The 115,343-nt window shown below is 45.4% G+C and carries 109 protein-coding genes and 1 pseudogene (1 of these 110 running past the window's edge); 25 read left to right on the forward strand and 85 right to left on the reverse strand.

The annotated features are described in order from the left end of the window. Nucleotides 1–51 precede the first annotated feature (51 nt). Nucleotides 52–1,134 (reverse strand): Gfo/Idh/MocA family protein, encoded by a 1,083-nt coding sequence (locus GC098_RS09260; RefSeq protein WP_171642895.1) that lies wholly within the window; start codon nt 1,132–1,134, stop codon nt 52–54. A 190-nt stretch (nt 1,135–1,324) separates the two neighbouring features. Here GC098_RS09260 and GC098_RS09265 point away from each other — a divergent pair, with 190 nt between their 5' ends. Further along, the gene (locus GC098_RS09265) at nt 1,325–2,425 is read left to right on the forward strand and encodes a MerR family transcriptional regulator (protein WP_171642896.1); all 1,101 of its coding nucleotides are present in this window, start codon (nt 1,325–1,327) and stop codon (nt 2,423–2,425) included. A 34-nt stretch (nt 2,426–2,459) separates the two neighbouring features. Here GC098_RS09265 and GC098_RS09270 read toward each other — a convergent pair whose 3' ends face one another. The 3 genes from GC098_RS09270 to GC098_RS09280 all read right to left on the reverse strand — a co-directional run bounded on the left by GC098_RS09270 (nt 2,460) and on the right by GC098_RS09280 (nt 6,766). After that, nucleotides 2,460–3,176, reverse strand: a complete 717-nt coding sequence (locus GC098_RS09270) for a response regulator transcription factor (protein WP_171642897.1) — start codon at nt 3,174–3,176, stop codon at nt 2,460–2,462. A 96-nt stretch (nt 3,177–3,272) separates the two neighbouring features. After that, nucleotides 3,273–5,069 (reverse strand): two-component system histidine kinase PnpS, encoded by a 1,797-nt coding sequence (gene pnpS / locus GC098_RS09275; protein ID WP_171642898.1) that lies wholly within the window; start codon nt 5,067–5,069, stop codon nt 3,273–3,275. 146 nt (nt 5,070–5,215) lie between these two features. After that, complete coding sequence (locus GC098_RS09280) at nt 5,216–6,766, reverse strand: fumarate hydratase (RefSeq protein WP_171642899.1); 1,551 nt, start codon at nt 6,764–6,766, stop codon at nt 5,216–5,218. A 116-nt stretch (nt 6,767–6,882) separates the two neighbouring features. On the opposite strand from GC098_RS09280, the gene GC098_RS09285 reads away from it, so the two are divergent. Beyond that, a complete protein-coding gene (locus GC098_RS09285; protein ID WP_171642900.1) occupies nt 6,883–8,019 on the forward strand; it encodes a polysaccharide deacetylase family protein in 1,137 nt (378 codons plus the stop codon). A gap of 47 nt (nt 8,020–8,066) precedes the next feature. Next, nucleotides 8,067–8,657 carry a 5'-deoxynucleotidase gene (gene yfbR / locus GC098_RS09290; protein WP_171642901.1) on the forward strand — a complete coding sequence of 197 codons (591 nt, stop codon included), beginning with the start codon at nt 8,067–8,069 and terminating at the stop codon, nt 8,655–8,657. Between the two features lie 52 nt (nt 8,658–8,709). Here the strand turns inward: yfbR and GC098_RS09295 are convergent, their stop codons facing one another. From GC098_RS09295 to citZ, 5 genes are all read right to left on the reverse strand, one after another. Continuing rightward, a complete protein-coding gene (locus tag GC098_RS09295) occupies nt 8,710–9,144 on the reverse strand; it encodes a hypothetical protein (RefSeq protein WP_171642902.1) in 435 nt (144 codons plus the stop codon). Nucleotides 9,145–9,386: 242 nt separating this feature from the next. After that, nucleotides 9,387–10,961 carry a DNA-binding protein gene (locus GC098_RS09300; protein WP_171643033.1) on the reverse strand — a complete coding sequence of 525 codons (1,575 nt, stop codon included), beginning with the start codon at nt 10,959–10,961 and terminating at the stop codon, nt 9,387–9,389. A 199-nt stretch (nt 10,962–11,160) separates the two neighbouring features. Continuing rightward, on the reverse strand, nt 11,161–12,102 hold the full coding sequence (gene mdh / locus GC098_RS09305) for a malate dehydrogenase (RefSeq protein WP_171642903.1): 942 nt from the start codon (nt 12,100–12,102) through the stop codon (nt 11,161–11,163). Between the two features lie 51 nt (nt 12,103–12,153). After that, on the reverse strand, nt 12,154–13,452 hold the full coding sequence (gene icd, locus GC098_RS09310) for an NADP-dependent isocitrate dehydrogenase (RefSeq protein WP_171642904.1): 1,299 nt from the start codon (nt 13,450–13,452) through the stop codon (nt 12,154–12,156). Nucleotides 13,453–13,801: 349 nt separating this feature from the next. Further along, nucleotides 13,802–14,914, reverse strand: coding sequence for a citrate synthase (citZ, locus tag GC098_RS09315; protein WP_171642905.1), 1,113 nt, complete (start codon nt 14,912–14,914; stop codon nt 13,802–13,804). Nucleotides 14,915–15,216: 302 nt separating this feature from the next. Here citZ and GC098_RS09320 point away from each other — a divergent pair, with 302 nt between their 5' ends. Next, nucleotides 15,217–16,752 (forward strand): Ppx/GppA phosphatase family protein, encoded by a 1,536-nt coding sequence (locus GC098_RS09320; RefSeq protein ID WP_171642906.1) that lies wholly within the window; start codon nt 15,217–15,219, stop codon nt 16,750–16,752. Here GC098_RS09320 and GC098_RS09325 read toward each other — a convergent pair. Then, nucleotides 16,718–18,850, reverse strand: a complete 2,133-nt coding sequence (locus GC098_RS09325; RefSeq protein WP_171642907.1) for an RNA degradosome polyphosphate kinase — start codon at nt 18,848–18,850, stop codon at nt 16,718–16,720. The two genes, GC098_RS09320 and GC098_RS09325, sit on opposite strands and share 35 nt — an antisense overlap. A 192-nt stretch (nt 18,851–19,042) precedes the next feature. On the opposite strand from GC098_RS09325, the gene ytvI (GC098_RS09330) reads away from it, so the two are divergent. Beyond that, nucleotides 19,043–20,179 carry a sporulation integral membrane protein YtvI gene (gene ytvI / locus GC098_RS09330; protein WP_171642908.1) on the forward strand — a complete coding sequence of 379 codons (1,137 nt, stop codon included), beginning with the start codon at nt 19,043–19,045 and terminating at the stop codon, nt 20,177–20,179. A gap of 23 nt (nt 20,180–20,202) precedes the next feature. On the opposite strand, the gene GC098_RS09335 is transcribed toward ytvI (GC098_RS09330), so the two are convergent. From GC098_RS09335 to GC098_RS09440, 22 genes are all read right to left on the reverse strand, one after another. Then, nucleotides 20,203–20,598: an FxsA family protein gene (locus GC098_RS09335; RefSeq protein ID WP_171642909.1), complete on the reverse strand. Its 396-nt coding sequence runs from the start codon at nt 20,596–20,598 to the stop codon at nt 20,203–20,205. 14 nt (nt 20,599–20,612) lie between these two features. Next, nucleotides 20,613–21,077 (reverse strand): acyl-CoA thioesterase, encoded by a 465-nt coding sequence (locus GC098_RS09340; protein ID WP_171642910.1) that lies wholly within the window; start codon nt 21,075–21,077, stop codon nt 20,613–20,615. Between the two features lie 201 nt (nt 21,078–21,278). Continuing rightward, a complete protein-coding gene (locus tag GC098_RS09345) occupies nt 21,279–22,829 on the reverse strand; it encodes an FAD-dependent oxidoreductase (protein WP_216625216.1) in 1,551 nt (516 codons plus the stop codon). A 42-nt stretch (nt 22,830–22,871) separates the two neighbouring features. Beyond that, nucleotides 22,872–24,821: a right-handed parallel beta-helix repeat-containing protein gene (locus GC098_RS09350; RefSeq protein ID WP_171642911.1), complete on the reverse strand. Its 1,950-nt coding sequence runs from the start codon at nt 24,819–24,821 to the stop codon at nt 22,872–22,874. Nucleotides 24,822–24,837: 16 nt separating this feature from the next. Continuing rightward, nucleotides 24,838–26,595 carry a glycosyl hydrolase family 28-related protein gene (locus GC098_RS09355; RefSeq protein WP_171642912.1) on the reverse strand — a complete coding sequence of 586 codons (1,758 nt, stop codon included), beginning with the start codon at nt 26,593–26,595 and terminating at the stop codon, nt 24,838–24,840. 104 nt (nt 26,596–26,699) lie between these two features. Beyond that, complete coding sequence (locus GC098_RS09360; protein ID WP_171642913.1) at nt 26,700–27,971, reverse strand: Gfo/Idh/MocA family protein; 1,272 nt, start codon at nt 27,969–27,971, stop codon at nt 26,700–26,702. 6 nt (nt 27,972–27,977) lie between these two features. After that, nucleotides 27,978–28,808, reverse strand: a complete 831-nt coding sequence (locus GC098_RS09365) for a carbohydrate ABC transporter permease (protein ID WP_171642914.1) — start codon at nt 28,806–28,808, stop codon at nt 27,978–27,980. Further along, the gene (locus GC098_RS09370; RefSeq protein WP_171642915.1) at nt 28,801–29,679 is read right to left on the reverse strand and encodes a carbohydrate ABC transporter permease; all 879 of its coding nucleotides are present in this window, start codon (nt 29,677–29,679) and stop codon (nt 28,801–28,803) included. Before GC098_RS09370 ends, GC098_RS09365 begins: the two co-directional genes overlap by 8 nt. 36 nt (nt 29,680–29,715) lie before the next feature. Continuing rightward, entirely contained in the window at nt 29,716–31,029 is a 1,314-nt protein-coding gene (locus GC098_RS09375; RefSeq protein ID WP_171642916.1) for an ABC transporter substrate-binding protein, read from the reverse strand. A gap of 37 nt (nt 31,030–31,066) precedes the next feature. After that, nucleotides 31,067–32,161 carry a hypothetical protein gene (locus tag GC098_RS09380; protein ID WP_171642917.1) on the reverse strand — a complete coding sequence of 365 codons (1,095 nt, stop codon included), beginning with the start codon at nt 32,159–32,161 and terminating at the stop codon, nt 31,067–31,069. A 14-nt stretch (nt 32,162–32,175) separates the two neighbouring features. Then, on the reverse strand, nt 32,176–32,961 hold the full coding sequence (locus GC098_RS09385) for a creatininase family protein (RefSeq protein WP_171642918.1): 786 nt from the start codon (nt 32,959–32,961) through the stop codon (nt 32,176–32,178). Continuing rightward, entirely contained in the window at nt 32,958–33,710 is a 753-nt protein-coding gene (locus tag GC098_RS09390) for an SDR family NAD(P)-dependent oxidoreductase (protein WP_171642919.1), read from the reverse strand. Before GC098_RS09390 ends, GC098_RS09385 begins: the two co-directional genes overlap by 4 nt. Nucleotides 33,711–33,730: 20 nt before the next feature. Beyond that, the gene (locus tag GC098_RS09395; protein WP_171642920.1) at nt 33,731–34,507 is read right to left on the reverse strand and encodes an IclR family transcriptional regulator; all 777 of its coding nucleotides are present in this window, start codon (nt 34,505–34,507) and stop codon (nt 33,731–33,733) included. 68 nt (nt 34,508–34,575) lie between these two features. Then, nucleotides 34,576–34,962, reverse strand: coding sequence for a RidA family protein (locus GC098_RS09400; protein ID WP_171642921.1), 387 nt, complete (start codon nt 34,960–34,962; stop codon nt 34,576–34,578). A 144-nt stretch (nt 34,963–35,106) separates the two neighbouring features. After that, nucleotides 35,107–36,435, reverse strand: coding sequence for an aspartate aminotransferase family protein (locus GC098_RS09405; RefSeq protein ID WP_171642922.1), 1,329 nt, complete (start codon nt 36,433–36,435; stop codon nt 35,107–35,109). After that, complete coding sequence (locus tag GC098_RS09410; RefSeq protein WP_171642923.1) at nt 36,432–37,916, reverse strand: M81 family metallopeptidase; 1,485 nt, start codon at nt 37,914–37,916, stop codon at nt 36,432–36,434. Before GC098_RS09410 ends, GC098_RS09405 begins: the two co-directional genes overlap by 4 nt. 210 nt (nt 37,917–38,126) lie before the next feature. Then, complete coding sequence (pyk, locus tag GC098_RS09415; protein WP_171642924.1) at nt 38,127–39,881, reverse strand: pyruvate kinase; 1,755 nt, start codon at nt 39,879–39,881, stop codon at nt 38,127–38,129. After that, nucleotides 39,874–40,848, reverse strand: coding sequence for an acetyl-CoA carboxylase carboxyltransferase subunit alpha (locus tag GC098_RS09420; RefSeq protein WP_171642925.1), 975 nt, complete (start codon nt 40,846–40,848; stop codon nt 39,874–39,876). Before GC098_RS09420 ends, pyk begins: the two co-directional genes overlap by 8 nt. Next, a complete protein-coding gene (accD, locus tag GC098_RS09425; RefSeq protein WP_171642926.1) occupies nt 40,838–41,704 on the reverse strand; it encodes an acetyl-CoA carboxylase, carboxyltransferase subunit beta in 867 nt (288 codons plus the stop codon). Before accD ends, GC098_RS09420 begins: the two co-directional genes overlap by 11 nt. Nucleotides 41,705–41,771: 67 nt before the next feature. Continuing rightward, complete coding sequence (locus GC098_RS09430) at nt 41,772–41,960, reverse strand: hypothetical protein (protein WP_028554922.1); 189 nt, start codon at nt 41,958–41,960, stop codon at nt 41,772–41,774. Nucleotides 41,961–42,134: 174 nt separating this feature from the next. After that, the gene (locus GC098_RS09435) at nt 42,135–42,635 is read right to left on the reverse strand and encodes a phosphatidylglycerophosphatase A family protein (RefSeq protein ID WP_171642927.1); all 501 of its coding nucleotides are present in this window, start codon (nt 42,633–42,635) and stop codon (nt 42,135–42,137) included. A 71-nt stretch (nt 42,636–42,706) separates the two neighbouring features. Further along, nucleotides 42,707–46,336, reverse strand: a complete 3,630-nt coding sequence (locus GC098_RS09440) for a DNA polymerase III subunit alpha (protein ID WP_171642928.1) — start codon at nt 46,334–46,336, stop codon at nt 42,707–42,709. 124 nt (nt 46,337–46,460) lie between these two features. Between GC098_RS09440 and GC098_RS09445 the strand changes: the two genes are divergently transcribed. The 3 genes from GC098_RS09445 to GC098_RS09455 all read left to right on the forward strand — a co-directional run bounded on the left by GC098_RS09445 (nt 46,461) and on the right by GC098_RS09455 (nt 47,668). Further along, nucleotides 46,461–46,793, forward strand: a complete 333-nt coding sequence (locus GC098_RS09445) for a YtrH family sporulation protein (RefSeq protein ID WP_171642929.1) — start codon at nt 46,461–46,463, stop codon at nt 46,791–46,793. Beyond that, on the forward strand, nt 46,790–47,281 hold the full coding sequence (locus GC098_RS09450; protein WP_171642930.1) for a sporulation membrane protein YtrI: 492 nt from the start codon (nt 46,790–46,792) through the stop codon (nt 47,279–47,281). Before GC098_RS09445 ends, GC098_RS09450 begins: the two co-directional genes overlap by 4 nt. Nucleotides 47,282–47,374: 93 nt before the next feature. Continuing rightward, the gene (locus GC098_RS09455) at nt 47,375–47,668 is read left to right on the forward strand and encodes a YtpI family protein (RefSeq protein WP_171642931.1); all 294 of its coding nucleotides are present in this window, start codon (nt 47,375–47,377) and stop codon (nt 47,666–47,668) included. On the opposite strand, the gene GC098_RS09460 is transcribed toward GC098_RS09455, so the two are convergent. From GC098_RS09460 to GC098_RS09480, 5 genes are all read right to left on the reverse strand, one after another. Beyond that, nucleotides 47,665–48,993 (reverse strand): DRTGG domain-containing protein, encoded by a 1,329-nt coding sequence (locus GC098_RS09460; RefSeq protein ID WP_057307274.1) that lies wholly within the window; start codon nt 48,991–48,993, stop codon nt 47,665–47,667. The genes GC098_RS09455 and GC098_RS09460 overlap by 4 nt on opposite strands. 179 nt (nt 48,994–49,172) lie before the next feature. Further along, the gene (locus GC098_RS09465) at nt 49,173–49,451 is read right to left on the reverse strand and encodes a hypothetical protein (protein ID WP_216625217.1); all 279 of its coding nucleotides are present in this window, start codon (nt 49,449–49,451) and stop codon (nt 49,173–49,175) included. A 103-nt stretch (nt 49,452–49,554) separates the two neighbouring features. After that, entirely contained in the window at nt 49,555–50,283 is a 729-nt protein-coding gene (gene nfsA / locus GC098_RS09470) for an oxygen-insensitive NADPH nitroreductase (RefSeq protein WP_171642932.1), read from the reverse strand. A 267-nt stretch (nt 50,284–50,550) separates the two neighbouring features. Continuing rightward, on the reverse strand, nt 50,551–51,606 hold the full coding sequence (locus GC098_RS09475; protein ID WP_171642933.1) for an acyltransferase: 1,056 nt from the start codon (nt 51,604–51,606) through the stop codon (nt 50,551–50,553). Between the two features lie 193 nt (nt 51,607–51,799). After that, nucleotides 51,800–52,132 (reverse strand): YlbF family regulator, encoded by a 333-nt coding sequence (locus GC098_RS09480; protein WP_171642934.1) that lies wholly within the window; start codon nt 52,130–52,132, stop codon nt 51,800–51,802. Between the two features lie 171 nt (nt 52,133–52,303). Between GC098_RS09480 and GC098_RS09485 the strand changes: the two genes are divergently transcribed. The 5 genes from GC098_RS09485 to GC098_RS09505 all read left to right on the forward strand — a co-directional run bounded on the left by GC098_RS09485 (nt 52,304) and on the right by GC098_RS09505 (nt 58,552). Further along, complete coding sequence (locus GC098_RS09485) at nt 52,304–53,680, forward strand: YheC/YheD family endospore coat-associated protein (protein WP_171642935.1); 1,377 nt, start codon at nt 52,304–52,306, stop codon at nt 53,678–53,680. A gap of 9 nt (nt 53,681–53,689) precedes the next feature. Beyond that, nucleotides 53,690–54,817 (forward strand): YheC/YheD family endospore coat-associated protein, encoded by a 1,128-nt coding sequence (locus tag GC098_RS09490; protein WP_171642936.1) that lies wholly within the window; start codon nt 53,690–53,692, stop codon nt 54,815–54,817. Nucleotides 54,818–54,917: 100 nt separating this feature from the next. After that, a complete protein-coding gene (locus GC098_RS09495; RefSeq protein ID WP_171642937.1) occupies nt 54,918–56,282 on the forward strand; it encodes a YheC/YheD family endospore coat-associated protein in 1,365 nt (454 codons plus the stop codon). Continuing rightward, nucleotides 56,282–57,409: a YheC/YheD family endospore coat-associated protein gene (locus GC098_RS09500; protein ID WP_171642938.1), complete on the forward strand. Its 1,128-nt coding sequence runs from the start codon at nt 56,282–56,284 to the stop codon at nt 57,407–57,409. Before GC098_RS09495 ends, GC098_RS09500 begins: the two co-directional genes overlap by 1 nt. A gap of 6 nt (nt 57,410–57,415) precedes the next feature. Beyond that, the gene (locus GC098_RS09505; protein WP_171642939.1) at nt 57,416–58,552 is read left to right on the forward strand and encodes a YheC/YheD family endospore coat-associated protein; all 1,137 of its coding nucleotides are present in this window, start codon (nt 57,416–57,418) and stop codon (nt 58,550–58,552) included. Nucleotides 58,553–58,598: 46 nt separating this feature from the next. Here GC098_RS09505 and GC098_RS09510 read toward each other — a convergent pair whose 3' ends face one another. The 4 genes from GC098_RS09510 to GC098_RS09525 all read right to left on the reverse strand — a co-directional run bounded on the left by GC098_RS09510 (nt 58,599) and on the right by GC098_RS09525 (nt 61,195). After that, the gene (locus GC098_RS09510; RefSeq protein WP_171642940.1) at nt 58,599–58,973 is read right to left on the reverse strand and encodes an ArsR/SmtB family transcription factor; all 375 of its coding nucleotides are present in this window, start codon (nt 58,971–58,973) and stop codon (nt 58,599–58,601) included. Between the two features lie 29 nt (nt 58,974–59,002). Next, nucleotides 59,003–60,013 (reverse strand): cation diffusion facilitator family transporter, encoded by a 1,011-nt coding sequence (locus GC098_RS09515; protein WP_171642941.1) that lies wholly within the window; start codon nt 60,011–60,013, stop codon nt 59,003–59,005. Between the two features lie 211 nt (nt 60,014–60,224). Next, entirely contained in the window at nt 60,225–60,449 is a 225-nt protein-coding gene (locus GC098_RS09520) for a spore germination protein (RefSeq protein ID WP_029194366.1), read from the reverse strand. Nucleotides 60,450–60,523: 74 nt separating this feature from the next. After that, nucleotides 60,524–61,195: an HAD family hydrolase gene (locus GC098_RS09525; protein ID WP_171642942.1), complete on the reverse strand. Its 672-nt coding sequence runs from the start codon at nt 61,193–61,195 to the stop codon at nt 60,524–60,526. A gap of 258 nt (nt 61,196–61,453) precedes the next feature. Here GC098_RS09525 and nagB point away from each other — a divergent pair, with 258 nt between their 5' ends. The 3 genes from nagB (at nt 61,454) to GC098_RS09540 (ending at nt 64,288) form a co-directional block, all read left to right on the forward strand. Then, a complete protein-coding gene (gene nagB / locus GC098_RS09530; protein ID WP_171642943.1) occupies nt 61,454–62,182 on the forward strand; it encodes a glucosamine-6-phosphate deaminase in 729 nt (242 codons plus the stop codon). Beyond that, nucleotides 62,179–63,351, forward strand: coding sequence for an N-acetylglucosamine-6-phosphate deacetylase (nagA, locus tag GC098_RS09535; RefSeq protein ID WP_171642944.1), 1,173 nt, complete (start codon nt 62,179–62,181; stop codon nt 63,349–63,351). Before nagB ends, nagA begins: the two co-directional genes overlap by 4 nt. A gap of 178 nt (nt 63,352–63,529) precedes the next feature. Further along, nucleotides 63,530–64,288 carry a YdcF family protein gene (locus tag GC098_RS09540; RefSeq protein WP_171642945.1) on the forward strand — a complete coding sequence of 253 codons (759 nt, stop codon included), beginning with the start codon at nt 63,530–63,532 and terminating at the stop codon, nt 64,286–64,288. A 466-nt stretch (nt 64,289–64,754) separates the two neighbouring features. Here the strand turns inward: GC098_RS09540 and GC098_RS09545 are convergent, their stop codons facing one another. From GC098_RS09545 to GC098_RS09555, 3 genes are read right to left on the reverse strand one after another with little or no spacing between them, the layout of a single operon-like run. Next, nucleotides 64,755–65,324: a manganese catalase family protein gene (locus GC098_RS09545; protein WP_171642946.1), complete on the reverse strand. Its 570-nt coding sequence runs from the start codon at nt 65,322–65,324 to the stop codon at nt 64,755–64,757. Nucleotides 65,325–65,339: 15 nt separating this feature from the next. Next, a complete protein-coding gene (locus GC098_RS09550; RefSeq protein WP_171642947.1) occupies nt 65,340–65,606 on the reverse strand; it encodes a spore coat protein CotJB in 267 nt (88 codons plus the stop codon). Next, nucleotides 65,603–65,839: a spore coat associated protein CotJA gene (locus tag GC098_RS09555; RefSeq protein ID WP_376773852.1), complete on the reverse strand. Its 237-nt coding sequence runs from the start codon at nt 65,837–65,839 to the stop codon at nt 65,603–65,605. The genes GC098_RS09550 and GC098_RS09555 overlap by 4 nt, the downstream gene beginning before the upstream one ends. Nucleotides 65,840–65,869: 30 nt before the next feature. Here GC098_RS09555 and GC098_RS09560 point away from each other — a divergent pair, with 30 nt between their 5' ends. Beyond that, nucleotides 65,870–66,256 carry a C40 family peptidase gene (locus GC098_RS09560; RefSeq protein ID WP_246358519.1) on the forward strand — a complete coding sequence of 129 codons (387 nt, stop codon included), beginning with the start codon at nt 65,870–65,872 and terminating at the stop codon, nt 66,254–66,256. A 76-nt stretch (nt 66,257–66,332) separates the two neighbouring features. Here GC098_RS09560 and GC098_RS09565 read toward each other — a convergent pair whose 3' ends face one another. The 9 genes from GC098_RS09565 to GC098_RS09605 all read right to left on the reverse strand — a co-directional run bounded on the left by GC098_RS09565 (nt 66,333) and on the right by GC098_RS09605 (nt 77,221). Continuing rightward, nucleotides 66,333–67,040, reverse strand: a complete 708-nt coding sequence (locus GC098_RS09565) for an HAD family hydrolase (RefSeq protein ID WP_171642949.1) — start codon at nt 67,038–67,040, stop codon at nt 66,333–66,335. 29 nt (nt 67,041–67,069) lie between these two features. Then, the gene (gene ytvI / locus GC098_RS09570) at nt 67,070–68,116 is read right to left on the reverse strand and encodes a sporulation integral membrane protein YtvI (RefSeq protein ID WP_171642950.1); all 1,047 of its coding nucleotides are present in this window, start codon (nt 68,114–68,116) and stop codon (nt 67,070–67,072) included. Between the two features lie 15 nt (nt 68,117–68,131). Beyond that, complete coding sequence (locus GC098_RS09575; protein ID WP_171642951.1) at nt 68,132–69,469, reverse strand: hemolysin family protein; 1,338 nt, start codon at nt 69,467–69,469, stop codon at nt 68,132–68,134. Between the two features lie 25 nt (nt 69,470–69,494). Further along, entirely contained in the window at nt 69,495–70,622 is a 1,128-nt protein-coding gene (yfkAB, locus tag GC098_RS09580) for a radical SAM/CxCxxxxC motif protein YfkAB (RefSeq protein WP_171642952.1), read from the reverse strand. Between the two features lie 129 nt (nt 70,623–70,751). Continuing rightward, on the reverse strand, nt 70,752–72,980 hold the full coding sequence (locus GC098_RS09585) for an MMPL family transporter (RefSeq protein WP_171642953.1): 2,229 nt from the start codon (nt 72,978–72,980) through the stop codon (nt 70,752–70,754). Nucleotides 72,981–73,044: 64 nt separating this feature from the next. After that, a complete protein-coding gene (locus GC098_RS09590; RefSeq protein WP_171642954.1) occupies nt 73,045–74,178 on the reverse strand; it encodes an HD-GYP domain-containing protein in 1,134 nt (377 codons plus the stop codon). 118 nt (nt 74,179–74,296) lie between these two features. Continuing rightward, on the reverse strand, nt 74,297–75,109 hold the full coding sequence (locus tag GC098_RS09595) for an undecaprenyl-diphosphate phosphatase (RefSeq protein ID WP_171642955.1): 813 nt from the start codon (nt 75,107–75,109) through the stop codon (nt 74,297–74,299). Between the two features lie 112 nt (nt 75,110–75,221). Beyond that, nucleotides 75,222–76,682, reverse strand: a complete 1,461-nt coding sequence (locus GC098_RS09600) for a bifunctional metallophosphatase/5'-nucleotidase (protein WP_312880021.1) — start codon at nt 76,680–76,682, stop codon at nt 75,222–75,224. Nucleotides 76,683–76,750: 68 nt separating this feature from the next. Continuing rightward, nucleotides 76,751–77,221, reverse strand: coding sequence for a hypothetical protein (locus GC098_RS09605; protein WP_171642956.1), 471 nt, complete (start codon nt 77,219–77,221; stop codon nt 76,751–76,753). Between the two features lie 127 nt (nt 77,222–77,348). On the opposite strand from GC098_RS09605, the gene GC098_RS09610 reads away from it, so the two are divergent. From GC098_RS09610 to GC098_RS09620, 3 genes are read left to right on the forward strand one after another with little or no spacing between them, the layout of a single operon-like run. Continuing rightward, nucleotides 77,349–78,050, forward strand: coding sequence for a molybdenum cofactor biosynthesis protein (locus GC098_RS09610; RefSeq protein ID WP_171642957.1), 702 nt, complete (start codon nt 77,349–77,351; stop codon nt 78,048–78,050). Nucleotides 78,051–78,072: 22 nt separating this feature from the next. Further along, complete coding sequence (locus GC098_RS09615; RefSeq protein ID WP_216625218.1) at nt 78,073–79,137, forward strand: ThiF family adenylyltransferase; 1,065 nt, start codon at nt 78,073–78,075, stop codon at nt 79,135–79,137. A 45-nt stretch (nt 79,138–79,182) separates the two neighbouring features. Continuing rightward, nucleotides 79,183–80,232 carry an HD-GYP domain-containing protein gene (locus GC098_RS09620; protein WP_171642958.1) on the forward strand — a complete coding sequence of 350 codons (1,050 nt, stop codon included), beginning with the start codon at nt 79,183–79,185 and terminating at the stop codon, nt 80,230–80,232. Here GC098_RS09620 and GC098_RS09625 read toward each other — a convergent pair whose 3' ends face one another. The 6 genes from GC098_RS09625 to GC098_RS09650 form a co-directional block, all read right to left on the reverse strand. Continuing rightward, complete coding sequence (locus GC098_RS09625; RefSeq protein ID WP_171642959.1) at nt 80,233–80,622, reverse strand: DUF350 domain-containing protein; 390 nt, start codon at nt 80,620–80,622, stop codon at nt 80,233–80,235. Next, on the reverse strand, nt 80,619–81,266 hold the full coding sequence (locus GC098_RS09630; RefSeq protein WP_171642960.1) for a hypothetical protein: 648 nt from the start codon (nt 81,264–81,266) through the stop codon (nt 80,619–80,621). Before GC098_RS09630 ends, GC098_RS09625 begins: the two co-directional genes overlap by 4 nt. Then, nucleotides 81,263–82,459, reverse strand: coding sequence for a glutathionylspermidine synthase family protein (locus GC098_RS09635; protein ID WP_171642961.1), 1,197 nt, complete (start codon nt 82,457–82,459; stop codon nt 81,263–81,265). The genes GC098_RS09630 and GC098_RS09635 overlap by 4 nt, the downstream gene beginning before the upstream one ends. Nucleotides 82,460–82,464: 5 nt before the next feature. After that, nucleotides 82,465–83,127, reverse strand: a complete 663-nt coding sequence (locus GC098_RS09640) for a hypothetical protein (protein ID WP_171642962.1) — start codon at nt 83,125–83,127, stop codon at nt 82,465–82,467. Further along, nucleotides 83,124–83,363 (reverse strand): hypothetical protein, encoded by a 240-nt coding sequence (locus tag GC098_RS09645; protein ID WP_246358520.1) that lies wholly within the window; start codon nt 83,361–83,363, stop codon nt 83,124–83,126. Before GC098_RS09645 ends, GC098_RS09640 begins: the two co-directional genes overlap by 4 nt. Nucleotides 83,364–83,459: 96 nt before the next feature. Beyond that, nucleotides 83,460–84,563 carry a C40 family peptidase gene (locus tag GC098_RS09650; protein ID WP_171642963.1) on the reverse strand — a complete coding sequence of 368 codons (1,104 nt, stop codon included), beginning with the start codon at nt 84,561–84,563 and terminating at the stop codon, nt 83,460–83,462. A 164-nt stretch (nt 84,564–84,727) separates the two neighbouring features. On the opposite strand from GC098_RS09650, the gene GC098_RS09655 reads away from it, so the two are divergent. After that, nucleotides 84,728–85,156 carry a PH domain-containing protein gene (locus GC098_RS09655; RefSeq protein WP_171642964.1) on the forward strand — a complete coding sequence of 143 codons (429 nt, stop codon included), beginning with the start codon at nt 84,728–84,730 and terminating at the stop codon, nt 85,154–85,156. Between the two features lie 86 nt (nt 85,157–85,242). Here the strand turns inward: GC098_RS09655 and sufB are convergent, their stop codons facing one another. The 8 genes from sufB to GC098_RS09695 form a co-directional block, all read right to left on the reverse strand. Further along, nucleotides 85,243–86,640, reverse strand: coding sequence for a Fe-S cluster assembly protein SufB (sufB, locus tag GC098_RS09660; protein ID WP_171642965.1), 1,398 nt, complete (start codon nt 86,638–86,640; stop codon nt 85,243–85,245). A 66-nt stretch (nt 86,641–86,706) separates the two neighbouring features. Beyond that, nucleotides 86,707–87,141: a Fe-S cluster assembly sulfur transfer protein SufU gene (gene sufU, locus GC098_RS09665; protein ID WP_171642966.1), complete on the reverse strand. Its 435-nt coding sequence runs from the start codon at nt 87,139–87,141 to the stop codon at nt 86,707–86,709. After that, nucleotides 87,128–88,354 carry a cysteine desulfurase gene (locus GC098_RS09670; protein ID WP_171642967.1) on the reverse strand — a complete coding sequence of 409 codons (1,227 nt, stop codon included), beginning with the start codon at nt 88,352–88,354 and terminating at the stop codon, nt 87,128–87,130. The genes sufU and GC098_RS09670 overlap by 14 nt, the downstream gene beginning before the upstream one ends. Beyond that, complete coding sequence (sufD, locus tag GC098_RS09675) at nt 88,351–89,646, reverse strand: Fe-S cluster assembly protein SufD (protein WP_171642968.1); 1,296 nt, start codon at nt 89,644–89,646, stop codon at nt 88,351–88,353. The genes GC098_RS09670 and sufD overlap by 4 nt, the downstream gene beginning before the upstream one ends. Before the next feature lie 53 nt (nt 89,647–89,699). Then, on the reverse strand, nt 89,700–90,530 hold the full coding sequence (sufC, locus tag GC098_RS09680) for a Fe-S cluster assembly ATPase SufC (protein ID WP_029194394.1): 831 nt from the start codon (nt 90,528–90,530) through the stop codon (nt 89,700–89,702). Between the two features lie 168 nt (nt 90,531–90,698). Next, entirely contained in the window at nt 90,699–91,268 is a 570-nt protein-coding gene (locus GC098_RS09685) for a DUF1802 family protein (RefSeq protein WP_171642969.1), read from the reverse strand. Between the two features lie 159 nt (nt 91,269–91,427). After that, complete coding sequence (locus GC098_RS09690) at nt 91,428–91,655, reverse strand: hypothetical protein (protein ID WP_171642970.1); 228 nt, start codon at nt 91,653–91,655, stop codon at nt 91,428–91,430. Between the two features lie 33 nt (nt 91,656–91,688). Then, nucleotides 91,689–92,141: a Dps family protein gene (locus GC098_RS09695; RefSeq protein ID WP_171642971.1), complete on the reverse strand. Its 453-nt coding sequence runs from the start codon at nt 92,139–92,141 to the stop codon at nt 91,689–91,691. Between the two features lie 208 nt (nt 92,142–92,349). On the opposite strand from GC098_RS09695, the gene mtnK reads away from it, so the two are divergent. Both mtnK and mtnA read left to right on the forward strand, forming a co-directional pair. Then, the gene (mtnK, locus tag GC098_RS09700; RefSeq protein WP_171642972.1) at nt 92,350–93,576 is read left to right on the forward strand and encodes an S-methyl-5-thioribose kinase; all 1,227 of its coding nucleotides are present in this window, start codon (nt 92,350–92,352) and stop codon (nt 93,574–93,576) included. Further along, a complete protein-coding gene (gene mtnA, locus GC098_RS09705) occupies nt 93,573–94,664 on the forward strand; it encodes an S-methyl-5-thioribose-1-phosphate isomerase (RefSeq protein ID WP_171642973.1) in 1,092 nt (363 codons plus the stop codon). Before mtnK ends, mtnA begins: the two co-directional genes overlap by 4 nt. A 56-nt stretch (nt 94,665–94,720) precedes the next feature. On the opposite strand, the gene GC098_RS09710 is transcribed toward mtnA, so the two are convergent. The 12 genes and pseudogenes from GC098_RS09710 to GC098_RS09765 all read right to left on the reverse strand — a co-directional run bounded on the left by GC098_RS09710 (nt 94,721) and on the right by GC098_RS09765 (nt 107,864). Beyond that, entirely contained in the window at nt 94,721–95,677 is a 957-nt protein-coding gene (locus tag GC098_RS09710) for an AraC family transcriptional regulator (RefSeq protein ID WP_171642974.1), read from the reverse strand. A gap of 30 nt (nt 95,678–95,707) precedes the next feature. Next, on the reverse strand, nt 95,708–96,727 hold the full coding sequence (locus tag GC098_RS09715) for a Gfo/Idh/MocA family protein (RefSeq protein WP_171642975.1): 1,020 nt from the start codon (nt 96,725–96,727) through the stop codon (nt 95,708–95,710). Nucleotides 96,728–96,905: 178 nt separating this feature from the next. Then, nucleotides 96,906–97,668: pseudogene (locus tag GC098_RS09720) on the reverse strand (M15 family metallopeptidase); the annotation flags it as partial. Nucleotides 97,669–97,859: 191 nt separating this feature from the next. Continuing rightward, nucleotides 97,860–99,155: a homocysteine synthase gene (locus GC098_RS09725; protein WP_171642977.1), complete on the reverse strand. Its 1,296-nt coding sequence runs from the start codon at nt 99,153–99,155 to the stop codon at nt 97,860–97,862. A 175-nt stretch (nt 99,156–99,330) separates the two neighbouring features. Next, nucleotides 99,331–100,215 carry an ABC transporter ATP-binding protein gene (locus GC098_RS09730; RefSeq protein WP_171642978.1) on the reverse strand — a complete coding sequence of 295 codons (885 nt, stop codon included), beginning with the start codon at nt 100,213–100,215 and terminating at the stop codon, nt 99,331–99,333. A 2-nt stretch (nt 100,216–100,217) separates the two neighbouring features. Continuing rightward, complete coding sequence (locus GC098_RS09735; protein WP_171642979.1) at nt 100,218–103,109, reverse strand: ABC transporter permease; 2,892 nt, start codon at nt 103,107–103,109, stop codon at nt 100,218–100,220. A 19-nt stretch (nt 103,110–103,128) separates the two neighbouring features. Further along, entirely contained in the window at nt 103,129–104,163 is a 1,035-nt protein-coding gene (locus GC098_RS09740; RefSeq protein ID WP_171643040.1) for an efflux RND transporter periplasmic adaptor subunit, read from the reverse strand. Further along, the gene (locus GC098_RS09745) at nt 104,153–104,821 is read right to left on the reverse strand and encodes an ABC transporter ATP-binding protein (protein ID WP_171643041.1); all 669 of its coding nucleotides are present in this window, start codon (nt 104,819–104,821) and stop codon (nt 104,153–104,155) included. Before GC098_RS09745 ends, GC098_RS09740 begins: the two co-directional genes overlap by 11 nt. Nucleotides 104,822–105,073: 252 nt before the next feature. Then, nucleotides 105,074–105,796, reverse strand: coding sequence for an amino acid ABC transporter ATP-binding protein (locus GC098_RS09750; protein WP_171643042.1), 723 nt, complete (start codon nt 105,794–105,796; stop codon nt 105,074–105,076). 13 nt (nt 105,797–105,809) lie between these two features. Then, nucleotides 105,810–106,457: an amino acid ABC transporter permease gene (locus tag GC098_RS09755; protein WP_171642980.1), complete on the reverse strand. Its 648-nt coding sequence runs from the start codon at nt 106,455–106,457 to the stop codon at nt 105,810–105,812. Between the two features lie 82 nt (nt 106,458–106,539). After that, nucleotides 106,540–107,328, reverse strand: a complete 789-nt coding sequence (locus GC098_RS09760; protein WP_171642981.1) for a basic amino acid ABC transporter substrate-binding protein — start codon at nt 107,326–107,328, stop codon at nt 106,540–106,542. A 233-nt stretch (nt 107,329–107,561) separates the two neighbouring features. Further along, nucleotides 107,562–107,864, reverse strand: coding sequence for a YunC family protein (locus GC098_RS09765; RefSeq protein ID WP_029194411.1), 303 nt, complete (start codon nt 107,862–107,864; stop codon nt 107,562–107,564). A gap of 182 nt (nt 107,865–108,046) precedes the next feature. On the opposite strand from GC098_RS09765, the gene GC098_RS09770 reads away from it, so the two are divergent. Continuing rightward, the gene (locus GC098_RS09770; protein WP_171642982.1) at nt 108,047–108,544 is read left to right on the forward strand and encodes a hypothetical protein; all 498 of its coding nucleotides are present in this window, start codon (nt 108,047–108,049) and stop codon (nt 108,542–108,544) included. Between the two features lie 44 nt (nt 108,545–108,588). Here the strand turns inward: GC098_RS09770 and GC098_RS09775 are convergent, their stop codons facing one another. The 6 genes from GC098_RS09775 to GC098_RS09800 form a co-directional block, all read right to left on the reverse strand. Further along, nucleotides 108,589–110,454 (reverse strand): putative bifunctional diguanylate cyclase/phosphodiesterase, encoded by a 1,866-nt coding sequence (locus GC098_RS09775; protein WP_171642983.1) that lies wholly within the window; start codon nt 110,452–110,454, stop codon nt 108,589–108,591. A 26-nt stretch (nt 110,455–110,480) separates the two neighbouring features. Continuing rightward, nucleotides 110,481–111,992: a PAS domain S-box protein gene (locus tag GC098_RS09780; protein WP_216625219.1), complete on the reverse strand. Its 1,512-nt coding sequence runs from the start codon at nt 111,990–111,992 to the stop codon at nt 110,481–110,483. Between the two features lie 147 nt (nt 111,993–112,139). After that, nucleotides 112,140–112,502 carry a DUF423 domain-containing protein gene (locus tag GC098_RS09785; protein ID WP_171643043.1) on the reverse strand — a complete coding sequence of 121 codons (363 nt, stop codon included), beginning with the start codon at nt 112,500–112,502 and terminating at the stop codon, nt 112,140–112,142. Between the two features lie 40 nt (nt 112,503–112,542). Next, complete coding sequence (locus tag GC098_RS09790) at nt 112,543–112,845, reverse strand: hypothetical protein (RefSeq protein ID WP_171642985.1); 303 nt, start codon at nt 112,843–112,845, stop codon at nt 112,543–112,545. A gap of 89 nt (nt 112,846–112,934) precedes the next feature. Further along, complete coding sequence (locus tag GC098_RS09795) at nt 112,935–113,855, reverse strand: AEC family transporter (protein ID WP_171642986.1); 921 nt, start codon at nt 113,853–113,855, stop codon at nt 112,935–112,937. A gap of 35 nt (nt 113,856–113,890) precedes the next feature. Further along, the gene (locus GC098_RS09800; protein WP_047676650.1) at nt 113,891–114,331 is read right to left on the reverse strand and encodes a MarR family winged helix-turn-helix transcriptional regulator; all 441 of its coding nucleotides are present in this window, start codon (nt 114,329–114,331) and stop codon (nt 113,891–113,893) included. Between the two features lie 203 nt (nt 114,332–114,534). On the opposite strand from GC098_RS09800, the gene GC098_RS09805 reads away from it, so the two are divergent. Continuing rightward, nucleotides 114,535–115,343: the beginning of a helix-turn-helix domain-containing protein gene (locus GC098_RS09805; protein ID WP_171642987.1), read on the forward strand. The gene runs 1,450 nt beyond the window's last position; only the first 809 of its 2,259 coding nucleotides appear in the window; its start codon is at nt 114,535–114,537; its stop codon lies beyond the right edge, outside the window.

Below are 115,343 nucleotides of genomic sequence, written 5' to 3' on the forward strand. Positions count from 1 at the left end.
ATAACCATATCGAAGAAGGGTTTTTTTTCATTTCCCAGGAAATAGTCGAAACTAGTCGAAATAAACGGCTTTCCCTGTTTTTGCTGATTCATAAATAGCTTCTAAGATTTCGGATACGACACATGCTTGCTCAGGGGTTACAACCGGATCTGTATCATTCTCGATCGCTTGAATCCATAGGCGCATTTCTAAATCCGGTGCACTTTCTGTTTCACCATCGTAGAAGGCTACTCCGCCAGCATTCAATTCAACTTCAGTCGTGTATAAACGGCTGTGCTTCTCACCATTAATGCGAAGACCGCCTTTCATATCAGCGCCGCCCTCTGTTCCGCTAAGTGTACATTTTGCTTCATCCACTTCAAGTGTATTCAGCGCCCAGCTCGATTCAAGAATAATCGTAGCACCATTTTTCATTGTAATCATACCAAATGCGGAATCCTCAACGGTGAACTTGGAAGGATCCCAAGGTCCCCAAGCATTAGCTGCATTTTCTCGTTGGGATAATTTATGATAAGAAGTACCCAGTACAACCTTCGGCTCATAGTTGTTCATCATCCACATCGTTAAATCAAGGGCATGCGTACCGATATCGATCAGCGGGCCTCCGCCTTGCTTCTCTTCATCAAGGAAAACGCCCCAAGTAGGTACCGCGCGGCGACGAATCGCATGAGCCTTAGCGAAATAAATCTCACCTAGCTCACCTTCCGAGCACAACTGGTGCAAATGTTGGCTATCGCCGCGGAAGCGATTGTTGTAACCAACTGTCAGCTTCTTACCTGTACGCTTAGCTGCTTCCACCATACGGCGTGCATCTGCAGCAGTTTTGGCCATCGGCTTCTCTGACATGACGTGCTTGCCTGCTTCTAATGCAGCAATCGTGATTTCCGCATGTGAATCATTTGGCGTACAGACATGAACGATGTCAATGGAACTGTCTTTTAGGACCTCGCGATAATCTTCATAAACACGAGCGTCTTCTTTGCCGTACTTAGCAGCAGCTTCCTGCGCTTTTTCAGAAATAATGTCACAAAAAGCAACCATTTCTACATTCTTTAATTTGTTCAAACTTGGCATGTGCTTACCATTGGCAATACCACCACAACCAATAATTGCTATACGATACGTTTTTGACATGATAATCCTCCTTAGAGTTTTACTTTAGTAAAACTTCTTTCGTCATATAAGCCTTAGATATGTATAACCGTTAGGCTTCTCACAATTGCTCATAGCTAGTACTATATAAGAGTATAACAAAAACCTACAAAAATAAAATTTCTGATCTGGCGAAAATTGTATGCAATTGTGCCATGATGGAGGACCATACATGCTTATTAACGAAATTTCCCGCAAACTTGGCATCACAGCTAGAGCCATTCGCTTCTATGAGCAGAAAGGACTGTTAAAGCCAGCGAAGCAGAAAGAGAATGGCTATCGAACCTACACGGAACAAGATGCGTGGAGATTACAAACTATTATCTCTTTACGGGAAGTCGGAATGACACTTGAAGATATTCGCCAAACCTTAACCCAAACCGATGTAAATCAACAAGAGGAAGTGCTGAGCGCCCTACAGATGCAGCGTTCGATGTTGTTTCAACAGTGGACAGAAATGAAACAAATCATCAGTACAATGGATCAGATGATCCAAGCCGCTCAAGGAAGCAGCATACTGCCGACTGAATTGCTTTACGAGTTAGCCCAGCAAAGCAAGGAGCTGCGTGACCTAAGGGGAAGCTGGCGCGACCATTGGGATTTCGATCGAAAGGCCCAACAGTTTGATGAGCTGCTGCAGCCTGCTTCTTCATTTGTAGATATCACAGAAAACGGCCCGCTGAAAGACATCGATAGAAGCAGCCCTCCCGTATATACAAGCTACGAAGCAGCTTTAGACAAAATCGCCCAGCTTATCTCTCCTGCTCATGGCCTTAAGGGGCTTGATGTAGGAACAGGCACCGGCAACTTAGCCGGCAAGCTGCAGCAAATCGGCCTAACCATGTCCGCCATCGACCAATCCAAGCAAATGCTCAAGTTTTGCGCAGCTAAATATGCTAACATCGAACTCAAGCTCGGCAATGTACTGGCGATACCTTTCATGGATGGAACGTTTGATTATGTTGTCAGTTCGTTTGCCCTTCATCATCTGACAGAAGCGCAAAGGGAGCTCGCCTGGGGTGAAATGCTGCGGGTATTGAAGCCGGGCGGAGTCGTATGCTTAGCCGATTATATGATGCAAGACCGAAGTGAGGCAGATGCATTTCTAGCCAACCTCATCTCGTCAAAGGCAACCAAGCTGCCTATGATGCATGAGCAGGTCGACCTCTACATGACGCACACCCATATAACAGAATGGTTACTCTCTCATACAAGCCAAGTTAAATCGGAGCCATTGGGGAACAACATTTACGTTGTTTACGCACAAAAATGAGCCTGGGCCGCTGTTATCCAGCACCCAAGGCTCATTATTTTTTGACCATATTTGCTACTAACTTGTAGCCAACGCCACGGATTGAATCGATTTGAACAGACTGTTGATTCATTTCCAGCTTCTTACGAAGCGAGCTCACATGAACATCTACGGTTCTTTGGCCGCCAATATAGTCGAATCCCCAAACGATATTCATAAGATCGTCCCTTGTTACGACGACGCCCGGGCGCTGCACGAGATACAGCAGGACCTCAAACTCCTTCGGTCTTAACGGAATGGAATCCCCATTCAGAACGACTTCATATTTCTCCGGATAAATGAACAATTCACCCGCCTGAATCACTTTCTCGTTGCTCTTAAGTTTGTCCGCTGCCGCGTCCTCCGATTGTGTTCTTCGCAGAACGGCAGAGACGCGGGCAAGCAATTCCGCCACCCCAAAGGGCTTCGTTATATAATCATCAGCACCGTGCTTAAGACCTTGCACCACTTCATCCTCGGCATTGCGTGCCGTTAAAATAATAACAGGTGTGCTGTTACCTTTCTGCCTTAGCTTCGCCAATACCTCGAATCCATTCAGTCCAGGCAGCATAATATCCAGAATAATTAAGTCGTAAGTCTGCTGCAACGCCTCTTGAAGCCCATCGCCACCATGATCGACAACCTTCGTATCATACCCGTCCTGAGATAGGTTATACGATAGCAATCGAGCTAGAGTTGGCTCATCTTCAATAACTAGTATTTTTTGTGCCATGGGATCCCCCGCGTTTACAGTTTATTTACATTGCACAACCTCATTTTACCACAAGTTTGTAAAAACAATGTAAATGTTTCATCATCGCTGTGTAAATTAGTGTATGACAGGCAATTCAATCGTGAACCTCGTTCCGACGCCAACCTCACTATCGACCCGAATCGTTCCTTTATGCAGCTCAACTAAATGCTTCACGATTGATAGTCCTAATCCTGTTCCGCCTGAGCTTCTGGAGCGCGCTTTGTCTACGCGATAGAATCTCTCGAAAATTCGAGGTAAATCCTTCTTAGGTATGCCCATGCCCGTATCCGAAACAATTAACCGCAGCCGTTCATAATCTCCATCAGCATTCATATCCAGCGGTTCTACACGCACTTTTACTTTACCGCCATCTTGTGTGTATGCAATACCATTGGAAAGCAGATTAATCATAATTTGACGTAACCGATCTTCATCCGCCTCGATATAAATATCGTCATCTACCTGTATATTCAGCTCAATATGCTTTTTCTCCGCTTCTTTTCTAAGCACACTTAATGATTTCTCAAGAAATTCAGGTAAATAGATCGGTGAGAAATTCATCGGAATTCGCTTCGATTCAATTTTGGATAACTCCAGAATGTCCCCAATCAATCGATTCAACCGCTCACTCTCATCAAAAATGATTTGTAAGAACGACACCGCTGTTTCCTTATCGTTAAGGGCACCGGCCAGCAGCGTTTCGGCAAAGCCTTTCACCGCGGCAATTGGCGTCTTTAATTCATGCGAGACATTCGCGACGAATTCACTGCGCATCCGCTCAAGTCTGCGTACTGCCGTAATATCGTGAATAACGATAAGAACACCTGACCATTCCTCATCTTCATGGGCAATTGGACTCAAATGAATATCGAGGATTCGCTCTGCCGGATAATAGAAAACCATCTCGTCGCGAATTGGATCTTGTGTCTCAATGCATTCTTGTATCAACTTTGTAAACTCATATTGCTGTTTGGCTTCATTATATTTCTTCCCTAGAAGCTCCTGTGAGGAGAAACCTAAAATGTATTCCGCAGCAGGATTTAACAGCATAATCCGCTCTTCACGGTCAATCATCATAATTCCGCTCATCATATTTTCCATAACGCCCTGAAGCCTGCGTTCATTTTCCTGAATCCTTGCCATTTGCTGCTGCAAACTTTCGGACATGCGATTAATCGCCTGACCCAGCTGTCCAACCTCATCATTACTGTAAGCCGGAACGCGTGATTGGTAGTTCAAATTCGTAATTTGTTGGGCTACTTTCGTCATCTTCTCAATGGGGTGAGTAATCCCTTTGGCAATCCGATAACTAACGATTCCTGCGATCAGGAACAAAATGATCAACCCAGAAATCAGGAAATACCATAAGCTGCGGATCGAATTCCCTACCTGTTCCAAGCTCATGGAAATACGTAAAAACCCTGTTGTCTCCTGCGCTTCATTCTTCACTGGAATAGCGGCATACAGCATATTTTCCTTCAACGTATCGCTGTAACGCGTAATGTAGCCGATTCCATTCGCAGCAGCCGATGCAATCTCCGGTCGATTCAAGTGATTGTCCATTTGTTCGGGTCTTTGATCGGAGTCACCTAGTACTTTTCCGTCCGCTCGAACATATGTCAATCTTTCATTCGTTGCTTCTTTAAGTCGTTTGGCTTGTTCAGAATAGTAAGAAATCAACTCTGCATCAGTACCTTTTCGGTTCCAATCTCCAGTTGCCGTAATGACATGGAGCTCGCGTTCCATATTGTCCTTTAAAGACACTATGTGAGAATTCTCAAGCACCTTTGCCATGAAAATGCCCGCAATCAGCATTGAACAACCAATCAATAAAATCATAATAAAAGTTAGTTTGGCACGGAATTTGGTCATCTGATACTAGCCTCCGATGGTTCAGTCTGTCCATTTCATGGGTGAAAAACAAAAAGAAAAGAGCTACTCTACATAGTAACCCTTTCTTCCGTGCCTAATCCAGTATTTTTTTTGTAAAGATGAAAGTGAAGTGCATGCTTAGAAAATTATTTGAAAACAGGTTCTTTCAGAGCTGCCAGCTTCTCAAGTGAATTCTTCTCTACGTCAGCATGCAGGCTATTACCGTGTGAATCCATCGTTACGATAGCAGCGAATCCTTCTGTTTCTAAGTGCCACATTGCTTCTGGAATTCCGAATTCCATGTAGTCAACGCCTTCAACCTTTTTAAAGCACTGCGCGTAGTATTGAGCAGCACCACCGATAGCGTTCAAATAGACACCGCCGTGTTCTTTCAAAGCTGCTAACGTTTTCGGTCCCATTCCGCCTTTACCGATGACTGCGCGAATACCGAATTTCTTGATAATATCACCTTGGTAAGGCTCCTCGCGAATGCTTGTCGTCGGTCCAGCCGCTTTAACGTGCCATTCGCCAGCCTCATCCTTACTCATCACCGGTCCGCAATGATAAATCGCAGCCCCATTCAGATCTACCGGAGCATCATGATCCATCAAATATTTATGCAGCGCATCGCGTCCTGTGTGCATAGTACCATTGATGACTACGACATCACCGACTTTGAGGCCGCGGATTTGCTCTTCCGATATTGGCGTTGTCAATACGATCTCACGACGCTCTTCTTTTGGCGTATTTTTAGCTTCTTCTGCACTCGCTTCGAAAGCCTCTTGGAAAGAAACCTCTGTCCCTCTTGGATAGGACCAGCCATTGATTTCGCCGGTTTCTGCATTCAAGACGACGCCTTGACGACGGAACGCCCAACAGTTGTACGCAACAGAAACGAAGAAGCTTGCTGGCAAACGGTTCATTACGCCAACTTTACAGCCAAGTAATGTCACTTGACCGCCGAAGCCCATTGTTCCAATACCAAGCGTATTGGCATGCTCCATGACGTACTCTTCAACCTTGCGTAGCTCCGGATGTGGATTCACATCGTCAACATGACGGAATAATTGGTGCTTAGCCAACTCGTACCCGCTTGTACGGTCGCCTCCAATACCTACGCCGATGAAACCCGCGCTGCATCCTTGACCTTGCGCTTGGTAAACCGCATGCATCACACATTTGCGAATGCCGTCAAGATCTCGTCCTGCTTTGCCTACACCTTCAAGATCAGCAGGCAAGCTGTATTGAATATTTTTGTTCTCACAGCCGCCGCCTTTTAGAATCAACTTCACTTCGATATCGTCACGTTCCCATTGCTCGAAATGAACAACCGGTGTACCAGGACCAAGATTATCTCCGCTGTTTGCACCTGTAAGGGAGTCTACGGAGTTCGTGCGCAGCTTACTGGCTTTGGTTGCATTAGCAACCGCTTCTAATATTTGCTTCTTCATGATAATTTGGTTTGCCCCAACAGGACAGTGTATAATAAACGTTGGCATACCCGTATCCTGACAAATTGGGGATACATTGCATTCCGCCATATGGATGTTATCCGCAATGCGAGATAGAGATAACGCAGAACGCGTGCCTTTGTCCTCATTTTCCCCGGCGGCTTGTACCGCACGGCGCACATCACCGGGAAGGTTTGTGGAAGTTTCGACAATCAAATCGTAGACGCTTTGATAAAAATGCTGCATGACTAGGTCTGGCTCCTCTCTCAAATACACACATAATAATAATTACAAACTATTATAACATACCTCCCATGAAGAGTTCGACGGTTCTTGTGAGGAAAACAAGGAGATTCACTGACATGTACAAAAGAATCGCTATTTCGATTCTAGTTTGCCTGATTGGGCTCACCCTTTTGCTTACGCCGCTGCAGGCCAAGCGCTCAGGGGATATTTACTACCAGGACCAAGTTGCCGTTCTTATGTATCATCATGTGCATGAAAAGGACACCAGCTCCAGCACAATTACAAGCTCGCTTTTTCAAAATCAGCTTCAATCGCTACTTAGCAAAGGCTATCATTTTATTTCCTTAGAAGAATTCAAACAGTACATGGAAGGCGCTACCGTTCCATCCAATGCCGTGCTGGTTACGTTCGATGATGGCTATCAAAGCTTTTACACAGCGGCCTATCCGATTTTGAAAAGCTTGCGAATTCCCGCTGTGAACTTCGTTATTACCAATGACTTAACGAATCCGCTGGGGTCCTACATCCCTTCCATGTCGAAGGAACAAATCAGTGAGATGACGCATGACACGAACTTCATCGATATTGGCTGCCATACCAACAATCTTCACCATAAGCTTCCAGGTGGTGAAGCAGCGCTGGTAGGAAGATTGGATGCGGAGAGCGATGATGCTTATAAACAGCGCATTTACAAAGATACGCAAGCTTGCATCGGCAAGCTCGCAGGCTTAACGGATGCGCCGCTCGACACGTTGGCGTACCCATTCGGCATTACGTCGCCGGCGGCGACAGAGCAAGTTGCGAAGACGGGCATCCGCTACGCCTTCACGATTTCGCCGGAGATGGCGACGCGAAGCGCCGATCACCTGTTGATCCCGCGGATCAACGCGGGCAGCCCCGGCATCACGCCGGAGCTGCTGCACCGCTCGATCCAGCGCCGGGTCTTGGCGCAGCCGGGCAGCGCTCCGCTGCGCGTGGACGCGGCAGCTGCCGCAGCGCAGCTCGGCGGCAGCGCAAGTGTGGAAGGCGGAGTGCTTAGCCTCCGCCTCGGGCAAGAGGCATTCACCCTGCAGGTGAATGCGAAGGCAGCGACGCGCGGAAACGCGCGCGTCACGCTGCGGCAGCCCGTGCTGCGCGAGCACGGGCTGGTCACGATCGCGCTTGATGATCTTGGCGCGCTGATCGGGCAACCGTTCGTCTACACCCCGGCCACCGGGAAGGTGGCAGTGAGGGTGCCGCCGAGCGTCAAATAAGCCGTTTTATTTGCTTTCAATGATTAGAACAAAGAGGAGTTAACCCGATGAATCATCACTTTTTCGCTTACTTATACCGACTTAAATATATTGATCGCTGGAGTCTCATGTGGAACATGCGCAGAGAAAACGTAGCGGAACATTCTTTCTATGTCTCGACGATTGCGCACATGTTATGCACCATTGCCAACGAAGTATATGGACGCAATGTGCCAACGGATCGCGTGGTATCCATCGCATTGTTCCACGACGCTTCCGAAGTACTAACGGGGGATATCCCCCAACCTGTGAAGCATAACAATGAGCAAATATTGCGGAACTTCCGTGAGATCGAGGATGTCGCAGTTGAACGACTTATTCAAACTATTCCACCTGAAATCAGTGGCATCTACCGTAACTTAATTCAAGATCCTGACCCTGAGCTCTACCGTTGGGTGAAAGCCGCCGACTTGCTCGAAGCTTATATCAAATGCTTAACTGAACTCTCTACCGGCAATCGTGAATTCGTCGTCGCGAAGCAGCAAGTTTTGGAAAGCTTACAGAAAATGAACATGCCTGAGGTTGATTATTTCCTCGAGCATATGAGTGCATCATTTGAGAAAACATTAGATGAAATCACATTGGATGAATCGACGTAAAAAAAGAGCATGCCATCATCAATGATGAGCATGCTCTTTCAATTTCCAATAATTACGACAGCAGCTGTGGATTCGTCATAATCAGTACAGCCACGATAACAGCGATAGCTGCGATCCAGCTGAATGTTTTAATTTTGGCGGCATCAGTAGCTGTGCTTTTACCTGCTTTGCTATTCGCAATCAGCTTTTTGATTCTACCACCAATCATCCCCGTGATTGCTCCTACAATTAGAAGAAGAACAATGGAAGAAATCATCCATAGGACGGACGGCTTCGGATCAACTTGACTGATCATTGCGCCACCTGTAAGGAAGGTTACAATCAGTGAAAATTGGCCGATACGATTGATCTTAGCTATCACGCCGACAAAGCTCTCTTGGGCAGCTCCAGACAAAGTTGCAGCTCGCCCTAATAAGAATGGGAACGTGACATACGCACCAAGCAATAAAGCACTAACGACATGTAAAAAAATCATAACTGGATACATTTGGACAACCTCCGCAATTTTATGTAATGGTTTTCTTAAGTATAACCGAACTGGAACAGTCTCGACAAGAAAGCGATCCCATGAATACAGCTATTTCACTATATCTACACATAACTGTGACTAATTTTATGTATTCGATGTCATGAAAGAAAAACAACCCAACGAACTCATCCTGATAATGAGCCCGCAGGGTTATTTTCACTTCCTATTGATTCAAGCAGATTGCCTATCATCTTAACAATTTAAGGCAGTGGCTCAGCTGGAACGTTTGCGATCGTAACGGCCTCTGTAAATTTGGCTGTCGTGTTCTGTCTCAATCGCATATTAGCAGAACCGGAGATACTTGGATTAATTTGAATGCTCACAATCTTCTCCGCATGACCGCTTGCGTCAGCTGTTAGTGAGAAGCTTGTGCTGTAACCATAGGTGGAAGGCCATGTGCCATTGCTATTTTGAACCTTAGCGACCTGGGTACCTGAACCATTATAAATACCAAGATTATAGCCGGTTGTAGTTGAATTTGCTGTTAGGCCATTCAGAATAATCTTCACTTGAAAAACGGCCTGATTTGGCAATTGCGCTTGATGGACAAAAGCAAACGGATCTGTCGTATTCGTGGCGGTACTATATCCGTAAGATCCTACTTTAAATGTTGAAGGATCCCACCACTTATAACCAGCTGCAGGTGCTGCCCAAGGCTCGGCCTGCGGCTCTGTTGTATTAGCCGGCTGCTCCCATGAATAGAGTGTAGTTGCTGAATCCAATGTAAGGCCTGGCACTTGCGTTAAACTTGTATAACTTTCTTTGGTTGCCAACCAGTTCACCATATTTACTAAAAGAGAAGCGTCATTCTGCTCTTGGAATCCCGCATACGTAGTTTTCGTACCGCCTGTCTCTTCCCTCTTATATTTTGGCGTCGCATCTTCAACTGGCGAGGAATCGCCAATGAATCCGGCTTTGCCTGCACTCACTTTGGAAACAGCAACATAAGGACCTTCTGCTACACCTCCGTCGTTGTATACCCCTTGATCCACAGCACTAGCCCATTTGGTCGTCGTCGCTGGCAGGTAAACAATACCTTTGGCTTTGTTCGGATCTGTAACCGCTAAAGTCGAGCCTGCATGCATAGCAACCGTGGAGACACCACTCGTTATGTTAAAAGCCTGAGATGGGCTCACGATATTATTCGCTGTAATATCACCTAATGCATTATAACGGAACTTCACACCAAAATTGGCCGACAACCAATCAGAGCTTGCAACACCCTGCATCGCTGCCGAAGCTGCCTCTGCTGTACTCATACCTGCAGCTGGATTGGTCCACGCGCCGCGGCGAAAGCCATTGAATACTTCCGAAGCGTCCCAACGATTTTTATTACGATCTGCATTGTAATGATCGCCAATGAAGAAGATGCTGCCGCCGCCTTGCACATACTGCAGCATGGCGCTTTGCTCAGATGTCTTGTATGGAATGTTAGCCTCACCAATTACGAACACATCATACGCTGATAAATCGGAGAGTGTAATAGCAGTACTCTTACGCAGTTCTTTTACAAAATAGCCTGCATTTCCTAATGCGTTAGCAAAATCAGAGAAACCGCCGTCAATCACCCAATCAGCCGCACCTGCCGTTTGACCGTGCGTATTATCAAACAGCACCTTCTTGCCATTCGCCGTTGTTGGCGTTATCGATGGCGCGGGGTCATTAGGACCTTCTGCATAAGCTTGTGGAACAATACCTAACAATGATACGGATAATGCTGCGGTTAAACAGAGTCTTCTCCAGTTTCTTGTTCCTAGCAAGCTTTTCTTCAACATCAAATCCCACCATCCCATGGATTTTTTAGCCACTTATGCTGGCCTAAGCCTATCGTAGCATAGACCATTAACTGGGAATAGTAGTTGGAAATCAATTTACAAAACTAACAAAAAATTGTGCATCGCCACAATAAAATGAACAAAAAAAAGAACCAACCACCTATTCACATAGGTAGTTGATCCTTCATCTAAAAACGTATTAACCTGTTACAACTTTGATTACGTTGCGCACAGAGTTTGCTGTTTTGTCTAAAGCTGTTTTCTCTTCGTCAGTAAGCTCGATATCAAGAATTTTCTCGATACCGTTAGCACCAAGTACAGTTAGAACGCCCATGAACAGGTTGTCGTAGCCATATTCGCCTTCAAGTAGAGCGATCGTTGGGATGATACGTTTTTTATCTTTAAGGATTGCTTCTGTCATTTGCACAAGGGAAGCCGCTGGTGCGTAGTATGCACTACCGTTACCAAGTAGGTTAACGATTTCGCCGCCGCCAGTACGTGTACGTTGAACGATCGCTTCAATACGGTCAGCTGGGATCAGCTTCTCAATTGGCACGCCGCCAGCGTATGTGTAACGAACGAGTGGAACCATGTCATCGCCGTGTCCACCGATAACAACACCTTTAACATCCTCAACGGATACATTCAACTCTTGGGAGATGAACGTCAGGTAACGAGCTGTATCGAGTACGCCGGATTGACCGATTACGCGGTTTTTCGGGAAACCAAGTGCTTGGAATGCTACGTAAGTCATCGCATCAACAGGGTTACTTAAGATGATAACGATGGAATCAGGAGCTACTTCTCTCACGTTCTCACAAACGGATTTCACGATTCCTGCATTCGTGTTAACCAAATCATCGCGGCTCATACCCGGTTTACGAGCGATACCGGCTGTGATGATGACGATATCGGAACCAGCAGCATCCGCATAGTTAGAAGTACCTGTGATTTGGCTATCGTATCCTTGAACTGGACCAGCTTCGAGCATGTCGAGCGCTTTCCCTTTTGTAGGGTTTTCCAATTGTGGGATGTCGAGAAGAACAACGTCACCAAGTTCTTTTTGAGCTAACATAAGAGCAGTTGTTGCACCCGTGAAGCCAGCACCGACGACAGTAATCTTATTACGACGAATTGCCATTTGAGATGTACCTCCTAATAGTTTTTAGTAGATCAACTTTTCTCAAAAGAACTAAGCCATGTTTTTGATGATTTCGTTCGCGAACTCGGAACATTTGATTTCTTTCGCGCCTTCCATCAAACGAGCAAAGTCATAAGTTACGGTTTTGTTATTGATGGATGTTTCCAAACCTTTGTAGATCAAGTCAGCCGCTTCCAACCAGCCAAGGTGCTCAAGCAGCATAACGCCAGATAGGATTACGGAACCTGGGTTAACTACGTCAAGACCAGCATATTTAGGAGCTGTACCATGCGTAGCTTCGAAGATTGCATGACCAGTCAAGTAGTTGATGTTTGCTCCAGGAGCGATACCGATACCGCCAACTTGTGCAGCAAGTGCATCAGACAGGTAGTCACCGTTCAAATTCAATGTTGCGATAACGTCGAAGTCAGTAGGACGAGTCAATACTTGTTGCAAAGCGATGTCAGCAATAGCATCTTTTACGATGATTTTGCCAGCTGCTTCAGCGTCTTTTTGAGCTTTATTAGCTGCTTCAGCGCCTTCTGCTTCTTTGATACGATCGTATTGTGCCCATGTAAATGTTTTGTCCGCATATTCACGCTCAGCAAGCTCATAACCCCAGTTTTTGAACGCGCCTTCTGTGAACTTCATGATGTTACCTTTGTGTACCAAAGTTAGCGTTTTACGGCCATGTTTGATCGCGTACTCGATTGCAGCGCGTACCAAACGCTCAGTACCTTCGGAGGATACTGGCTTAACGCCGATTCCTGAAGTTTCTGGGAAGCGAATTTTGTTAACGCCCATTTCGTCTTGAAGGAATTTAATAACTTTCTTAACTGCGTCGGAACCAGCTTCCCACTCAATACCAGCGTAGATATCTTCTGTATTTTCACGGAAAATAACCATGTCAACTAGCTCAGGACGTTTAACTGGGGATGGAACACCATTGAAGTAACGAACTGGACGGGAACATACGTAAAGATCTAATTCTTGACGAAGTGCAACGTTCAGGGAACGAATACCGCCGCCGATTGGCGTTGTAAGAGGTCCTTTGATGGACACGATGTATTCGCGCATAGCTGTTAATGTATCGTTAGGTAACCAGTTGTTGTATTTGTTAAAAGCTTTCTCGCCGGCAAAAACTTCGTACCAAGCGATTTTTTTCTCGCCTTTGTATGCTTTCTCAACTGCAGCATCTAGAACGCGCACGGAAGCAGCCCAGATATCAGGACCTGTACCGTCACCTTCGATGTAAGGGATGATTGGGTTGTTAGGTACTTGCAGAACACCATTCTCGATGGTGATTTTTTGACCTTCTTTTGGTAGTTCGTAGGATTCGAATTGTGGCATGATAGTTCCTCCTTAGATTTGTGTAAAGTGTATATCGAATGAGTTACATGGTGCGTTATGTTGCGTGCTTTTGGCAATGCCTTCCGACCGCTGTTATCATCCTGTCCAATTGAATTGATTTTATGGTATGGGCAGGATTCTAAAGGCGGGCACTTACGTTTCTCCAGGCACTGCCAAGCACTCCACTTAGCTACTTTAGTATCAAGGCGAGAAGCATTAACAAAAATGATAACTCGTCACCGTAGAAGTAAGTAGGTAAACACACAAAAAGTGACGGGAGTTGCGGTACTCCCCCGAGGTGAGCCGAGGACGGGTACCGAACTGCCCGCACATGGAGTTAAAATGACAATTAGCGAGCGCTAATTGGAATGTATTTTTGGTTAACCGGACCCGTGTACTCAGCGCGAGGGCGGATCAAACGGTTGTTTTCGTACTGCTCCAAGATGTGGGCAGCCCAACCGGATGTGCGGCTGATCGCGAAGATCGGCGTGAACAGGTCACGTGGGATTTCCAACGTTGTGTAAACGGAAGCTGAGTAGAAATCAACGTTTGGTTTCAAGCCTTTGAGGCTGGTGACCAACTCGTCTGCTTTAATGGACATTTCGTACCATTTAAGGTTGCCAGTTAGTTTACCAAGCTCATAGGACATTTTTTGCAAGTGCTTCGCACGCGGATCTCCGTTTTTGTAAACACGGTGTCCAAAGCCCATGATTTTGTCTTTGCGCTCTAATTTATCGTTGATGTAAGGAACAACGTTCTCTACAGTACCGATCTCTTCCAGCATCGCCATAACAGCTTCGTTCGCACCGCCGTGAAGAGGTCCTTTGAGCGTGCCGATCGCTGAAGTAATACCGGAGTAGATGTCTGTTAATGTAGCAACAGTAACACGCGCAGCGAATGTGGAAGCATTCAGCTCATGGTCAGCGTGTAAAACTAATGCTTTGTCCAAAGCTTCGATAGCGATTTTATCTGGCTCGTTACCTGTTAGTTGGTACAAGAAGTTAGCAGCAACAGAAGCATATCCTGGGGAAGCTAAAGGGTCTTTACCTTCACGGATACGAGCGAAAGCTGCGATAATGCCAGGAATTTGTGCTTGCAGCTTGATCGCTTTACGCACATTGGATTCAGGGCTCAAATCGTTCGCTTCTTCATCATAAAGTGCAAGAGCCGATACTGCTGTACGAAGAGCAGCCATGGAATTAACATCTTTAGGGAATGCTTTGATCTGGTTGATAACCGCATCAGGCACCTTGCTGTAAGCGTTCAGGTCGCTTTGCAGTTTCTCAAGCTCAGTTTGGTTAGGCAATTTACCGAACCAAAGCAAATAAATAACTTCTTCAAATGTCGCATTTTCTGCGAGGTCATCAATATCAATCCCGCGATACGTTAGCACACCATCTACAATGGAGCTGATCGACGAGGTCGTGGCTACAATTCCTTCTAAACCTTTGGTTGCAGACATGGGAATCTCTCCTTAGCTACTCTATTAGCAAAAAATTGCTTTTTTCCTAACTTAATAATAAAGTATTTTGTTTAATAAGTGAACAAAAGCAGACATAAAACTTCATTATCACTATCATAAAGAATCTTTTTGGCGGAAATCGTCACTGTTTTTTTGAACAATCTCTTCAAAACACACGATACAAGTTTTTGTTAATTTCCCCGATTTATGCAACCCAGGAGGAAAAGTTTGTCGAGTCGTGTTGAGATTGATACAATGTAGGCAAAGTAATAGTGATTTTTCTCTGAAGAAGGAGCAAATACATGAGCAGCAGCGCAAGTATCGGCATCATTGATATCGGATCTAACTCGATTCGACTTGTTATCTACGAAATTAATGCCCATGGGGCATACCGTGTAGTCAGTGAGCATAAGGATTCCGCTAGACTCAGTGAACGAATCGCTTCCGATGGCATTTTACATAGCAAAGACATTATTTCTATAGTCCCAATTCTATCTCACTACGCTCTGCTATGCAAAGTTCATGAAGTTCAGACAATAAGGGCCGTAGCAACAGCAGCCATACGTAACGCGGCCAATTCAGCTGAAATTGTGCGAATTCTCCAGGAACAGACCGGACTTCATATTGAAGTACTGAGCGGGACAGAGGAAGCTCGATATGGCTATTTAGGCGTAATCAATACTATCGATATTCGGGACGGCTTGATCATTGATATTGGCGGAGGGAGCACGGAAGTCACATTGCTTCGTAACCGGAAATTGCTGCACAGCGTTTCCTTTCCATTCGGTGCGGTGAACACCACACGCCAATTTATGAAAAATGGGAATCTGACCGAGCAGGAAATGGGTGATATTCGTCGGATGGTTGAAGATGCGATTTTGGCTCATCCTTGGATTGCCAGTTCTCCCAATCTACCTATGATTGGTCTAGGCGGAACGATTCGAACCCTAGGGAAAATAAGCCAAAAACGCAGTAAATACTCGCTTCAGCTTGCCCACAATTACACGCTGAAGCCTGGGGAGCTTCGTGATTTCCTCCTATTGTTATCCTCCATGCCATTAGAAAAAAGAAAAAAAGTAGATGGTCTCTCCAAAGATCGCGCAGATATTATGGTTCCAGGACTGATCATTATGGACACCATATTCGAAGCAGCGGGTTCATCAGCGTGCATTATCAGCGGATCAGGACTTCGTGATGGCCTTTTCTATGAAACGTCCGATCCTAAGCACCCAATCAAAGAGGATGTTCTTGAAGCAAGTATCCATAATTTGCTTTTGCTCCATCCGAACGCCGCTGTGAAACATGTCTCTCATGTAGATAAATTCGCCATGCAGCTTTATCATACGCTCAATGTTCCGCCCGAATTGGACGATCGAAGCCAAAAATACTTGCATACCGCTGCCCTCTTACATCGAATTGGAGCCAGCGTCCATTATTACCATTACCTCAAACATACACAATACATGATGACTGGGGCACATATCGACGGTCTCAGTCATCGAGAAATTGTTATTTGCTCTTTCATTGCTACTTACAAAACAAAAAACCGGAGCCAGCAACAAGTCCTAGCTTACAAGGACCTATTGATGGAATCCGACGCGGCATTAATTGTAAAGTTAGGTACGCTGCTTAAATTAGCAATGGCCTTGGATCATAGTGAGACACAGCCTGTGCAAGAGCTGCAAATAACGCAAACCGAATCGACCCTAACTCTCAAGCTGTTATGTATCCACAACCCAATTATGGAGCTTAAGGAACTCGCGGCAATCAGCAAAGATTTCGAAAAAATCTGGGGGCTGAAGCTTAAGACTCAAGCCGGAGTTTTTTCCAAGAAGTAATTTTCATTGCCTCGAACTGGCTCCGATAAGGGGTCAGTTCATTTTTTATGCGACTGTACATCCCGTTGGGCATCAGTTCTCTTGCTTTGACGTTATCATGTAGGGTGACATTCAGAATTTGAATCATCACTTTCTTCATCTCCCGATCAAGAACCGGACACATCAGCTCAATACGACGAGTCAAATTACGTGTCATCCAGTCGGCCGAAGATAAATAGACATCAACAAGTCCGCCATTTTCGAAATAATAAATGCGGGAATGCTCCAAGAAACGATCTACAATACTCCGAACCGTAATATTCTCGCTAATCCCAGGTACCCCTGGACGCAAGCAGCATACGCCGCGAATAATTAATTCAATCTTCACACCTGCTTGCGAAGCCGCATACAAGGCATCTACCATCTCTTGATTGGATAATGAGTTCATTTTTGCAATAATTCGGGCAGGTCTGCCCGCTCTAGCGTGCTCAGCTTCACGCTCGATAAGCTCGAATAGCTTATCCTTCAAATCCGTAGGAGCCACAGCGAAAGACTGCCAATCATGAGGCGCGGAGTAGCCAGTAATCTCATTGAAAAGCGCGGAGGCATCCTCTCCAATCACACTATTTGCAGTGAATAGCCCTACATCTGTGTAAAGACGGGCTGTGCTGTCGTTATAATTACCCGTTCCCACATGAACATATCGGCGGAGATTCTGCTCTTCTTGTCTCACGACGAGTGTGATCTTGGCATGCGTTTTGAGCCCCACAAGTCCATAAACCACATGACAGCCTGACTTTTCAAGCATTCTTGCCCATGCAATATTTCGCTCTTCGTCGAATCTGGCTTTCAGCTCCACAACTACCGTGACCTGCTTCCCGGACTCCGCGGCTCTCGCTAACGCTTGAATAATCGGCGAGTTTCCGCTCGCTCTATACAGTGTCATTTTGATCGCGAGTACTTTCGGATCATAGGCAGCATGGATGATGAAGTCTGTTACTGCGTCGAACGTTTCATAGGGATGATGTACCAATACATCCTTTTGCTTTAGAACCTCGAAGAAGTCAGTTGTATCCTCAAATTCTATGGGATATTTGGCAGCAATACGCGGATAGCGAAGATTTTCAAAGCCATTGAGCGTACCGGCCAGCTTCATGAAATATGTGATGTCCAGCGGTCCGTCAATTTCAAAAATTTGTTCTTCAATCTCGAACTCTTCCTGAAGTTGTGCAAGCGCATAAGGATGAATGCCCTCTTGTACTTCGAGTCGAACAGGAGAGCCCCAGCGTCTGCGTCTAAGCTCCTTCTCGATCTCCTCAAGCAGATCTTCCGCCCCTTCTTCATTGAGCGTTAAATCGGCGTTTCGAGTCACCCTGAACCCGTGAACGGAAATCGGAATGTATCCACTGAAAAGCGATTCTATATGATGCTCGATCAATTCCTCAATAAGAATAAATTCTGTTTTTTTACTATTTGGCCGTGTTGGCACGGGAATATAACGGGATAAATTGCTCGGTACTTGAACGATGGCAAAATAAGGCTCATCATCCGGATCATCCCCTTCTCGCACAAGTAAGACGGCTAAATAGACGGATTGATTATGTACAAGTGGAAATGGACGACTTTGATCCACAGCCATCGGCGTTAATACAGGAAAAATAATATCATGATAATAAGCATCCATGGCTTTTTTTTGTGTCGTATTCAAATCTTCAAATTCCGTAAACACAATGCCTTCTTTGGTTAGCAGTCTCGTTACTTCACGATACGTTTTGTACTGTTCTGTTACCATTTTGGCAGTACGCTTCATAATTCGTTTAATCAGGCCGGCAGGGGTGTAGCCTGTGAAGTCTTTCTTCGTATACCCAGCCTTGATTTGATCCTTCAGTCCTGCGACACGAACACTCATGAACTCATCGAGATTGCTGGATACGATGGACAGAAATTTCACACGCTCAAGCAGCGGTGTGCTCGCATCTTGAGCTTCCTCCAGAACACGCCAATTGAACTCGATCCAGCTTAAATCCCGGTTTAAGTACTTGGTCGAAATCTCTTTGACTTCCTTGACTTCTTTGAGCTCTTTAACTTCTTTCAAATCAGGTTCGCGCGCAATGCTCATAAAGCCTCCACTTATATTTTCTTCTGTTTTCTATCTGTGCCATTTATCTTCATTGTACTATGCGTGCTCTACACCGACAATGCAGAATCCCCTTTTTTAGTATATGAAGATTTTGTAAAGGTGATGTTATTTCCGTATTTATCCAAGATCATGTTACAATGAAAAGACTTGAAACAAGGAGAGAAAAAGACCATGGGTATCCTGAATCCACGTTTAGTTCATCAGATTTTCAGGGGCATTTGGGTGGCACTAATCATTGTTCTAATCGGACTCGCTTTCTACTATGTTATCCCACTGATTTACCCATTTATTTTCGGCTGGATTCTAGCTCTTATGCTTAATCCCCTTGTGAACTTCTTCCAATTCAAGGTAAAGTTGCCGCGCTGGCTTGCTGTGACCTTATCCATGTTGTTATTCATAAGTGCCATGGTTACGGCCATAACCTTACTAGTTGCGAATATAGTCGTAGAATTAGGATCACTTGCGGATACCTTGCAGATTCAGATTAACCTATGGGTGGAGCAATTCAATGTTTTCATTAACTCAACGGCTTTCCAAAATTGGATTGAACGTATTAATCAGTTTTTTGAAAATAACCCGAAATACCAAGAAACCGTCAACAACAATTTATCTTCGACAGCAGGCTCCATTGCAGACGTGAGTAAGTTCATTATTGGCTATGTATTTGATACTTTGAAAAGATTTCTAACTTCTTTGCCGAATATCGCAACCATCACTATTATTGTTATGCTGGCCACCTTTTTCATTAGTAAAGATTGGTATCAGCTTATCAAACGATATAAAGGGATCTTCTCCGACATGATTGTGAAGACAACCCAATTGATTCGGACCGATTTGCAAAAAGCACTTTTCGGCTACATGCGCGCCCAACTGATTCTTGTTTCGCTAACCGCTCTTGTGGTCATCATTGGCTTGCTGGTCTTGCGCGTTGACTATGCCATAACCATCGGTTTATTAACAGGCTTAGCAGACCTGATGCCTTACTTGGGGACAGGTGCGGTTATGGTACCTTGGATCTTATATGTTTTCTTTGCGCAAGGAGACTATTTCCTCGGAATCGGCCTCAGTGTTCTGTATGGTGTCATCGTGATTGCCAGACAGATTATGGAGCCTAAGGTGCTCGCCTTTTCAGTCGGATTAGACCCTCTGGCTACGTTAATCGCCATGTTCGTTGGATTGAAACTATTCGGACTCCTCGGGCTTCTTGTTGGTCCTGTGACTCTCATTCTGATTGCTGCGTTCTATCGCGCAAGAATCTTTCATGATATGGCGGCTTACATACAAAAAGGCTCGGTTCCTCCCAAATAGACGGGGTGACCGAGCCTTTGTTTTTATCTGCGTTTAATGATATTGATGCGGCCTCTGCCGATTTGCTTTTGAATCAGTGCAAGCAGCATTACCTTGAAGATCGGTCTCGTGTAAGGAAAAACAAGTAGAAATCCGAAAATATCGGTGATGAACCCCGGTGTAATTAATAGAATGCCTCCGATGAAAATACAGATTCCATCTAACAAATGCTGTGCAGGCAGTTGGCCCTGAGACCACTCAAACTTGGCATACTCCAGCACTTTGCGTCCTTCCCGCTTGGCGAAATAGGCACCTAAGAAGCCGCTTATTATAATAAGCGCGAATGTTGTCCAGCCGCCAATAAAATGCCCAAGTGTAATAAGAAGCGTAATTTCTATGGCAGGCACTAGAATTAAAATGGCAAGAATGATACGAAACATAAGCTCAGCCCCTTTTATGAATACTTAGCTAACAGCTGCCATAATTCTGGCGCTTCCTTCTCTATACGTATTGGCTTCCAAGAAGGATTCACCCAAACGTGACGAGTTGCTCCAGTAACAAGTAATTCCCCAGTAGGTTGTGCAGCAGAATCTTCGTTTAGAGTCATCATTTCTTCCGAAACTTTACGGATTTCATAAGCAAAATGGAGCCGAACACTGCTCATGTCAATCACTCGTGTGTTCACGCATACCAAGTCATCATAACGTGCAGGCTTCTTGAACTTAATCTCTGCTTCAACAAGCGGCAGCAATAGCCCCTTCTCCTCAATTCGCCGGTATGGGTATCCAAGCTCCCTGATAAGTTCGGTCCTCCCAATCTCGAACCACGTCAAATAGTTGGCATGGTACACAACCCCCATTTGATCCGTTTCTTCATATCTCACACGAAACTGATGCTGATGCCAATGTTCCTGAGTCATGTTGTTTGATCCTCCGGTGAAAAGTCTTTGATCTATTATATCACAAAGGGAACGATTAAAAGTTAGGGAGACGAGAGGGAAACGTGGAGAAGTGAAGCGGTCATTCCCCATACCAAAAGGTCTCCCACTGATGTGGGAGACCTTTTGGTAGTGTATAGTAGTTATGATTTGGAATTCCGGGGGAACAGCTGACTTGGGCCGTTATACTTGAATAATTTGTCCATCTAATTCTAACCGTTCCCTAAGGACCTCGTAATCAACATCCTGAACCGCACATCCTTGTTCTATGGCCAAAGCAGCCGCAGTTGCCGCAGATTGCCCCAAGATCATAAAAATCGGCTCCATTCTGATCGAACCATAGGCGATATGGGAAGACGATAAGCAGACCGGAACCAGGAGATTGGAACACTCCTCTCCCCTTGGTACAATTGCGCGATAAGAGATCGGATAAGCGCCGGTTGGACTGATTTCAACGTTACCTTCATTCACACAACGTCCATCCAGTACGATTCTCCTGCAATTATGTGAATCCATGGTATAAGCGGCAAGTCCAATGGAATCCGTTACCTTTTCAATTTTGCGGCAGTGACGCTCCGTCATGACGACTTCGGATACCATTCGTCGAGCTTCACGTACGTACAATTGGTGAGGCCACCCATTCGTATCCAAGAATTCATCGGCAGGAAGTCCCCACTGCCTCATTTCACCTCTAATGCGGGCAGGAATACTATCATCATTTGAGAGAAAATAAAGCAGGCCCAAATTGTAATTGACGTGGTCTTGATAAATTCGCTCTCTAGTTGCATAATCGCCGTCCGGCCAATCATAATTGCCGCCAATATGATCGGTACTGAAACCTCCTCGATTATTCAAATCCGTTTTCCCACGGGGCATCATGACATTCAGCTTTAACGCATCCCATACCCCTGAGCGGATATATCGGGCCATTAGAGCAAACCGTCCGGGATCATAATGGGAAGGTTGCGGGAACGGGATCTGATTATCCGGCACGTTCGTAAGGCAAATGCGGAAATTATACGCTTGAACGCATTTGTCTCCCTGACCTTGAAATCCCGGCTCTGCATCGCTGACACCGGGAAGCAGGCCGCTGTCCGGCTTCCCTTCGATTCTATACGGGTCAACCCATGTATAGAAATTATGCTTTGGGTGTCCGAAATGAATGCCATTCAGCGTTTCCTTGTATAAGGAATTTGACTCTCGACCGACATGGTAGGAAATGCCGGCACGGGCTAACAGATCACCTTCATAAGTCGCATCGATGAAGATAGATGCAGAGAAGGTATTACCATTCTCCATGGTGATTCTGGTTATCCGACCGTTCTGCATGTCAACTTTATCTAAATGCTGTTTGTAGTAAACGGGTACCGCTGCATCCTGCACCCATTCCGTAAAGATCCGTTCTGCGATATGGGGCTCAAACGCCCACGCTGCCCCATCCGATTCGCGGCTGCCATAATGTTTGCCCAACGTTCTATAGAATGCTCTGGACAGTCCCCCGATGGCCTCCTCGCTGCCGATATCCGTTCGACCCAGGCCACTGGCCGACATTCCACCAAGATGCATGCCAAATTCTGCAATCACTGCTCGAAGTCCCATCCTGCTCGCTTGAACCGCAGCGACAATCCCTGCTGGAGTTCCCCCAAATATACATAGATCCGCTTGAACATGCTTCGGATTTGATTCAGCGTTCCCCTCAGCCGAGTAATATGTTAACAGGTTGAAGTCAGTCAATGCTTTGCCACCTGCTTTCCTTATATGTTACCGGTATCCCCTTCAACTTGTACCAAACCAAAAACCGATCACATTCACAATCTCCCAGAATCCGTCCGCTCTGCCGATCACGGTAATCGAGTCTCCCGGATTTGCCGACTGAATCAACGGTAATCCCCCTTGTGGTGTCCAAATCGCTGATCCTGCCGAAGTTGTAATCTTTAACATAGATGACTTCTCAATGAAAAAGGTAAATAAGAATCCTTTTTTTGCTGCTGGCAAAGAAAGCAAGATGTCGCCCGAAGCATCAGCATTCGTAATTTTAGTGCCCATCCAGCTTAAGCTGACGGGACCGGATGAACCGACTTTTTGCAGGGGCAGCGAAACATTCGAGATAACCACTTCAGAAGTGGCCGCGTCAATCGAATAAAGGCTTTGTGCTCCTCCTCTCACACTGCAATTCACGTATTTCATGCCCCGAATTTGCTCATTATTATTCTTTTTGGCAGTGAATCCTCTGACGATTATCGGAACAGCCCGTTCATCAATCGATTCGCAGTCATAATACTCCACGTTGCCGATCGCTACTCTCGGAAACTGCGGTACTGTGGTAACGATGAACGAAGAACCGAAGCCATAGGGGTCCTCTGGCGCGTTCACCGTGTTACAGTTGACCGCTCTGCAGCGGACATATGTCGTCTTGATGCTATCGGGAGAACAGGACAACACGGAATATCCGGCGTACTGTTCGTTTTCCGCTGTGCAGTCGATCAGCCGCACTTCGCCTTTAACCCCTTTTGTTCCATCCCCGCCATAATTGATGGAGTATCCGAATGAATTCCCCTTGGTTCGGCATCCTTCAAATGTAATGTCGATCCGATCGTTAGCTGATGTTAGTTTCTGCAAGCTAACCAGGAAGCCGCGTCCGATATTCCCCTCCGCTACGCAGTTAACGAAACGTACCCGCTTCAGGACCTCCCGACCCGTCGTATTGTTGGGTTCAATATCAACGCCACTCTTCGGCGATGTCCCTGTCGTATTATTAAAGCGGCAGTTTTCCACAAGCAGCCCCTCTACCGTAATGACGGAAAGCCCCTGACGCCGATTATTATTGGCTGTACAGTTGGTTAACACAATATTTTTACAGTAAGACTGGACCGCCAGATAGGCTCCAACATAAAAACCATCTCCACCACTGTCGTTGGCGTTAATCCGCTCAATGACCACGTTCTCTGAACCGCTGATGTCAAAAATGTGGGCCTGCTCCCCGGTGGAATAGACCGCTTTGTTCATTTGCAATGTCGCACCGTTCCCGATTACATGGACATTCCTAACGTCCAGAATTCGGATTAGTCGTTCATACGGCGCTTTGAGGTTCAATGTGTCGATCGCCTGGACGACTGTTCCGGGTTCGAATTCGATGACCGTGTCGCTTGGAAAATACAACTGGCCCGTAAGATAGAACCCGCTGCGCTGCTTGGGAATAAACAACTTCCTGCCAGCTGCCGCCCGGAGCGCGTTCTGCAGCTGCTGTGTTTCGACCGTTACACCATCGCCTTTTGCACCAAACCAAGAAGCGCTAATCGTATCGCCGCTGTATACTCTTAGGAAACGCCGCCCGTTGAGACCTACGATAAGGGTTCCATCATTGTCGGCAGAGGAAGTGTCATTCGCATCATAAAGGAAGAAGCCTTCTCTTCCTTTATCCGTCACATAATAAGCAAAGGCTGGATTGATTAGAGTACCCGTTCTTAATTGAGACAAGGTTGTGGCCACACAAACTTTGTATTGGTCCAAATCCATCAACGGAAAGCTGGTATTATTGTTTCCGTATACCGCTCCTGTAACAGACTGTTCCGAACTGCCACGTGCAATTCCGAATCGGCCGAAGAACAGCCCTTCAGCTGTTAATGCCGCCCCTGCTGCTCCTAAGGTAGCAAGCAGCTTTCGTCTACTAATTGGCCCTTGCATCTTATTGGCTTCGTTGAATGCTTCCTTTTGCTTATCCTCCATCGACAATACCTCCCATTCAATTTCCAATCGTATTCAGAGTTACCCACGTCCCGGGAGTCCCATCAGAAACGCACACCCATCCCGCTGGTGCGGAAATGGAGGGCAGAGAGTTCCAGAGCATTGTTCCTTGCTTCCAAGTACCTGAAGTCGGCGAAGCCTGAGCCCATCCCACCGAAGCCCCTTTTGTCTGAATCTCAGGCGATGACCATTGAATCAAATACTGCGGATTGAATACCGGGGTACCGCTGCCGCCAAACACATTATTTTCGGTAATCCGAATATTGGAGCCATTAGCTGCCGCGTCAATCTGTATACACTTGCTTTGAGCTTCCGTCACATTCCCGTCGAATAGTGTGTTCATAACTATAGCTCCAAACCAATAGCCTACATTACCAATACTCGTCAATTGATTTCCTGTCAGATGATGCAACCCCGTAGACTGGGTACCGTCGAACCGAACTGCTCCATAGGAGGAGTTGATATTCTTGATTTGGTTCCCAGAGAATTTGACAGCTTGACAGTCCGTGAACGATACAGCAATTGCGCGTGCGGAGTCAATATAGTTATCCTTAACCAGAGGCGCCGCCGAATTGCTAATCGACCAGCCAGAAGCGCCCGTGGCATAATCCCGGTTGCCGCTGATTTCCAGTCCCTTCACTACTTTGGAAGAAATAATCATGCGGGCGTCAGAGACAGAGCCATAGAACTCATTGTCACGGATCGACACATTTTCCGTATCGGAGGGAGAGGTATTAGCTCGGAAGAAATAACGGGCTTTCCCCTTATTTCCGGCGATCGTGATCCGTTGATTTTTATAGGACGCATTGGGATTATACGAATTAATGAAATAAATTTCACTGTAAAATTCGTTCTCCTCGATCCATATATCTTCCACAAGGTCTGTTCCCGTAGAAGATTTATTCGGCTCCAAATCGATTGTAGCCACGTAAGGGAACGGATCACTAATGACATTCCGGCTGATCCATATTTTGCGGCCGGATACGATGGCGACAGCACATCGGCGGGGATTGCTTATCACATTCTCGCGAACGTGGATGTTCTCGCTTGGCGCAATGTAATTGGAGCCTATATAGACACAATCCCCGTACGGCGCATCCAGGACGTTATTATGAACAAACACATTTTTGGAATTGATGATATATATCAGATGAGATTGCTCATTCAACGTGCCACCCGAGTAATTACCATTTAGATGTAGTCCTGTCACATGAAGTCCGCCATTGACGTAACTCTGGATCAGAAACATCCGTTTCGCTATCGACCCATCCGGACTTTCCATTCGGATTTCCGGCATCCCCATGCCAATGATAGAATTGGACAATGCGACCGATCCCGACAGTTTGTAGTATGAAGAGCTTCTTGGCACAATGATCGATTTGCCATTTGCTGCAGCCGCTTGAAACGCCGCCGTATCGTCTGTTGTACCGTCCCCAACTGCTCCGTAATCGAGTACGTTCACATAGCCCGGATCGCTGCTGCTCAGACTGCTTGGCATCACAACAGAATTGCCATAAACACTGGTTGTAACCGTGGCCCCCGTAGCAGCGGCTTCCAAAGATAACAACCGCATAAGCGTACCCCCAGCGGCTATCGTCACTCCCGCGGTTCCCAGTATGTTCAGCAGCTTACGCCGCACGGGTGAACGGATGCCTCCATCCTCCTCCCTTACCTCCTCTTTCCTTACAATTTCCTCTTGCTGTCCGTCCTTACCTTGCGACTGAAGCCTTTGCTCATTAGTTTGGAAATCCGTCATCCTGATCCCTCCAATTGACTAAGGTTTTAGATGCATACGGTCTACTCAGAGCTGTTATCTATTTACTGAAGAAAGCATGTCAGCCATGCTCCCGCCAGCGCATCTCATATCAAATGAATCTGTCTAGCCCGTTCCCGAATATCAAGCAAATAATCTTCAAAGACGACTGTCTTTCCCGTGATACGGGACTGTTCTGCGGCAAAAACTACCATGTGACTATACGCAGACACAATACCATGAGAGATTCCTGAAGTTGACGGGTTGCTGATCAGCCTGACCACATCCCGAATCATCCCGTAATCACCTCCGCTGTGTCCACCATCTAGTTTTGGCGGCACGATCTGTTCGTTTTGCCCGGAATACATCCGAATTTCTATTTCATTTTTTTCCAAATGCCCGCGAATTTCTCCCAAGGTTCCCATGATTTTAAATGTTCTGGAACTTTCGTTCGTAAAAGCACTCATGGTAAACGAGACAGTCGCTCCGCCCTGAAACTGCAAATTCACAACCTGATGGTCGACGACGTCATTATCGCAGCGATACACGCATTTGCCGTAAGGTCCCTCTGTAATCGCTTTCCATCTTTGATCCAGCTTCGGCTCTGGACTAACGGCATTATGGGGCCATGTGTCCTTCTCGTTGTAGTACCACTTGAGCGCAGAATATGGACAGTCGGCCTCAACGGCGCATCCGTCCGTACAGCGTTCTGTCGATCCTTCAGGTGCATGTTCCTGATTGAAATACGACAGGTTTCCAAAAGAAGAAATCAGTTGGCAATTATCTCCAACCAGCCATTGAATTAAATCCAAATCATGACAGCATTTCGCCAGCAACATAGGGCTGGATTGAGCTTCATTTCGCCAATTCCCTCGGACATAGCTGTGAGCTTGATGCCAGTATCCAACATTCTCATTCCACTGAATGGACATCACTGTACCGATCCGTCCCTCTGATAGCAGCTTTTTGACTGTTTGAAAATAAGGTGTATACCTCAGCACATGGCATACGAACAACGATTTCCCAAGACGCTCGGCTTCTTCCGCAAGCGCTAAGGTTTCTTCGGGTTTAGGCGACATAGGCTTCTCCAACATGACGTGATATCCTTGTCTAAGTGCTTGCAACGCCGGCTCCACATGGTCATTGTCCTGCGTACAGATAAGCGCAAGATCTGCGCGCTTTGGTCCGGCGAGAAGCGACTTCCAAGTGGTGTACTGTTCGTTAACGGCAATCCCGTGCTGCTTTGCAAACCGTTCTCTCCTATAGGTGTCTATCTCAGCTACAGCAAGGAATTGAAGCTCATGCGGATGCTTCAAAGCATAGGGGGCGTAAGCTCTCGTACCTCTTACACCCGCCCCGATCAATATGGCACTTATCAAATATATTCACCCTTTCAACCCTGTTGAGGCGATACCTTGAATAAAATATTTTTGCGCAAAAGAAAATACCAGCATTACCGGAATGACAGTGATAACTGCCCCAGCCATAACTAACGTCATCTTGTTATCAACTTCATTTTTTAAAAATAGAAGGCCCAGAGGAAGGGTATACAGTTTTTTATTCTGCAAATAAATGAGCGGCTCCAGCGTATTGTTCCAGGCACTTATGAAAGTGAACACCGCAAGCGCCGACAAAGCTGGCTTAGATAAGGGCAAATAAATCTTGTAAAAGATTTTCCATGGATTAGCTCCATCCACATAGGCCGCATCATATAATTCTCTGGGCAGCGTTTTGAAAAACTGATGCAGAAGGAAAATACCGAAGGCACTTCCCAGAAAACTTCGCAAGACAAGCGGATAAAAGGTATCCAGCCCGCCAAGCGTTTTCCAGATGAAATACGTAGGAATCATCGTAATTTGCGAAGGCAGCATCATCGTTCCGAGCATCGAAATGAAGATAAGATTCCGTCCACGGAACTGAAAAAAGGCAAGACCATAAGCAACCAGCGCACAGGATGCAACGGTACCGATTAAATCTACAACCGTCACGCCTATACTGTTCAGGGTATAGCGGACAAAATGAACCTCTGTCCATACTTTCGCGTAATTGTTCCATACAATCGGGTTCGGCAGCAGCTTCGGAGGCAAGGAGAGTTCAGTTCCCGCTTGCATCAGCGATGTGGAAATCATCCAGAAGAATGGCACCAGCATAATCAGCGCTCCCCCTCCCAAAACAAGGTAAGCGATCCCATGCAGCATGGCATTCGGTTTATTCATAGTGAACCCACCTTTTTTCCGTGACCTTCTGTACGAAAGTAATGCCCAAGATGATTATGAAAAGCCCCCATGCCATCGCAGAGGCACTGCCCATCTTAAAGTTCATGAACGCATCCCGGTAAATCAGGATGTTCGGCACCATGTTGCGGTCAGCCACCGCTGTAATATCTCCTAGCATGACTAGAAAGACATCGAAAGCGTGAAAAGCCGAGATCGTCGATAAAATCATGACCATGTAAACCATCGGAGAAACAATCGGAACCGTAATTTTCGCAAACAACGTCCACCCAGAAGCGCCATCCATCTGAGCCGCTTCTATCATTTCTTTGGATATGTTTTGCATGCCGGCTAAAATCAGCACCATCGAATAGCCGGCCCCCTTCCAAATATTGACCAAGGCAATTGAACCAATAACAAGCCACCATTTATTGCTTCTGATCCAATCGATAGGAGAGATATGTATCTGCTCCAGCAGCCAATTCAGAATTCCGTAATCATTTTGATAAATCCAAAGCCAGATCATACCCCCCGCAACCCAAGGCGTAATAACCGGCAGAAAATAGATCATGCGGAACAACGTTTTGCCTCGTATCTGTTGATTCAGCAAGTAAGCCAGGATTAGGGCCGATCCCGTTTGAAGGGGAACAAACAGCAAGGAAAAGTAGCTTACATTGCGAAGTGACAGCCAGAACGTCTTCAGCGTAAGAAATTGCGTCCAATTCCTTATTCCAATCCACTGTGGGTCATTGAACAAATCCCATTTAGTAAAAGTCAAGTAGAAAGAAAACACAAACGGGAAGGCGAAGAAAACAACAAGCTGCAGCACGAATGGCAGAGTGAAACAGAACCCCCAATAACCTTGTTTTTGCATGTATGCACCTCTTTTGCTCTAACGATCATTAGGCAACTATTTATTGTCATCGAGTATGGCCTGAACCTTCGTCTGAATCTCCTTGGCGCCTTCTTCTGGCGCTTTTTTACCGTCCATAATATCATCCAGAATTGGATTTGCCGCAGCCCGCCACTCGTTCCAAGATGGATTCTCATCCAATGTTGAACCAGCTTCTTCAATGCCCTTGGTATAGGCTTTTTTGTTAGTCGGTTTAAACGACAGCTTCTCTACTGCCTCAAGTGCGCTCTTTTTGACCGGAAGGCTTGCCCCGCTTTCAGATAGATAGCCCTGCGCTTCGTCGCTTAAGTAATACTTAAGAAAGGTCCAGGCGGCTTCTTTCGCTTCCTTACTGGCCTTGGAGTATATCAACCATTCGTTCACAACCATTGGCACGAAACGCTTGCCATCGGAACCGAAAGGAAGCTTAACCGTATCCCAATCCAGGTTTGGGCTGCTTTTGTTAATGGAAACCTGACTTGAATATTGAAGGAAGACCATCGCCGATTTTCCATTCTCGAATAGCTTTCCGGTTGCTGCAACTTCTCGGGTAGGACTGATCTTCAGCTTGTTAATCGTGTCAGCCCACTGAGTCAGGCCTTGAATTGACTTCTGATCAGTGAACATGGCTTTTGTAAGGGTTGGATCCAGTGCTGAGCCTCCAACCGATTTCATCCAAGGCAGCCAGCCCGACGTAATGTTGTTCCCCGTTTGAAAGCCATATACATCTGGTTTTCCATCCCCGTTGGTGTCCTTCGTCAGTTTTTTTGCCGTTTCAATCAAATCTTGATATGTCCAATCGTCCGTTGGGAAGGGAATGTTACTTTCCTTAAACAGCGTCTTGTTATAAGCAAGCGCCACTGGGTTTATGCCGTGAGGTATACCATATATTTTGCCTTCAGGCGTTTTTGCCGATAAAAGCGCATTTGCATAATCGTCAGTCTTTAAATCACGCTTCAAGTAGGGCTCGAGATTTTCCGCTACACCCCGTTTACCATAACCAAGTATGACCGCATTCTCTTGAAACCAAATGTCTGGCGGATTGTTGCCTGCAATGCGGGTAACGATTTTTTTGGTAAAATCAGCCCAAGGGGCTTCATCAATATCCAGCTTAATGTTTGGATATTTCGCTTGGAAGCCGTCGATGATTTTTTTGCTTGTAATATCGTAGCTACCAGGGAGCCCGATCTTCAAGGTAACCTCTTTTTGTGGAATTGGGGAAGAGGTTGGGCTTCCAGAATCGGATGGGGTTCCGGAATCGGATGGTTTAGCACAAGCTGTCATTAGTAATGTTAATACGAGCGGTATATAAATTACTTTGAATGTTCTCATAGATAATCCTCCTAATATAGGGATCTTTAAGCGAAGCTTAAAGTTCCTTCGGCGAGTAACAGACCGCGAGCTGCGGTGTCATCATTTTCCGACCGAAATGTAGCGCTTCCATACCGAAATTGATCAAGCCCGTTGTTACAAAGGTTCGTTCCATCGGAACGGGGGAACTGCCAGATAGTATCATTTGCTCAATGCAATGTGTAAGTTTCTCAAAATGCTTGTATGGCCGATCAAGACCACTTTCACACCTTGCTGACGTTACTCTGCCTTCTGCGTCTCTGAAAGCGAACGCCCATTCCCTAACAAACCGTTGCAGTTGAAGCACATAACCCTTGAGTCCATCTGAATATTCGATAATGAATAAGACCGGCACATCGACATGGTCTCTTGGGTGACCGGGCAACTCCCCGCGAACCGTGCGCAATGCGCTTAGCATTAAATGCTCGGGTACGACTCCTTGGTCCATTGCAGCCCAGACAGAACGCCCTTCCAGTGCCTGGACAGATTTGATTCCCGTCTCTCCACCTCTTCTTTGCTCTGCGAGCGACTGCAGCACCTCCATCCCGTGATATCCGTACGATTCAATCCCGAGCCAACTAATGACGAAGATCTCTCGTACCTCCAGCAGTTTCTCTATAGAAAATTCAGGAACATGAGGGGTATGAGGAATGGACGACCCGCCAAGGAAAGGAAGCCTTCTCGACGCCAATCCTTGGTAAATCCACTCTGCCTCTTCCATACGAAAAGACAAATGCTTATCGTTAAAAATAGGGACCTTCAAACCTAATCGGTCCAGCGCTTGAAAGGTCTCTTCGAAGAAACGCAGTCTTGGATAAAGTTTCTGCCGCTTTTCATTCCATGGATAGTCCCCATGCTCTCCGATCAACAAAATACCATCAATTCCCCCTACGGAATTGCTTTCGGAGATGGCTTCTCCGATGGTCGAATAAATCGCTACCCCACAAACCTCTGCTTCAACCTTGCCCATATCATTTAGTGGAACCTGATCCAAGTAGAGAGCAGCGACTTTGATCTGGGGAACGAAATCCAATCTACCCAAGAGGCGACCCACGATGACCTCTGCATGAGAATCGTGGCGATATTCCGTCACTATGGCAACGACCCTTTTCATATCTGGCGATACCTTCATCTTTCAAATTCCTCTTCGGTGTTCATCCATTGACACACCTGCACTAACCATCGGGCCGCTGCATCAATCATAGCCTGCAAATAGAGCTCTCCCTTCGCTGCATCTGCCGTCAAGGCAGTGTCGGTATATCCATCATCTCCCGTTAAAAGACCATGCCGTCCAACGAAGGTTCCGGGAGGACCCGCATTAATCCATTCCCTCTTGGGATGAGAATCTCGAATCTGGTCCCATCTGACTAGCTGCGGTGCCAGTGCGGCAATAAGCGATGTCTCAAATCCTCCTGCGTGTCCAGGCACCATACCCATTTCACTTGCTTGCAAATCCGTAAGTTCGGCTCGACACAAGCTCCAATAGGAAGCGGAAGCAGTCCAAATCTTGTGATTCACGGCCAGATCCTGCGCCGCTTGATGCATCAAGGGTTCATTGCCACCGTGGCCGTTCAGGAAGAGGATGCGGCGGAAACCTCCGGCAATTAGACTTTCACCAATCTCTTGAAGCATATGCAAATACGTAGAAGACGAAAAAGAAAGCGTACCTCCGTAGGAAAGATGATGCTGGGAACAACCGATCGTAAGTGTGGGAGCTACTAGAAGATTCACAGAAGTTGAGGCTTTGACACAAGCGTTTGCTGCAATATGATCGCAGATGAGGGTATCCGTATAGACAGGCAAATGTGGGCCATGCTGCTCTGTTGCGGCTAATGGAATCACCGCAACAAAGCCTTGGGAAGCCTTTTGCTTTAGCGTTTCCCGTGTTTCATGATGGAAGTAAGGAATGGTCATAGCGAGAATCCTCCGTCTACATTAATCAGGGCCCCTGTCACATAGGAGGCGGCATCGGAAAGTAGAAATGCGGCAAGCTCGGATACTTCATCCGGTAGACCGGATCTGCCAATCGGTGTTTCTTTTGCAACCATTTCCTTAAAGGAAGGAGGCAGCATATGTAGGGACTCTTCGGTCTTAATGTCACCTGGCAGAAGAGCGTTCGCACGAATCCCAAGGCTGGCATAGTCGGCAGCGATGACCTTGGTTAATTGGTTGACTCCCGCTTTAGCCGCTCCATACGCTAGGCATTTGCGTTTTACCTTTTGACTCAATATAGACGATGTGTTTACAATAGCACCACCACCTGATCGAACCATGAGCTCCAGCCCAAATTTGTTAACCAGAAACGTGCTCGTTAACGTGCCTGCTAGAACTTGATTCCATTCCTCCACGGAGAGTTCCAAGGCTGGTTTCATCACTTGGGCATAAGCATTGTGATAAATGCCGTCCAACCGGCCAAACCTTATCACAATGCGCTCCATCAGCATTCGCACTTGACCTTCGTCGGCGGTATTCGCTTGGACGTAAAGCAACTGAGCTTCTTGCTCGACAGCTGCTTCCTTCAGCTTGCGTAAAGCAGTCGCATCATCAACGAGATCATTGACAACCACGCTAGCTCCTCGGCGAAGAAATAAGCATACACCAGACAATCCGATCTTGCCGAGCGCCCCCGTAATCAGGATCACTTTTCCATCTAGTTGCTCCACACGCAACTCCTCCTGTTCTTTTACGATTGCTGGTAATAGTTAATTAAACTAAGCTTGTAAGCGCCTTCGATTACCAGTTCCTTCATTCGACTCCAAATCTGTTCATTCCATCTTGTCGACGGAATGGATATACTCATGGCTGCAACGATCTTTTTTTCGGAATTATAGATCGGAGCGGCTGCACATTGGATCCCTTGGATCGCTTCACCACGGCTGTACGCTATGTTCTCTTGTCGAATTTCCTTAATATGCGCCATCAGATTCTCCAAGCTGTCAATGGTTTGTTCTGTCAGTACACCCAACTGCGATTCCGGATACAAGTCCGCAATTTCTTTGTCATTCAGACCGCTTAAGATCATCTTGCCCATCGCTGTTGAATGCAGAGGAAGCTGCATCCCCAAGTGCGACACCAACCTGACAAGCTGAGTGCTTTGCTTCTCGGCAATATACAGGATTTTATTATCGTTTCGGATGGACAAGTACACCGCCTCGTTGATCTCATTGACAATGTGCTGGGCGATTTGACCAAATTCAGTTGTCAAATTCGTATTTTGTACGTATTTGGCTCCGATTTCAAACACTTTATAACCGAGACGGAACGTTTTCCTGGACTCGTCTTTTTCCAGATAGCCTCGACTGATCAGATTTTGCAAAATTTTAAATACACTGCTGGTCGGTAAATCCAACCGCCGTGAAATTTCATTGAGATTTAACTCCATAACCTCGGCAAACAATTCAAATATATCAAGCACACGATCCGCTGATTTAACCGTCGGATTCTTCTTTTCTAAGTTCATGCAAACCCCTTCTTCTCTATCGAAATTAAAATAGTAACATACTCATTTTTTTCTGCATTTTCAGTTACCTATTCGTTCTCAGCGGCTGCCCCAAACGCGATGGCATCGATTTCTACCAAAATATCGAAGTTTAGATCGCAATACACCGTAGTTCGCGCCGGATATGGAGAAGAAAAATAACTTCCGTAAATTTCATTGAACGATGCATAGAGGTCTCTTTCCTTTAAATATACGTTCACTTTCACGACATCATCCAAGGTGAGACCCGCTTCGGCAAGAATGAGACGAATATTGTCCAATGTGCGAATGGTCTGGGCTCGCAGATCAGGCCCTACAATTTCTCCCGTCTCTGGGTCCAGACCTCCTTGGCCAGAAATGAAGACGAATCCTCCTGCTTGGATCGCGGAGGAAAACGGTTTGCCGCTCTGACCGAATGCAACTATCTTTTTACTCAATCAGATCACCTGCCTGCTCAAATTCGTTTCTTGGTTCCTACATAAGGACCAGCATCTTCCGGGAATATCCGTTTGGAATGTCTCGATGCGCCCCGTATCCGCTACCGTAATGTAGCATGTACGTCCGTCGATCCCTCCCGAGTCTTAAGCTCTTGATGTCGATAGTTTCATTTTGTCCAACACCCGATCTATCGCTTGAAGCGTTTCCTTCACTTCTGCCTCACCATGAGCAGTCGATACATACCATAAACCGGTCTGTCGGATAAGCACACCTTCCTCAAGAAGCTTTTCGGTGAAAAAGGTGTAAGCTTGTGTATCCCGTAAATTAAAGGTATCAAAATCGCTTACTTCCTCACGATCTATAAACATGACGTGAAAAACTGGTCCTAACTGGTTCACCACGCCTGATATGCGCTTATTCTTCAGTAAGGTTCGAATTCCTTCAGCAAGCATGACGGCCATGGCTTCCAATTTGGAAAAAGCAAAGCTTCCGTCCTTGGATAACGTGTCGATGACCGTAAGACCAGCAGCTGTGGAAAGACTATTTCCATTCAACGTGCCCAAATGGAGCACTTTACCTTCCTCAATCAGCTGTAGGATTTCCTTTTTGCCAGCAACAGCGCTTAACGGAATACCACCTGCCATTGCCTTTCCGATTGTAACCAAATCTGGCTGGATACCGAATCTTTCGTGTGCACCTCCAAGTCCAAACCGGAATCCTGTAATTACTTCATCCCAAATCAAAACAATACCCATTCTTGACGTAATCTCTCGCATGAATGCCATATATCCTGGCTTTGGAGCGATACAGCCGGAATTACACATCACTGGTTCGGTTATGACAGCAGCGATGTCGTGACTATGCTCGTTCAACGCTTTCTCAAGGGCATCGGGATCGTTCCAAGGAAGCAGAATCAACTCCTGCAGACTGCCGTTGCTTTGACCCCCCGTACCTGGCGCAGCCGCTGAGAGTAAGCTGTCTTTTTGCACGGACCCGAAATCAGGACTTGGAAAAGAAGTAAAAATGGAATCCGACCAACCGTGGTAATGTCCGTAGAAACGAACGATTTTCGTTTTACCTGTATAGGCTCTTGCCAACCTTAAAGCCAGCATTACCGCCTCTGTTCCTGACCCGCTAAATGCCACTTGATCTGCGCAAGGCAAAATTTCGGTGAGCCGCTTGGCTAAACGAATTTCCCCATCATGTTGTAAACCGTATGTACTTCCGCGAAGAAGAGCCTCATGAATATTTCGGGTTAAATCTGGATGAGCGTGTCCCAGAATGAGCGGACCGTAGGCTAACAAATAATCAATATACACATTATTGTTGACGTCCACCACCCGAGCACCTGATGCATCCTGCACATAAAGCGGCACGGGTTTCATAGAAGAGCGCAAGCTACTGGCAACCCCACCAGGAATATATTTTTTGGCTTCTTCCATCTTGACTTTGGATTCACTGATAGAAATCATTCCTCATTCTCCTTTTCAGTAAAGTCGAACGGAAAGATAGGTCTCTGCAATTGGCTGTAAGCCAGACGATGAAGGCTTGCCGTACAGCATCCCGGCGTATCCGCTTCAATAACTTGCTTAGCATAGGGACCGAATGCGCTCCTCCAGGCAACCGCTGATTTCACGACAATAAGGTGGTAGTCGCAAGGATCCAAACCAATGGACGAAATATGTCCTATGTCCCAAGGAGGGACCCGTTCTTCTGTTAGCACTAAGGTGACACGCTTGGCTTCAACAACCGCCGTTCGTCCCATACGAGCAGAAGATCCCGTCATATAAGGTCCTCTATGCTTGTATTTGCCGTCGAATAGCATGCGAATTTTTCCATCAATCGGTACTGGCGAACCGTGTAATTTGTCGCTTTTACCTCCGACACAACAGGCAAGCGAGGCTCCTATACCCAACTCACATGCAAGCTTAACCGCTTCTTTGTCTCGAATAACAATCAGGCTCGAAACATGATGGCGAAGCAGTGCCGGAAGCAGGTGCGTGCCGTCTGCAGGCGCACCTCCCCCCACATTATCCGATCCTTCTACTACAATGATAGGACCTTCTTTCACTAATCCAGCATCCTGGATTGCGTCCTCTCCCGTCTTCTCCCGGAAGCGAAATCGATCTCGATTCTTCCATGCCAAACCACTCAACTTCTCCGCACAACTACGTGCCAACACCTCGTTCCCGTTTGTCGTCACGACAAACGACATTCCTGCTTGAGGAATATCACTATAAGGGAATCCGCCGCATACAGTCACGTTCAGAACCTCAGGGTGACGCTCCATTTGGAAAGCTGCCTCCATAATCTCTTTCATTGCGCCTTCTGTAGTCACCATCTTCTGTGGCACAACCAACATATGTGGCCGTGACAGCATCATGATTGGCTTAATCTCCTTGCGAATTTGTCGCATCAGAAGCCGTAAGGCCTCCTCACCTCTTTCATAAGCGTCAGTATGCGGGTATGTATCATAACCTATCAGCAAATCACATAAACCAATCATTTCCTCGCCAAGGTTCGCATGAAGATCTACAGTTACGGCGATCGGGAGTATAAGCCCTGTCTTTTTCCTAATTTCACGGAGGACGGCAGTTTCCATATCTAGATGGTGCTCCGATACCATTGCTCCGTGAAAAATTATTAATAGCCCATCAATGTCAGGAGTAACAGATCTCACCAATTCGTCAATTACCATTCGCGCTGCATTGCCAGAAACCATACCGCTTGGTGTTGCCGTGGCGTAAACGCCTGGTAGAAGCTCCACGTTTTCCAACCGGGCTACATCAATTACGCCTCCCATGGTTGTTTTAGTTTCAGCAAATGCACTTAGAAATGCATCCCTTCCCCAGGTAGAAGTTACTTGGAAAGCATCCCATTCCGTTAGCCCGGGAGCGAACGTATTCGTCTCGTGGTACACACCCATCACACCGATTCGAACTCGATTAGACATTGCGCATTCACCTTCATTCCACTTTATGGAAATAGTATATCACACGATTTTTATTTACATCAAGAAATTTATTTTTCATTTAGAAATAAACTTCTTGCATATAGATAAACATAACCCTACTTATGGGACACATACCGCTAGACAATCTACGCATATCTAACAAAAAAAGAGTGAAGCTGAGAATACTCTCGCTTCACTCTTTGCTATATCCTACAGAACGCTCGCTTGTCCGGAGTAGATCACGCCGACCTCTGGATAAATCGAAACTTCTGTGCCATCTTTGATTACTTCTACAGCGTTCTCAACGCCAACGATTACCGGAATACCAAGGCTAAGTGCAACAACCGCTGCGTGTGAAGTAATACCGCCCACTTCTGTAATCAACGCTGATGCTCTTTGTACAGCTGGCATATATTCTTTGTCCGTCGATACCGTTACAAGTACAGCACCGTCTACCATTTTTGCATTCGCTTCTTCTGGTGTACGAGCCGTTACCACGATACCCGTTGCTGTTTGCATGCCGATACCCGTTCCTTTGGCAATCATCTCACCTACGTGATGAACCTTGATCAAGTTCGTTGTTCCGGAGCGTCCAACAGGTACACCTGCCGTAATGACAACGATATCACCTAGAGACACGATACCTGTTTTGATGCTGCTTTCTACCGCAAGGTTGAACAGCTCGTCCGTCGTTTTCGCTTGCACGCCCATCACCGGAATAACACCCCATACAAGGGATAAACGGCGAATGACATGCTCGCTAGGCGTAACGGCAATGATTGGTGATTTCGGACGGTATTTGGATACCATTCTAGCTGTATATCCACTTTCCGTAGCCGTTAAAATCGCTTTCGCACCCAGCTCCAAAGCTGAGTTAGCTACCGCTTGAGAAATCGCTTCGGTTACAGTAACTTGTTGCGCTTGCGCTTGACGAAGGAAAATTTCTTTATATTCCAATGCTGCTTCCGCACGCTCAGCGATACGAGCCATCGTTTGCACGGACTCAACTGGATACTTACCAGCAGCTGTTTCACCGGACAACATCACAGCATCCGTTCCGTCGAACACCGCATTGGCTACGTCACTTGCTTCTGCACGCGTTGGACGCGGGTTACGCTGCATGGAGTCGAGCATCATCGTTGCCGTAATAACTGGCTTACCTACGATGTTACATTTTTTGATCATTTGTTTTTGAACAACAGGAACATCTTCAGCTGGAATTTCAACCCCAAGATCCCCACGAGCAACCATCAGACCATCGGATACTTCAAGGATTTCGTCTAAGTTGTCAACGCCCTCTTGGTTTTCGATTTTACTAATGATTTGGATGTGTGAAGCATTGTGTCTTTCCAACAATTCACGAATTTCCATAACGTCACTTGCTTTACGAACGAAAGAAGCCGCGATGAAATCTACGCCTTGCTCGATACCGAAGACGATATCGTTGGCATCCTTTTCCGTGATACCCGGAAGACTGATTTTCACACCTGGCACGTTAACGCCTTTTTTGCTTTTAATCGTTCCGCCATTGACAATACGGCACTCGATTTCAGTTCCACGAATATCAACAACCGAAAGGCCAATTAAACCATCATCGATTAGAATGGTAGATCCAACAGCAACGTCACGCGGCAGATTCGAATACGTAACTGAGATACGATCTGCATCGCCTAAGATTTCTTCTGTTGTTAAAATGATGTGCTTGTCCTGAACAAGCTCAATCGGCTCTTCTTTCAATTTCCCCGTACGGATTTCCGGTCCTTTGGTATCAAGCAAAATAGCTGCTACTTTGCCTGTCTCAGCGGATGCAGCGCGAAGGTTGCGGATACGTGCGCCGTGCTCCTCAAAATCTCCGTGGGAGAAGTTAAGACGGGCAACATTCATTCCCGCTTCTAGAAGTTTTTTCAAATTCTCTTGTGATTCGCTTGCAGGTCCAATGGTACAGACAATTTTCGTTTTACGCATGGTTTCCCTCCTGAGTGAATGTGAACCGGCCGATCTCTCTAAATTTGCGGTAACGGTCCTCGAGCAGCTCCTGTTCGTTCATACTTAGCAAATGCTGAAGCTGTTCCCAGATAGCTGTTTTGATCAATTCTGCTTGTGCTGCTAAATCCCGGTGTGCGCCACCTTTAGGCTCTGGAATAATACCGTCGATCACCTTAAGCTCCAAGATATGATCCGCAGTAATTTTCATTGCTTCTGCCGCGTGTAAAGCTTTGGAAGCATCTTTATATAAGATGGAAGCCGCGCCTTCGGGACTAATAACCGAATAGATAGCATTCTCCAACATTAATACCTTGTTACCTACACCTAAGCCGAGTGCGCCGCCACTGCCGCCTTCCCCAATAACAATACAGATGATCGGCACACGAAAAGAGGCCATTTCCAGTAAATTTCTGGCAATCGCTTCTCCTTGGCCGCGCTCTTCTGCAGCATTCCCAGGGAATGCCCCCTTGGTATCAATAAACGTTACAATAGGTCGTCTAAACTTGTCCGCTTGACGCATCAAACGCAGCGCTTTACGGAATCCTTCCGGATGCGGACAACCGAAGTTACGAGCAATATTGTCCTTCGTATCTTTCCCTTTTTGATGACCGACCACCGTAACCGTAATGCCGTTCAACTTGGCTAATCCACCTACAATCGCAAGATCATCTCCATATAGGCGATCGCCATGAAACTCTATGAAATCCGTAAAAATAGTTCCAATATAATCAATCGTTGTCGGCCTTTGCGGATGGCGAGCCAACTGCATTTTCTCAGCAGAAGACATACTCGCATAAAGCTCATCTTCGAGTTCAGCATATCTTTCTTCCAAACGGCGAATTTCCTCTGAAAAGTCAATTTGCTTCTCAGCGCCAAAAGCACGCAGTTCCGCAATCTTCTTCTTTAGTTCCGCCAGCGGCTGTTCAAACGGCATTTCACCCGCCATAAGTCGCCTCCCCCTGCACTCCGTGCATGTCTAACAGCTTGATTAACGTAGGACGCATATCCTTACGGCTCACGACCTTGTCGAGCTGACCATGCTCGAGATTGAATTCAGATGTCTGGAAATTGTCGGGCAGCTTCTGTTTAATTGTTTGTTCAATAACACGACGCCCCGTAAATCCAAATGGCGCAGCCGGTTCAGCAATAATAATATCGCCTAACATAGCAAAACTCGCAGATACACCGCCGAAAGTCGGATCTGTAATAATAGAAATAAACAATCCGCCTTCCGCACCGAGCTTGGACAAAGCAGCGCTTGTCTTCGCCATTTGCATCAAGCTTAGAATGCTTTCTTGCATACGAGCTCCACCTGATGTGGAGTAAATGATAATTGGAACTTTCTTTTGAATGGCAGCTTCGATCGCTCTGGTTATTTTCTCCCCAACAACGGAGCCTAGTGATCCACCCATGAAGTCAAAACTCATAGCCGCAACAATAACCGGATAGCCACCAATCGTACCTTCCCCGGTCATAATTGCATCTTGTAATTTCGTTGTGCTCTTCGCTTTATCCAATTTCTCTACGTAATCAGGGAACTCCAGAGGATCCTCGGAGATCATGTCTGCGTCGTATTCCAAAAACTCACCTTCATCGAGCGTTAATTGGATACGTTCCAATGCGCTTAATCGATAATGATAGCCACAAGCTGTACAGACTTTTAGATTTTTCTCAAGCTCTTTGCTCGTTTGGATCGTACCACATTTCGGGCATTTATTCATTAAACCTTCGGGAATTTCCCGTTTTGTTTTCTCGGAAGGAATCGTTGCATATTTACGCTTTTGAAATAAATCCTTTAGCACATTTCCACCTCTACTTGGCTATTATCTTGAACTTCTGACAAGCCACGTTACTTACTTCTACTTTTCATTATCTATGTAAAATAGAATTGAGCACTTCCTGTACTTCCTCTAATTCGCCTTCTGGTACGACGATTTCGAACTGATTTTTGGATAAAGAGATACCCCGAACTTGTACGAGAAATCCTTCTTCCGTCAGCCTCTGTTTAATCCGCTCTGCAATCTTCGCGGTAGGAGCTATGTATATCACCGTCCACATGAAAAAAAAACCTCCTATGACGTGCAACTACATGGATTAGGGCAAGTTAGCAACGATGATAATTAACATCCTACATAAGCATAGGCGCACACAATGGAATAATGATATCATAATTTCTCTTTTTCCCGCAACAGAGCACGTTCATGAAAAAAAGTGAAGTCTGAACTATTTGAGCTAGTCCAGACGTAATTTACTGCTATAATCAGGCGCATGCTCATTCTGATGAGCGATTCTGGCAGAAGCGGCAGCCGCTAAACCACAGATCAAATCATCCAGAAAAACATGCACAGAACTTTTATCATCATTCAATGTTCGGATAATACCCATTTTTTCCTTATCTAAATAGCCAAAACTAGTTAAGCCGATCATTCCATATACATGAACAATGCCTAGGGCCAGAGTTTCATCCACGCCGAACAGGGGTTCATCCGCTTCAAGAATCGATTGCAAAGGCTCGGGCAGCAGCTTTTTCTCTGCCAATTCATCAAGAGCAATGCCCGTATAAAGCGTATACTGCACTTCCCGCTTGGCGAGAACAGCCAGCACACTCTCGATACACACTTCTTGCGATAGTTGATCATTATAGGGCTTTTGCAGCTTGAACACAATTTCAGAGATTTGCTCTACCGTTACACCACGTCTTTGCAGCAACTGGATCATATGTTGTTCGGTCATAAGTCTCCTCCTACGCATGTATTAAGCCCCTGAAATGCCGGGTTCCTATTCATATGCGGAGGTTGCTGTCTTTATTTCACTCTGACCGAATCTTTACCCATGATGGTCTCAATCATACGGAACAAATCCTTCGAAGGATCGACCAAATATTGGTCGCTCAGGGCCAAGAGCTTGTTGCTGCTTTCGTAGAAAAGCGCAACCGCGAGCCCACCCTTATGAAGCTTCAGCAGCGCCTTCAGCTGCAGCAGCTTATCCGGCTGCTCGCAGTCAGCCGAGATCTTGACGAACACCCGCTGCGCCTTCGGCTCCGCAGCGTTCGTGCGCGCCGGCTGCGCCGCAGCGCGGGACTCCTGGCGGCCCGCCGCAGGGGCCGCCTGTGTGACAGCGGCGGCGCTGCGTGCGCCGCCTGAGATGGCAGCCGTGCGCGCAGGCCGATCGCTGACTACGTCAGCTGATCGCCTATGCGCCCCTGGCTGCCGGCGGAGCCGCTGGACGCCCGCAGGGTCGTCCAGCGCGACAAGCTGCTCCGCGAGCAGCTTGGGCGGGTCCTCGTCCTGAAGCTGCAGCTTCGCCCTGACGAGGACGAGTCTGCCCTTCTGCACGAGCGGAGCCGCATTCTTCCAGGTCTCCGGGAACAGCACCACCTCGACCTTATCGATGCGATCCTCCAGCTCCATGAACGCCATGGGCTGCCCTTTCTTCGTGACGATCGTCTTATTCGAGAGGATCATTCCCGCTACAAGAACCTCGCTGTTATCTGGCAGCTCGGCTAATTGATGAAGCATAGCCGCTTCCATCTCACTAAGCTGCTCCGCATAGGCATCAAGCGGATGTCCGGATATGTACATACCGAGAAGTTCCTTCTCGAGCTCCAATTGTTTGCTCTGCGGCATCGGAGGTATGTTCGGAACTTCAACCTCCCAGTTCGGTTCTTCAACGAAGCCGAAGAGGTGAAGCTGCAGATCATCCCGTTCCTTGCGCCATTTGGTTGCTGAGGCGATGGTTTCATCGAGAATAGCCATCAGCTGAGCGCGATGCCCGCCTAAAGTATCAAAGGCTCCACCTTGAATGAGCGATTCAATTACTCGCTTATTACATACGCGTAAATCAACACGTCTGCAGAAATCAAGCAAGCTCTCGAACTGTGACTTTTTCCGTTCATTAAGAATAGCATCGATTGCTTGAGTGCCTACATTTTTGATCGCAGCAAGTCCGAAGCGGATCGCCCCTGCCGCAGGATCCGGTGTAAACACCGTTCCACTGCCATTGACATCAGGCGGCAGCACAGCCAATTTCACCCGTCGACATTCATCCACATATTCGGCTACCTTCCGATGATTTCCCATGACAGCCGTTAACATAGAGGCCATAAAGTAAATCGGATAGTGCGCTTTTAAATAAGCCGTTTGGAATGCCAGCACCCCATAAGCCGTTGCATGCGCACGCGGGAAACCATAATCAGCAAATCGCACGATCATATCATACACATGATTAGCCTCATCGGCGTTGAAACCTTGACGCAAGCTGCCCGAAACGAAATGTGCCCGTTCTTCATCCAGCACTTCCCGCTTCTTCTTGGACACTGCTCGTCTTAACAAATCCGCTTCGCCTAAGCTGAAACCTGCCATTGATGAGGCAATTTGCATAATTTGTTCTTGGTAGACGATAATGCCATACGTATCTCGAAGGATAGGTTCCAACGTGGGGTGCGGATAGACGACCTCCATCTGTCCGTGCTTCCCAAAAATGTACTTAGGTATAAACTCCATCGGACCTGGGCGGTACAAGGCCACAACGGAAATAATATCTTCAAACACAGAGGGCTTCAAATCCTTCAAAACCTTACGTACACCAGATGACTCCAGCTGGAAGACGCCCGTCGTTTCTCCTTTACTAAGCATACCGTAGGTCACAGCATCCTCATCCATGTCCAGCATATCAAAGTTGAGGCGCACATCTTCCATCTGTGCAATCCAATCAACCGTTCGTTCTATAATAGACAGCGTCCGCAAGCCGAGAAAATCCATTTTCAACAGTCCGATAGCTTCCAAATGTTCCATCGTATACTGAGTAAGAGCCGTCTGAGCTGTGCCTTCTTGAAGAGGGACATACTGTGTCAGCGGCTCTCTGGAAATGACAACTCCTGCAGCATGGGTTGATGCATGGCGCGGCATTCCTTCAACACGCATCGCCATTTCAAGCAATTCTGCTGTCTTGGGCTGTCTTGCGACCAGCCCCTTTAAATCAGAGCTAACCTGCAGTGCTTCCGCTAAGGTCATACCTAGTTGATTCGGAATCGCCTTGGCAGCGCGGTCAACATCCCCGTAGGGTACATTCAATACGCGGCCGACGTCCCTAACCGCTGCTTTGGCCGCCATCGTTCCGAAGGTAATAATTTGCGCGACATGCTCGTGCCCATATTTGGCAACCACGTAATCAATGACTTCATCCCGGCGTTCATCGCTAAAATCGATATCAATATCTGGCATCGTAATCCGCTCAGGATTAAGAAAACGTTCAAACAGCAGCTTATATTTCAGTGGATCCACATTCGTAATGCGCAGTACGTAAGCAACTAGACTTCCAGCAGAAGATCCCCTACCCGGCCCGGTCATGATACTCTTTTCGTGCGCAAAGCGAATAAAATCCCATACGATCAAGAAGTAATCGGAAAAACCCATTTTCTCAATGACGCTGAGCTCATAAGCTAGACGTTCTTCTGCTTGTTTCCGCAGCGGTGAATCCGCAGTATGCCACTCAGATTTAGTAGAATAGCGCTGCTCCAGCCCCTGCACACAGAGCTCTCGCAAGTATTCTCCAGCTGTGAGGTGATCTGGAATCGGACGAAAGCTAGGCAAAATCGATTTACCGAACGTAAGTTCGAGTTCACAGCGTGAAGCTACAACGCTCGTATTCGTAAGCGCTTCGGGGACATGGACGAATAAACGTCTCATCTCCTCTTCGCTTTTCAAATACATCTGACTCGTCCCCATCTTAAGCCGATCTGTGTCCTCAACTGTTTTGCCTGTTCCAATGCAAATGAGAATGTCCTGCATCACGTGATCTGGTTCAGTCACATAGTGCACATCATTCGTGGCAATAAGCGGTATTCCGGTTTCTTTGCTCAACTCGATCATCGAGATCATCACTTTTTTCTGCTCAATCATCCCATGATCTTGAATTTCCAGAAAGAAGTCGTCGCCGAAAATATCACGATAGCGCTCCGCCGCTTTTTTGGCTTCATCGTGACGATTGTGAAGCAAATGCTGAGAAACCTCGCTACCTAAGCAGGAGCTCAGACAAATAAGTCCCTCTGAATGCTTGGCTAAATGTTCCAAATCGATTCGCGGTTTATAGTGAAAGCCCTGTAAATGCCCGATTGAACAGAGCTTCATTAAATTTTGATAGCCTTGAAAATTTTTGGCAAGCAGGATGAGGTGATAGATCGGCTGTTCCTGTCTAGTCCCTTTATCACGAATAGATCCCGCTGTGAAATAGACTTCACAACCAATAATTGGTTTAATGCCTCGCTGTTTGCAGGCTTTGTAGAAGGCAATGGCCCCGTACATGACACCGTGATCTGTCAATGCCAGAGAGGTCATGCCAAGATCAGCCGCTCGGGAAACAAGCTCCTCCATACGTGCCGCACCGTCTAATAAACTGTATTCACTATGAACATGCAAGTGTACAAACGAACTCATCAGCATGTCCTCCCTTCTTTCATTTTATTCCTTATATTTTATCATATTGGTGCTAGGCATTCCCATACATTAAGTATAGAGAGTTTGTCCTCTTTAACTTAGCTGGAAAGGAAGCGATAAGGACATGTATGTCTTTTGGGCAAATATTATCGTGTATTTCTGTATTGCATTCGGGGTCGTATTTGGAGGCAGCATGTTAAGTGGAATAGCAGCCGTGCTCACGCTTCAATCACCGACGGAAAAAATGCTGACCATTGCAGAAAACATTAAAATCTGGGCCATGGTAGCTGCCGTTGGCGGCACGATTGATCCGATACGCTATATTGAAAGCCATGTAGCTATAGGGCATTTGAATCCCGCTATTAAGCAAATCGTTCTGATTATTGTTGCCTTTATAGGCGCGCAGATGGGCACTTCACTCATTCAAATGATCTGCAAAGGGGGCAATCAGCCTTGAGGATCCCTCCTTTTGCCCGATATCAACGTCTGCTTTCGAGCTTAGGACTGATGCTTTCGGGAGCTATCATTGGGAGCGCGGTCTATATGAGCATTCATCAGTATAACTACACGCAACTATATGTGGAGATGCATAAATATTTGCAAGAAAATCGTGATTTGCATGCCGATATCGACAACTTAAACAAGACAAAAAATAAGCAATCCTTAATTAATGTCGTCAACGTACATTTAGTTCCGAAAAATCAGGAAGAACTCATTAGTGAAGATATTCAGAAAGAAATTGAGAGCGATATTAAAAGCGAGCTCAAGCTCGTTATTGGCCAAAAGGCCGCGTTCGTACGGGACTCACAGCCCCTTTATGAAAAAATTATTACCCAGCGGACCTATATTTTGCATGATAAAAAATATGTCGTTGAGGTCAAATCCATCGTATTGATTCAAACCGAACTGACTGTCTGGATTACGGCCCAAGAGAAACGCACATAACCGTCCTGAGGACTTTTTAGGTGATAGAATATTGCAATCTTACATTAAAATCGCTAAAGTAAACATTAAACTCGCCTAAAGGACGGATTATACATGTTCGCCATTCAAATCACTTTATTCTCCCTTATTTGCATACTGCTAGCGCTATCCTTGTATTTCAGCTTCCGGTCTCGATGCGAAAGTGACCCAGCCAGACGCGGTTTATTCTCGGCCCGCATGAATATTAGCATGGGTTTAATGCTCGTTCTGATTGCCATTACCCAAATCTTCTTCTTTAGTGAATCCAGCTTTCGCCGTATCTTCGGCACCGTGCTGGTCTTGCTAGGTCTGTTCAACCTATTCGCCGGCATTCGCAATCACGGGCACTTCGATCGCATGCTGCGTTAAATGACTTGAGCGGTTAGCATCGCTTTGGAAACCAAAGTCCCAGCATGATAAATTTCTACATCAATTTTGCCAAACTTACGGCTCACCTCAATGATGGTGGGTCGTATTTCTATTTTGGAGTCAATTTGCAGCGGTTTTAAGAAATAGGTCGACATATTGTCCATGACGAGATCCCCCTTCTTATGTTCCTGCACGATACGATAGGCTGCTTGGGTCATCAGTGTTGTAAGAACACCTTCCGATACCGTCCCCAAATGATTCGTCATCTGTGGGGTGATAACGCCATGAAACTGCAGTGACCCCTTCTCATCCCTAACTTCTTCCAGTCCGGACCAGATTAAATCCTCGAACGTTTCACCATTCTGCGGCTGCTTCTGAATATACTGCATGGCTTTCAGCACATCGCTGCGATTAAGCACGCCAAGTATTTTGCGGTTTGTATCCACAACTGGCAGCAGTTCAATGCCTTCCCACACCATCATGTGGGCCGCTGATGCTACCGAAGTTTGGGGCGTTACAGTAAGCGGACTGCGCGTCATAAGCTTATCTACCGTTTGTAGAGAATTAGCACCCACCATATCCTTCGAGGTCACAACACCGATAATTCGGTTCCACTCGTCTACGACTGGAAAACGGCTGTATCCTGTATCCTCTGACATGCGCTGCCAGTCCTTCAGTGTACTATTTGCCTTAAGGGCATATAAGGAAGCTCCTGATGCCAGGATGTCCTCGACAAGCATAATCTTCTTCTTGATCAATCGATCGTATATGGCTCTATTAATCATGGAGGCAACTGTAAATGTATCGTAGCTGCTCGAAATAATGGGTAGTTCCAGTTCATCTGCAAGGACTTTCACCTCTGTACTGGTGTTAAATCCCCCTGTAATGAGCACACCTGCGCCTTGTTCCAAAGCACAGATATGGGCACGGTTACGGTTACCAACAATAAGAAGGCTGCCTGCCTCAATGTAGCGCATCATAGCATCCTGTTCCATCGCGCCGATAACGAACTTGTGCAGCGTCTTATGGAGTCCCCGTGAGCCACCGAGCACTTGCCCATCGACCATATTCACGACTTCAGCAAATGTGAGCTTATCAATGTTCTGTCGCAGTTTTTTCTCGACTCTTACGGTTCCGATTCGCTCTTTGGTCGAGACCAGACCTTGATTCTCGGCCTCTTTAATAGCTCGGTAAGCCGTTCCTTCACTGACTTCCATGTTCTTGGCAATTTTGCGAACGGAGATCCGGCTGCCAAGCTTCAAGCTTTCAATATAGCGCAAAATCTGTTCATGCTTCGTTAACGTATCCACGGATTGTGTATCCAACTGTTACACCTCATTCGCTTGTTCCTGTATTACTCTGTACTACTAGTATAATCGTTCCAAAGCGCAAGAACAATGAAATCAGCTTTTTCTAAATAAAAAATCCAACCCTATTGGATTGGATGCTTTATTTGTATTATAGCAAACATACGTTCGTTGTCAAAATGGAAATGTCTTCTTCGCTACTTGCGAAATTGCAGCAGTTTCCGGCGACCTTGAACAAGCTGCTCCAACTGCCATTTCTTCATCCTATTGATACGGCTCATTTCTTTGCGTTTCTCTTCATCCACACCAAGTATTTGATGCAAATGAGAGGCTGTCACGAGCAGGGCCATCACGATCCAAATGCTACTAAACACCATAGGTAGCGACCCTACATCTCGAAACTCCAATTGAGGAATGGAGTAAAATAGCATGCCTAACGTTAAGCTCATATAGACGACATTTTTAAAGCCTTTCAAAATGATCACTCCTTTCGCTTAAGATAAAAAAAGAACCTATCTCATCCTGTTTTCATTGTATGAGACAAGTTCTTTTTATATGTTCAAAGCGAAAGATAAAGACTTACTCAACCTCGAAACCCTGGGAGCTAAGGAAGGGTTTCATGTGTTCTCGCGGCCGCTGCGCTTTGGCGGCCATATCCTTGGACCAGGTCGTATCGACTTTGCCGCCCGATCGAACCTTCATATAGTCGCGGATGCTCTCGTCGTACACGTCGACCGCTCCTTCGTTATCCGTATACCGATTCTCATGGTATACGGCTTCTCGCGGGAGCCGCGGCCGCTGCAGCGGCTCTTGATCCGGCGTGCCGATGCACATGCCGAAGACCGGGTACACCAGCTGCGGCAAGCCCAGCAGCTGAGACACCTCAGCGGGCTTATTGCGCAGCCCGCCAATATACACCACGCCGAGTCCGAGAGACTCGGCGGCAATCGCAGCATTTTGCGCAGCTAATGCCGCATCTACCGTAGCAACGATGAAATTCTCAGCGTTGCCAGTAACCGGGGTGTCCCCGTGACGGTGGACAGCCTGCGCGTATCGGTGCAAATCCGCGCACCACACTAGGAACAGCGGACACTCGCTGACGTAAGCTTGATTGCCGGCTAGCGCGGCAATCTGGTTCTTCAGCCCGTTATCCGTAACGCGGATAACACTATACGCTTGCATATTGCTGGATGTAGATGCCGCTTGAGCAGCCGCCAGAATAGCATCCAGTTGTTCCGAACTTATTGGCTCATTCGTAAACTTACGAATTGAGCGATGATTTTGCAATAAAGAAATGATTTCGTTCATCCTTCAACAACCTTTCTTCTATATGTAGAATATATTTAGAAAGTCTCCACCGATATGGTCGACAAACTGTTACTAGCTGAGCAACCTCGACTTCACTGAACCATTCTGTCCAACAATCCGTCACTGCAATTATCCAATACGCGAGAGAAATTTTCAAATGAATAACCTCAGCTGACAGCAAGTTATCCGAACTTTTTTTGATTGTGGGAATCGTGCGACTGTGAAGTAAACAAAAAAAAGACCCAGCCAACTGGGTCCTCATCTCTATCATACCGACAACACTTTTCTTACTTTTCTATATAGCAGCGTGAGTACCCACGGTATCGCAACAATCAGCACAAATACGATCCCGTTATACACGTTAAAAAGCAAAATCGAGCCAGGCATATTTACTTTATATTTCCATAGTGATAACAACGCTGGATGCATCAAGTAGACACCAAATGACACCGAGCCTAGCGAGACGAAAAACTTTGCCACTCTTGTTGATTTCTGGAGAAGCCATTTCGCGATCCAGATAAAGCTTACACCAATGCCAATGCTATAGATCAGCCATAAAATTTCGTACCACGTATTTTCAAACTTATATCCTTTTAGTCCCAATAGGTAAAGCATCACATAGGCCAAACCACTGAGGAATGCAGCTGGCATCACCCAACCTTTGTTCCGATCCATCCAAGAACGAAAGGCGCCGTAGTTCATGCCAATTGCACCGCCCACGAGGAAATACCCGAAATACGTTATGCAAAGTTCTGGTTTATGACTAATCGTTCCGAACCAGTGGCTGTAAATGTAAACGCCCGCTTGAATGGCTAATCCCCAAAGTGCCAGCGTTCGGCGGAACCATGGCGCATTTCTAACAGCCCACACTAGCAGCGGAAACAGCAGGTAGAACTGTACGATAATAATCATGAAATACAAGTGATAGCCGGAATCTGCCCATTTTAACTGTTCTAGAAAAACACTTATATCAAATTTAATGGGGTGCCCCGGCGTCCAAAGCCAAGGGTTATATATATAGTAGAAGAAGGACCAAACGATATAAGGAACTAATACTTGGCGGACACGTTTCCAATAGAAAATGCCAGCCTGTTTCGCGCTCCAATTATCCGTATAAATGTAGAATAATACAATGCCACTCAGAAAAATAAACAGCGGAACAGCGAAATAACTTATTTTATTCAAAAATAAAATGATTAGCTCTGTGCTGCTCCCCTTCAAAGCCAGATCCACTGTCCAGTCCGCGGTAACATGAATCAGAACGACTGCAAGGATGGAGAAGGCTCTAACGATATCGAGCTCCGTGATTTTTGCTTTTGCCATAACGGTTTCAAGTCCTCATTTCCTAATAAATACCCTTTTACTATAGACAGTTTCGAGATATTTCGCAACATCGAGCCTAGCAAAAAGGTATCCCTAATCTTCGTTTGTTTACTAAAAAAAGAGTGTAGCCCATGAGTAGACTTCTAGACGACTAGATGACTAGACTTCTCTACGAGGGATACACTCTTTTTTATTACAACATTGCTTTTAACGGCTCAGCAATGATCCGCTGCACATCTTCCAGCACGATCGACAATCGACGCTCCGCGTCGAATAATTGGTTAATACGTGGATTGAGAGCAAGCTCCTCATATCGTTTCTGCAATTGTTCCATATCCTCTTGCGGCGGCATGTCGCCACCTGCCATTTTCTGCTGCAGCTCATTTTGACGATTGCGAAAATCTTCCAACAAGCTCTTACTGGCTGCATCGCCGTTAATGATGGAGCGAAACTCCTTCATATCCTTGTATTCACTGCTTTCCTTAATCGCTTTTGCCAATTCGTAAGCCTTATCATGTACATTCATTTTATTTCCTCCTGATTTTTATTTGTTATGGCCTATGTACTTTCTCAACGAATAAAAGGGCACTTTCGGACAGATGCCTAGGCACCAAGGGAAATATGTCCTCATATGATGGAGTAGTTTACTTTGCTTAAGCAGCAATGCCATTTTTGATGCTGGAAGGAGTGTTCGCTATTGACCCGGACGAAAGTTGGAATATCCATTCAAGGCACCAGCATCTATTTGGATGATCGGACCGTTGTTCTAAGTGAAGCCATTGCAAAAAAATGGAAAGTTCCGTCCAATCAAACGATTACTATGCGATTTGGCTCTGCCAAGCAGGAAGTCAAAATTGTCACCGCCTCAACGTCGAACAGTTTACGTGTAAACCCTGCTCTCGCTTCCAAAATCGGTCTTCATCATGGGGCTCAACTCAATCTCCATTATAGGCAAAACGCAAGCACCTTGTCGATCGGACCCTTGATTGGCGTAATGATTAGCCGGGTTTATGCTAGCTCAAATGATCGTCCATTCGGTGCTATCACCGCTTTTTGTAAAGAAATGACGGACGCGTGTGACCTTTTTGGGGCTATTGTGTGCTTTTTTCCGCCTGATGAAATGCGTGCCAATGCCCAAACGCTATCCGCGTATTCGTATTCCAATGGTTCCTGGAGCAAAAAAACGTTTCCGATTCCCAATGTCATCTATAATCGACTTACCTCGCGCAAATACGAAAATATGGCCAATGTTCAACAATTCATGAAAGACGCCAAAGCTCGCCATGCCACTGACATCTTTAATGAGAAATATTTGAACAAAACGGAAGTATTCGAGGCCTTGCGCAAAGATAACACCCTCCATGGATATTTACCCGAATCCTATCTCTTTAAAAACTATCAGATGTTGAAATCCATGGCCGCACGTCATCCGGTCTTATTCCTTAAACCGATTACCGGAAGTTTAGGTAAAGGGATCATTCGCATTCGCAAGGAAGCAGGAGATGGCTTTACCTGTCATTTTACGAACCTCGCTGGGGTTCGCAAACAATCTTTCTCCTCGCTAACCGCTGTGTTTCAGGCCTTATCCGGCAAGCTCAAGACACAACGTTATCAATTACAACAAGGACTCGATCTCATCACTTCCGACGGTAACCCTGTTGATTTCCGAGCTCTTGTACAGAGGGGAGCCCAAGGGCAATGGGCAATAACGTCGATTGTTGGCCGAATTGCAGGAACGCAGCATTTTGTCTCTAACCTGGCTCGTGGCGGCAGTCTTACGACCGTTCCTGGAGCACTTGCTAAGTCTTCGTTTTCGTCAGCTACACGTGTCTCTGTCTCGGGACGTTTGCGCAAGGCTTCCTTGGACATCGCCAAAGGGATTGAAACACAAATTCCCAATCATTTTGGTGAGCTAGGAATCGACCTTGCTGTAGATAAAATGGGGAAAGTTTGGTTGCTCGAAGTGAACTCCAAGCCGTCCAAGGATGATAATACCCCTCTTAACAATGAACGAAAAATTAGACCGTCTGTTAAACAAATCGTGCAGTATGCGCGTTTTTTAGCGAAGTTCTGAGGTGAAAACATGCGGTTAAGCGCAACGCGTCCCTTGCTAGGGATCATGGTGACGGAACAGAATCGAAAGCTGCCTTTTGCAAGTTCAGACTTTTATAAGCATCTCACTTCTTATGGTGATAGCGAGGGTCTCGACGTGTTCGTGTTCTCACCGAATCGTATCGATTGGAAGCAAGAAATGGTGAGAGGTTATACCTATCTGAGTGAAACTCAAGAGTGGGTCATGAGACTTCTCCCTCTACCTTCACTTATCTATGATCGATGCTTCTTTAGCACTAAAGACAGCTATAGACAGTACCGTTACCATGTTGGCAAGCTGCGTGCGAAACCCCATATTCGTTTTCTAGGTTATGGATTGAGCGGAAAGTGGGAAGTGGGTCAGATCCTACAGAAAGACAGCGCTTTGCACCTCTACTTACCTCAAACGAGCATGCTGACAAGTGGCACCGGGCTAAGAAAATGGCTTCGTACAAGAAGCGATGTTTTCCTCAAACCACAGGGTGGCAGCCAAGGCAGAGGTGCATTGCATATTCACAAGATAAGCACATTGGACGATAACAGCTCTTTTCATATAAAAGGGCGCGATGCCCATAATCACCCCATAGAGCGTGATTTTAAAGACTTTGATTCGTGCTGGTTTTGGCTTCGCAACCTGATTGGTATGCGACCTTATCTGATACAAGAATACCTAACTCTCCATTCAACAGAGGGTATGGCTTACGATGTACGCTCCCTCGTACAAAAAAACGGCCGTGGGTTATGGGAAAGTACCGGCATGGCCGTACGTATTGGCAAACCTGGAAGCATCACCTCCAATCTACATGGCGGAGGCACTGCTGAAGATGTGACCTCGTTCCTTACCAAGGAGTTTGGTGATTCGAAGGCACATGAGCTTATAGCCACACTCGATATGCTTTCAAGCCGAATTCCCCCTTTTCTGGAAGCTCATCACGGGCGACTGGCTGAGCTTGGTATTGATCTAGGGATTGACACCTGTGGTCGCGTGTGGATTCTTGAAGTGAACTCGAAGCCGGGCAGGACGATTTTCGCACGAATGCGTAACGAGAAAGCACGCACGAAATCCATTGCAAACCCCATACATTATGCTGGATTCTTACTCCACAAAAAGCTGAGTTGAGCTTGGCTTTGCTGGTATGTGCCAAAGTAGGCAGATGGTCATATCTGCCTGTTTTGACACTGAAAGCCCCGTAGGGCAACAAGTTTAGGAGGGTAACCTAATGAGTTTGACAACGTGTATGCTCCACGCCGTACAACGAACAGATAGATCGGTCTACTTAACAAGTGAACTCGTCAAAGCTTTACGGTTAACCGGCAATAAATCGATAACTGTAAAGGTTGGCAGTAAAAAAGCGACCCTACCGATCCGTCTGATCAAAAAAAGTGGTCAGCATATGTACATTCCGCTTTCCCTGATGGCCTCCTTACGCATTCCTCGAACAGGGAGTGTGTTAGCAGCCAATAACAATAATAAAGAACTTCGCATTGGCCCAGTCATTGGTATCTTAACCAACGTAGTGAGCGGTACATCACCATTTGGTACAAAAACTGGATTCATTCGCCAAGTTATGAGTACAGCATCAACGAAGTCCTTCGCTTTCGCTTTTAGCCCTAGCAGCGTAAATTGGATTCAAGAAACGGTTACTGGCATTATTCCGAAAGAAGGCGGAGGTTGGGTACGCAAAACATTCCCATTGCCTGATGTTGTCTATAATCGGCTTTCTAGCCGTATAGCAGAGAAATCTGCAGGTATGGAAGGCTTTAAGGAACGATTTGTACGAAGAGGGATTCCCCTCTTTAACTGGAGCTTCTTTGATAAATGGGACGTTTACAAAATGTTAGATGGCGATGATGCTTTCCGCTTCGTCCCAGAATCCCGGATCAATCCGTCTGCTGATCAAATTAAAGAAATGCTTGATAAACATAAATTCATTTACTTGAAGCCCACGGCAGGGAGCCTAGGTATCGGTATTTTCCGCGTAACGTATAATCCTAAGCGAGGTTACTTTGTTCGGTACCGCAAAGGCGGTAAAAATGTTCTCATCCGTTACGGAAAATTCGATGGTTTAATGCAAATGCTTGGAACTGGACGTGGCCGCCTCACGAATTATGTCGCACAGCAAGGGATCCGTCTCATTGAAATCGATAGCTGTCCGATAGATTTCCGCTTCCATTTGACGAAGAATGGCAATAACAATTGGGTTGTAGCTGCGATCGGGGCGAAAAAATCTGGTAAAGGCAGTGTTACCACCCATATACGCAACGGCGGTCAATTGATGACGCCAGAACAGGTACTGCGTCAAATCTACGGCAATCGCGCGGAGCAAGTGCTTACCAATGCCAAAGAAACGGCTATTAAGCTCGCCGAGGGCATCGAGAATAACTATAACCATTTACTTGGTGAGCTCGGATTCGATATCGGTATTGATCAAAGTGAGAAAATCTGGATGTTTGAGGCAAATGCTAAACCGGGGAGATCCATTTTCAAGCATCCCTCTTTGAAAGAAGGCGACGTCGCTACTTTACAAAATATTTATGAGCACTGCCTCTTTTTGAGTCGCTTCCGCTCTAGGAGGGAAAACTAATGGGCTTCTTCCTTCATGAGATAGGACAAAAGCCTACTCTTGCCATTCTCACCGTTAAGGATAGTAAGCGTATATTTCGCGGCAATCTGGACAATTTCCGGGATTTAATTCAAACTGGTGAACAATTTGGTGTTGATGTTTACATCGTGACCACGAAGGACTTCACCTTATCCAGCCCCGAAATATATGGTTATCGCTTTAATGACGAAACTAAAAAATGGAGCAGGGAACTCGTTCCCGCTCCACAAGTCGTATACAATCGTATTCCCTATCGCAAGATGGAAATGAAGCCTGAGGTCCAGCAAACCATTCAATCATGCAATCGCAGCTCCAGCATTCAGTTATTCAATCCTTCCTTCTTCAACAAATGGACCTTGTTCGGATGGTTAAATAGTGCCAAAGAAAGCAAACCTTATATACCTGATACGCAGCAATTGAACTCGGCAAATGATCTAACTCAGCTATTGCGTAAACATGCCGTACTCTACTTAAAACCAGTAAAAGGCAAAGCAGGGAGAGGCATTATGCGCATTGATCGATTAACGACTGCAAATGGCCGTCGTAATTATCGGCTGAGCCGCCAAGAAAATAAGAAGATGGCTTATAGCTACCACAATTCCACTGATGAGCTATGGAATGAATGGAATAAACACCGTGGTACCCATGACTACATCGTGCAGCAAGGTATCGCTTTAACGAGATACAAAGAGCGTGCTTACGATTTACGCGCTTTGGTCCAGAAGACGTCCAAAGGTGTCTGGAGTGTGTCCGGTATTGGAGCTCGTGTAGCGGGTAGAGCCAGCATCACGACACATGTACCTCGCGGCGGATCAATTGACGAGCCACGCAAACTGCTTACGTCTGCGTTTGGTGCCACGGAAGCCAAAAATATTTTGACGCGAGTTCGCAAAGCCGCTGTTACACTCGCTGCGCAAATTGAGAAGTCATCTGGCAATCAACTTGGTGAAATGTCTATGGATATTGGTGTTGATACCGCAGGACACATCTGGTTCTTCGAAGCTAATTCTAAACCAATGAAATTCGATGAACCTAAAATTCGTCAAAAATCACTTGAACGCATTATCCGTTACAGCCTTTACTTGATTAATCATGGGAGAAGAAGGTGATTATGCTTGTCTTCGAAACGACTGGGCGTACTCGCTATCTATTTAAGCAAATCTCGGCTCGAAGAGCTTTCTTACTTTCAGCGGCTAAGTAGGGAGGGCAAGAAACTTGGTGTGCAGGTTGAGGTATTTACCCCAGATGACGTCGAAGGTGACAACGCCGTTCGTACGCTGACATATGATTCCGATCTGGGGAAATGGATTCGCAAGCGTACTTCTTTTCCCCCTATTATTTATGATCGCTGCCGGTATAAAGCGGCGGCAAATTATCAGATGCTCAAAGCATTTCGTAATCGGCATGCTGCCAAGCTTACCTATTTAAGTAAACCTTTAGCTAACAAATGGTCGATGCATCAAACCCTTACGGAGAATGAGAGCATTCGCCCCTATTTACCTTCTACTGTCCGATATAGCTCCGTGCAGGAGCTGTTGAAGTTTCTAAAGAAGCATAAGCTAATCTATGTAAAACCGAAGAATGGCACGGGTGGAAGAGGCATATTACGAATTGAACAGCTCGGTTCTGATCTTTACTTATTACAAGGAAGGAATCAGCAGCGAACCATCATCGCTCCATTCCGCGCGACAGAAAAACAGCTTTCGATCAAACTGCACACCCTGAAATTGAGCCCCGATTATGTGGTTCAGCAAGGAATACAGCTAACGCTGAGAGATGGCCGTGTGCATGATTATCGTTTGCTAATTCAGAAAAATGGCCGTGGCGAGTGGGAAGTGACCGGTTGTGCGGGCCGTATTGGTCCTCATCGCAGCATCACTTCGAATCTTCACGGCGGTGGAAGTGCAGTAACCCAGGATAAATTGTTAGCCTACCGTTTTTCTTCCGAAGAAAAAATGGAAACAATTAAGAAAGAAATGAACAGCTTCGCGTATAAGCTCGCTGACTATTTGGAAAGTAAATTCGGTAAGTTGTGCGAGTTAGGCATGGATATTGCCGTAGATCCCAACGGAAATGTTTGGCTGCTCGAAGTAAATCCTAAGCCATCACGAGAAGTATTTCGCAAAATTGGTCAACATTCAATCTATCAGAAGGCGGTTACAAGGCCACTTGAATATGCTGTCTGGATGATGAAACAAAAGAAAATAAAAATAGAAGAACAAACATCGGAAGAAAAAAAATCCGAATCATAACGCAATTAATCGGAAGCGTCAGCTAAAAGACTAGCCAGCTTCCGGCCTACATATGCTGAAGATGTCCCAAAGTTTGAACAAAAATTTGCTCAATATGGTCATCGTCTAGAGAATAAAAGACCGTTTTCCCCACTTTACGTCTTTTGACAATGTGCAAATCCCGCAAGTAGCGGAGCTGATGTGAAACAGCCGACTGCCCCATCGCAAGAAGCGTTGCAAGATCATGCACGCATAGCTCCCTTTGCTGCAGGTAATAGATCATTTTAACCCTTGTCGGATCGCCTAAGGCTTTGAATACCTCCGCAATCCCTACCGCTTGCTCCTCCGTTATTTGAGGTTCCTGCATAAGCTGTACCGAGTCAGCACTTGTACAAGCACAAGTGTCCTCACCTTCACTTGCTTCTATCCATATTTTTTCCATGATCATCCCTCCTTAGCGCTTTGCTTTAGCTATACTTTTAGTTCTGGATGGGCGTTAGTTGAGTTTTCAATTTGAATAGTAGCATGAGTGATTTGAAATCGTTCCTCTATTTGATGAATAGCTTTCTGGAGAACTACTTGACTATCATAATCATCGGCAATGAGTAAATGGCAGCTTAGAGAATCAAGGCCTGAAGTAATCGTCCAAATATGTAAATCATGTACATTGATAACACCATCAATGCTCTCCAACACGTGTTTGACATCCCCATAAGAAACAGCTGCGGGAGTTCCCTCCATCAAGATATGAATCGTCGATTTCAGGACGGCCCAAGCCCCCTTAAGAATAAGTAGAGACACAATGATACTAATGATTGGATCAGCCGCATACCAACCGAAGATCAGCATAACCCCACCGGCTAAAATAGCTCCCACAGAGCCCAAAGCATCACCTAGAATATGCAGATAAGCGCTGCGCAGATTGAGATTGCCATGCACATCACCTTTACGCATAAGTGCCCAGGCACTAAGTAAATTGGCCATTAAACCGACGCATGCAATGAGCATCATTGAACCACTGGCAACAGTAGGAGGATCCATAAATCGCCCAATTGCTTCCCAGATAATGAGCCCTGCTATTAGAAAAAGTGTGACAGCATTGAATAGAGCCACTAAGATTTCAATTCTATGAAAGCCATAGGATTTATGAGCTGATGATGGCTTGGCTGCGAACCAAAGAGCGGTGAGACTTAATACAAGAGAGCCTGCATCACTTAACATATGGCCTGAATCCGAGAGCAGCGCCAAACTATTGGTCCATAAACCACCTACAAACTCTAAAATCATGATGCTCGCTGTTATACATAGCGCAATGAGGAGTCCCTGTTTATTTCCGCTGTGGCCATGGTGGTGATGTTCATGATGATGTCCATGATGATGTCCATGGTGAGCGTGATCGTGCCCTTGGTGGCCCTCATTACCGCTGCAATTAGAATGATCTTTGTGTTGATGTGATTGTACTTCAGATTCATGATGCTGCATAGAATTCCCTCCCTGTCTCTCAATCCTTTAGAATGCAATGCTGCCATTTGATTTATACGTGACATCGAATATATGAGCATTTACTCATATATTCATAATAGTAAGTTAAACAGGCTGATGTCAATACTATTTCTGCAAAAAAAAGATCGATTCATCTGCTCAACATCACATGAGCCTGAATCGATCTAACGAATGATTGTCTAACTGCTGGCTATGTCCCTGTTGCGACTTTGTTCGCGCCTGCATCTACTACATCCGGGTCAAACGTGATCGTTGCACTAAATAGCGAAGTGGATACCCCGAAATCTCCCGTTATTCCGCCGCCTGCACCTGTATAGGTTTTGGATGCGGATGTCGGAGCAATGACAGCAGTGTCGCCATTCACCAGATTTCCTTCATTCCTAATAACATTGAATATCCCTATAAAAGAAGGCATTTCTGATCAGCACCCTTTATCTATCAAAGTTCTACAGTGTATGCCCAACTCCCCATATTTGCGACAGCCTACGCTTAATTACAATATTCAAGCAGTTCAGCGAAGCTGCAGATTCGAATATGCGCACCCTTTAGCTCTCCCGACTCACGAAAGCCAGCATAATCGCAAGCGACTACGGTTAGGTTATTCTGGAGTCCTGCCTCTACGTCGGATGAGCGATCGCCAACCATCCAGGCTGATTGGATTTGATGTGTTTCCAGCAGTATTTTTACTAAATCCACCTTGGATCTCGTTCGATATTGCCCTGCACTGTACAATCCTTCGAATAAATGCGCTACACCTTTAGCTTCAATAACATGCCGAACATAATCTTCGAGTCCATTGCTTGCGACAAATAAACGAATTCCTTTATTATGTAAAGCTTGTAAGGTTTCAGCTACTCCTGTATAAAGATCGCCATGCCCCTGCTGCAGTCCCTCCACTTGATACTTGATCAGCAGTTTATCTGCTTCCTGACGAGTTGCCATCTGCTCATTCGGCATAACCCGCTCCCAGATATGCTCAAGAAGCATACCTAGCGCCCCTAAGATTCGTTCTTCCGGTGGAGTTTCCCCAGTAAAAAGGCCTTTAGCTCGAAGCTCATCAAACGTCTTATGATAAGCAGGCAGAAGTAAAGTCTCCGTCTGAAATAATGTTCCGTCCAAGTCAAAAAGCATCGCTTCGGGTAGATTTCTCTGATTACTCATAATCAAGCTCCTTCTATGCTCAAAATAATGGTTATGATCTTAAATAAGAATGGCAAACATACCCATGTAAGTCAATATTCATATTTAGGAAAAAGCCTGTTGCCGATAAGAAAAAATTCAGTTATGATTGAAATGAGAGTAATTTGTTTTCAAAATGATATTTTTATGCAAAATCCCATCATAATTAATCAAAATAGGTATCACATCTTGCAAAAAAACCTATTCGATAACTTATCTATGAAAGTGAGGAAGACGATTATGAATCTTCATATTTTTCAAAATCAACAAGAGCTGAATGAAGCTGGAGCTGGCATTATTACCTCGCTTGTCCAAATGCAGCCTAAAGCAGTATTGGGGCTAGCCACAGGTGGAACACCTGTAGGCATTTATGAGGAGCTAGTTAAGGCTTACGATAAAGGACGTGTTAGCTTTAAATCTGTCACTACCTTTAACTTAGATGAATATGTCGGCTTACCGGTAGATCACCCAGAGAGCTATCACGCTTATATGCAGCAGCATTTGTTTGCACATATTGACTTACCTGCTGCTGCGGCTCATATCCCCAACGGAAATTCAGCAGATCTAGATGCCGAATGCGAGCGTTACAACCAACTTTTGGAAGAAGCAAAGCAGATCGATTTGCAAATTCTCGGCCTTGGACATAACGGGCATATTGGTTTTAATGAACCCGATCATTCCTTGATCAGCGGTACACACCGCGTAGAATTAAAAGCGGAGACTCGCGAAGCGAATGCACGTTATTTTAACTCCATCGATGAAGTTCCGACGCATGCCTTAACCATGGGTGTAGGCACCATTTTGAAAGCTAAAACGATCCTGTTGATCGTTCGAGGAGCCGATAAAGCCGAAATCGTACATCGCGCACTTACAGGTCCGATTACAACAGAAATTCCGGCAACCCTTTTGCAAACTCACCCACACCTTGTCGTTCTTCTTGATGCTGAGGCAGGGAGGCTTTTTGAATGAGTGAACTTGTGATTTCGGGGGCTAAAATCGTTACTGAGCAGGGAATCATCGAGCAAGGCATCCTTCATGTGAAGGATGGCTTTATTGCTTTTGTTGGCGATATGTCCCAGTGGGACCCTTCAGCTGCAGGCTCTACCGCTAGATCAGTCGATGCCCATGGAAGCTGGTTGTTACCAGGATTCATCGATGTTCACGTTCATGGTGGTTACGGCGCCGATTTCATGGATGCGAATCCAGAGACACTTGACATTATTACTCGGTATCATGCCTTACACGGCACAACCTCCATGCTAGCTACGACGATGACAGCGACTCGAGAAGCGATTGATCGGGTGCTTGGTGAAGTAGACCGCTATAAGAGCCAAGAGATGCCATACGCTCAGCTGCTTGGCGTACATCTGGAGGGGCCTTTCATCTCACCCAAATGGGCAGGTGCGCAGGATCCGAACCTCATGGTACCGCCTCAGCTCTCTTGGATCGAAGACTGGCACGAGCGCTATCCGCAGCTCATGAAGCAGTTGACCTTGGCCCCCGAACGCGAGGGGGGCCTTGAGATGATCGCGTGGCTGCGCGATCGTGGCATCGTTGCCGCCTGCGGCCACACCGACGCGACCTATGCCGACATCCAGTCGGCGGTTCGCGAAGGGCTTTCGCATGCGGTGCACACCTACAACGCGATGAAGCCGCTGCATCATCGCGAACCCGGAACCGTCGGTGCGATACTCACCGACGAACGCATCAGCGGCGAAGTGATCGCTGATGGGCACCACGTGCACCCAGCAGCGATTCGCCTGCTGGCCATGGTCAAGCAGCCGCATGGCTTGCTGCTGATCACGGACGCCATGTCAGCCGCGGGACTCGGCGACGGGCAGTACGAGCTGGGCGGGCAAGCCGTGACCGTACAGTCGGGCGTAGCCCGGCTGACGGAAGGCGGCGCGCTCGCCGGCAGTACGCTGACGATGATCGAGGCGCTCCGGTTTATGGTGCGCGAGGTCGGTGTCAGCGTCGAAGACGCGAGCCGCTTCGCAAGCGGCAACCCTGCGAGGCTGCTGCGCCTCGAGACGTCGCACGGCTCGATTGCGCAGGGCAAGCAGGCTGACTTGCTGCTCGTCAGCCCTGAATTAGAGCTCGAACATGTATGGGTTCGCGGCAAAGAAATTACAGCATAAGTTGACTTGACGCACATATTCGTTGATACTAGCCCCGACTTCGTTTTAATCGCGAAGTCGGGGCTTTTTGCATCTCACTACTTTGAAGCTCTTGTAAATTTGCAGGAAAGTACCAACTTTTGTCGAAAACCCCTAACACCATACTTGAGTTTGCACAAGAAAGGGTTTGACGCCTGATATGATTTATTTGATAAAAATCGCTTACACCCTACTATTCCCTCCTGGAATTATCATACTTCTACTCTTGGCAATAGCTTTATGGCTGAAGCAAAAAAAAGAGTACCTTGGTACACTTCTTGTGGGTCTAGCTGCACTTCTTCTAGGCGTATCCTCCATGCCTTATTTCGGCAATACGTTACTAAATTCCATTGAAAGAAGGTACACACCACCAGCTCAAGTGTCCGGCGACGTGCTAGTTCTACTAACTGGAGGCGCAACCTTGGATACTCCAGACCCTCTTACCAAAGGGGAAGGATATCTGACAGGGAACACGGCCGCGCGTGTATTAACGGTTGCTGAACTATACCGAAGCACAAAGCTCCCCATCCTTTTATCTGGCGGTCAAGTGTTTCGTGACACGGGCAATGAATCACAGATTGCCAAACGGCACCTTCTCGCGCTTGGTGTACCCGAATCGTCCATTTCCATGGACGATAAGAGTCTCAATACCGAGGAAAATGCCGTGAATACTCAAGCTATTCTCACAGAAAAAGGCTGGAAAGCTCCAATACTCATCACATCTGCCTTCCACATGGCCCGATCCGTTAAGCAATTCCAAAAACTCAAAATTGACGTAGTCCCCTACCCTACCGACTATATTTCTCAACAGAAGCAGTACCTCAGTATCAGCAAATTCATTCCATCTTCCAGCGGTTTATCCACCACAACGATTGCGCTGAAGGAATTCTTAGGCTTGTTTGCAGCCAGGAACAATTAGGCTGGAATTCACTAATTATGATCATTCAAGCAACGGCAGGCATTCCTTTGCATCATTACATCATTTCAATCAGTTCAATCGGTTCCATCTTTTTCTGCAAAAGCTTTCAATTTTTCTCTCCCCCACCCTTTCGGAGCCTAAAATAAACGAGAACACTTTTGAAGCAAGTGGATATCGACTAAGACGTCGTTTTCGGAGCTTTCAGATGAGGATGAATTGAAGAATTGGCAAATAGGCTCCGAAAACGCGCTTTCAACTAGTAGTGCTTATGATAAGCTCGGTTTCCGAGCCTAAAGTAAGCCAGACCAGCCATGAAGTTAGTGGACGACGGCTAAGATGTCGTTTTCCGAGCTTACGTCTTACAATTTCAACCGTTAGCGATGAAAAACAAAGCTCTACCAAAAACAAAAAGCAGGCCTCCCGGCCCACTTTTTTTCCTAATCCTAGCTAGCCAGCCTTCCCCCTGCTAAAAAACCTTCTGCGCTTCCCGATCATCCTTCAAAATTTCAACTGCTTCTCTAAATCGCAGGGAATGCACAATCTCCCGTTCGCGGAGAAACTTTAGACTGTCCTGCAGATCAACGTCATCGGTTAGATCAATCAACCATTGATAGGTGGCTCTTGCTTTCTCTTCTGCGGCAATGTCCTCATAGAGGTCCGCGATGGGGTCTCCTTTGGCTTGTATGTAGGTAGCCGTCCAAGGTACACCAGATGCGCTCTGATAGAAGAGCGCTCTGTCATGAGCTGCATAGTGGTCATTCAGACCAGCGGCTTTCAGTTGTTCGAGGGTTGCGTCTTTTGTAAGCTTATACACCATTGTTGCAATCATTTCTAAATGGGCGAACTCCTCTGTCCCAATGTCTGTTAACAGCCCCACCACCTTGTCTGGGATCGTATACCGCTGATTTAAGTATCGCAATGCCGCAGCAAGCTCCCCGTCAGCACCCCCATATTGTTCAAGGAGCAGTTTAGCCATCCGAGGGTCGCATTTACTGACTCTGACTGGATACTGCAACTTTTTTTCATAAATCCACATGCGCTCTCCTCCTTCTCAGACTTGCCATGGCCATGGAGGTTCAGACCACTGCCAAGGTTGTTTGGTATAACTTTGACCGAAATGCATGAGGGGACCGAATTCCAACTCAAACTGCCCAGCAATTTGTTTCCTCTTCTGTGCGAATTGATTGTATTGTTGAATGGCACCCAGGTCATCAGGATGAGTATCTAAATACAGCGTCAGCTCAACTAAGACGAAGTCTACGGCTTGCAGATCGTGAAGCTGTCTGTAATACGACTCAGGCAACATGGGTTCACTCATGTCAATGGGCCTCCTTCTACTGCTTTGGACTCATAAGGCCCGTAAAGCGCCGGCCAGAGCGTTCCTTTTCTCAGTGCTTCATAGGGGCTAAACTGTGGCAAGCCGGGCGGTTGAAAGTTAATATATAATTGTGGCGGTGTGTTATACAATTTCACTCGAATGGGTGGACAAGGATCAAACGGACCGATGAATGGGAAATATTTTTTAAATTGCGAATCCGCATGCATATGCATATCTCTCCTCCTCTTCTGTCTTGGGAGTTAATGAAATCAGGCGTAGCAACAGAGGCCTATATGCTCGTTATATGCGACATGACTTGGCCAAAATCACATGTTTTCCAACATTTCCATATTGTATGTTCTGTGTCGGCTGGCTTTGTCTATTTCATGTTCAATAAACATGGGATACCCGCTGTACGGACAACGTCTAAAAACCTTTTTGATTCAGGAATCTCCGTAAACCAACCAAATTTGCAGCCAGGCGACTTGGTTTTCTTTGCAATTGCGACTCCGGGAGTGGTAGACCATGTAGGCTTCTACTTAGGGAACGGTCAGTTCTTATCGGCTACTAGGTCAGCTGGCATTTATCCTCAGAGTATGATGAATTCGTATTGGGGACCTAAATATTTAGGAGCCAAGCGCGTATATTGAAAAAAAAATCCCTGCTGCGTTACCATATGGCAACTAAGCAGGGACTTCTGTTTATGAAACAGCTTTCGAGGGCGTACTAATTTAGATAAGGAATAAGTTCATGAAGCTGACGAACGATCGCAAGCGGTTTCTTATCAGAGTCGGAGGCAGGAGGCGTTTTACCATATTTATTGAGCCAAACTGCCTTCATGCCAATTTGCAGCGGACCAGCTACATCCGCTTCCCAAGAGTCACCCACGAATAAGGTGTCCTCTGGCAGCACATTGAAATAATCAAGCGCCAGTTGGTAAATACGTGGATCAGGCTTGGCCATTCCAACGACATTAGAGATCCACACCTGCTCGGGAGGAAACAATTCCTTCAAACCTAGACGCACTATTTTACCTTCTTGCATATCGTGAGGTCCATTCGTAATGATTCCTAACTGATAACGCTCCTTGAGCTTCAGCAGCAGCTCCAACACGTGAGGATCAGGCTCTAAGCTTTTTTCATATTGTTGGACGTATTGGAGGTTGAAAGCTTCTGCCTCATCTTCCGACATCGTATACTGGTGTTCAGCTAATGTTTCGATCAGCCTTCGGTTACGATACACTTCCACAGAACAAATGCGCTGCTCATAAAGGTAGTATAGCTCGTCGCTTTTCTTTTGAAATGCAGAGAAGAACGCCTCGTTGTCATACTCTTTTGTCACCTCATGTTCCGCGAACATCTTTTTCATCACGACATTCCACGTACTTGAGAAGTCAAACAGTGTATCATCCAAATCAAATAAAATTAACTTCATACCCAACCACCCTGTTCATGTACTGTGGCTCAATCCAGCTTAATATTTAAGTTCAACAGGCCAGCTTTACGCATAGCTTGATAAATAATAACAACCAACGGCCCTAGAAAGAGACCTGTTATTCCTAATAACTCGAAACCAATGTACAAACTGATCAATGCAGCGAGCGCATTAATTCCAACAGCATCACTGAGCACTTTAGGCTCTACAATGCGGCGGAATATCGTTAAAACAAGGAATAGGATTAACAATCCCACACCCATTCCCGTGTGTCCAATCAGCAGTTGATAGACGAGCCAAGGAATAAACACAAGCCCGGTACCAATCACAGGAACGAACTCCATAACCATCACTAATAAGGAAATGGCTAACGGATATTCAGCTCTTAAGACCAATAGGCCTATAAACGTGACTAAATAGGTTAGTACAGCCATGATGAGCTGAGCTCGAATGAAGCCAAAGATAGCTTCCCGCAGGTAAGTCAGCACGTTTTCCATCTTTCCTTTGGAATGCTCTTCAAACATGGATAGAAAAGACATCCTAAGCTTTGGCAAACTAAACATAAACAAATATAAAGCAATGACGTACATGAGCATTAAGATAAATAAATTCGGAATTTTTCCAGCCATATTTAAAAAGAAGCCAGAAATGCCGCTTAATACATTGGTTAACGCCCCAGTTAAGGTTTCTGTACTGCTTTCCAGCCAAGTTTGCACTTGTGCCGCCATGTCTGGTGACAAGGAATCATAGAACAACTGTGTACGGTTGACAGCTTGATCCATATACTTATTCACTTCATCCATATAATTTGGTGCTTTGCGGCCAAGGTCAATGAGCTCTGTGACGACATTTAACCCGATGAAATAAAATAAGGTCAACGTCAGCAGCGTAAATACGGTACAAATGATCGTAGCTGCAATCAATCGGTTCACCCTTGCAGCTCGCATGAGAAGCACAGTTAAAGGGTCCAAGAAAATAGCTGTCACGAGCGCGAGTAAAAATGGCAAACCTATGGTGAACAATCCGTACAATAGCAGCAATCCAAGCACCATGATTAAGATCGTCTTAGGCGACATCAGAACTCCTCCGCTTTACTCATCTGCAGGTCTGACAGCGTTGATTTTCGTTATGTGAATGCGCACGATACGCAGTCGATCTACTTCCGATACTTCAAACACGTGGTTGCCGAAAGCCACTCTTTTGCCTTTTACAGGTGCACCTTCAAGCTTCTTAAACAACCAACCACCGATAGAGTCTACATCATCGTCCTCTATGTCCAGATCCAGCATATCGTTCAAGTCTTCAATCAGGACACGGCCGTCTACGGACGTATACTTATCTTTGACCTCAACACCTGGCCGCTCATCGATATCGAACTCATCGTGCATCTCCCCAACAATCTCCTCCAGAATGTCCCCTAGTGCTAGAAGTCCTGCAGTACCACCGTATTCATCAATAACGATAGCAAGTTGAGAATGCTTTTTCTGCATTAATTTCAATACACGACTGACTTCCATCGACTCTGGAACATTGAGAATTGGTCGAATAAAGTTTTTAATTTCCTGCTCTTCATCGGGATCAGCTGTCAATAAATCAGCAATGTGAACGAAACCGACTATGTTGTCCTTATCCTGATCAGCTACAGGGTAGCGTGTATGTTTTGTCTCATGGACCATATGTAAATTATCAATGAAGCTTAGCTCAAGGAATAGACAATCCATATCCGTCCGCGGCAGCATAACCTCACGGGCAATACGTTCTGAGAATTCAAAAATATTATCGAATAGCACCATTTCATCTTGATCAATATGGCCGCTTTTCACACTCTCATCCATCAGGATACGAATCTCTTCCTCCGTATGGGCGGCCTCATGCTCACTTGCTGGCTCTACACCAATCCAAGATAGAAATTTATTTGCCGTACCATTCAGCACCCAGATAATCGGGCGAAACAGCCTGTAGAAGAAGAGCAGTGGCGCTGAGAGCCAAAGCGAGGTTAATTCTGCTTTTTGAATCGCGAACGATTTCGGGGCCAACTCACCGAGCACGATGTGCAGGAACGTAATAAATCCAAATGAAACAATGAAAGACAAGGTTGTCGTATACACCGAAGTCTCTACTTGAAGCTTATGTAAGAGGGGTTCCATGATCAACTCTGAGATGGCAGGCTCACCAACCCAGCCTAGTCCCAGAGAGGCAAGTGTAATCCCCAATTGTGTTGCTGATAAATAAGTATCTAACTGCGATGTTACCTTGATGGCATACTTTGCTTTGCCGCTGCCTTCATTGACTAACTGTTGAATGCGGGATTGTCGAACCTTCACAAGCGCAAATTCAGCAGCAACGAAGAAACCATTGAGCAGGACTAATATAATGACAACTATCAGGTTAAGAACAATGGAACCGAAATCAAACGAAGTATGTGGCAAACGTATATCTCCTTCAGTAATATGATTAGATGATAGCTTTGCGGCTTTTGAAATCAACAGAACGGTAATACGAGTCAGCTACCAGCAGGTTAGGGCCGCAACAAGAAGCGCTGCTGCAGAAGCAGTTTACACGCTGATTCAGCGGATTATTCTCCCAACGGGCAAAAATGGTATCTAACTGGTCATCATGGATATTACCTAGAGGTGGTTCATTGGCAAAATCCGTGACGAACACTTCTCCTGTAAAAGTGCTCACATTCAAGCGATTGCGTCCATCCGGATCATTACGTACGGTTACATTCGGCTCCTCGCGAAGCCTTTTAACCAATCTTCTGTCCTCTTGAAGATCGTTGCAAGCAAAGAATGGCAGTGTGCCAAACAGCATCCACATGTCACGATTCCGGCTGTCTAACAACCGATGAATGCTCGTTCTTAACTCGTCCAGAGATACCATAGGAAGATGAGAAGCAAAGGAACTGGCATACATCGGGTGAACCTCATGGCGCTTGCAGCCCATTTCCTCAATCAGTTTATGAATCTGCGGTAATTTCTCATGTGTGCGTGTATTAATCATCGATTCCGCTGAGACATAAAGTCCACCTTTGCTAAGCGCGATCGTGTTATCAACCATGCGTTCATACATGCGCGCCGCGGTATCATGACCAACAGGATGCCCGCTATTCACAAAGCCGACTTGATGGAAATCGTCAGCATTCAAGTAATTGAAAGAAATATGCATGACATCCAGATAAGGAGCGAGAAGTTCATACCTAGCTAAGTCAAGCGTTAAATTAGAATTGATTTGTGTACGAATACCGCGCTCTCGTGCATATTTGAGGATTGGCAGCATATAGTCCTTGACGATCTTGATGTGATATGAAGGCTCTCCACCAGTCAAACTGATCGTTTCTAAATGCTCAACCTGGTCCAGCTGCTTCAAAATGATCGGCAAGGGAATACGCGGTCCTTCCGACATGGTTAACGAATCCCCAACTGCGCAATGCTCACATCGCATATTGCACAAATTCGTAATTGTAAGCTCTACACTTGTTAGTACGTGTTTCCCGTATTTGCGATAAGACCGAATAGGGTCCCATGGATCGTAAGCGGGGGTTAACTCCGGTAAGATGGAGCTTGTTCCATTCATATTCATGCTGTTTACACCTGACCTATCATTTCCTATTCACAAGCTAATTGTTCCTATCATGCCTATACCTATGCCCTTTATTGTAACTTATGATTCGCAAAAAAGGAAACTGCGGCAAGTTATTTTGAAGCTCCGCTACTGCTTCTCAGCTTTCGGTTTCGAACTCATTCGCAGCCACTTAGGTGCCCACCAGTTCGCATCCCCAAGCAGTTTCATGAGTGCAGGAACGAGCATCACTCGAACGATGGTCGCATCAATCAGAACAGCGAGACCTAGACCGAGCCCCAACGCTTTCATGATTTCGATATCTGTAAAAATAAATGATCCTACAACTACAACTAAAATGAAAGCTGCACTTGTAATTAAGCTTCCCGTTTTCTTAAGCCCTTCAGCCGTACTCTTATCATTGTCACCGCTTGCTTCATACTCCTCCATAATGCGAGAAATCAGAAATACTTCATAATCCATGGATATGCCAAACACTACACAAAAAATGATAACTGGCAGCGTTGCACTGACATAACCAATGGACGTTATGTGCAGCAGATCAGCCATGTATCCATGCTGGAACACTAACACAACAACACCGAGACTCGCGCCAAGACTGAGCATGTTCATTAATACAGCCTTGAGCGGAAGCAAAACGGACCTAAAGGCAAGCAATAGTACGATGTAGGTAATCCCCATCACAAAAGTTAATACTTCAGGAATTTCATTCTGAATGCGATCTATAATATCCAGTCTATAGGCCGGTCCGCCCGTGACTGCAATATCAAGTCCGCCCTTACTTAAGCTGCGAAGTTCTCGGACAAGGACATCCGTCGCAGGATCATCGGTATCTTTCTCCGGCACTACAACCATCAGAGCAGTGCGATCTTTTGCAAATTTATTGCCTTCTATTTGAGCTTTGACATTTGAATTCCTTAGCATGGCTGCTAATTCAGCATCGGAATGTTGACCTAGTGAACTGATAAAACTCTGTACTTCTTTTACACCAGATACCCCTTTAACCTGTTCACTATAAGCCCGAATTTGTCGAATCGAAGCCTCATCCCACACTTCTCCTTGTGTATGAATAACAATTTGGATGGGCCCCATCATACGCGGATCATAGGCCGCCTTCAATAATTCCGAGCCATATCGGGATTCGTAGCTGGGAGGCAGCACCTCAGCATTCGGTACATTTAACTTTATATGACCCATCGGGGTCATGGTGTAGATTAGGGCACCCCCGACGATGACAACCAATAGAACGGGACGTTTCATTACAGCATAAGCGATCCGTTCCCAAAAGCGGGACGTCTCTTGCTTGCGAAAGCGTTTAGGAACGACCTGCAAGGAGTTAATCCGTTCACCAAGTAAACCGAGAAGCGACAGCAGCATCGTATTCGCGACGATAACGGATATCGACACGACAATTACGCCGCCCAAACACAAGGAGCGGAAAAAGGTGAGATCTACGAACAGCATGCCAAGCAGCCCAATCAGTACCGCTATTCCGGAAAAAAAGATTGATTTCCCCGCCGTCTGACAAGTCATGGCCACAGCTTCAGCCACATTCTTCTGTACCTTGAGTTCCTCTCGAAAGCGGCTTACAAGAAACAAAGCGTAATCAATTCCTACGGCAAGACCGAGCATCGTCACCATATTCGGAAGGAAGTTCGATAAGGATTGGTGCTGGGCGATAAAATAGGTAATCCCTAATGTAAGGGTAACGCTCATAAGCCCTACGATCATAGGTAATAGCGCGGCGACTAGGGTACCAAACACGATTAATAATACAATCAGCGCAATCGGTAAACCAATCGCTTCTGATTTGGCAATGTCATGCTTACTCGCTTCCTGCATATCATGCAAAATAGCTGGTCCACCAGTCACATATACATTCATGCCATTTGGCGGATGAACGCGTTCCTTAAGCTCCGGATATTTCTCCAAAGCAGGGTCGGTATCTAGATTTAGGGATACGGTTACTGCCGTCACATCAAGATGACCTTCGTTACGAGGTGTCGCTACGAATTTCACACTTTCTACATACGGCAGCTTCGTAAGTTCGTTAAGAGAGTCCATAATGGCTTGTTGATGTACTTTGTCCGTCATGTCGATCCCTTCCCCTTTATAAACAAGGTTCAGCATCGTAAGTGGGACGCCAAGCTCATCCCGCAGTTGAATGAGGCCACGATCGGACTCGCTACCTCTAGGCGTAAAGCCGTTGTCTTTGAGCATACCCGGTGTTTTCTGTGCAAAAATGGCAAAGCTGAGAAGCAGAAGCACGCCAATAACTAGTACGAGCCATCGGAAACGATGCATCGCATATCCCCATCTCCAAAACTTCCCTTTCACAGCTGTTTCTCTCACACGCATCCCCCTAATTTGCAAAAAGAACCTGGATGCCCAGGTTCTTCATGCTTGTTATCTATATTTTATCTTAAAATATGGTTGGCATACTTTCGTCTGGATTAAATTCGTCTACATTAATTTCCCCAATTTCTGAAATTAATGTAGAAAGCTTCGTTGACAGGTCAATTTCATACGGTTCCTTTAGCTCTTGACCGGCTTGATCCTGCAGCACGCGAACGATCGGTCTATGAGGCACGGTTACGTTTAACTTAGATACAATGCCAAACTCCCCGGTATTCAATCGAACGGTTATGCCTAATGGGTAAATCGCGATTTTATCACGGAATAAGGCAATCTGACTTTGATCATACATCGTGCCCGAGCCTGCGAACAGTTGCTCCATAGCTTCATGCGGCAGTAAAGGTCTTCTATATACCCTTGTTGTCGTCATAGCATCATAAGAATCAACTAACCCAACCCATTTGGCAAATTCGTTGATTTCTGTACCTTGAATCCCACGCGGATAACCGCTTCCGTTAACTCGCTCATGGTGCTGAAGAGCACAATGCGCAGACAGAAGAGGAATATTCGGTTCATCTTTCAAAATGTTAAAACCGTATGTCGTATGATTCTTCATCTCAGTAAACTCTTGCTCGGTCAATTGCGAAGGCTTGCGAAGAATACCAAGTGGTACTTTCGTCTTACCAATATCGTGAAGCAAAGCGCCTAATCCGAGTGTTTCAAGGTTCTCACGACTGTACCCAAAGCTAATTCCCAGCATAATGGCATAAATACTTACATTCACAGAATGCTGAAATAAGTAATTATCTTTCACATTCATATTATTGAGCATGACCATAGCCCCTTGATGAGCGCTTAGATCGTCAATAATCATTTTCATCACATCACGGAAATTACGCCCGATATCATAATAATTAACGGCTCCGCGTTTGTTCGAATCTTCCATCACCTTCTTAAAGGTGTTACGGATTTCGAGAATAGCCTTCGTTCTCGTTTCATCTTGAATAACATCCTCTTGAATGATGTCGTTGGTTCGAGAATCTTGAATATATATGTAGTCGATACCGTATGTAAAAAGTCGATCAATGAGTCTCTGAGAAAGCTCAACATTAACGGCCAGCAGGACCATACCATCGTCGTTGTAAATATTCTTGGCCAACCTCATTCCAGGATGACACATGTTGATCGGCATTAACAGCATTTCAGGACCCCCGAATAGGTGAGCGTTACTTTCTATCTAAATGTAATAGATTTCACAAAAAAGTTCAATATAAAAAACCGCATCATTCGACGCGGTTCGATAAACGAAACAGTTATTGTTACTTTAAGAACATATAAAGAGCGAAAATGATGGCTACCGCAAACCGATAGTAAGCAAAATACGTTAATTTCATATTTTGAACAAACTTGATGAAAGAAACAACAGCCAACAAAGCAACGATGAATGCAACGATAAAACCGACTACAAAGAAACCTAAGTCATTCGAAGAAAGTGCTTCGTAGTTTTTAAGAAAGTAGACACCTGAAGCTCCAAACATAATTGGAATCGCCATAATGAACGTGAAATCGGCAGAGGCAGCGCGGCTTACGCCGGACAGCATTCCCCCCGCAATTGTCGATCCAGACCGGGAGAATCCTGGCCAAATGGATACCAATTGCCACAAACCGATGAAGAACGCTTGACGATAAGTCAAATCATCTAAAACTACAGCACTGGGCTGTTCCTTCTTCTTCTCTGCAATGATTAACAGGATACCTCCTAAAACAAGCCCTATCAACACGGTAGTTGCGTTAAAAAGCTTCTCGTCGACAATATCATTAAACAAGACGCCGACGATCCCTGCGGGTATGATCCCAATAAGAATATGCAGCAAGTTCAGTTTCTTTCCTGTCCTACTCTCGCTTTTCCTTTTCACTAACCCGAATAAAGATAAAATCCGTTTCCAATAAATGAGGACGACGGCCATAATGGCGCCAAGCTGGATGACAAAATCAAAGGTTTTCATGACTTCATCATTTTGGGTGTTTAATAGGCTTTGTGCTAGAATCATATGCCCCGTAGAAGAAACCGGTAAAAACTCGGTCAATCCCTCTACGATCCCAATGATGATCGCTTCAAAAATAGTATGCATGGTTTCCCCCTATGAGTTGAGAGTTTATAGATGTACTCCTGTCCAATTATCTATTCTACCTGTAACTTGGTAGATCTGACAACTCCTTCGACAAAGGTCGTGCTTGTTCGACTTATTCGTTATTTGCATTTGGTCTTCTCTCCGTAAATCTTAAGAAATGACTACTTACTATCGCGTCTTCATCGCGAAGCTCAGAAGCTAGTACATCACGGATAAATTCAGGCAGCATGTACGTCACCTGCTTACCGCGACCGAGCGATAAATAACCTGAGCCGAAAGTAAACATGTCGATCGTGCCAACAACATAGTCACGGCTAAGGTCTAAAGGCTCATCGCCTACGTTTACAGCGATGATGCGTTCGTAAGGTGCACGGGTGCTGTCGGTCATGACGGTCAATCCGTCGACACACAGCACGCCCAGCACCTCGCCACGGAAGCCGAAGCCTCGAATCGGCTTCTCCATGAACTCGCCAAGCAGCGACTCTTCGAGCGCTTGCAGCAGATCCGCCCCGCTGAGCAGCACACGGCAGGGGTTGATCGGACCCGGGCAGATTTCTAGCAATCTGCCGCGAGTCAAGCGCCCCTCCTTCAGTCCCTGAAGGAGCTGGCCGCTATTGACCAGCCCGATCTCGGCGCTGGTCCAGCGGCGAATGCCCGCGGCAAGCAAGTTGCCGAGCGGGGATTCGCCGTACCAATCGAGGCGCAGCGGTTCCCGCAGCTGCGCCACCTCCGCATTCAGCGCCGCCGTGCTGGCGATGCGGTAGTGCTCCAGCAGCTCGGTAACGCTGCTGTCTTCTTCACTTGCGTCCGTCATAGGGACGACGACGCCTTGGAGCTCCACGATCCGGCGCTGCTCCGGATCGTAGGCAAGTTCAATATGGCCGGCGTACTGACCGAATTTGCCGGCCGCGCAAATATAGGTGCCGCTGAGCAGGAGCGGCTCCTCAAGCACATGATGCGTATGGCCGCCGAGGATCACATCGATGCCTTCCAGTTCCTCAGCCATACGTTGATCGGAACGCAATCCTAAGTGGGACATGACAACAATGATATCCACCCTTGGGCGAAGAAGCCTAGCATAGGCCTTTACAGCTTCGATGGGATCCGTTACATGCCATCCAAGCAGTTCATAGTACGCTTGGTAAGCCGCTGTTACCCCAATGAGTCCAATGGTGAGACCCGATTTCTCAATCGTAAGTGTAGGAAGCATCCAATCCGGCGTCTTATTTGTCGCCACTTCTATAATATTGCTTCCTATAATTGGGAACTTGGCATGCTCCTTCACAACCGTTCTTAACAATTCCGGTGTAAACGTTAGCCCTTCATTATTACCCATGACCATCGCTTCGTAACCGGTCGCGTTCATAATTTCCAAGTTGGCAGAAGCATTCGTGCCTTCCGTTTCTGGGCGCATCCGGTCCATATGATCGCCAATATCAAGTGTCAACACCTGATCAGCCGGCCACAGTCGACGTACGCGATCAAAGTACGCGCTAATTTTGGGCATCTGTTCAAAATGACTATGAATGTCATTCGTATGTAAAATAACGAGTCGTTGCAAGGGCTCAGACACACCGTTCACCTCTTTTCTTTGTAAGTCAGATCCGAAGCATGTCTAATCTTATGCAGCAGAATGTCCTCTCATTTCTTGAATTTAAGCTCATCAAGTGCCACTCTGTTTTTGAAGCCGAAAGTCGCTTCTTCCCCTAGCGCCTGATCATGAAGAAACCACACTTTGATAACACTTTTAACATTGAGACATTCACTGCTGCCATCTGGCACATAAAGACGAATCGGATAATCTTTCTTGAGCGCCTGTCCATCTTGAACATATAGAAATAAGGCAGAATCTAATTGTGACCAAGGCATTAGTGCTTCAAATTCGTCTACTGCCTCTACTTTCAGATGCGTAGGTTCTTCAGCATGCCCCCCATTACGGCTTCTCTTCCAGCTCCGATACCACGATTTTAAATCAAAAGCATCTCCCTGCACATTCGGTACACGCTCCTGGAGCGATACCTGCTGCTCAGCAAGAGCAACCATCTCGGATATCGTGAATGCTTCATTTTTTATATGTAGGTCTGACACTTGTATGCGCATATCTTCTTGCATGAATACATTTCCCCTTTCATCCTAAGCGCCATTTGTCATCCAAATGCTCTACCCATTATACCATTTTCAGGTCAAAATATGATATGCTGTAAGGGATTCCAACAACTAAGCCATTAGGAGCAGAGCCGTGAACATAAACATCCAACTCTTTGCAGGTTTGGTAGACCTATTCGGGACTTCCGTCCTAATTATAGATATCGAACAAGAATCCATTTCTATTGAGCAGCTCAAAAAGCAGATCACAGCAGCCTATCCGGCAGCTTCCACCCAACTTGCGACCTGTTTTTTTGCTAAAAATCAAGCCTATGCCGGAGATCAGGAAATCGTCACAGCTGCAGATGAACTTGCACTGATTCCCCCTGTGTCAGGCGGTCAACCTTCTAAATATGAAATCACCCACGATACGATTGATCCAGCTGAGGTAGCTTCTAAAGTCAACCACCCTAATCATGGCGCTTCGCTTGCCTTCATAGGGACAACAAGAGAGATGACCTATGGGCAGCGGACCGTCCTTTTGGAATATGAAGCCTACATACCGATGGCACTCAAAACCATGGAAACCATCGGTGAGGAGATAGAAGCTCAGTGGCCAGGCACGCTTTGTGCAATTACACACCGTTTGGGCAAGGTCGCTATTGCAGAAGCCAGCGTCGTTATTGCCGTTTCATCCCCGCATCGCGGTCATTGCTATGAAGCAAGTCGGTATGCGATTGAACGCCTGAAACAAATCGTACCCATTTGGAAAAAAGAGATATGGGAAGATGGTTCGGAGTGGAAAGGCAGCCAAACAGGTCCTTGGAACCCGCTCCAAACGCCACAATTCGAATAAACCAGACTGGAGATGACCACGCTTGGACACACATTTACATATAGATCATTATGATGACGTTGATACGCGCTATTCTAGACAAGTCCTGTTCTCCCCCATCGGCAAAGACGGACAGCGCAAACTCGGAGGAAGTCGAGTTGCTATCGTAGGAATGGGTGCTCTAGGCACCGTTCTTGCCAACCATATGGTTCGTGCAGGGGTCGGTTACGTACGACTGATTGATCGTGATTTTGTCGATACTAGCAACTTACAACGACAAATGCTCTACGATGAAGAGGATGCAGCTTCCACCACACCCAAAGCGATTGCAGCAGCAAAACGGTTACAACTCGTGAATTCACAGGTAACGATTGAGCCTCATGTAACCGATCTGAATTCCTTGAATGCTGAACAGCTGCTAAGTGATGTAGATTTAATTCTAGATGGTACCGATAACTTTTCCGTTCGGTTCCTGATTAACGATGTAAGTATCAAACTAGGGATTCCTTGGATTTATGGTGGTGCGGTCGCCTCCAGAGGAGTCTCTTTGATGATCATCCCGGGACAAACGCCATGTCTTCGCTGCCTTTTCACACAAGCACCCGCCGCAGGCACGACTGAAACCTGCGATACCGCTGGCGTTATTGGCGGAATCATTCATGTTGTAGCTTCCTTTCAAGCAACGGAAGCTCTTAAATTGCTTGTTGGCGCGAACGAACAGCTTAATCTTAAAATGCAGCAATGGGACTTATGGTTCAATCAGAATTCAGCGATTAGTGTAGCAGGTGCGCTTAAATCAGACTGTCCTGCCTGCGCAATGAAGCAGTACGATTACTTAGAAGTCGGCGTGGAAAGTGACACGATTCAATCCTTATGCGGTCGTAATTCCGTCCAGATTCATCCGGTAAATGCTTCTGATAAACCGCTTGAATATTGGGAAGAACGATTAAAACCACTGGGTCCGGTAGAGAAAAACCGCTTCCTTTTGAAGTTCCAAGCAGCCCCGGATCTGCACATGATCATCTTTCCAGATGGCCGCGTTCTCATCCAAGGAACTGAAGATTTAATTCAGGCTAAAAGTCTTTACAGCCGATATATTGGGATGTAGTATAACTATATACCTACGGATTATAGGACTAGGAGAGGAGCTTCTATGCGTATACATGTGCTTCAACTTATTGTTGGTGATAAACTTATTTCTGATTCCTACAATATGGTAGGACTTCATTTGCTTTCATCAGGTACTGTCGTAGATGCGGGAGATATCTTGATGCTCAATCGCCACAATGTAGAATATGTAGATATACATCCTAGAGGGAATGAAGCCATAAATGTGCTTGAAGAACCTACAGTCCGACAAGCAAATAGCACGCAATTACACTCTTTTAACGATGCAATCACCGGTATAAAAGATTTATTTGCTGCCGTCGAAAACGGGGAATCTATTCAAAATGAACTTATAGAATCCGCTTTCAATCCGATGATAGAGAGCTTTCAGGAGGAGAAAGACGTTGTTTCGCTACTGCTTTCTTTGAACAGCAAAGATGATTATACGTATCAGCACAGTGTGCAAGTAGGTATGTTATCCTACTATATTGCCAAGTGGATGAATAAAAGTGAGAAAGAAGCCCTTCATATTGGAAAAGCAGGCTATCTACACGATATCGGCAAAAGCAAAATCCATTCAGACATTCTACATAAACCCGCAAAGTTAACCAACGATGAGTACAATGAAATTCAGAAGCATACAATATACGGTTATGAAATCATCAAAAAATCCTTAAATGACAATACCCTTGCTCTCGTTGCTCTAGAGCACCATGAACGAATGGATGGTACAGGCTATCCTTTACGCAAAAAGAGTACAGAAATCCATTCGTACTCACGAATCATTTCGGTTGCAGACGTCTATAGTGCTATGATCTGCAACCGGGTTTACCAGGAAAAACGTGATCTACTGATCGTTCTGAAGGAACTACACCGCATGAGTTTTGGCCAGCTTGATCCGAAAATCACGCAAGTATTTATCCGCAACATGATTCCTAATTTTATCGGTAAGAAAGTGTCACTCAGTGACGGACGCGTCGGTACGATCGTCATGACAAATCCATCTGATTTCTTCCGACCGCTCATTAACATTGATAATCAATTTTTGGATTTATCACAGCTTTGCGACGTTGAAATAACGAAAATCGCGATTTAATTAAATAATAAGACTGCTGACTGCAATTGCGATTCCAATATAAACGGCAGCTAGCAGCGTGCCAACAGCTACATTCCCTTGCTTTAGTTGATCAGATAGCTTCACTCCAGGTGTAAGCCAATCAAAGATCCAATACGTAGCAACCAAACATACATACCCTACCGCGAACCATAAGCTCATATGCCAAATCGAAGAATTCGTATAAGCTGCAATGCCTAATACTATCGCCGTAGCTACAAATTTACCACCCATGGTAATGCCTACGGCTACATTGCCGTTGTTTATTTCCTCCATATCGCGGTAGGGCGTCATTAAACTAAACACATACATACCTGCGAATTGCAGCAGGACAATCACAAATAAACTAATTACTAGATCCAAAACTATCATTCTGCCCACCCCCGAAATTTCGCCATGGATTGATCAAAATTGCTGTAATCATGTACTTCCTCTAGAATAACCTGTACTTCCTTCTTGTTTTTAAAGCTTACATAGCGTTCCTCTGGGATGGGCTGCTTCACTTTCTGTCCAGTTGGTAGATCAGCTACCGCGAAATAGCGAAATTTGCCATCCTGCTCCGTTTTGTAAACCCCTACTAATTTCACATCCGTCTTAATTTCTATTTTTAACTCCCCTACATCTTTTTCAGCTTCTTCTTTCGTTTTAAATGTCTTAATTGGCTTCCATTGCGAAAGTGTCACATCGTTCTTCCCTTGATCATCCGTTTTCATTGTTGCTTGCATATAGCTCAGTACCCACACTTGGTCCCCTGTAGCAAAATTCTGATCGTTCGAAATCCGTTCATTATTCGGCAGCAGGACCATATCCCCATCCAATAAATCCCCTACTTTCGCCTGCTGTACTTGATAATCCCACGGTACTTCACCACTCCTATCGCTTGTGCTTGCTGGACTTCCCATCGTCGCCTTACTCAGGACAGCTGGCTTCTTATGAAAAGCACTGCTAATGCCCCAAATGATTAGGATGCATACAACGAGGCCCGCGGCCAATAGCCAAAATCGTCCTTGTTTCAAGGTGTTTTCACTCCTATCGCTACAAATTGACTCGCATTCCCTGTAATTATCCCACCTGCTCTCCCTAATAGCCCGCACGGTGTTCCATTAAGGACAAAGAGACCTGTTAATAAATGTTTATTTCCATGAGCAAAAGATAGCTCGGGCAAATCAGCTCGCTGCTGATAAACACGCTTGAAAAACACACTCGTGTCAAAGCCAACTTCATCTTTGACCTCTAATTCACCCTGCGAGTTATACAACTCAACCGAGCCGCCTTCTCTACCGAACATGGATTTGGACACGTAATCACCTGTAAGATCCGGCGTCATATAAGTAGGCAGCATATAGGTCCTTATTGCCTCATGCTCATCTGAGGTGAACAATTTTGCTCCTTTCTTATGCAAGCCCCATATGATGGCTTGCAAGCCTTTTGACTGCAAGATGACCGCATGTAATGGATTGAAAAGTTGTATGAATTGTTCTTCAATCGCATAAGAGAAGGCCTCTCCTCCATCATCAATGCCCATCCATTCCTTCGGATATAGCGCAAACATTTTGCTGATAATTTGGTTCTCTCCGACCTTAACGGCGCCTTCGTCAATCCATAAATCTAAACAATCGACACAGGTCACCCTTCTCCCGCTATGCGCTACAAGAGCATCTATGGTTCCTGTATCTTCAATATGCTTTCCATATGCGATGCAGGCAGCAAAGTCAGGCGCTTCGATCTCCCACGCTGAGCGTATTAGTTCTTTCATCGCACGGTTCGGTGATTCTATTCCCATTTGATCACATAACCAGGGTGTAGCGATTGCTGCTTCTACATAGCCTGTAGGTGTATCTGCATTCAGCTCTAAAAGCTTAATTTCTCCTTGCTGATCCACGGTAAAATCAAATCTGGCATATCGACTAATCAAGCCCGCGGCACCCGGTTCGAGCCGGTCTAACCCATCCCACAGCACTTCAGGAATAGACAAGAGCTCATATAACTCCCTTTTCCCTTTCACATAACGAACCGTCTTATCAAACACGCGCCACAAAGCGCCAGCCGCCTGGATAAGTTCTTCATATGCATGCCGCTCCATGACCACAAGTTGGTCAATCCAATACGCTTCCTCTTCCATATCTGCCCATGTAAATCCAAGGCTCGCCAGCTGCAGCACCCTATGATCTCTGTCGGCAGAAGGCGTCCCTATGACTTCATATATCACAGAAATTAACCTCCTGAACTGGAGCTTGACGAAGAGCTGAAACCACTTGATTTACCGCCAATACTACCGGAAGAGGTTGAGGTCGATTTGGAGCTTGATGTTGTTCCGCCGCTCGTACTGTTTGACGATGACTTATTTGTTGTAAACGAGCCGGTTCCACTCGAGGTTGTTGGTGTCTTCGTAGTGGATCGGTTCGAAAACGAACTAGGTTGATAGGTTTTCGTCACATATGGTGTATTGGAACGATAATGATAGGAACGGTGATTGCTTCCCCAACTACTCGATGAGTAAGGACTTACCGTATTAAAAATCAAATGGTACAGTAATAGATCATCCCACCCAAAACCACCACCACCGGTTACCTGGTTCACAATGATGGGTGTCGTACTTCCTCCAATGCCCGTTGAGCTCCCCCCTGCTGCAGGTGTTGGAGACGGAGAAGGCGATGTCGTTTTATTATCCGATAGCACGGGCACAGGCAAGCTCCAGTCAACTGAAGGGTCGTAATAAGCTTTGACGTCTTCTGAAGACCATTCAACCAGCTTAGATGATCCAGCACCAGCAGCACTCGGATTAGGAGACTCTACAGCATGCGCAGATAGCAGCAGCATTTGACTAACTAGCATGATGCCTATAGAGGTTGAAAGCACTTTGAGCGGTCGTTTCACTGCCTGTTCCCTCCCCCTCCAGAGCTTACCGTAACTAGCAGAAGCTCAAAAACATTAAGATCTAAGTTCAATCTTCCTTCAATCATTTCATATTCCTTACCGCCAATAAGAACAAAGTTAGCTACATTTAAGGCCTGTATGAGCTTTTCATCCCATGGACGTTCACTAATTTTTTGCAGTTGTCCGTCCACTAATTTTTCGAAGAGTGCAATATTCATCGATTCATCTTCCTCCATCCAAATCTTTATACTAGATAAAACGCGCGAACAGACCATTTGTTTCAATTTAGTGAAAATAAATAAAGCCTATCCCTAAGGATAGACTTTATTGGATTAATATGCGATACGCTTTGCTCGTAGAAATGTTGATTTCCAATACGGTTTATTGATATTAATGATTTGAACACCATCCTTTGGTTTAGGTGAAGCATTTAGCATTTGCATGTTGCCTATATAAATACCTACGTGTCCAACTGTTTTATTGGTTTTGAATCGACCTGGTACATAGAAAAACAACAAATCACCTTTGCGCAAGGATTTTCGGCTAACCAATTGTCCTTGCGTCGCTTGTTGACGAGCAAGCCTCGGTAGCTTTATTCCATATTTTCCATAGACATATTGGGTAAACGTCGAGCAATCAAATTTTCCTGTCTGCGGATAAGGTCCTGAACCGAATAGATATTTCACACCTAAATATTGCTTGCCTTTGTTAATCATTGCATTAATATCAATGTTCTTAAGAACTGGAATTACTTCTTCCTGATTAGTGGATGCCCACACCTCAAGGTCACCCTCATCTTGTGGCATAGATGCCGGGTTAGCTCCCGTACCTTCACCTTTGAAAGGATCCGTTGGATCATCGCCGAATTCAAGCTCCGCTGTGTTACCGCGGGGGTCATTGTCATCTTCACGCTCAATTGGAGCAACCGGAGCTGCATGAATCAACAATTGGCCATTCTGTACTTCATATGACATATCTTCTTGAAACAAATCTGGCAAAGCGGAGACTGGCAAGTAAGCCGAATCACCTTCCTTGATAAAGGGTTGGCTAACTCGGATTTCTGCACCATCCTTCATGGCTTTCGTCGAATTCATCGTCACTTCGAAGTTTGCGTCATTATCGCCAATTAACAGCTTCTGATTTCCTGCTTCCCAGCTTGACTGGAACTTTAGGGTTTGGATAAGTTCACGTGCAGCTACATAATTTACATTGTTAATCACTTTAATGGGTACAACAGCGTCATCATTACCTAATTTCGTTCCTTGTCCTGCTTGTGACAAACTTTGAGACTGCATATTGCCTGTACCTGACTGTGCGGTAGGATTCTGCGTTGGTGCTGCATTATTGGGGCTGACATTACCCCTCCCACAAGCGGTTGTAGTTGCCATCATGACTACTATGCTACCAATTGCTGCTACTTTCAGCTTTTTCCACATCGCTTCTATTCTCCTTTAGGGACACATAATTATCCTCTATAGAGTGAAACAAGTGGCTTACAAATATGCATAAAAGGCCAAATGAACGGCTTGGATCATCTTGGAAGAAGGTAATCCCATTCTATTTGTCGAATATTGGAATATATTGAAAAGGAGTGATCGAAATGGCAGGTTTTTTGAATGGACTTTTAGGCAATTTTTCAGAGGTTTCCGTAGATGAGCTCACAAAACAGTATGGCATCTATCTCATGCCCAGCGAAAAGGTGACAACAGGCTTTAAGTTAGTCAGAGATTCATTTATCGTAACAGATGAAAGAATTATTCTTATTGATCATCAAGGTGTTACTGGCAAAAAAACAAGGATCGCTTCCATTGATCTTGACTCTATCTATGATGTCACGATGGAAACAGGCGGCACAGGCTTCGATGATAGTGAATTAACGATCCATTACATTACATCTCCTTATTACAAAGCCAACAATGCTGTCACGATTTCCTATAAATTTGAGTTCGGTAAAAAATTCAACCTCCAACCTTTCTATGTTGCCATTCTGACTCTAGCAACACAGAATCGTAAACGTATTAACGCTTAATTAGAGAGACTTCTTTGCTAGATCAAAAATTTACTAAAAAAAGCGTGCCCGAGAAACTCGGGCACGCTTTTCGTTGTACATATCGATTAACCGATGGAACCTTCCATCTCAAATTTAATGAGACGATTCATTTCTACGGCATATTCCATTGGAAGTTCTTTCGTGAACGGCTCGATGAAGCCCATAACGATCATTTGCGTCGCTTCAGCCTCAGTAAGACCGCGGCTCATGAGGTAGAACAATTGGTCCTCAGATACCTTGGATACTGTTGCTTCATGCTCAAGCGTAATGTTGTCGTTCATGATTTCGTTATAAGGAATCGTATCTGACGTTGACTCGTTATCGAGAATCAAGGTATCACATTTGATGTTCGCTTTGGAACCTTGGGAGTTGCGTCCGAAGGAAGCCAGACCACGGTATGTTACTTTACCACCGTGCTTGGAGATCGATTTGGATACGATCGTTGAAGTTGTGTCAGGCGCCAGATGCGTCATTTTCGCGCCAGCATCTTGGTGCTGCCCTTTTCCAGCTACAGCGATAGAAAGAACCATCCCTTTAGCGCCGCGGCCTTTCAGCACAACAGCTGGGTACTTCATAGTCAGCTTGGAACCAATGTTACCATCGACCCATTCCATTGTAGCGCCTTCTTCTGCAACCGCACGTTTAGTAACGAGGTTGTAGATGTTCGGTGCCCAGTTTTGAATCGTTGTGTAACGTGCACGGGAGTTTTTGAGACATACGATTTCAACTACCGCGCTATGAAGGGAGTTTGTGCTGTAAATAGGAGCTGTACAGCCCTCTACGTAGTGCACGAAGCTTTCCTCATCGGTAATGATCAATGTACGCTCGAATTGCCCCATGTTCTCGGAGTTAATACGGAAGTACGCTTGTAAAGGAACTTCACATTTTACGCCTTTAGGCACATAGATGAAAGAACCACCGGACCATACCGCACTATTCAACGCAGCGAATTTATTATCGGTCGGCGGAATAATAGTTCCGAAATATTGTCTGAACAGCTCTGGGTATTCACGAAGAGCCGTATCCGTATCTGTAAAGATAACGCCTTGGTCTTCTAGTTCCTTTTGCATGCTGTGGTAAACAACTTCAGATTCATACTGAGCCGATACGCCAGCTAAGAATTTTTGTTCCGCTTCAGGAATACCGAGTTTGTCGAATGTTTCTTTAATTTCTGTAGGAACTTCTTCCCACGTTTTGCCTTGCTTCTCGGACGGTCGTACATAGTACTGGATATCATCGAAATCCAGATCATCCATGTTTCCGCCCCAACGTGGCATTGGCATTTTGAAAAATTGCTCCAGTGATTTCAAACGAAACTCTAGCATCCACTCAGGTTCGCCTTTAATTCTGGAGATTTCTTCAACGATTTCACGAGTTAAGCCTTTACCCGATTGAAAAATCGATTTGTGCTCATCTCTAAAACCATATTTATAATCCTCGAGATCTGGCATTTGTTTAGCCATGGTAGTTTCCTCCTTAGAATTTTTGTGCAGCAAAAACAGCTTTCTAATCTATGCATCGCTTTTGCGTTAGTTATCGGTTTTTTGAGAATGTTCAATCCCTTTGCGAAGTGCGTTCCATGCCAGGGTTGCACATTTAATACGTGCTGGGAATTTATTTACCCCAGATAACGCCTCAATATCTTCATATTCAAATTCAACAGGTTCGCCCTTCATCAAGCCAGAAAAACCATCGGCCATCTTCAGTGCCTCTTCGATTGTTTTACCTTTGACTGCATCCGTCATCATGGATGCAGAGGATAAGCTAATCGAACAGCCTTCACCTGTGAATTTAGCCATCTTCACGATACCATCTTCTACCTGCATCTGCAGGGAAATCTTATCTCCACAGGTCGGGTTATTAAGATCAATGGTAACTGCTTCGCCAGACTCAAACTTCCCACGGTTGCGCGGTGTTTTATAGTGATCCATAATCACTCTACGGTATAAATCATCCAATTGCATGGCCGAAGTACTCCTTTGTTTTTTGTAAGGCCAACACAAGTCGGTCAATATCCGCTTCTGTATTGTATAGATAGAAGCTTGCACGAGCCGTTGAACTCACCTCAAGCCATCTCATTAAAGGCTGACAGCAATGGTGACCGGCACGCACAGCAACTCCTTCCGCATCCAGAACGGTTGCCACATCATGAGGATGCACATCGCCTAGATTAAACGTTACGAGTCCTGCACGGTTCGCAGTAGGGCCATAAACAACCAGATCTTCGATCTGAGTCATACGCTCCATCGCATAATTCGTGAGCTGAATATCGTGTTTATAAATATTGTCCATACCGACTTCTTGAAGAAAATCGATTGCCGCGCCGAGGCCAACAGCTCCTGCGATAATTGGTGTTCCACCTTCAAACTTCCAAGGCAGTTCTTTCCATGTTGACTCATAGAGATCCACATGATCAATCATCTCGCCGCCAAATTCAACGGGCTCCATATTCTCAAGCAAGGCCTTCTTTCCATACAATGCCCCGATTCCGGTAGGGCCACACATCTTGTGACCGGAAAGCGCGTAGAAGTCGCAATCCAAATCTTGAACATCCACCTTCATGTGCGGTGTGCTTTGTGCGCCATCGACCATCATCTTCGCTCCATGTTTATGGGCGATTTGGGCTATTTCTTTGATCGGATTAACGACACCCAGAACGTTGGAAACATACACAACCGATACGATCTTCGTACGATCGGTTATCGTGTTTTCAACATCTGTAAGCGAAATCGAACCATCTGGTTGTAAAGGAATATATTTTAAAGTAGCACCTGTTGCCTTGGCAGCTTGCTGCCATGGAATCAGGTTGCTGTGATGCTCCATCGGTGTAAGGACGATTTCATCGCCCTCACGTAGTACAGATCTCGCATAACTGCTTGCTACAATGTTGATTGCCGTTGTCGTACCTCTAGTGAAAATGATTTCCTGCTCACTGGATGCACCAATGAACTTAGCCACTTTGGCTCTAGCTCCTTCGTATGCATCCGTTGCACGGGAACCTAGGGTATGAACCCCGCGGTGAACGTTCGCATTGTCCCACTCATAGTAATGCTTCAGTGCTTCAATCACCTGAATAGGCTTCTGGGAAGTTGCAGCACTGTCCAAGTACACCAGCGGATGACCGTTCACTTCTTGCTTCAGAATGGGAAAAAGTTCACGTATCTCCGAGGTAATCATTGTCCCAGCTTCCTCTCCACTAAGCTTTGCAGCTGTTCTTCAACGCTCTTAATTGGAATTTCGGAAACGACTGGCGCCAAGAATCCGTAAATAATTAAGCGCTGAGCTTCTTCCTTCGTAATCCCACGAGACATCAGATAGTGAACTTGCTCAGCATTGACTTGGCCAACACTCGCCGCATGACCAGCTTTAACATCATCTTCATCAATAAGAAGAATCGGATTCGCGTCGCCGCGCGCTTTGGGGCTGAGCATAAGTACTTTCTCTGTTTGTTGACCGTTACAGCCTGTTGCGCCTTTTTCGATCTTCGTAATTCCGTTGATGATCGCTGTTGAGCCATCTCTCATTACGGCACGTGTAATCATGTCGCTTGTCGAAGCTTTGCCCCAGTGAACAGCGCGAGTTGTCAGGTTCAACTTTTGCTCTTGAGTTCCTACACAAATCACTTTAGCATCGGAATCGGAACCTTTGCCTTTAAGGATCGACGTCGTATCAGACAACGTGTTCCCGTAATTCATTTCACCAACTACCCACTGAATGCTCGCATCGTTATCGATGATCGCACGGCGGTATGTCAAGTCCGTAACGGATTCTTCCAAGTTATGAACGGATGCATAGTTAACGCGCGCACCTGGCTTCACGAATACTTCAACGATCCCGTTTTGTACCATTGGAACACCTGATACGGAGGATACAAAATTATCTACATAAGTAACAGAGCTGAACTGCTCTGCAACAATCAAGACATGCGGTGCAAAAGTCGCTTCAGCATCATCGGTTACAAATAACGCTTGCAGCGGAAGGTTCACTCGAACGTCTTTCGGTACATAGATGAAAATACCGCCGTTCCATAGTGCAGCATGCAAAGCTGTTAATTGATTTTCATTGGCTTCTACAGCTTTCATGAAGTATGGCTTCACCAAATCCGCATGATCGCGAATGGCTGTTTCCAAATCGGTGAAAATAACGCCTTGCTGTTTCAATTCCGCCGATACTTGATTGAACACGATACCGGAGTTGCGTTGTACGATCAAGTTTTCGGAATTAGCTAATCCTTTGGCAACTTCGGGTAAAGCATCGAGGGATGCCAAAGGAGCTTGCGTTTTATATGAACCATAGGAAGAGATGCTCCAACGGTCAATTCTCGTCTTTTCTAGTGCAGGTAATTCCAAAGAATTCGCTAACGCTAACCCTTCTGTACGAAGGGCAGTCACCCACTCCGGCTCTTGTTTGCTGCGGGAGAGCTCGATGACAGCATTAGTATCTATGGAAAGTGTTGTTTGACTACTCATGGTATTCCTCCTAATATATGGACCTTGGGTCGTAGACCAAAGTCTCTCCTCCTTTAGTACTTCGGTCCAGGCGTGTTCATTGGAACTTTGAATTCTTCCGTATCTTGACCAACCGTTTCATCCACGATACCGAGTTCTTCTTTGATCCAATCGTAACCTTCTGCTTCCAGACGCTCTGCAAGCTCAGGACCACCGGATTTCACGATACGACCTTGCATCATAACATGTACAAAATCAGGTTTAACGTAGTTCAGCAAACGTTGGTAATGCGTAATGATCAAGAAGCCGCGATCTTCGCTGCGCATAGCATTAACACCTTCAGCTACGATACGCAATGCATCGATGTCTAGACCGGAGTCAATTTCGTCCAAAATAACGAATTTAGGCTCAAGCAAAAGCATTTGAAGAATTTCGTTACGTTTCTTCTCACCACCGGAGAAGCCTTCGTTCAGGTAACGGTGCATGAACTCTGGGTTCATTTCTAGCTGCTTCATCTTCGCTTCCATTTGGCGAATGAACTTGATCAACGAGATTTCATTGCCCTCACCGCGGCGAACATTCATTGCACTGCGCAAGAAGTCAGCGTTCGTTACGCCAGTGATTTCGCTTGGATATTGCATAGCTAAGAACAAACCAGCGCGTGCTCTCTCGTCAACAGCCATTTCGAGAACATCTTCACCGTCTAATGTTACAGAACCCTCAGTTACTTCATATTTCGGGTGACCCATCAGAGCAGAAGCCAATGTACTTTTACCTGTACCATTTGGTCCCATGATGGCATGAATTTCGCCGCCTTTGATTTCCAGGCTAAGACCCTTCAAAATTTCCTTTCCTTCGACGTTCGCTTTTAGACCGTCTATTGTAAATGTTGATGAATTCGCCATTTCTTAAGCCTCCATAATGTGTTTGAATGTACAAGATAAACGACAACCATTTCAAATGATTATCATTGATTCTCATTAGAATAATTCTATTATAACTTACTATGCTAAATCAAGAAAGGGCATTTGTATGAAAAAGATGGTCATTTTCTGAAAATGCTTCCTTTTAATTTACGCCAAAGTATGCTTAATTTCAGCAACCCTCGCAGCAAACGCCTCATCACTCAACACTGGAACCAAGGAAGACTCTTCCGGTATAGCAGTCCCAAGCTCAATCCATGATTTGCAGCCTATATAGGCTTGTTCAATCGGAATTTGCAAGGGCTGCACCAATGTATATACCCTTAACAGCATGATATGAAGCGGATTTTGGCGTTTCCACTTTAATCTTTCTTCCGTGAAATTTTCGGTCCAAATGTGATAAGGATACAATTTATTCAACTGTTCTTGATCACTGACTTCAATATCTTCAACCATTCGAGCAAAGCTGCTAATCGTTACGTGTGTATCCTCTGCACTCCAGCCTATGAGGGATTCATCGATAACCCCGCGATAATCTTCCTTCAATAATTCTTTTCTCTGATGTTCATACGTCGGATAGAGAAAGAAATCAGCGGATTCCACTTGAAAATCTTTTGTTTCCTCAACAATTCCTCCCTTGCGCATAATAAAAATTTGCGTTCCATCTTCCAATGCTTTAACAGCCGATGCCCATTCCTTCAGGGCCTTTGGTTTCCCCATGACGCAAACACCTCGTTCTCCTCATTAATCTTATTTATTATAAGGAATATAAGAAAGCAAAACAATGTACCGCAACTTGGGACATAAACACAAGTTAGTACTCATACTAGCGCACTATAAAAAAGGGATAGCCGTATGGGGCCATCCCTTTACTTTCTTTTATTTCGAAGTTTCAGCGTAATACGTTGGCTGCATACGGGTAAACTGGTCTTGATTTTGTTTCATGGGATTAGGATCAGCAGTCGCGCTAGGAGCATCAGCATCGAAGGCGATCAGGAGCAAGAAGAAGCAAGCAGCCACAACAAGCAGCAGATTCAGGATTTTCATCACAATGACATCCTCCAGAACTGTTTTGCTCCAAGTATAGCCAAGTTTCATCATCCACATGTTTGTTCAGATTAAAGATTTTGTAAATATCGACTATCCTAGGAATGACTGAAGCATCCAGCGATGCTTTTCCAAGGAAGTCTGAATGGCTAAAAGCATGTCGGACGTCGTATCATCTTGAACTTCTTCACAAGCCTGCATACCCGCTTTTAATTCTTGCGTAAGGATCGTGAAATCTTCTATAACAGCTTCGACCATTTTTGTGGCGGTTTCTGAACCTGAAGCCTCTTTTAGGGACGATAATTCCATAAAAGCTTTCATTGTAGCCGCTGGCTGACCACCGATAGAAAGCAACCTTTCAGCCAGCTCGTCCACGTGAAGGGCCGCTTCATTATATAGCTCTTCAAATTTAACATGCAGCGTGAAAAACTGATTGCCTTTCACATACCAATGAAAGTTATGCAGCTTGACATAAAGTAAACCCCAGTTTGCAATTTGCTTATTCAGAACAACTTGGATAGATTGGGTTAAGGACGTTGTCACCATAGTAAGCCTCCTGATTTTTTTATTGATCGGTTATACTCTGTTCATGTACACGTTAATTTACGTTAGAATCACTTATTTTATGTAATTTGTGCAACATTTCCAAAGTTAGTATTTCAAGCAGCTACATTTTGTCTTATACTAGGAACAGACGATTAAAACATAGTAAGTTAGTTGGAATTAAATCCAATGAATCATAGGAGGTTACTACATGTCCACTTATCATCCTTTAAGTGAAGCCCAAGCTATTGAATACGCACGTCAAATTCCAAATTTGTTTCAAGCAGGCTCAGACTTAACTAGCCATGAAATCGGCGACGGCAACTTAAATCTCGTTTTTCACATATCGGAAACAGCTACAGGAAAAAGTATTATTTTAAAACAAGCCCTTCCTTATGCCAAAGTTGTCGGCGAATCCTGGCCTTTAACACTGGACCGTGCACGAATTGAAAGTGAAGCGCTCTTGATTGAAGAAAGCTTGAATCCAGACCTTGTACCTCACGTTTATGCCTATGATGCTGATTTAGCGCTTACCGTGATGGAAGATCTGAGTGACCATGTCATTATGCGCAGAGGGTTGATTGAACGTAACCAATACCCACTCTTTGCTGAGCATATCGGCCGCTTTCTAGCAAATACGTTATTTTTCACATCGGATCTAGGCAAAAACCAGCAAGAAAAGAAAATCCAACAGGGTCGATTCATCAACCCCGAGCTTTGCAAAATTACAGAAGACTTAATCTTCGATGATCCGTATCGCGATGCAGAAACGAACAATATTGAAGCGAACATCCGCGATGCGGCAGAACAGCTTTGGGCGGATAGCGAACTTCACTTTGAGGTAGCTATCCTGCGCAACAAATTCCTTACGAGTGCACAAGCGCTCCTTCATGGCGATCTGCACACAGGAAGTATCTTTATCAAACCAGATTCCACGAAGGTTATTGATCCTGAGTTCGCTTACTATGGGCCGATGGGCTTCGATATTGGCGCTGTACTCGCGAACCTGCTCCTCAATTACGCTGCTCAAGAGGGCTGGAGTATAGATACTGAGAGCCGTGCTTCCTATCGCGCGTATTTACTACAAACCGTTAAGGACGTATGGACCCATTTCGAAACGAATTTCCGCACGTTATGGAATGAAAATGGTGTAGATCGTGTATTCCAAGCACCTGGCTATCAAGACTACTTCCTAGCCAATCTGCTTCAAGACACAGTTGGATTCGCCGGAGCTAAAATGGTGCGCCGTATTGTTGGACTTGCACATGTGGCTGATATTGATAAAATCGAAGATGCAGCTGCAAGAGAACGTGCTCAGCGCTTGGCGTTAGCAATTGGCACTTCATTCATTCGTACCAATCGTCAAGTGAAATCTATCGATGAGCTTATTGCCATCGCCACCCAAGAATCTACTGCAGAAAGAGGATTTGTCCTATGACGAACACGAACAATAAAGATTTAGAAGTACAAAACCTTGAGAACCAAGGTGCCTTGCAATCCTTACGTTGGAATGGCCAACAGCTTGATCTGCTCGATCAACGGCTGCTGCCGGAAGAGATTGTGTATTTGCCGCTGGAGACACCGATCGAGGTGTGGGAAGCGATCCGGCATTTGAAGGTTCGCGGCGCACCAGCGATAGGAATCGCCGCCGCGTATGGGGTATACCTCGGCATCCGTGAAGTGGATGCTCAGTTAGACGAGCTTCTGGCGGAAGTCCAGAAGCAAGCGGATTACCTGGCGACATCGCGTCCGACAGCTGTGAACTTGTTCTGGGCGCTCGATCGTATGCGAGCGCAGGCTGTTGCTTTGGCAGCAGCGGGTGGAAGCCCGGCTGCCTTCAAGGAAGCTCTCCTGGACGAAGCGCAGAAGATTCAAGCCGAGGACGAGGAGACGAACCGCCTTATCGGCGAACATGCGCTAACGCTGTTCGAGGATGGGTTCGGCGTGTTGACGCACTGCAACGCCGGGGGCTTAGCGACAGCCAAGTACGGCACGGCGTTAGCGCCGTTCTACTTGGCCAAAGAAAAAGGCATGAACATCAAAGTGTTCGCGGATGAGACCCGCCCGGTGCTGCAAGGCGCACGGCTGACCGCCTTTGAACTGCAGCAAGCAGGCGTTGACGTGACGCTGATCTGTGACAACATGGCCGGCGCGGTCATGTCGAAGGGCTGGATCCAGGCGGTCATCGTAGGAACAGACCGTGTAGCGGCTAACGGTGACGTCGCCAACAAAATCGGTACCTACAGCGTAGCCGTACTGGCGAAAGCGCACGGCATCCCGTTCTACGTGGCGAGCCCACTCTCCACGATCGATCTGAATACACCTACGGGCGGAGACATCCCTATTGAAGAGCGTCATGAGGATGAGATTACACAAGGCTTTGGTAAACGTACAGCTCCGGTAGGGGTAAAAGTGTTTAATCCAGCCTTTGACGTGACACCTAACGAATATGTGACTGCCATTATTACCGAAAAAGGCATTATCCAAGCTCCATATACGGAAAACTTGCGGAAGCTGTTCGAATAAAAAATAAGGCTGTTCCCAGCGTAGATCTCACTCTACGAGGGAACAGCCTTTTTCTTTTATCCATGATTCAATAGTTGATCACGGTATTGATTCGGGGTGACACCATGTGCTTTCTTAAAGACATAGTGCAAATAATTACTAGATGCAAAGCCGTTGCTTTCCGCAATTTTGTCAAGGGTTAACGAGGTTTGAAGCAACTCGCTGCATACATGTTTCAAACGTACCTGTTCCAAGTATTCGCTGAACGAGATGTTCGCCTGCTCCTTGAAGATGCGCTGAAGCTGCCTTGAACTGATCTGTAAGCGTTCAGCTACTCCTTCAAGTGTTAGTGGACGACGGAAGTTATCCTCAATAAATTGAATAGCAAGCTGATAACGATAGCTCTTCATATCACGCGCAGGCAGGTTCACCCCTTGTTGGTCCGCCTTATAGGCCCCCACTGTCCTTAACAACATTTGCACAATGGATTGCTTAATGATCGTGTACTGCCCTAGCTGATTGCTTCTCCAAGCTTCATAAGCTATGAGAAAGCACTTCATGGCTTCCTGTCGATCCAAAGCAGGGACATGTGGAAGCTCGCTCAGCTGCCTTAAGCAGGCATCTGCCTCAGCAATCTCCCAAGCTTCTCCCCATGCTTCAGAGACGGGCTTAGAGCCTCGCTCATCTTCATCTTGATCCAGCTTTACGATATCCACATGCAGACAGAGTTCGCCCATCGCTTCCCGCTCATCAGCTTCTTGGCGATGACTGACGCCTGGTGCCGTTACATAAAGCATGCCTTCTTGCAAGGGATGCGTAACACCGTCCAGAATGACCCTGCCTTTGCCATAGGGGATATAATGAATTTCATACTCGGAATGTTGATGAAAATCTATGATCGTTCCTGCAGGAAAGGAAGTCAGATGACAGCGCAGTACTCGAAGTCCATAAGAACCCCATCTGAAGCTTAACTCCAAGCGATCCAATGCCATTGGATTCTCGACCATGGGTTCGAAGTAAAATGGCTGGCTCATCCGTAGACCCTCCTTTCTTACCTGCTTAAATTACTGGTTTAGTGAATCAAGTCTCACTTGTTGTTTGGCTGCAACGGAACGATTAGAAGCCTCCATCAGCTTCGTTAAATCCACAGCGAGCCCAATATTTTCAACCGCTTTTGTCCCATTTTGAATATGAGCTACCCATTGATCGAACGCAGATGGCTTCGCTTCTGGACCGTTCTCATACGCTACCCATTGCTTGCTTGCATCTGCAAGCTTGTTCGTACGAAGCAAGACTCTTCCATCATGATCGGAATAAAGCACACTGCCATCCGTACCGTGAACTTCAATCACAAACGGTGAAGCTGCGTTCACAAAACCAGCTTCCACGATGCCTAGTGCACCATTTGCATACTGGAGGGTTGCTACGGCATTATCTTCTACTTCTCTACCTGTTACATAGCCGTAAGAAGCGCTTACAGCTTCAGGCAGCCCCAACAATAAACGAGTTAAATACATAGGATGACAACCGAGATCAATTAGGGCGCCTCCGCCACATTGCTCTGCATTGTAGAAATGCTCTGGCAACCAACCGTTCGGATTTTCATTCGTGGAAATGCCGCCATTATGCGATAAGCGTGTACGAACGAGTGTAATCTGGCCCAATAATTCTTTCTGGACAATTTCTTGAATCGCTAACGTATACGTTGGATTCAAACGCGGCAATGAAACTGTCAATGTCACACCCGCTTCATTAACCGCATTCAGAATCTCATTCACTTCATGTAAGGTTGGTGCAATAACTTTTTCTGTAAAAATATGTTTACCTGCCTTCGCAGCAGCGATCATTACGTCTCGGTGTAGGTTGGTCGGTGTATCCACAACAACAGCATCAATTTCCTTATTTGCTAATAACTCCGCTAGATCTGCGTAAAAGCTCACTCCGCGTTTCGCGGCTTCCGCTTGCCCACGTTCTGGAAGCTCATCCCAAACCGCAACAATCTGAGTATCTGGATGCCCCTCTACTTGTTTTGCATAGTCATTCGCATGCACGTGCCAAAAACTTAACATCGCTACTTTAATCATGTTAACCTCCAAATAAGTGACTTGGTTTCATTGTAACATGCCATAACGTCTTGATAAATTTCGAATTAACGACAGAATAAGGTGCAAAATAACGACATCTTTCATTACTTGGTTACGGGTACCGCTTTGTAATACTCTTCCATTGTCAAGCTTTTGTCTACCATTTCTTTCGCAACCTCTATGCCCACATAACGAATATGCCATGGTTCGTATTGATAACCGGTAATCGTTGTTTTACCTTTGGGATAACGAATAATAAACCCGTACTCCGCCACATGTGTTTCGAGCCATTTCGCTTCCTTGGTTCCAGCAAAGCAATCTTCCGCCGCACACTTCCCGTCACTGCCCGTTACATCTATGGCTAGCCCAGTTTCATGCTCACTCGTCCCAGGAACAGCACTGTACAATTTGGCTTTCTCTTCGCCGTCTTTAAGCACATAACGCTGGAATAGAGCTTTCTGCGTCGCATAAGAGCGATATGCCGAAACGCCAGATAGGCGGATACCGTCCTTCTCAGCTCCAGCAAAGAGTTTTTCGATCGCACTGGCAGCGGTTTTACGCATTTTACGTTTTTCATTTTTCTCAGCAAAAATAAATGGAATGTCAGGATATACCAAATCAGTCGGTTCATAGCTAGAGGGCAATGAATTTTGCTTATTTACTAGAACAGTTATACTCTCCGGTTTCGCAACAACTTGGATAGCTCCGCTCTTTGGCGGAACGGCAGAGGTTGATGGGGAAGCCGTAGGAACAATTGAGGGTTTCGGGGTTATGACAGGCGATGGTGAAGGGCTCGAAGAAGGTGTAGGACTCCCCAAACTAACCGGCGGAGTAGCCGTTGCAGTGGGACTACCTGAAGGAGCTACTTCCCCCTTGCTGCATCCTGTTGCTATGGATAACGCCAAGAGTATGGCGAGCGAATATTTCGACTTGTTGTTCATGATCTTCTAGTTGCCTCCTCAAATATGAAAAACTTACACATGAAATAGACTTCTGATCTCATGCAAAAGTTGCATTGCAAATTAAAAAGGCTGCAATTTTAGGTTTTGAGCCTAGATCACAGCCTTCTTATTTTATGCGTATTCGTGTATGGTTACAAGTTTAGAATTCGTAAAATAATTCCTTTGCTCTTCTAGCCTTGACTTGATGCAATCGCTTGTTCCAAATCATAGATAATATCCTCGATCGCTTCCGTACCAACGGACAATCGAATAAGTCCTGGTGACACACCGGCAGATACTTGTTCCTGCTCATTCAATTGTGCATGCGTCGTGCTTGCTGGATGAATAATCAATGACTTCGAATCTCCTACATTTGCCAAATGAGAGAATAGTTTAACGGAATGTATCAGCTTTTTGCCTGATTCAATACCGCCTTTGATACCAAAGCTCAAAATAGCGCCTTGACCCTTCGGCAAATACTTCTGAACAAGTTTATAGGAAGGATGGCTTTCCAGGCCTGCATAACTAACCCATTCTACGGATTCATGTGACTCTAAAAATTGAGCAACCTTAAGGGCATTGGAACTGTGGCGTTCCATACGCAGATGCAGTGTCTCAAGTCCTTGCAATAAAAGGAACGAACTGTTAGGAGATAACGAAGCCCCTAAATCTCGAAGCAGTTGAACTCGCGCTTTGATGATGTAGGCAATAGGACCGACAGCCTCCGTATAGACGACGCCGTTATAACTTGGATCAGGCTTCGTCAAACCAGGAAATTTACCGCTTGCAGCCCAATCAAATTTACCACTATCTACAATAACACCGCCAATCGTTGTTCCGTGTCCACCAATGAATTTGGTTGCAGAGTGAACAACAATATCGGCCCCATGCTCAATCGGTCTAAGCAGGTAAGGACTCGGAAATGTATTATCAATAATCAAAGGAATTCCATTTTCGCGTGCTATAGCCGCTACAGCCTCAATATCGAGAATATCCCCCTTAGGATTACCGATCGATTCCGCGTAAATGGCTTTGGTCTTGTCCGTAATCGCACCTCGGAAGTTTTCCGGATTGCTCGGATCAACGAATTTCACTTTAATGCCTAGTTTAGCCAATGTATTTGAAAATAAATTATATGTACCGCCATACAAGGAAGAAGCTGAAACGATTTCATCCCCTACCTCAGCAATGTTTAGAATGGAGAAGGTAATGGCTGCCTGACCGGATGCTACAGCAAGAGCAGCTGGGGCACCTTCCAACGCGGCAATCCGTTTCTCAAATACATCGGTCGTAGGGTTCATTATACGGGTATAAATATTGCCAAATTCTTTGAGCGCAAATAAATTTGCAGCATGGTCCGTATCGTTAAACACATAGGACGTCGTTTGATAAATCGGTACAGCCCTTGAATTGGTCGCCGGATCAACTTGTTGACCTGCATGAATTGCTAACGTTTCCGGTAAGTACTGGCGTTCTGAATCTGACATTGCACATGCCTCCTAGGATAAAAATAAATTAAATAATAACAGTCACTTACTTTAAACTTGATAATTCCTACTGGAATAGTATACAATCATTCTAGTGGAAATATCTAGGTAAAGTCAATATAACATATTGGGATTTTTTTCTATACCAAAATGTAAATTCAAGAGCTGGCCTTTCTCAAGATTGATCTGGTGGAAGAAGAACAATTCGTCCATCCTCCATCGCAACGCGAACTTTATTCGTATTGGAAGCACCAATCGATTCGAGGAAATTAGCAGGAATTTGCAGTCTACCCGCCTTGTCAACGACCGCGTATTCGACATGAGAGTCACCATCAGCAGCAATGATACCTAGCTCAAGCTCCAGCAATTCCTCTTGATACGATTTGCGTCGAAGTATCTCTGAAGAGGTTTTGCCGTCACGAATGGCAACGACACGGTCTACTTTCTTAGCTAGAAGCGGATCGTGTGTGACGATAACAACTGTTAAACCGAAGCTGCGGTTCAGTTCACGGAACAGATCGAGAATTTGATTCGCCATCTTCGTATCGACAGAACCTGTCGGCTCATCAGCGAGCAAAAGCCTGGGCTGATTAGCGAGCGCAATGGCAATTGCCACACGCTGCTGTTCGCCACCAGAAAGCTCATTTAGCTTATTATTTCTTCGGTGGCTCAAACCTACAGCTTCCAGTAAATCTAACGCTCGATGGCGCTTGCGTCGTCCCTGCAGCAGGATAGGCAGCTCTACATTTTCCAATGCTGTCAAATAGGGAATCAGATTGCGCGCATTATTTTGCCAGACGAAGCCAACGGTTTCCCTTTTATACTTCACTAGATCCGATTCCTTAAATTTCAACAAATCCTTCCCATCTACGTGCAGATTACCCGCCGAAGGTCGATCTAACCCTCCCAGCATATTCAACAACGTCGATTTGCCACTGCCACTGTTGCCGATAATCGCCATCAGCTCTCCCTCCTCAATATGGAGATCAAGCCCTTGTAGGGCGACGACTTCAATGTCAGCCGCTTTATAAATTTTAACTAGATTTTCACAGTGAATCATCCTTAATCCTCCCCAAGCTTAACGGCTTGATGAATTTTAATTCTGGACAGCATCGTACCGAGTAATAGTAGACCCGTGCCTATCATCACAGTGACAATGACGTACAAATGCAGCTGGTCGTTCGGATCAAAGCTCACTTGAAAAGGCGGTACTTGACTTGATGAATCGAAAGTTAATTGGAATAACGGAACAAACAATCGGCTGGCCATATTCCCCGTAATCATGCCTATTAGAACAGCTGCGCCAGAAGTTAGTAATTGTTCAGCTATTAGCATTCCGATCAGCTGCGCAAAAGATATTCCCATCGCTCGAAGCACACCGAATTGCAAGATCCGCCCGGACAACGAAAGCACCCAGTACAGGAGAAACCCAATAAAGCTTATGCCAATAGCAATCAGGAAGCCAAGCGTCATAACGCCATTCACAGCCAGTTGGAATGGATCATTCTTAGAGAGAACCAACATTTGCTTCGTATCCATTAAACTTGTGAGGGGGATATGTTTAAGCTCTAGCTCCTCATACAAAGCTTGACTGGTCACATCCGGTTTTAGCTTCAGCCAAACATCATACGGCTCTACAGCCATATTATTTTGAATGTAGGACAGATGCCCAATAACTAACTTCGGCGCATCCACTTTACTTTGCTTCGTCGTGTCTGAACTGCTTCCTGTTTTGGCTCCAGCGGTTAGGATCGGATTCGGATTCCAACTCGGCCAGTAATCAATAATCCCATACACAACACAAGTGGCTCCCTCTACATCACTCCATCCTAAATGCACCACATCGCCCACTTTGGCTCCAGTTTCCTCGGCAATAGACTTGGAAATCAGCACGGCTTTGGAATCGGCAGCCAGCAGGTTTAAATACTCATAAAAGTGATGATCAAGCAAATGGTCGCGGAGCCAAGCCGTTTGACCAAATTCATCGGTATCAATGCCCATGAACGCTATTTTTCTCGTTTCTTTGCCAAGCGCGAAATAGGCATCTTTCTTATTAAATACGCGAGCCGCTGATTCCACACCTGCCAACTGTGTGAAGGGCAAGAACGGAGGCTCCGTAAATTGGACACGCTTCTTAACAACGGGTTGACTAGCGGAACTCGCTTCTGACTGAATGCCAGACGGACCTGACTCAGGGGGCGGAGCATCATTGTCCCATTTGGTTTGCAGAACAATATCGGCCCCATTCTTATAACGGATCTTCTCTTCTATATTTTTGTTCATCGTCCTTGCTGCGCTGGCACTAAACAACCCTGTTGCAAGCGTCATGATGATAAACAGCATAATGAATTGATATTGTGTGGTTGATCTGCCAACTTGGAGCAGCGTTGAATATAAATAGGGACGCCACCATTTTCGGCCGATGAGATAGAGTAATTGAATAACCCATGGGTATATCCGAAGTAGGAACAGGCCCATGGCAAAGATGAATAAAGCCGGTACTACGAAAAGGAGTGGATCTACTTTCATGTCCATAGAGTCCAGCCCTAAGGCTACAAGATCATTCATTCGTCGGTTAAAGCTTTGTAATAAATAGATAGAAACGGCCAATAAGACAACATCGAGAAACATTTTATGTACAAAAGAGAGCTTGTTCTTCCTCGCCATGGTTTGTTTATGGCTAACAATTGTAGCGCGAGTGGCGAGTACAGCGGGAATAAGAGTCATACAAACCGATGCGGTTACGGCAATTAAAGCGTATTGATAGGCCTCTTTATTTAGCTTGACTTCCATCGATGTGCGCTGAACAAACGTTAGGAATCCATTCGATGCACCCAGTATTTTTGTTAATTGTAAGCCAATGAGAGGACCAACCAGAAGGGCAACTCCCCCTAATAAAATACCTTCTAGCACATAACCTAGCAGAATCTGAATCCGGCTTGCTCCTCTGCTGCGCAGCACGGCAATCTCTGTTTTCTGTCGTTCTGTAATCAAATTGGCAACCATGAATAAATAGAAGGCTAGTAAAATACTAATGGGCACATTAAGCGACCACAGCATAATTCTGAGTTTTTTCTCTTTCTCACCATACAATTTCAATGTGGTAATCGCTGGATTTTTGACTGTGTACGTGTTGAAATGACTGCTTAAATAGCTGGTTATCCTTTCATGCGTGCTGGTGTAGGCTTCAAGCCCTTCCAACTTTAATTGATGATAATCTAGTAGGTAATCCCAATAAGAAAATGTGTTGGGAAAGCTTTTGTTTTTCGTGAAATCTTTTTCAAATAAGGTAAAGGGAATGAAAAATTTTGTACGTAAGTCGCTCATATTACTCGTCCAATAAAGATCGGCATAATCGGAACGATCGATAACTGCAACCGGCTTTATTCGAATATTTTGTTTCAAATCTTTGTCAACTATGGTTAATTCATTGCCAAGTACGATTTTCAATTGAGTCAGCAGCTCAGGGAATACCCATGCTTCGTATACACCATCCACAGGTTCCTTAGAAGGCATGACACCGTCAACTATGCGAATATGCTTTTCCAAATCCGACATCGCTGTTAGTTCAGCTGAACGGTTCACTTTAGGGTCTACTTTACTTGGATCGCTAGGTGTAAGCTCGAAATTTACTGTGCTGCGCGTTATCGTGGATAGGAGAATCGGCAAGCCGAACTGCTGGCTTTGTTCAGCCATAAATGCATCTGTTTCCGCTAAAAGTTGATCTCCGCTTTCTCCCATTAAGTAGGCAGAATTATAGGCATGCCCGGGATATTGCTGCGTATTGGTTTGTAGAACTTCCAAATCTTTGATCAGCATGCGCTGTAAAATGGCATGTGTATAAATGGGCATTGAGCTGGCAAGTGCAACCGAAATAATTAGCCCCACAAGTAAACTAAGCTCTAACCAGCGGTTTTTGACCATTTTACGGAGAATCATCAGAAATAAAGCCATTGCTATCCTCCTACAGATGCTAATTATTTAAAATAACATTCTGACCTTCCTTTAGTCCGGTTCGTATTTCCACTTCTGTCGGTGTTACAAGCCCTTTCTCTACATCGACTTCCTTCCGACTTTCCCCAATCAACACCTGAACGTAATCCCTACCTAGGTAACTCCGAAGACCTGTTCTTGGTAGGACAATGACATTTTCTCGTTTCTCAACGATGATCGTTAAGTCTCCGGGTACACCGATCGCTGCTCCTTCCGTTCCATCGGGAACCCCAACGATAATCGTTTTAGCATTTCTTTCAGCTTGCGCTTTGTTGTCTGATGGAGGTGAGCTTGATGGCGTTCGCAGCACTTTGCCTTGTATCTTATTTCCAGAGGAACCAATCTTCACTTCAACATCCATGCCAACTTCAATACCGGAAAGAGTGCTGGTATCTGAAGTTTCGTAAGATAGCTGCAGCTTACTAGGATCAGCGATGACGACAAGCGTACTGAAGGCATCCACGACATTTCCCTGCTGTGCATCGGTTAAGTACGTTACCACTCCTGCGGAATCAGCCGTGAGCCTCGTCTTGTCTAACTCAGATTGAAGAGATGCCAATTGAAGCTGCGCGGCTTCGACATCTATGGCCTTCAAACGATTCGCTAGCACTTGATCGGGGTCAACCTGCCTCGTTTGCACACTAGCAATCTGGGCTTTCTCCAGATTCAGTTTTTGAAGGGCAATCCGAGTTTCTAAGTCGCCTTTTTCCAGTTCAGCAAGCACATCTCCCGGCTTAACGGTATCGCCTAGTTTAACGCGCAATCCAGCTAACCGATGACCTGACTCTTTAAAATAATAGTTGGTCGTTTTACTAGACTTAAAGGTCCCAACAACACTAACCTTCCTCGTTATACTGCCTTTCTTCACTTCGTAAAGGTCGAAATTTTCTTTCACAGGTTTGATTAAAGGTGGTTTAAGCGCTTCCTCTTCTTTGGGCAACAGAGAGCATCCCGCTAGTAAAAACACAGCACTTGTTAGTAGAACGAGCTGAGAAGCGAATTTATTAACCTTCATCGACAATGGTTCCATCCTCCAATGCATACACTTCATCTACAATTTCCATAATAGCGAGATCATGCGTGGTCAAAATAATTGTCATTCCTTCTTGCACCAAATCTTTGAACAGTTTAAGCACCTGAAGGCCCATTCTGCTATCTAACTCAGCTGTAGGCTCATCTGCCAATATCAACTTAGGCTTGTGCGCAATGGCCCTGGCAATGGCAACCCTCTGCTGTTCTCCGCCGGAAAGTTCGTAAGGACGATGCTTCATTCTCGGCTTCAATCCAACGAAATCTAGCGCTTCTTCTGCCAAACTCTTATATTGATTGGGGTGAATACCCGAAATGCGCAATCCAAACTCTACATTCTCGTAGGCTGACATATAAGGCACTAGGGCAAAAGATTGAAAAATAAGACCGATCTGCTTCCGTCTGACTTCATTGCGCTTGGACTCGGATAGTCGGCTAATCTCCAAGCCTTCTAAATAAACGGTTCCCTCCGAAGGATGGTCGAGTGCCCCTAATATATTGAGCAGCGTTGTTTTACCGGATCCGGATCTCCCGCGCAAGGCCACTAATCTGCCTCTGGGAATACTTAAATGAGCTCCCCGCAATGCGTGAACGGCTCCCGTTCCTTTCCCAAAAACACGCGTAACGCCAATTGCTTGCACCATAGGCACTTGATCTTCATACGTTTTCAATGTAGCACCTCTTTAGAAATGGAATCAAAATGACAAGCGTAAATATAGAGAATCACCTCTTTGGAAGCGCTTAAACAAATGAGTAAAGCTATGGAATAAATCACCTTAATTTTCAATATAAGATAGTTACCTTCATTATAAATCTATCTTTTGCCAAAAAGATACAAATAAAAAAGAGGATCGGCATGCGATCCTCCCTGCTTACTTCTATTCTTTTAAAAAGCGCTAGAGCACTTTAGACAAAAAGGATTTCGTCCGTTCCTGCTTGGCATTTTCAAAGATTTGCTCTGGCTTTCCTTCTTCGACAATAACGCCTTGTTCCATAAACATAACGCGGTCACCGACTTCGCGAGCGAAGCCCATTTCATGCGTGACGACAACCATTGTCATCCCTTCTTTGGCCAATTGCTTCATTACAGCAAGCACTTCCCCGACCATTTCAGGATCAAGAGCCGATGTTGGCTCATCGAATAACATGATCTTTGGCTCCATAGCCAGTGCTCTTGCAATAGCTACACGCTGTGCCTGACCGCCCGAAAGCGAGTCTGGAAGGGCATTGGCCTTATCTGCAAGCCCAACTTTATCTAGAAGCTCAAACGCTTTCTTACGCGCTTTATCCTCTGGCCATTTTCTCACTTGAACAGGTGCTAACATGATATTATCAATGACTTTCATATGCGGGAACAAATGAAACCGCTGAAAGACCATCCCGAGTTCCATACGGATCTCATTGATCTTATTCATCGGATCCATAATCGATTTGCCTTCAATCAAGATACTGCCGCTATCCGGCTGTTCTAACAGGTTCAGACAACGTAGGAATGTCGATTTCCCTGATCCGGATGGTCCTATCACAACAAGAACCTCTTGGTTCTGAATATCAGCACTAATATCTCGCAGGACGACATTATCCCCGAACGATTTTTTAAGATTTCTTACCTCAATCATAGCGGTCATAGCTCTACACTTTCCTTTCCAGATAAGCAAGCAGCTTGCTTAGAGAGTAAGTGAGAATGAAATAAATAAGAGCTGCTGTTAAATAAGGTTCCCATACCTTAAAATACTGGCTGCGCATCGCATTGGACCAATACATTAATTCTGGCGCAGCAATGACAGCGAACAGGGAGGAGTCCTTAATCAGCACGATAAACTCATTCCCAAATGGAGGAATCATACGTTTAATCGCCTGTGGCAAAATAACCGATTTCATGGTTTGGAAATGGGTCAATCCAAGCGAATGCGCGGCTTCTGTTTGTCCTTTATCAATGGATTGAATGCCGGCTCTGAAAATCTCGGCCATGTAACCTGCTGAATTCAAAGATAAGGCAACAATTGAAGCAATGATCGCATTCGTTGTACCTATGAATAATGGAACGACTCCAAAGTGGACGAGTAATATTTGAACGAGCAGCGGTGTGCCGCGGAAGAAGTTTACATAAATACTAGTTGGCCATCTTAGGTAGCCACGGCGAGACATTTTACCCAACCCAACAGCCAACCCTAAAACCGAACCAAAGAGGATGGATAACATGGATATGCCAACGGTCCATAGCGTACCCTTAAGTAATAAAGGTATATATTCAATAATGATGTCAAAACGAAAATCCATTCCACACTTCCTTTCTTAACTTATTCTGCCTTTACAGAACAAAAGCATGCGCAAGGTTGAAGTCACGCATGCTGTTGGCCTATTATTTTTGTTCAAGTAATTTCTTTGTATCTGGCTCTTGACCGAACCATTTTTTGTACACTTTTGCATATGCACCGTTCTCAATAATTTTCTTGATTGCCGGGTCTAGCTTCGCTTTAAGCTCGCTGCCTTTAGGAAGCAGAATACCGTAGTACTCGGACTCAAAGTTTTTCGGATCAGAAATCGTGACGAATTTCTTGTTCGGATTATTTTTCACATATTCACGTACAATCGCAATGTCAGCGACAACTGCATCTACACCGTTATTTTCAAGCTCCATTAGAGCTAAAGTGTTATTATCCAGACGTTTCAAAGATGGATTCTTCTCACCCAAAATTTTGCTCATCAACGTATCCGCCGTTGTAGAAATTTGAACAGCTACTTTCTTGTCTTTCAAGTCATCCGCGCTTTTGATCGGGCTGCCTTCTTTAACAAGAATCATGTTCATCGATTCAAAGTAAGGGATCGAGTAATCGTAAGTTTGTTTACGGTCATCTGTGATCGAAACGCCCGAAACTCCACCTTGAAACTCTTTACCTTGCTTTACACTTGTCAGCATCGTATCCCAACCTGTATTCGTTATCTCGTAGTCAAGGCCAGCTTCTTTCATTACTTCAGCAAAAAAATCGATATCAAAGCCAATCAACTTATCTTTATCCATATATTCCATTGGTGCATAGGCAGCATTAGTAGCAAATTTGTACTTCGTGCCACCAGTTCCCTTAGAACCACAACCTGTTAGAGCAACAACTAAAACTACAGCTAGTAAAAAAAATATTAATTTTTTCAAAAATTATTCCCCCGTTCTATGTAATGGACGAATCATATTTTAACACTTGGTCAATAAAATAACAACGCCTTCATTGAGAAAATTCGCTAGAAATATATTGAAAATGGCTATTTTCTCTCATTTTTAGATATGTGCACAATGGACAGAAGGCTGGTTGGTCATCGTGCTCAAACAAATAAAAACGCCGAGATCTTAAGATCCCAAGCGTTCTAATTTTGTCATTCAAAACACCTTTACATCATCTTCAAAATGGCTTCCCGTCCCGTCATCCCAGCTACAATGCCCAAATCTTCTGCTGTGTGTGTCACCGATTCAAGCGGCGCTTCTAGAAGTTCCTCAATCGTGCGAACCCCCGTTGCCCGTGCAGCTACAATATTCCTGTCTCTCAAGCGTTCATTGAGCAGCGCAACATCGAGAGCGCCACACATGATGTAACCTTTGTCCGTAGTCACAACCAGCAGCGTTGTTTTCGGCAGTTTAACTTCTATAGCGATTGCTGTATGTCCTTCAAGGAGAATGGGTTCTACGCGCATCATGCTCTGCACAGCTCCTCTTCGCAGTCTTACGGTAGTATATGCGCGGTCGGCTAGTACGGTGTGAGAAAGGTTTGAAAAACTTCAGGTAAATTTCCAGATTCGTGTAAAAAGCAAGCTATATTTGGGTATGATATCATGATATAGTATGTGCAAGAGCAGTATTTGGGCAGCAAGGAGGCTATATGAGTCAGGGAAAAGCAGACACAAGTCCGAATGGGCATTTATTTACCGTAGAAATTCTGATTGAAGATGCCACAAATGGCCTTGCCATGGAAAAGCTCCTTCATCTTCTGAATGTGGATACAGTCAAGGATTACCAAATTATTAATGGTATTCAACTTGGCAAGCTGATTGAACTTAACACGAACAAAGAGAGCACCCCACCGTTACAACCAAACAAAAAAACAGCTGCTGTCCCACCATCAACTGTAACAGCTACGGCGAAAGCCACCACCAACAGTGGAGCTTCAGATAAAATTATTGAGCAATTGGAAAGTTTCAAAGTGAAAAATACATTAATCCGTTTAACGGTTATCAAAGGTCAAGGAATCAAGCTTAATCTTCCGTGTCGCATTTTGAATTTTGATAGCAGTACTCAAAATGTATCGGTGTATCATGTAGATGAGAAGAAGGTTTACTTATTCAAATTGAATGAAATAGATGATTATGTCGCGTTTTAAATAAAAGTAAGAGGGTATCCCCAAGTAAGGATACCCTCTTACTTTTATTTGGCATGGACAGCAGCAGCTGAAGCATTCGGGATACCCGTTCTTAGCATTTTCTCTAGTTCATCCGCACTTACGGGTGGACTAAACCAAAAGCCCTGCACCTCATTACAGCGATTCTGATGCAGGAAATGCAGTTGGTCTTCGGTTTCTACACCTTCAGCAATGACCTTCAAATTCAGATGGTGCGTCATCGCAATAATCGTGGCCACGATAGCCGCGTCATTCGGATCCACCATGATGTCTCGAACAAAGGAACGATCGATCTTCAGCTTATCAATCGGAAATTTCTTTAAGTAGTACAGCGAACTGTAGCCTGTCCCAAAATCATCAATGCTTACATTCACACCTAGCTCCTTAAGCTCAAGTAAGGACTGAATGGCGTGATCAACATCCATCGTCATGCTTTCGGTGATTTCAAGTTCCAAGTACTGCGGATCAAGTCCTGTTTGTTCTAAAACATGTCTGATCTTGCCTTTGAGATTGTGCTGAAAAAACTGCCGCATAGACAGATTCACGGATATCGGCATCATCGAATACCCTTGGTTCTGCCATGCTTTATTTTGCTTACATGCAGCGCGCAGTACCCATTCGCCGATCGGCACGATCAATCCGGACTCTTCAGCAAAGGGGATGAAATAGTTCGGGGAGATGAGGCCTTTCTCTGGATGGTCCCAACGAATTAAGGCTTCGACACCGACAATTTTTCCCGTCTCAATGTCAACCTGTGGCTGATAGTATAAAACGAACTCATCTCCGACAATCGCTCTGCGAAGCTCACTCTCCAGCTTGAGTCGGTTTATTGAAACTGACTTCATGTCCGTATTGAAGATCTGAAAGTCGTTGCGCCCCTTCTCTTTGGCTCTAGCTAATGCAATGTCAGCATATTTCATAAGTATTTCCGCATCATCGGCATCATCCGAGGAGATCGCTACGCCGATACTAGCTGTAATATGTAGTTCATATTGCTCTAAAAGAAACGGCTTTTCGAGGACACGATTAATCTCTGCGATAACCGCAATTACGTCATTAGAGTCGGCTACATTCGTATAGAAAAAGGCAAATTCATCGCCTTCCGTGCGAGCCAAATAATCATTATCCGTTACAACTCTCGTGAAACGCTCCGCGAGCTGCAGCAGCAGCATGTTTCCGTAATCATAACCGAAGCTGTCATTGACCAGCTTGAAGCGATCGATGTCCAAATAGAAGACGGCTACCTTTTGTCCAATGGATTTGGAAATACTAAGCCGCTCATTCAAGTTATCTCTGAACATGCGCCTGTTCGGCAGCCCTGTCATATCATCATAATAGGCCATATAGCGAACTTGCTCATCGCCGCGCTTACGCTCTGTGATATCCTGGCAAATGAGAATATTGCCTTTGGAATTAGGCTGTAAATCAACAGGTACAGCAGTAACGTTCAAATCCACCCGGTAGCCGCTTTTATGTATTACGGCTGTTTCAAAGGTGACGGGAGTCCCGCTTCTCACTTGTTCAAGCTGGCTCCCTGTCCGCTCCAGCTGCTCTTGTGTAACAAAGCTGGTAAAAGGTTGATTGAGCAGCTCTGCTACGGAGTAACCGAGGATGGTTTCTGCCGCAAAATTAATCCGAATAAATTTGCCCTCTTGATCAAAAATACCAATCGCATTCGGATTGTGCTCGAATAAGGAATCAAGCACATTTAAATACGTGTGATCCCGCGGCATTTCCTTTTTTAAGGACCCTGTACTTCCACCTTTTCTAAGCAGCACGATAAGCAGCACTAGTGAGGCAAGCAAACAAATCCATACAGCATACGGCTTTACGTAAAAGCTTACGAATATGGCGACTAACAGATATCCGCCAATATAGAGCCGGTTTTTCACAAATAAGCCTCCTCTTACTGCTCACTCTAGGTACTAGGAAGCGTCACACTGACAACCGTTCCTTCTCCCACTTTACTCTCAACCACAAACTGGCCATGATGATCTTCAATGATTTTATTCGTAATCATGATGCCAAGCCCTGTCCCTTTTTCCTTCGTTGTAAAGAAAGGCTCTCCCAGTCTAGCCAGCGCATCTTGCGGTATTCCATGCCCTCTATCATGAAACAATACACGCACGGCTTTGTCTCCAACTGAAAATAATTGAATATTAATTTGTCCCCCGTCTGGCATTGCTTCCATCGCATTTTTGAGCAAATTAATGAAGGATTGCTTCAGCTGGTTCTCCTCACAAAGGACAAGCGGCAGATGTTTCTCCATAGCGACAACGAATTGAATATTATTAATAATGGCCTGTGTTTCAATCAGGGTAATGACACTTTTGATAATATTCTCGATACTTTTGGGCTGGTAGTGTATGAAATGCGGCTTAGCCAGAACGAGCATTTCTGTCGTAATCAGTTCAATCCGTTCTAGTTCGGACATCATAATATCGTAGTATTCTTTCTTATTTGCAGCACCTTGGTGCAGAAATTGCATAAATCCTTTGAGCGTAGTCAATGGATTACGAATTTCGTGAGCAACCCCAGCAGCAAGCTGCCCGATAAGGGACATCTTGTCTGATCTGCGGAGCAGCTCTTCCGTGCGCCGCCGCTCAGTAATATCAATGAATGATAGGACAACGCCAATGATTTGATCTTGATCCAAGATCGGCGAAGTCATGTATTCGACCGGAAACGAGTCTCCATTTTTTTTGTAAAAGATCTCGTTTGAACAATCACAAACCCCTTCAAGCATCGTTCGATTTAAGACAGTTTCCTTCTTGATTTGCAAATCTTCATTGGTTCCACAAGCACGTGTCAAAACAAGATAAGGATTCTTCCCTACCATTTCTTCATAGGTGTAACCCGTTAAGCACTCCGCCGCTTTATTCCAAAACGTAGTGCCAAAATGCTCATCGATGCCAAACATACCCTCTGAAACGGCATTTAGAATGAGTTGATTATGGTTATGATTCAGCTGGGATTGATAGCTACGTCTGCTTTCCTCAAGCTTGTACTCCAAACGCTTTCTTTCTGATACATCTTGAATCTGAACCACTGCAAAATTGGGATGGGCATCCGTATCACGAATGAAGGAAACTTGAACCATTCCCCAAATCATGGAGCCATCCTTATGGACATAGCGATTCTCTTTTGGAGAAGATTCCCGCTCGCCACGAAAGGTCTGATCACATAGTTCTGCATAGGTCTCCACATCGTCAAGATGCGAAAATTCCTGAATATGCTGACCAATCAGTTCTTCTTCTGTGTAGCCAAAAAGGCGGCATAACGATGCATTCACCTTGAGTAACCTGCCGTCGAGACTAACGATTGCCATTGCAATGATTGCGCAACCAAACAATTGATGATATAGCTCATGGCTTGTGAGTAGCTTTAGTTCCGAAGCAATTGGCTTACCCGTTTCTGATTGGTTCCCCATGATATCAGCCATGCGCCACATCCTCTCAATTAAGGAAGAATGATCGAATTCGTCATGGATTACTTTCTACATGATCCGAGCTTTTTCCTGCTAAGAAGACACAAAACAATGAAAAAAGAGTCAGATTTCCTGACTCTTTCCATTTTTTTATTTGTAAGCGGCCACGGCCAGAAGTATCCATCCAACCAAGAAACTCAGCCCGCCTAGCGGGGTAATGGGTCCAAAAAACTTGAGCCCAGTCAAACTCAGGGCATATAAACTACCTGAGAACAGGATAATACCGATAAAAATGGCCCACCCCGATGCATTCACCATAGAGCTATTTGCCAGTTTATCTGACAAAAGAGCAATAAGGATGAGGGCTATCGCATGTATCATGTGATATTGTACGCCGGTCTGAAACACATCTATCTTATCCGGAATCCTTTGTTTCAAGTAATGAGCCCCAAAAGCGCCTAGAGCGACCGAAAGAAACGCATTCAAACTGCCTATCAGCAAAAAAAGTTTCATCATTTTCGTCTTCTTTCCTTTCCGTAACACATTAATTTATTTATTCCACTTCGCCAATATCATGCTGACCGACAATTAACCGCACGGGTTCCAAAAACACACGTGTTACCGAAGGCTTTTTGATAAGATCGAGTTCAATGTCTACAACCTTATTACGGGCAGTTTTGCCTTCTCTTTTGTCATAAACAACATCAAATTGTTTCAGACCAAGCTGATAAATCACAACAGATGAACCAATCGTTAATGCATTCGAATCAAAATCACCATGGTCAAATAATACCTCTGACAAAATCTCTTCATTCATATCCACAATCGTAACATACTGACAAAATTGGTAACGCATTAAGGAAGTCCCCCTTTATAGAGTAGTATGGTTACCCATTCGCCGAAAAATGTCGAAATTCCTGCTAACTTCATGATTCCCATCCATGTTCATATAAAATCCAAACAAAAGATAACAACTGGAATTGTAAACATACTAAATAAAGTTGAAGTAAAGACAGCCTGTGAAGAAAACTCCGGTTCATTCTCATATTCAATGGCCAGCAACACACTGCTTAGAGAGGTGGGCACAGCACACGAGAGAATCAATGCTTTGGCCGTAATTCCTTCAATCCCAAGCAGCCAAACAACGAAAAATCCGATCAGCGGTCCTGCAGCAAGTCTAAGTATATTAGAAACGAGCACATTAGAAAAATGAAATTCCCATTTCATACCGCCAAGCTGCACACCTAGGGTCAGTAAGGCTGTCGCCATAAAAGCGTTTGAAATATACTGCAGCGGTATATGAATCGATCCTGGAACAGGTAAATGGAAATATCGCAGCAGCAGAGCAATCGGAATTGCATAAATGACCGGTAAGGAAAGAATGGTTTTCATCGTTGCTTTCCAGGTTGATTTATGTGCATTTAAGGTATAGATGCCATATGTATTGGGAATTAGCGTTTGCATAATCATGATCACGATTTGGATGGATAAGGTATAGGCATTCCCACCAAAAACAGTTTGATTCAGCGGCAGTGCGTAGTTAGCACTGTTATAGAAAATAACACTATTGCGCATGGCAATACGCATACCGCGCTGCATCTTTTTCAACCGAATAATAACCTCAATGATGGCAAAAAGGAGACTAAAGAAAAGGACAAAAAACAAGAGAACCTGCATTAAAATATGCAAGTTCATTTCGGACTCATACAGCTTAACAAAAACGAGCGCGGGTGAAAACACGTAGAAATTAAGCTTCGATAATGTCTTAATATCAATGTGGAAAGCACGATACATCGCCGCGCCGATCGCAATCATAATACTAATAGGTACAATGTTATTCACTAAAATGTATATGAAATAACTCATTCCAGATCCTCACTTCAATAACCTATAGTCGTTCCTTAATCGAACGCATTTACGCTGCTGATAATACGTTTTAACTGTTCATTGAAAGTGTAAATTTCTTCAGGAGATAGCCCGCTTGACGCAAGCAGCGACTGTGGAATACAAAGCGCCTTCTCGTAAAGGGCAAGACCCGCTTCTGTGATTTGAATATTCACGACACGTTCATCTTCCGAAGATCGTTTCCTTTGAACCAATTGCTGAGCTTCCATCCGCTTAAGCATAGGTGTCAAAGTACCCGAATCTAGATCGAGCTTCTCGCTAAGCTCTTTGACTGTGCTTTCCTTTTGATCCCAGAGAACCAACAGCACCAAGTATTGCGGATAGGTAATCCCCAAACCTTCAAGAAAAGGGCGATACATGCGAGTAATGGCTCTCGAACTTGCATATAGACTAAAGCACAGTTGATTTTCTAGCTTTAAAAATTCACTGCTGCTCATTGGCTTGGTTTCCTTTCTGTTCAGTCATATTGTGAACAATCGATTTGTTTCAAATGTATATAAAATTAATCCCTCTGTCAATGTGAATAGTTAAATATGTTCATAAATGTTGTATGATTACATCTTGTGTCTATTTCAATTCGGATGATAAGGTAGATATACTTGGCATCACTGTATCGGTTAGTCCGTAAGGGGGGCACGCTGTGAATTTAAAGATTTCGGGAGATAATCGCAAACTGTATATTAAGCTTTTGCTTAGTACTATTTTCGTTACAGTTCTGACTCTGCTTGTATCCTCCACCATATTCTTCGTTAATTACAGAAATATCAATCTGAACCAAGTGTATCAATCGGACTTAGAGAATTTAACCCAAACGAGCAGAGAAGTCATCTCCATGACGGAAAGTGCGCAATCGCTTACATTTCAAATGTACCGGAACGGTAATATTAGTAAATTAATGTTTTATGAAAATCCGGATATTTATGACACCACAGCTGCAATGAGAGAAATGAACAATTATTTGAATTCCATGCCTTATATCGAATCGATTTACGTTTACAATCCAAAAGCGCCAAATGTCTATATTGCGTCAAACAAAGGTCAGAACGGCTTAATGTCCAAGGCGGAGCTCGTTGATAAAGACATCTTGAATGTCCTAGATCACTTCCAGGAATTCAAACCCTTCGTGCCCATTCCGCGTACTTATTTAAAAAATGCAGACAGTTCACAGAAAAGCAACGTCTACACCTATCTATGCTACGATGCCATCGGCAACAACAATGCTTTGAATTCAGCCATTATCGTGAACATTACGACAGACTGGATTAATAAAGATATCGGCAAACCAAGTGGGAACGAACCAAGCAGTTCGTTTATTCTCGATAATACAGGCAGAATGCTTACAGGTGATCAACCCATTAATTCTCTAGCCCTGGCGTCTGATTCCGCGATAACGAAGCAAATTATGAGCAATAAGGGCTCCGGATATTTCGTTGGCATGGCCCAGGGCAA

Source organism: Paenibacillus phytorum, from assembly GCF_013141715.1.
Classification (GTDB): Bacteria; Bacillota; Bacilli; order Paenibacillales; family NBRC-103111; genus Paenibacillus_E; species Paenibacillus_E phytorum.

What these genes read in the sequence shown, in the direction of transcription:
- GC098_RS09555 (WP_376773852.1), bottom strand. Translation starts at nt 65,839, where the DNA reads ATGCATATGCATGCGGATTCGCAATTTAAAAAATATTTCCCATTCATC.
- GC098_RS09645 (WP_246358520.1), bottom strand. Translation starts at nt 83,363, where the DNA reads ATGGAGGAAGATGAATCGATGAATATTGCACTCTTCGAAAAATTAGTG.
- GC098_RS09690 (WP_171642970.1), bottom strand. Translation starts at nt 91,655, where the DNA reads ATGTGGATGATGAAACTTGGCTATACTTGGAGCAAAACAGTTCTGGAG.
- GC098_RS09430 (WP_028554922.1), bottom strand. Translation starts at nt 41,960, where the DNA reads ATGTGGACGGTGATATACATAGCTCCTACCGCGAAGATTGCAGAGCGG.
- nagA (WP_171642944.1), top strand. Translation starts at nt 62,179, where the DNA reads ATGAGTGAACTTGTGATTTCGGGGGCTAAAATCGTTACTGAGCAGGGA.
- GC098_RS09335 (WP_171642909.1), bottom strand. Translation starts at nt 20,598, where the DNA reads ATGTTTCGTATCATTCTTGCCATTTTAATTCTAGTGCCTGCCATAGAA.
- GC098_RS09500 (WP_171642938.1), top strand. Translation starts at nt 56,282, where the DNA reads ATGGGCTTCTTCCTTCATGAGATAGGACAAAAGCCTACTCTTGCCATT.
- nfsA (WP_171642932.1), bottom strand. Translation starts at nt 50,283, where the DNA reads ATGAACGAAATCATTTCTTTATTGCAAAATCATCGCTCAATTCGTAAG.
- GC098_RS09540 (WP_171642945.1), top strand. Translation starts at nt 63,530, where the DNA reads ATGATTTATTTGATAAAAATCGCTTACACCCTACTATTCCCTCCTGGA.
- GC098_RS09595 (WP_171642955.1), bottom strand. Translation starts at nt 75,109, where the DNA reads ATGCATACTATTTTTGAAGCGATCATCATTGGGATCGTAGAGGGATTG.
- pnpS (WP_171642898.1), bottom strand. Translation starts at nt 5,069, where the DNA reads ATGACCAAATTCCGTGCCAAACTAACTTTTATTATGATTTTATTGATT.
- GC098_RS09710 (WP_171642974.1), bottom strand. Translation starts at nt 95,677, where the DNA reads ATGAGCCAGCCATTTTACTTCGAACCCATGGTCGAGAATCCAATGGCA.
- GC098_RS09565 (WP_171642949.1), bottom strand. Translation starts at nt 67,040, where the DNA reads ATGAAGTTAATTTTATTTGATTTGGATGATACACTGTTTGACTTCTCA.
- sufD (WP_171642968.1), bottom strand. Translation starts at nt 89,646, where the DNA reads ATGAGTAGTCAAACAACACTTTCCATAGATACTAATGCTGTCATCGAG.
- pyk (WP_171642924.1), bottom strand. Translation starts at nt 39,881, where the DNA reads ATGCGTAAAACGAAAATTGTCTGTACCATTGGACCTGCAAGCGAATCA.
- icd (WP_171642904.1), bottom strand. Translation starts at nt 13,452, where the DNA reads ATGCCACAATTCGAATCCTACGAACTACCAAAAGAAGGTCAAAAAATC.
- GC098_RS09325 (WP_171642907.1), bottom strand. Translation starts at nt 18,850, where the DNA reads ATGAGCATTGCGCGCGAACCTGATTTGAAAGAAGTTAAAGAGCTCAAA.
- GC098_RS09745 (WP_171643041.1), bottom strand. Translation starts at nt 104,821, where the DNA reads ATGGTGCAAGCAATTGGCGTTACGCGTGTTTTTGGGAAAGGAACGGGA.
- GC098_RS09385 (WP_171642918.1), bottom strand. Translation starts at nt 32,961, where the DNA reads ATGACCATTCCTTACTTCCATCATGAAACACGGGAAACGCTAAAGCAA.
- GC098_RS09265 (WP_171642896.1), top strand. Translation starts at nt 1,325, where the DNA reads ATGCTTATTAACGAAATTTCCCGCAAACTTGGCATCACAGCTAGAGCC.
- GC098_RS09545 (WP_171642946.1), bottom strand. Translation starts at nt 65,324, where the DNA reads ATGTGGATTTATGAAAAAAAGTTGCAGTATCCAGTCAGAGTCAGTAAA.
- mdh (WP_171642903.1), bottom strand. Translation starts at nt 12,102, where the DNA reads ATGGCAATTCGTCGTAATAAGATTACTGTCGTCGGTGCTGGCTTCACG.
- GC098_RS09515 (WP_171642941.1), bottom strand. Translation starts at nt 60,013, where the DNA reads ATGCAGCATCATGAATCTGAAGTACAATCACATCAACACAAAGATCAT.
- GC098_RS09300 (WP_171643033.1), bottom strand. Translation starts at nt 10,961, where the DNA reads ATGTTGAAGAAAAGCTTGCTAGGAACAAGAAACTGGAGAAGACTCTGT.
- yfbR (WP_171642901.1), top strand. Translation starts at nt 8,067, where the DNA reads ATGAATCATCACTTTTTCGCTTACTTATACCGACTTAAATATATTGAT.
- GC098_RS09605 (WP_171642956.1), bottom strand. Translation starts at nt 77,221, where the DNA reads ATGCAAGAAGATATGCGCATACAAGTGTCAGACCTACATATAAAAAAT.
- GC098_RS09800 (WP_047676650.1), bottom strand. Translation starts at nt 114,331, where the DNA reads ATGAGCAGCAGTGAATTTTTAAAGCTAGAAAATCAACTGTGCTTTAGT.
- GC098_RS09685 (WP_171642969.1), bottom strand. Translation starts at nt 91,268, where the DNA reads ATGGGGAAACCAAAGGCCCTGAAGGAATGGGCATCGGCTGTTAAAGCA.
- GC098_RS09495 (WP_171642937.1), top strand. Translation starts at nt 54,918, where the DNA reads ATGAGTTTGACAACGTGTATGCTCCACGCCGTACAACGAACAGATAGA.
- GC098_RS09480 (WP_171642934.1), bottom strand. Translation starts at nt 52,132, where the DNA reads ATGAATGTACATGATAAGGCTTACGAATTGGCAAAAGCGATTAAGGAA.
- GC098_RS09520 (WP_029194366.1), bottom strand. Translation starts at nt 60,449, where the DNA reads ATGCCTTCTTTTATAGGGATATTCAATGTTATTAGGAATGAAGGAAAT.
- GC098_RS09740 (WP_171643040.1), bottom strand. Translation starts at nt 104,163, where the DNA reads ATGAAGGTTAATAAATTCGCTTCTCAGCTCGTTCTACTAACAAGTGCT.
- GC098_RS09790 (WP_171642985.1), bottom strand. Translation starts at nt 112,845, where the DNA reads ATGCGTTACCAATTTTGTCAGTATGTTACGATTGTGGATATGAATGAA.
- GC098_RS09475 (WP_171642933.1), bottom strand. Translation starts at nt 51,606, where the DNA reads ATGGCAAAAGCAAAAATCACGGAGCTCGATATCGTTAGAGCCTTCTCC.
- GC098_RS09620 (WP_171642958.1), top strand. Translation starts at nt 79,183, where the DNA reads ATGCGTATACATGTGCTTCAACTTATTGTTGGTGATAAACTTATTTCT.
- GC098_RS09560 (WP_246358519.1), top strand. Translation starts at nt 65,870, where the DNA reads ATGAAATCAGGCGTAGCAACAGAGGCCTATATGCTCGTTATATGCGAC.
- GC098_RS09585 (WP_171642953.1), bottom strand. Translation starts at nt 72,980, where the DNA reads ATGCGTGTGAGAGAAACAGCTGTGAAAGGGAAGTTTTGGAGATGGGGA.
- GC098_RS09755 (WP_171642980.1), bottom strand. Translation starts at nt 106,457, where the DNA reads ATGGATTTTCGTTTTGACATCATTATTGAATATATACCTTTATTACTT.
- GC098_RS09405 (WP_171642922.1), bottom strand. Translation starts at nt 36,435, where the DNA reads ATGATTTCTATCAGTGAATCCAAAGTCAAGATGGAAGAAGCCAAAAAA.
- GC098_RS09735 (WP_171642979.1), bottom strand. Translation starts at nt 103,109, where the DNA reads ATGGCTTTATTTCTGATGATTCTCCGTAAAATGGTCAAAAACCGCTGG.
- GC098_RS09785 (WP_171643043.1), bottom strand. Translation starts at nt 112,502, where the DNA reads ATGAAACTTTTTTTGCTGATAGGCAGTTTGAATGCGTTTCTTTCGGTC.
- GC098_RS09525 (WP_171642942.1), bottom strand. Translation starts at nt 61,195, where the DNA reads ATGAGTAATCAGAGAAATCTACCCGAAGCGATGCTTTTTGACTTGGAC.
- GC098_RS09695 (WP_171642971.1), bottom strand. Translation starts at nt 92,141, where the DNA reads ATGGTGACAACGTCCTTAACCCAATCTATCCAAGTTGTTCTGAATAAG.
- nagB (WP_171642943.1), top strand. Translation starts at nt 61,454, where the DNA reads ATGAATCTTCATATTTTTCAAAATCAACAAGAGCTGAATGAAGCTGGA.
- GC098_RS09370 (WP_171642915.1), bottom strand. Translation starts at nt 29,679, where the DNA reads ATGCAAAAACAAGGTTATTGGGGGTTCTGTTTCACTCTGCCATTCGTG.
- GC098_RS09750 (WP_171643042.1), bottom strand. Translation starts at nt 105,796, where the DNA reads ATGATTGAGGTAAGAAATCTTAAAAAATCGTTCGGGGATAATGTCGTC.
- mtnK (WP_171642972.1), top strand. Translation starts at nt 92,350, where the DNA reads ATGTCCACTTATCATCCTTTAAGTGAAGCCCAAGCTATTGAATACGCA.
- GC098_RS09730 (WP_171642978.1), bottom strand. Translation starts at nt 100,215, where the DNA reads ATGATTCACTGTGAAAATCTAGTTAAAATTTATAAAGCGGCTGACATT.
- GC098_RS09725 (WP_171642977.1), bottom strand. Translation starts at nt 99,155, where the DNA reads ATGTCAGATTCAGAACGCCAGTACTTACCGGAAACGTTAGCAATTCAT.
- GC098_RS09320 (WP_171642906.1), top strand. Translation starts at nt 15,217, where the DNA reads ATGAGCAGCAGCGCAAGTATCGGCATCATTGATATCGGATCTAACTCG.
- GC098_RS09590 (WP_171642954.1), bottom strand. Translation starts at nt 74,178, where the DNA reads ATGCTGTTAATGCCGATCAACATGTGTCATCCTGGAATGAGGTTGGCC.
- GC098_RS09670 (WP_171642967.1), bottom strand. Translation starts at nt 88,354, where the DNA reads ATGATTACCTCGGAGATACGTGAACTTTTTCCCATTCTGAAGCAAGAA.
- GC098_RS09780 (WP_216625219.1), bottom strand. Translation starts at nt 111,992, where the DNA reads ATGGGGAACCAATCAGAAACGGGTAAGCCAATTGCTTCGGAACTAAAG.
- GC098_RS09395 (WP_171642920.1), bottom strand. Translation starts at nt 34,507, where the DNA reads ATGAACTTAGAAAAGAAGAATCCGACGGTTAAATCAGCGGATCGTGTG.
- GC098_RS09380 (WP_171642917.1), bottom strand. Translation starts at nt 32,161, where the DNA reads ATGAAAAGGGTCGTTGCCATAGTGACGGAATATCGCCACGATTCTCAT.
- GC098_RS09795 (WP_171642986.1), bottom strand. Translation starts at nt 113,855, where the DNA reads ATGAGTTATTTCATATACATTTTAGTGAATAACATTGTACCTATTAGT.
- GC098_RS09650 (WP_171642963.1), bottom strand. Translation starts at nt 84,563, where the DNA reads ATGTGGAAAAAGCTGAAAGTAGCAGCAATTGGTAGCATAGTAGTCATG.
- sufC (WP_029194394.1), bottom strand. Translation starts at nt 90,530, where the DNA reads ATGGCGAATTCATCAACATTTACAATAGACGGTCTAAAAGCGAACGTC.
- GC098_RS09655 (WP_171642964.1), top strand. Translation starts at nt 84,728, where the DNA reads ATGGCAGGTTTTTTGAATGGACTTTTAGGCAATTTTTCAGAGGTTTCC.
- ytvI (WP_171642950.1), bottom strand. Translation starts at nt 68,116, where the DNA reads ATGTCGCCTAAGACGATCTTAATCATGGTGCTTGGATTGCTGCTATTG.
- GC098_RS09490 (WP_171642936.1), top strand. Translation starts at nt 53,690, where the DNA reads ATGCGGTTAAGCGCAACGCGTCCCTTGCTAGGGATCATGGTGACGGAA.
- GC098_RS09715 (WP_171642975.1), bottom strand. Translation starts at nt 96,727, where the DNA reads ATGATTAAAGTAGCGATGTTAAGTTTTTGGCACGTGCATGCGAATGAC.
- ytvI (WP_171642908.1), top strand. Translation starts at nt 19,043, where the DNA reads ATGGGTATCCTGAATCCACGTTTAGTTCATCAGATTTTCAGGGGCATT.
- GC098_RS09270 (WP_171642897.1), bottom strand. Translation starts at nt 3,176, where the DNA reads ATGGCACAAAAAATACTAGTTATTGAAGATGAGCCAACTCTAGCTCGA.
- GC098_RS09260 (WP_171642895.1), bottom strand. Translation starts at nt 1,134, where the DNA reads ATGTCAAAAACGTATCGTATAGCAATTATTGGTTGTGGTGGTATTGCC.
- yfkAB (WP_171642952.1), bottom strand. Translation starts at nt 70,622, where the DNA reads ATGAATATGAATGGAACAAGCTCCATCTTACCGGAGTTAACCCCCGCT.
- sufU (WP_171642966.1), bottom strand. Translation starts at nt 87,141, where the DNA reads ATGCAATTGGATGATTTATACCGTAGAGTGATTATGGATCACTATAAA.
- GC098_RS09625 (WP_171642959.1), bottom strand. Translation starts at nt 80,622, where the DNA reads ATGATAGTTTTGGATCTAGTAATTAGTTTATTTGTGATTGTCCTGCTG.
- GC098_RS09510 (WP_171642940.1), bottom strand. Translation starts at nt 58,973, where the DNA reads ATGGAAAAAATATGGATAGAAGCAAGTGAAGGTGAGGACACTTGTGCT.
- GC098_RS09280 (WP_171642899.1), bottom strand. Translation starts at nt 6,766, where the DNA reads ATGCAGCATTTTTATCAAAGCGTCTACGATTTGATTGTCGAAACTTCC.
- citZ (WP_171642905.1), bottom strand. Translation starts at nt 14,914, where the DNA reads ATGTCTGCAACCAAAGGTTTAGAAGGAATTGTAGCCACGACCTCGTCG.
- GC098_RS09445 (WP_171642929.1), top strand. Translation starts at nt 46,461, where the DNA reads ATGTATGTCTTTTGGGCAAATATTATCGTGTATTTCTGTATTGCATTC.
- GC098_RS09375 (WP_171642916.1), bottom strand. Translation starts at nt 31,029, where the DNA reads ATGAGAACATTCAAAGTAATTTATATACCGCTCGTATTAACATTACTA.
- GC098_RS09770 (WP_171642982.1), top strand. Translation starts at nt 108,047, where the DNA reads ATGAGTCAGGGAAAAGCAGACACAAGTCCGAATGGGCATTTATTTACC.
- GC098_RS09340 (WP_171642910.1), bottom strand. Translation starts at nt 21,077, where the DNA reads ATGACTCAGGAACATTGGCATCAGCATCAGTTTCGTGTGAGATATGAA.
- GC098_RS09550 (WP_171642947.1), bottom strand. Translation starts at nt 65,606, where the DNA reads ATGAGTGAACCCATGTTGCCTGAGTCGTATTACAGACAGCTTCACGAT.
- GC098_RS09295 (WP_171642902.1), bottom strand. Translation starts at nt 9,144, where the DNA reads ATGTATCCAGTTATGATTTTTTTACATGTCGTTAGTGCTTTATTGCTT.
- GC098_RS09350 (WP_171642911.1), bottom strand. Translation starts at nt 24,821, where the DNA reads ATGGAGGATAAGCAAAAGGAAGCATTCAACGAAGCCAATAAGATGCAA.
- sufB (WP_171642965.1), bottom strand. Translation starts at nt 86,640, where the DNA reads ATGGCTAAACAAATGCCAGATCTCGAGGATTATAAATATGGTTTTAGA.
- GC098_RS09355 (WP_171642912.1), bottom strand. Translation starts at nt 26,595, where the DNA reads ATGACGGATTTCCAAACTAATGAGCAAAGGCTTCAGTCGCAAGGTAAG.
- GC098_RS09365 (WP_171642914.1), bottom strand. Translation starts at nt 28,808, where the DNA reads ATGAATAAACCGAATGCCATGCTGCATGGGATCGCTTACCTTGTTTTG.
- GC098_RS09435 (WP_171642927.1), bottom strand. Translation starts at nt 42,635, where the DNA reads ATGACCGAACAACATATGATCCAGTTGCTGCAAAGACGTGGTGTAACG.
- GC098_RS09455 (WP_171642931.1), top strand. Translation starts at nt 47,375, where the DNA reads ATGTTCGCCATTCAAATCACTTTATTCTCCCTTATTTGCATACTGCTA.
- mtnA (WP_171642973.1), top strand. Translation starts at nt 93,573, where the DNA reads ATGACGAACACGAACAATAAAGATTTAGAAGTACAAAACCTTGAGAAC.
- GC098_RS09765 (WP_029194411.1), bottom strand. Translation starts at nt 107,864, where the DNA reads ATGATGCGCGTAGAACCCATTCTCCTTGAAGGACATACAGCAATCGCT.
- GC098_RS09440 (WP_171642928.1), bottom strand. Translation starts at nt 46,336, where the DNA reads ATGAGTTCGTTTGTACACTTGCATGTTCATAGTGAATACAGTTTATTA.
- GC098_RS09420 (WP_171642925.1), bottom strand. Translation starts at nt 40,848, where the DNA reads ATGGCGGGTGAAATGCCGTTTGAACAGCCGCTGGCGGAACTAAAGAAG.
- GC098_RS09410 (WP_171642923.1), bottom strand. Translation starts at nt 37,916, where the DNA reads ATGTCTAATCGAGTTCGAATCGGTGTGATGGGTGTGTACCACGAGACG.
- GC098_RS09285 (WP_171642900.1), top strand. Translation starts at nt 6,883, where the DNA reads ATGTACAAAAGAATCGCTATTTCGATTCTAGTTTGCCTGATTGGGCTC.